The sequence below is a fragment of the Streptomyces sp. NPDC006610 genome (assembly GCF_040611575.1).
In the GTDB taxonomy this organism is placed as follows: domain Bacteria; phylum Actinomycetota; class Actinomycetes; order Streptomycetales; family Streptomycetaceae; genus Streptomyces.
This window is the reverse complement of record NZ_JBEXOP010000025.1, coordinates 1-114,122: the sequence shown is the minus strand read 5'-3', so window position 1 is coordinate 114,122 and position 114,122 is coordinate 1. Positions and strand designations below refer to the sequence as shown.

At 71.8% G+C, this 114,122-nt stretch carries 97 protein-coding genes, 4 pseudogenes and 1 riboswitch; of the genes and pseudogenes, 39 read left to right on the top strand and 62 right to left on the bottom strand.

The window, feature by feature from the left end; all coding sequences use genetic code 11:
- A pseudogene (locus ABZY13_RS21075) lies at nucleotides 1–246 on the top strand (ATP-binding protein); the annotation flags it as partial.
- A 281-nt stretch (nucleotides 247–527) separates the two neighbouring features.
- On the opposite strand, the gene ABZY13_RS21070 reads toward ABZY13_RS21075, so the two are convergent.
- The 3 genes from ABZY13_RS21070 to ABZY13_RS21060 form a co-directional block, all read right to left on the bottom strand.
- Nucleotides 528–722, bottom strand: coding sequence for an acyl-CoA carboxylase subunit epsilon (locus tag ABZY13_RS21070; protein ID WP_356632893.1), 195 nt, complete (start codon nucleotides 720–722; stop codon nucleotides 528–530).
- A 35-nt stretch (nucleotides 723–757) separates the two neighbouring features.
- Complete coding sequence (locus ABZY13_RS21065) at nucleotides 758–2,341, bottom strand: acyl-CoA carboxylase subunit beta (protein ID WP_356632891.1); 1,584 nt, start codon at nucleotides 2,339–2,341, stop codon at nucleotides 758–760.
- Nucleotides 2,342–2,566: 225 nt separating this feature from the next.
- Nucleotides 2,567–3,361, bottom strand: coding sequence for an SDR family NAD(P)-dependent oxidoreductase (locus tag ABZY13_RS21060; RefSeq protein WP_356632889.1), 795 nt, complete (start codon nucleotides 3,359–3,361; stop codon nucleotides 2,567–2,569).
- 228 nt (nucleotides 3,362–3,589) lie between these two features.
- On the opposite strand from ABZY13_RS21060, the gene hpnR reads away from it, so the two are divergent.
- Both hpnR and ABZY13_RS21050 read left to right on the top strand, forming a co-directional pair.
- Nucleotides 3,590–5,080, top strand: coding sequence for a hopanoid C-3 methylase HpnR (gene hpnR / locus ABZY13_RS21055; protein ID WP_356632887.1), 1,491 nt, complete (start codon nucleotides 3,590–3,592; stop codon nucleotides 5,078–5,080).
- Nucleotide 5,081: 1 nt separating this feature from the next.
- Nucleotides 5,082–5,960 carry a DMT family transporter gene (locus ABZY13_RS21050; protein ID WP_356632885.1) on the top strand — a complete coding sequence of 293 codons (879 nt, stop codon included), beginning with the start codon at nucleotides 5,082–5,084 and terminating at the stop codon, nucleotides 5,958–5,960.
- A gap of 129 nt (nucleotides 5,961–6,089) precedes the next feature.
- Here ABZY13_RS21050 and ABZY13_RS21045 read toward each other — a convergent pair whose 3' ends face one another.
- A complete protein-coding gene (locus ABZY13_RS21045; protein ID WP_356632883.1) occupies nucleotides 6,090–7,382 on the bottom strand; it encodes a glycosyltransferase in 1,293 nt (430 codons plus the stop codon).
- Nucleotides 7,383–7,522: 140 nt separating this feature from the next.
- On the opposite strand from ABZY13_RS21045, the gene ABZY13_RS21040 reads away from it, so the two are divergent.
- Both ABZY13_RS21040 and ABZY13_RS21035 read left to right on the top strand, forming a co-directional pair.
- The gene (locus tag ABZY13_RS21040) at nucleotides 7,523–8,122 is read left to right on the top strand and encodes a YceI family protein (RefSeq protein ID WP_356632881.1); all 600 of its coding nucleotides are present in this window, start codon (nucleotides 7,523–7,525) and stop codon (nucleotides 8,120–8,122) included.
- 144 nt (nucleotides 8,123–8,266) lie between these two features.
- Nucleotides 8,267–8,767, top strand: a complete 501-nt coding sequence (locus ABZY13_RS21035) for an N-acetyltransferase (protein ID WP_356632879.1) — start codon at nucleotides 8,267–8,269, stop codon at nucleotides 8,765–8,767.
- Nucleotides 8,768–8,875: 108 nt separating this feature from the next.
- Here the strand turns inward: ABZY13_RS21035 and ABZY13_RS21030 are convergent, their stop codons facing one another.
- Nucleotides 8,876–10,231 carry a hypothetical protein gene (locus ABZY13_RS21030; RefSeq protein WP_356632877.1) on the bottom strand — a complete coding sequence of 452 codons (1,356 nt, stop codon included), beginning with the start codon at nucleotides 10,229–10,231 and terminating at the stop codon, nucleotides 8,876–8,878.
- A gap of 148 nt (nucleotides 10,232–10,379) precedes the next feature.
- Nucleotides 10,380–13,397, bottom strand: coding sequence for a glycoside hydrolase family 3 N-terminal domain-containing protein (locus ABZY13_RS21025; protein ID WP_356632875.1), 3,018 nt, complete (start codon nucleotides 13,395–13,397; stop codon nucleotides 10,380–10,382).
- Nucleotides 13,398–13,653: 256 nt separating this feature from the next.
- On the opposite strand from ABZY13_RS21025, the gene ABZY13_RS21020 reads away from it, so the two are divergent.
- On the top strand, nucleotides 13,654–15,531 hold the full coding sequence (locus tag ABZY13_RS21020; protein ID WP_356632873.1) for a ricin-type beta-trefoil lectin domain protein: 1,878 nt from the start codon (nucleotides 13,654–13,656) through the stop codon (nucleotides 15,529–15,531).
- A gap of 28 nt (nucleotides 15,532–15,559) precedes the next feature.
- Here ABZY13_RS21020 and cimA read toward each other — a convergent pair whose 3' ends face one another.
- The 7 genes from cimA to ABZY13_RS20985 all read right to left on the bottom strand — a co-directional run bounded on the left by cimA (nucleotide 15,560) and on the right by ABZY13_RS20985 (nucleotide 24,041).
- A complete protein-coding gene (cimA, locus tag ABZY13_RS21015; protein ID WP_356632871.1) occupies nucleotides 15,560–17,170 on the bottom strand; it encodes a citramalate synthase in 1,611 nt (536 codons plus the stop codon).
- 316 nt (nucleotides 17,171–17,486) lie between these two features.
- The gene (locus ABZY13_RS21010; RefSeq protein ID WP_356632869.1) at nucleotides 17,487–18,077 is read right to left on the bottom strand and encodes a TetR/AcrR family transcriptional regulator; all 591 of its coding nucleotides are present in this window, start codon (nucleotides 18,075–18,077) and stop codon (nucleotides 17,487–17,489) included.
- Nucleotides 18,078–19,124 carry an agmatine deiminase family protein gene (locus ABZY13_RS21005; protein ID WP_356632867.1) on the bottom strand — a complete coding sequence of 349 codons (1,047 nt, stop codon included), beginning with the start codon at nucleotides 19,122–19,124 and terminating at the stop codon, nucleotides 18,078–18,080. It abuts the gene before it with no gap.
- 11 nt (nucleotides 19,125–19,135) lie between these two features.
- A complete protein-coding gene (locus tag ABZY13_RS21000; RefSeq protein ID WP_356632865.1) occupies nucleotides 19,136–20,809 on the bottom strand; it encodes an urease subunit alpha in 1,674 nt (557 codons plus the stop codon).
- Nucleotides 20,806–21,489 carry an urease subunit gamma gene (ureA, locus tag ABZY13_RS20995; protein ID WP_356632863.1) on the bottom strand — a complete coding sequence of 228 codons (684 nt, stop codon included), beginning with the start codon at nucleotides 21,487–21,489 and terminating at the stop codon, nucleotides 20,806–20,808. Before ureA ends, ABZY13_RS21000 begins: the two co-directional genes overlap by 4 nt.
- A 169-nt stretch (nucleotides 21,490–21,658) precedes the next feature.
- Nucleotides 21,659–22,747 (bottom strand): branched-chain amino acid aminotransferase, encoded by a 1,089-nt coding sequence (locus ABZY13_RS20990; protein WP_356632861.1) that lies wholly within the window; start codon nucleotides 22,745–22,747, stop codon nucleotides 21,659–21,661.
- A 241-nt stretch (nucleotides 22,748–22,988) separates the two neighbouring features.
- Nucleotides 22,989–24,041, bottom strand: coding sequence for a 3-isopropylmalate dehydrogenase (locus tag ABZY13_RS20985; RefSeq protein WP_356632859.1), 1,053 nt, complete (start codon nucleotides 24,039–24,041; stop codon nucleotides 22,989–22,991).
- Between the two features lie 143 nt (nucleotides 24,042–24,184).
- Here ABZY13_RS20985 and ABZY13_RS20980 point away from each other — a divergent pair, with 143 nt between their 5' ends.
- Nucleotides 24,185–25,744: a metallophosphoesterase family protein gene (locus ABZY13_RS20980; RefSeq protein WP_356632857.1), complete on the top strand. Its 1,560-nt coding sequence runs from the start codon at nucleotides 24,185–24,187 to the stop codon at nucleotides 25,742–25,744.
- Between the two features lie 14 nt (nucleotides 25,745–25,758).
- Here ABZY13_RS20980 and ABZY13_RS20975 read toward each other — a convergent pair whose 3' ends face one another.
- The 4 genes from ABZY13_RS20975 to ABZY13_RS20960 form a co-directional block, all read right to left on the bottom strand.
- Nucleotides 25,759–25,890, bottom strand: coding sequence for a hypothetical protein (locus ABZY13_RS20975; protein ID WP_356632855.1), 132 nt, complete (start codon nucleotides 25,888–25,890; stop codon nucleotides 25,759–25,761).
- 268 nt (nucleotides 25,891–26,158) lie between these two features.
- Nucleotides 26,159–26,695, bottom strand: a complete 537-nt coding sequence (locus tag ABZY13_RS20970) for a GNAT family N-acetyltransferase (protein WP_356632853.1) — start codon at nucleotides 26,693–26,695, stop codon at nucleotides 26,159–26,161.
- 106 nt (nucleotides 26,696–26,801) lie between these two features.
- Nucleotides 26,802–28,433: an L-glutamate gamma-semialdehyde dehydrogenase gene (gene pruA, locus ABZY13_RS20965; protein WP_356632851.1), complete on the bottom strand. Its 1,632-nt coding sequence runs from the start codon at nucleotides 28,431–28,433 to the stop codon at nucleotides 26,802–26,804.
- 38 nt (nucleotides 28,434–28,471) lie between these two features.
- Nucleotides 28,472–29,398: a proline dehydrogenase family protein gene (locus tag ABZY13_RS20960; protein ID WP_356632849.1), complete on the bottom strand. Its 927-nt coding sequence runs from the start codon at nucleotides 29,396–29,398 to the stop codon at nucleotides 28,472–28,474.
- A gap of 182 nt (nucleotides 29,399–29,580) precedes the next feature.
- On the opposite strand from ABZY13_RS20960, the gene ABZY13_RS20955 reads away from it, so the two are divergent.
- Entirely contained in the window at nucleotides 29,581–30,741 is a 1,161-nt protein-coding gene (locus ABZY13_RS20955; RefSeq protein WP_356632847.1) for a helix-turn-helix domain-containing protein, read from the top strand.
- A gap of 103 nt (nucleotides 30,742–30,844) precedes the next feature.
- Here the strand turns inward: ABZY13_RS20955 and serA are convergent, their stop codons facing one another.
- The 6 genes from serA to ABZY13_RS20925 form a co-directional block, all read right to left on the bottom strand.
- Nucleotides 30,845–32,434 (bottom strand): phosphoglycerate dehydrogenase, encoded by a 1,590-nt coding sequence (gene serA / locus ABZY13_RS20950; protein ID WP_356632845.1) that lies wholly within the window; start codon nucleotides 32,432–32,434, stop codon nucleotides 30,845–30,847.
- A 240-nt stretch (nucleotides 32,435–32,674) separates the two neighbouring features.
- Nucleotides 32,675–33,673 carry a ketol-acid reductoisomerase gene (gene ilvC, locus ABZY13_RS20945; RefSeq protein WP_356632843.1) on the bottom strand — a complete coding sequence of 333 codons (999 nt, stop codon included), beginning with the start codon at nucleotides 33,671–33,673 and terminating at the stop codon, nucleotides 32,675–32,677.
- A gap of 119 nt (nucleotides 33,674–33,792) precedes the next feature.
- Nucleotides 33,793–34,317 (bottom strand): acetolactate synthase small subunit, encoded by a 525-nt coding sequence (ilvN, locus tag ABZY13_RS20940; RefSeq protein WP_043504310.1) that lies wholly within the window; start codon nucleotides 34,315–34,317, stop codon nucleotides 33,793–33,795.
- A 26-nt stretch (nucleotides 34,318–34,343) separates the two neighbouring features.
- Entirely contained in the window at nucleotides 34,344–36,194 is a 1,851-nt protein-coding gene (locus ABZY13_RS20935) for an acetolactate synthase large subunit (RefSeq protein WP_356632841.1), read from the bottom strand.
- Nucleotides 36,195–36,431: 237 nt separating this feature from the next.
- Complete coding sequence (locus ABZY13_RS20930; protein WP_356632839.1) at nucleotides 36,432–39,422, bottom strand: EAL domain-containing protein; 2,991 nt, start codon at nucleotides 39,420–39,422, stop codon at nucleotides 36,432–36,434.
- A 425-nt stretch (nucleotides 39,423–39,847) separates the two neighbouring features.
- Nucleotides 39,848–40,795 (bottom strand): 2-hydroxyacid dehydrogenase, encoded by a 948-nt coding sequence (locus ABZY13_RS20925; RefSeq protein WP_356632837.1) that lies wholly within the window; start codon nucleotides 40,793–40,795, stop codon nucleotides 39,848–39,850.
- 72 nt (nucleotides 40,796–40,867) lie between these two features.
- On the opposite strand from ABZY13_RS20925, the gene ABZY13_RS20920 reads away from it, so the two are divergent.
- Both ABZY13_RS20920 and ABZY13_RS20915 read left to right on the top strand, forming a co-directional pair.
- Complete coding sequence (locus ABZY13_RS20920; protein WP_356632835.1) at nucleotides 40,868–41,866, top strand: aldo/keto reductase; 999 nt, start codon at nucleotides 40,868–40,870, stop codon at nucleotides 41,864–41,866.
- A 245-nt stretch (nucleotides 41,867–42,111) separates the two neighbouring features.
- Nucleotides 42,112–43,287, top strand: coding sequence for a PQQ-dependent sugar dehydrogenase (locus ABZY13_RS20915; protein ID WP_356632833.1), 1,176 nt, complete (start codon nucleotides 42,112–42,114; stop codon nucleotides 43,285–43,287).
- A gap of 10 nt (nucleotides 43,288–43,297) precedes the next feature.
- On the opposite strand, the gene ABZY13_RS20910 is transcribed toward ABZY13_RS20915, so the two are convergent.
- From ABZY13_RS20910 to ABZY13_RS20890, 5 genes are all read right to left on the bottom strand, one after another.
- A complete protein-coding gene (locus ABZY13_RS20910) occupies nucleotides 43,298–43,531 on the bottom strand; it encodes a DUF6191 domain-containing protein (RefSeq protein WP_356632831.1) in 234 nt (77 codons plus the stop codon).
- A 36-nt stretch (nucleotides 43,532–43,567) separates the two neighbouring features.
- Nucleotides 43,568–46,621 (bottom strand): AAA family ATPase, encoded by a 3,054-nt coding sequence (locus ABZY13_RS20905; protein ID WP_356632895.1) that lies wholly within the window; start codon nucleotides 46,619–46,621, stop codon nucleotides 43,568–43,570.
- A 446-nt stretch (nucleotides 46,622–47,067) separates the two neighbouring features.
- A complete protein-coding gene (locus tag ABZY13_RS20900; RefSeq protein ID WP_356632829.1) occupies nucleotides 47,068–47,253 on the bottom strand; it encodes a hypothetical protein in 186 nt (61 codons plus the stop codon).
- 232 nt (nucleotides 47,254–47,485) lie between these two features.
- Entirely contained in the window at nucleotides 47,486–48,040 is a 555-nt protein-coding gene (locus tag ABZY13_RS20895) for a hypothetical protein (RefSeq protein WP_356632827.1), read from the bottom strand.
- A gap of 133 nt (nucleotides 48,041–48,173) precedes the next feature.
- Complete coding sequence (locus tag ABZY13_RS20890) at nucleotides 48,174–48,533, bottom strand: hypothetical protein (RefSeq protein ID WP_356632825.1); 360 nt, start codon at nucleotides 48,531–48,533, stop codon at nucleotides 48,174–48,176.
- A 74-nt stretch (nucleotides 48,534–48,607) separates the two neighbouring features.
- Here ABZY13_RS20890 and ABZY13_RS20885 point away from each other — a divergent pair, with 74 nt between their 5' ends.
- Entirely contained in the window at nucleotides 48,608–49,414 is an 807-nt protein-coding gene (locus tag ABZY13_RS20885; RefSeq protein ID WP_356632823.1) for a methyltransferase domain-containing protein, read from the top strand.
- A 178-nt stretch (nucleotides 49,415–49,592) separates the two neighbouring features.
- Here the strand turns inward: ABZY13_RS20885 and gatB are convergent, their stop codons facing one another.
- The 9 genes from gatB to ABZY13_RS20840 all read right to left on the bottom strand — a co-directional run bounded on the left by gatB (nucleotide 49,593) and on the right by ABZY13_RS20840 (nucleotide 60,605).
- Nucleotides 49,593–51,104 carry an Asp-tRNA(Asn)/Glu-tRNA(Gln) amidotransferase subunit GatB gene (gatB, locus tag ABZY13_RS20880; protein WP_356632821.1) on the bottom strand — a complete coding sequence of 504 codons (1,512 nt, stop codon included), beginning with the start codon at nucleotides 51,102–51,104 and terminating at the stop codon, nucleotides 49,593–49,595.
- 15 nt (nucleotides 51,105–51,119) lie between these two features.
- Complete coding sequence (locus tag ABZY13_RS20875) at nucleotides 51,120–51,359, bottom strand: hypothetical protein (RefSeq protein ID WP_356632819.1); 240 nt, start codon at nucleotides 51,357–51,359, stop codon at nucleotides 51,120–51,122.
- Entirely contained in the window at nucleotides 51,356–52,852 is a 1,497-nt protein-coding gene (gene gatA / locus ABZY13_RS20870; RefSeq protein ID WP_356632817.1) for an Asp-tRNA(Asn)/Glu-tRNA(Gln) amidotransferase subunit GatA, read from the bottom strand. Before gatA ends, ABZY13_RS20875 begins: the two co-directional genes overlap by 4 nt.
- A 5-nt stretch (nucleotides 52,853–52,857) precedes the next feature.
- The gene (gatC, locus tag ABZY13_RS20865; RefSeq protein WP_004925108.1) at nucleotides 52,858–53,154 is read right to left on the bottom strand and encodes an Asp-tRNA(Asn)/Glu-tRNA(Gln) amidotransferase subunit GatC; all 297 of its coding nucleotides are present in this window, start codon (nucleotides 53,152–53,154) and stop codon (nucleotides 52,858–52,860) included.
- Between the two features lie 115 nt (nucleotides 53,155–53,269).
- Nucleotides 53,270–55,663, bottom strand: a complete 2,394-nt coding sequence (locus ABZY13_RS20860) for a bifunctional diguanylate cyclase/phosphodiesterase (protein WP_356632814.1) — start codon at nucleotides 55,661–55,663, stop codon at nucleotides 53,270–53,272.
- 259 nt (nucleotides 55,664–55,922) lie between these two features.
- Complete coding sequence (ligA, locus tag ABZY13_RS20855) at nucleotides 55,923–58,118, bottom strand: NAD-dependent DNA ligase LigA (protein ID WP_356632812.1); 2,196 nt, start codon at nucleotides 58,116–58,118, stop codon at nucleotides 55,923–55,925.
- A gap of 13 nt (nucleotides 58,119–58,131) precedes the next feature.
- On the bottom strand, nucleotides 58,132–59,139 hold the full coding sequence (locus ABZY13_RS20850) for a methionine synthase (protein WP_356632810.1): 1,008 nt from the start codon (nucleotides 59,137–59,139) through the stop codon (nucleotides 58,132–58,134).
- A 210-nt stretch (nucleotides 59,140–59,349) separates the two neighbouring features.
- Entirely contained in the window at nucleotides 59,350–60,039 is a 690-nt protein-coding gene (locus ABZY13_RS20845; protein ID WP_356632808.1) for an SDR family oxidoreductase, read from the bottom strand.
- Between the two features lie 26 nt (nucleotides 60,040–60,065).
- Nucleotides 60,066–60,605 (bottom strand): TIGR00730 family Rossman fold protein, encoded by a 540-nt coding sequence (locus ABZY13_RS20840; RefSeq protein ID WP_356632806.1) that lies wholly within the window; start codon nucleotides 60,603–60,605, stop codon nucleotides 60,066–60,068.
- Nucleotides 60,606–60,656: 51 nt separating this feature from the next.
- Here ABZY13_RS20840 and ABZY13_RS20835 point away from each other — a divergent pair, with 51 nt between their 5' ends.
- A complete protein-coding gene (locus ABZY13_RS20835; protein WP_356632804.1) occupies nucleotides 60,657–60,980 on the top strand; it encodes a DUF427 domain-containing protein in 324 nt (107 codons plus the stop codon).
- A 73-nt stretch (nucleotides 60,981–61,053) separates the two neighbouring features.
- Here ABZY13_RS20835 and mnmA read toward each other — a convergent pair whose 3' ends face one another.
- A complete protein-coding gene (gene mnmA, locus ABZY13_RS20830) occupies nucleotides 61,054–62,184 on the bottom strand; it encodes a tRNA 2-thiouridine(34) synthase MnmA (RefSeq protein ID WP_356632802.1) in 1,131 nt (376 codons plus the stop codon).
- Nucleotides 62,185–62,244: 60 nt separating this feature from the next.
- On the opposite strand from mnmA, the gene ABZY13_RS20825 reads away from it, so the two are divergent.
- Nucleotides 62,245–62,907: an N-acetylmuramoyl-L-alanine amidase gene (locus ABZY13_RS20825; RefSeq protein WP_356632800.1), complete on the top strand. Its 663-nt coding sequence runs from the start codon at nucleotides 62,245–62,247 to the stop codon at nucleotides 62,905–62,907.
- Here ABZY13_RS20825 and ABZY13_RS20820 read toward each other — a convergent pair.
- The 4 genes from ABZY13_RS20820 to ABZY13_RS20805 form a co-directional block, all read right to left on the bottom strand.
- On the bottom strand, nucleotides 62,798–63,268 hold the full coding sequence (locus ABZY13_RS20820) for a DUF1304 family protein (RefSeq protein ID WP_356632798.1): 471 nt from the start codon (nucleotides 63,266–63,268) through the stop codon (nucleotides 62,798–62,800). The two genes, ABZY13_RS20825 and ABZY13_RS20820, sit on opposite strands and share 110 nt — an antisense overlap.
- A 105-nt stretch (nucleotides 63,269–63,373) precedes the next feature.
- Nucleotides 63,374–64,543, bottom strand: coding sequence for a cysteine desulfurase family protein (locus tag ABZY13_RS20815; RefSeq protein ID WP_356632796.1), 1,170 nt, complete (start codon nucleotides 64,541–64,543; stop codon nucleotides 63,374–63,376).
- 126 nt (nucleotides 64,544–64,669) lie between these two features.
- The gene (locus tag ABZY13_RS20810; protein WP_356632794.1) at nucleotides 64,670–64,936 is read right to left on the bottom strand and encodes a DUF4190 domain-containing protein; all 267 of its coding nucleotides are present in this window, start codon (nucleotides 64,934–64,936) and stop codon (nucleotides 64,670–64,672) included.
- An 83-nt stretch (nucleotides 64,937–65,019) separates the two neighbouring features.
- Nucleotides 65,020–65,187 carry a hypothetical protein gene (locus tag ABZY13_RS20805; RefSeq protein ID WP_356632792.1) on the bottom strand — a complete coding sequence of 56 codons (168 nt, stop codon included), beginning with the start codon at nucleotides 65,185–65,187 and terminating at the stop codon, nucleotides 65,020–65,022.
- Between the two features lie 174 nt (nucleotides 65,188–65,361).
- Here ABZY13_RS20805 and ABZY13_RS20800 point away from each other — a divergent pair, with 174 nt between their 5' ends.
- Complete coding sequence (locus ABZY13_RS20800) at nucleotides 65,362–65,988, top strand: TetR family transcriptional regulator (RefSeq protein ID WP_356632790.1); 627 nt, start codon at nucleotides 65,362–65,364, stop codon at nucleotides 65,986–65,988.
- Between the two features lie 46 nt (nucleotides 65,989–66,034).
- Here ABZY13_RS20800 and ABZY13_RS20795 read toward each other — a convergent pair whose 3' ends face one another.
- The 10 genes and pseudogenes from ABZY13_RS20795 to ABZY13_RS20750 all read right to left on the bottom strand — a co-directional run bounded on the left by ABZY13_RS20795 (nucleotide 66,035) and on the right by ABZY13_RS20750 (nucleotide 76,761).
- Nucleotides 66,035–66,883 carry a thioesterase family protein gene (locus ABZY13_RS20795; RefSeq protein WP_356632788.1) on the bottom strand — a complete coding sequence of 283 codons (849 nt, stop codon included), beginning with the start codon at nucleotides 66,881–66,883 and terminating at the stop codon, nucleotides 66,035–66,037.
- A gap of 25 nt (nucleotides 66,884–66,908) precedes the next feature.
- Nucleotides 66,909–67,615 (bottom strand): annotated as a pseudogene (locus ABZY13_RS20790) (trimeric intracellular cation channel family protein).
- 106 nt (nucleotides 67,616–67,721) lie between these two features.
- Entirely contained in the window at nucleotides 67,722–68,876 is a 1,155-nt protein-coding gene (locus tag ABZY13_RS20785) for an oligopeptide/dipeptide ABC transporter ATP-binding protein (RefSeq protein ID WP_356632786.1), read from the bottom strand.
- Nucleotides 68,873–69,877 (bottom strand): ABC transporter ATP-binding protein, encoded by a 1,005-nt coding sequence (locus ABZY13_RS20780; protein ID WP_356632784.1) that lies wholly within the window; start codon nucleotides 69,875–69,877, stop codon nucleotides 68,873–68,875. Before ABZY13_RS20780 ends, ABZY13_RS20785 begins: the two co-directional genes overlap by 4 nt.
- Nucleotides 69,878–69,883: 6 nt before the next feature.
- Nucleotides 69,884–70,840 carry an ABC transporter permease gene (locus ABZY13_RS20775; protein ID WP_356632782.1) on the bottom strand — a complete coding sequence of 319 codons (957 nt, stop codon included), beginning with the start codon at nucleotides 70,838–70,840 and terminating at the stop codon, nucleotides 69,884–69,886.
- 1 nt (nucleotide 70,841) lies between these two features.
- Nucleotides 70,842–71,846 (bottom strand): ABC transporter permease, encoded by a 1,005-nt coding sequence (locus ABZY13_RS20770; RefSeq protein ID WP_356632780.1) that lies wholly within the window; start codon nucleotides 71,844–71,846, stop codon nucleotides 70,842–70,844.
- A 100-nt stretch (nucleotides 71,847–71,946) separates the two neighbouring features.
- Nucleotides 71,947–73,614, bottom strand: coding sequence for an ABC transporter substrate-binding protein (locus ABZY13_RS20765; RefSeq protein WP_356632778.1), 1,668 nt, complete (start codon nucleotides 73,612–73,614; stop codon nucleotides 71,947–71,949).
- Between the two features lie 273 nt (nucleotides 73,615–73,887).
- On the bottom strand, nucleotides 73,888–74,676 hold the full coding sequence (locus ABZY13_RS20760; RefSeq protein ID WP_356632776.1) for an enhanced serine sensitivity protein SseB C-terminal domain-containing protein: 789 nt from the start codon (nucleotides 74,674–74,676) through the stop codon (nucleotides 73,888–73,890).
- 73 nt (nucleotides 74,677–74,749) lie between these two features.
- Nucleotides 74,750–75,553, bottom strand: coding sequence for an enhanced serine sensitivity protein SseB (locus tag ABZY13_RS20755; RefSeq protein WP_356632774.1), 804 nt, complete (start codon nucleotides 75,551–75,553; stop codon nucleotides 74,750–74,752).
- A gap of 545 nt (nucleotides 75,554–76,098) precedes the next feature.
- Nucleotides 76,099–76,761: an AAA family ATPase gene (locus tag ABZY13_RS20750; protein ID WP_356632772.1), complete on the bottom strand. Its 663-nt coding sequence runs from the start codon at nucleotides 76,759–76,761 to the stop codon at nucleotides 76,099–76,101.
- 180 nt (nucleotides 76,762–76,941) lie between these two features.
- Nucleotides 76,942–77,042: riboswitch (glycine riboswitch) on the top strand.
- A gap of 188 nt (nucleotides 77,043–77,230) precedes the next feature.
- Here ABZY13_RS20750 and gcvT point away from each other — a divergent pair.
- From gcvT to ABZY13_RS20720, 6 genes are all read left to right on the top strand, one after another.
- Nucleotides 77,231–78,349, top strand: a complete 1,119-nt coding sequence (gene gcvT / locus ABZY13_RS20745; protein ID WP_356632770.1) for a glycine cleavage system aminomethyltransferase GcvT — start codon at nucleotides 77,231–77,233, stop codon at nucleotides 78,347–78,349.
- Nucleotides 78,350–78,487: 138 nt separating this feature from the next.
- Nucleotides 78,488–78,865 carry a glycine cleavage system protein GcvH gene (gene gcvH, locus ABZY13_RS20740; protein ID WP_356632768.1) on the top strand — a complete coding sequence of 126 codons (378 nt, stop codon included), beginning with the start codon at nucleotides 78,488–78,490 and terminating at the stop codon, nucleotides 78,863–78,865.
- A gap of 15 nt (nucleotides 78,866–78,880) precedes the next feature.
- A complete protein-coding gene (gene glyA / locus ABZY13_RS20735) occupies nucleotides 78,881–80,143 on the top strand; it encodes a serine hydroxymethyltransferase (protein WP_356632766.1) in 1,263 nt (420 codons plus the stop codon).
- Between the two features lie 117 nt (nucleotides 80,144–80,260).
- A complete protein-coding gene (locus tag ABZY13_RS20730; RefSeq protein ID WP_356632764.1) occupies nucleotides 80,261–81,628 on the top strand; it encodes an L-serine ammonia-lyase in 1,368 nt (455 codons plus the stop codon).
- 46 nt (nucleotides 81,629–81,674) lie between these two features.
- The gene (locus ABZY13_RS20725) at nucleotides 81,675–82,175 is read left to right on the top strand and encodes a hypothetical protein (protein ID WP_356632762.1); all 501 of its coding nucleotides are present in this window, start codon (nucleotides 81,675–81,677) and stop codon (nucleotides 82,173–82,175) included.
- An 86-nt stretch (nucleotides 82,176–82,261) separates the two neighbouring features.
- Complete coding sequence (locus ABZY13_RS20720; protein ID WP_356632760.1) at nucleotides 82,262–82,819, top strand: glycoside hydrolase family 25 protein; 558 nt, start codon at nucleotides 82,262–82,264, stop codon at nucleotides 82,817–82,819.
- A gap of 19 nt (nucleotides 82,820–82,838) precedes the next feature.
- Here the strand turns inward: ABZY13_RS20720 and ABZY13_RS20715 are convergent, their stop codons facing one another.
- The 7 genes from ABZY13_RS20715 to ABZY13_RS20685 form a co-directional block, all read right to left on the bottom strand.
- Complete coding sequence (locus ABZY13_RS20715) at nucleotides 82,839–83,531, bottom strand: NAD(P)-binding domain-containing protein (RefSeq protein WP_356632758.1); 693 nt, start codon at nucleotides 83,529–83,531, stop codon at nucleotides 82,839–82,841.
- Between the two features lie 117 nt (nucleotides 83,532–83,648).
- Entirely contained in the window at nucleotides 83,649–83,861 is a 213-nt protein-coding gene (locus tag ABZY13_RS20710; protein ID WP_356632756.1) for an EF-hand domain-containing protein, read from the bottom strand.
- A gap of 82 nt (nucleotides 83,862–83,943) precedes the next feature.
- Complete coding sequence (locus ABZY13_RS20705) at nucleotides 83,944–84,558, bottom strand: ADP-ribosyltransferase (protein ID WP_356632754.1); 615 nt, start codon at nucleotides 84,556–84,558, stop codon at nucleotides 83,944–83,946.
- A gap of 147 nt (nucleotides 84,559–84,705) precedes the next feature.
- A complete protein-coding gene (locus ABZY13_RS20700) occupies nucleotides 84,706–85,209 on the bottom strand; it encodes an ATP-binding protein (RefSeq protein ID WP_356632752.1) in 504 nt (167 codons plus the stop codon).
- 301 nt (nucleotides 85,210–85,510) lie between these two features.
- Nucleotides 85,511–86,278, bottom strand: coding sequence for an enoyl-CoA hydratase-related protein (locus ABZY13_RS20695; RefSeq protein ID WP_356632750.1), 768 nt, complete (start codon nucleotides 86,276–86,278; stop codon nucleotides 85,511–85,513).
- Between the two features lie 76 nt (nucleotides 86,279–86,354).
- On the bottom strand, nucleotides 86,355–87,545 hold the full coding sequence (locus tag ABZY13_RS20690) for an Ig-like domain-containing protein (protein WP_356632748.1): 1,191 nt from the start codon (nucleotides 87,543–87,545) through the stop codon (nucleotides 86,355–86,357).
- Nucleotides 87,546–87,895: 350 nt separating this feature from the next.
- Nucleotides 87,896–89,140 carry an Ig-like domain-containing protein gene (locus tag ABZY13_RS20685; protein WP_356632746.1) on the bottom strand — a complete coding sequence of 415 codons (1,245 nt, stop codon included), beginning with the start codon at nucleotides 89,138–89,140 and terminating at the stop codon, nucleotides 87,896–87,898.
- 151 nt (nucleotides 89,141–89,291) lie between these two features.
- On the opposite strand from ABZY13_RS20685, the gene glgX reads away from it, so the two are divergent.
- The 11 genes and pseudogenes from glgX (at nucleotide 89,292) to tcmP (ending at nucleotide 104,773) form a co-directional block, all read left to right on the top strand.
- Nucleotides 89,292–91,577, top strand: a complete 2,286-nt coding sequence (gene glgX / locus ABZY13_RS20680; RefSeq protein ID WP_356632744.1) for a glycogen debranching protein GlgX — start codon at nucleotides 89,292–89,294, stop codon at nucleotides 91,575–91,577.
- Nucleotides 91,578–91,769: 192 nt separating this feature from the next.
- On the top strand, nucleotides 91,770–93,635 hold the full coding sequence (locus tag ABZY13_RS20675; protein WP_356632742.1) for an ABC transporter transmembrane domain-containing protein: 1,866 nt from the start codon (nucleotides 91,770–91,772) through the stop codon (nucleotides 93,633–93,635).
- On the top strand, nucleotides 93,632–95,518 hold the full coding sequence (locus ABZY13_RS20670; protein WP_356632740.1) for an ABC transporter ATP-binding protein: 1,887 nt from the start codon (nucleotides 93,632–93,634) through the stop codon (nucleotides 95,516–95,518). Before ABZY13_RS20675 ends, ABZY13_RS20670 begins: the two co-directional genes overlap by 4 nt.
- Before the next feature lie 347 nt (nucleotides 95,519–95,865).
- On the top strand, nucleotides 95,866–97,914 hold the full coding sequence (locus ABZY13_RS20665; RefSeq protein WP_356632738.1) for a M4 family metallopeptidase: 2,049 nt from the start codon (nucleotides 95,866–95,868) through the stop codon (nucleotides 97,912–97,914).
- Between the two features lie 104 nt (nucleotides 97,915–98,018).
- Nucleotides 98,019–98,891: pseudogene (locus ABZY13_RS20660) on the top strand (IS5 family transposase).
- An 80-nt stretch (nucleotides 98,892–98,971) separates the two neighbouring features.
- On the top strand, nucleotides 98,972–99,112 hold the full coding sequence (locus tag ABZY13_RS20655) for a hypothetical protein (RefSeq protein WP_356632736.1): 141 nt from the start codon (nucleotides 98,972–98,974) through the stop codon (nucleotides 99,110–99,112).
- 123 nt (nucleotides 99,113–99,235) lie between these two features.
- Nucleotides 99,236–99,556: a hypothetical protein gene (locus ABZY13_RS20650; RefSeq protein WP_356632734.1), complete on the top strand. Its 321-nt coding sequence runs from the start codon at nucleotides 99,236–99,238 to the stop codon at nucleotides 99,554–99,556.
- A gap of 264 nt (nucleotides 99,557–99,820) precedes the next feature.
- Nucleotides 99,821–100,648 (top strand): glycoside hydrolase domain-containing protein, encoded by an 828-nt coding sequence (locus ABZY13_RS20645; protein WP_356632732.1) that lies wholly within the window; start codon nucleotides 99,821–99,823, stop codon nucleotides 100,646–100,648.
- Nucleotides 100,649–100,725: 77 nt separating this feature from the next.
- Complete coding sequence (locus tag ABZY13_RS20640) at nucleotides 100,726–101,346, top strand: hypothetical protein (protein ID WP_356632730.1); 621 nt, start codon at nucleotides 100,726–100,728, stop codon at nucleotides 101,344–101,346.
- Nucleotides 101,347–101,626: 280 nt separating this feature from the next.
- The gene (locus tag ABZY13_RS20635; RefSeq protein ID WP_356632728.1) at nucleotides 101,627–102,712 is read left to right on the top strand and encodes a hypothetical protein; all 1,086 of its coding nucleotides are present in this window, start codon (nucleotides 101,627–101,629) and stop codon (nucleotides 102,710–102,712) included.
- An 879-nt stretch (nucleotides 102,713–103,591) separates the two neighbouring features.
- Entirely contained in the window at nucleotides 103,592–104,773 is a 1,182-nt protein-coding gene (tcmP, locus tag ABZY13_RS20630) for a three-Cys-motif partner protein TcmP (RefSeq protein WP_356632726.1), read from the top strand.
- Nucleotides 104,774–104,797: 24 nt separating this feature from the next.
- Here tcmP and ABZY13_RS20625 read toward each other — a convergent pair whose 3' ends face one another.
- A complete protein-coding gene (locus tag ABZY13_RS20625; protein WP_356632724.1) occupies nucleotides 104,798–105,544 on the bottom strand; it encodes a phage Gp37/Gp68 family protein in 747 nt (248 codons plus the stop codon).
- Between the two features lie 819 nt (nucleotides 105,545–106,363).
- On the opposite strand from ABZY13_RS20625, the gene ABZY13_RS20620 reads away from it, so the two are divergent.
- From ABZY13_RS20620 to ABZY13_RS20595, 6 genes are all read left to right on the top strand, one after another.
- A complete protein-coding gene (locus ABZY13_RS20620) occupies nucleotides 106,364–106,756 on the top strand; it encodes a hypothetical protein (protein WP_356632722.1) in 393 nt (130 codons plus the stop codon).
- 418 nt (nucleotides 106,757–107,174) lie between these two features.
- Nucleotides 107,175–107,816, top strand: a complete 642-nt coding sequence (locus tag ABZY13_RS20615; protein WP_356632720.1) for an RNA polymerase sigma factor — start codon at nucleotides 107,175–107,177, stop codon at nucleotides 107,814–107,816.
- Nucleotides 107,813–108,820, top strand: a complete 1,008-nt coding sequence (locus tag ABZY13_RS20610; RefSeq protein ID WP_356632718.1) for a CU044_5270 family protein — start codon at nucleotides 107,813–107,815, stop codon at nucleotides 108,818–108,820. Before ABZY13_RS20615 ends, ABZY13_RS20610 begins: the two co-directional genes overlap by 4 nt.
- Before the next feature lie 51 nt (nucleotides 108,821–108,871).
- Nucleotides 108,872–109,210, top strand: coding sequence for a transposase (locus tag ABZY13_RS20605; RefSeq protein WP_356632716.1), 339 nt, complete (start codon nucleotides 108,872–108,874; stop codon nucleotides 109,208–109,210).
- Entirely contained in the window at nucleotides 109,168–109,632 is a 465-nt protein-coding gene (locus ABZY13_RS20600; protein ID WP_356632714.1) for an IS5 family transposase, read from the top strand. The genes ABZY13_RS20605 and ABZY13_RS20600 overlap by 43 nt, the downstream gene beginning before the upstream one ends.
- 238 nt (nucleotides 109,633–109,870) lie before the next feature.
- Nucleotides 109,871–110,545: a peptidase inhibitor family I36 protein gene (locus ABZY13_RS20595; protein WP_356632712.1), complete on the top strand. Its 675-nt coding sequence runs from the start codon at nucleotides 109,871–109,873 to the stop codon at nucleotides 110,543–110,545.
- 410 nt (nucleotides 110,546–110,955) lie between these two features.
- Here ABZY13_RS20595 and ABZY13_RS20590 read toward each other — a convergent pair.
- A pseudogene (locus ABZY13_RS20590) lies at nucleotides 110,956–111,244 on the bottom strand (IS630 family transposase); the annotation flags it as partial.
- 87 nt (nucleotides 111,245–111,331) lie between these two features.
- The gene (locus tag ABZY13_RS20585; RefSeq protein WP_356632710.1) at nucleotides 111,332–111,697 is read right to left on the bottom strand and encodes a hypothetical protein; all 366 of its coding nucleotides are present in this window, start codon (nucleotides 111,695–111,697) and stop codon (nucleotides 111,332–111,334) included.
- 681 nt (nucleotides 111,698–112,378) lie between these two features.
- Here ABZY13_RS20585 and ABZY13_RS20580 point away from each other — a divergent pair.
- Together ABZY13_RS20580 and ABZY13_RS20575 are read left to right on the top strand one after the other, a co-directional pair.
- On the top strand, nucleotides 112,379–112,600 hold the full coding sequence (locus ABZY13_RS20580; RefSeq protein WP_356632708.1) for a hypothetical protein: 222 nt from the start codon (nucleotides 112,379–112,381) through the stop codon (nucleotides 112,598–112,600).
- A 315-nt stretch (nucleotides 112,601–112,915) separates the two neighbouring features.
- Complete coding sequence (locus ABZY13_RS20575; RefSeq protein WP_356632706.1) at nucleotides 112,916–113,536, top strand: hypothetical protein; 621 nt, start codon at nucleotides 112,916–112,918, stop codon at nucleotides 113,534–113,536.
- Nucleotides 113,537–114,122: the final 586 nt, after the last annotated feature.

The window sequence follows — 114,122 nt, the reverse complement described above, 5'->3', positions numbered from 1 at the left end:
GTCGACACCCGCCGGCTCGCCGACTGCTTCCCCGCGGTCGACTACTTCGAGAACAGCGGCCTGCCCTTCGTCATCGCCCTCAACGGCTTCGACGGGCAGCAGCCGTACTCGCCGGACGAGGTGCGGGAAGCGCTGCAGATCGGTCCCGACACGCCGATCATCACGACGGACGCGCGGCATCGTGCCGACGCGAAGTCGGCGCTGATCACGCTCGTGGAACATGCGCTGATGGCGCGCCTGCGCTAGGGCCTGCGGCCGTTTGCCGCCCCACCACGTGCCGCCCTGCCCGCAGGCCGCGTGTCCCGCCGCCTGCGGGCAGTCGTGCCACTGGGGGCGGCAGCCCGTCGCGCCGGGCTGCGCAGCGTGCGGCCACCGGGGTGGCGGGTGACTGTGCGGCGCCGGGTGCAGGTGGTTCCTGGCTGGTCGCGCAGTTCTCCGCGACCCTGGGGGACGTGCCGTGACCTGCGTTCATTTCGGACCGTTCATGCGAAGAGGCCCCTCCTTGCGGAGGGGCCTCTTCGTTGCTGTTAGCGCCAGCTGTGCGGCGCGCGGAAGCCGGGCTCGCGCTCCAGGCGGCGCCACGCCGCGCGGGGCCGGCCGGCGTGCGCCGGGGTCGGGGCGGGCGTGTGGGCCGCGGCGCGGGCGAGCAGGATCGCCGTGATGGCGGCGACCTCCTCGGGCCCGGCGTGGCCCTTCTCGACGCGAATGTCAGGCACGTTCATGGATGTCAGTCTCCGTGAATGAGGTGTCCGCAGTGTTACTGCGGGGGGTTGCCGTGCTTGCGCGAGGGCAGATCCGCGTGCTTCGTCTGCAGCATCGCCAGCGACTGGACGAGCACCTCGCGGGTCTCGGCCGGGTCGATGACGTCGTCGACCAGTCCGCGCTCGGCCGCGTAGTACGGGTGCATCAGCTCGGACTTGTACTCCTTGACCATCTTCTGGCGCATCGCCTCGGGGTCCTCCGCCTCGGCGATCTGCCGGCGGAAGATCACGCCCGCCGCGCCCTCGGCGCCCATGACGGCGATCTCGTTGGTCGGCCAGGCGTAGGTGAGGTCCGCACCGATGGACTGGCTGTCCATGACGATGTACGCACCTCCGTACGCCTTGCGCAGGATCAGGGAGATCCGGGGCACGGTCGCGTTGCAGTACGCGTACAGCAGTTTGGCGCCGTGGCGGATGATTCCACCGTGCTCCTGGTCGACGCCGGGCAGGAAGCCGGGGACGTCCAGAAGAGTGATGATCGGGATGTTGAAGGCGTCGCACATCTGCACGAACCGCGCGGCCTTTTCGCTGGCCTCGATGTCGAGGACGCCGGCGAGGGTCTGCGGCTGGTTGGCGACGATGCCGACGACCTGGCCGCCGATCCGGGACAGGGCGCAGATGATGTTGCGGGCCCAGCGCTCGTGGACCTCCAGGTACTCGCCGTCGTCGACGATCTCCTCGATCACCTTGGCCATGTCGTACGGCCGGTTGCCGTCCGCCGGGACCAGGTCGAGCAGGACGTCGGAGCGGCGGTCGGCGGGGTCGGAGCACTCGACGCGGGGCGGGTTCTCCCGGTTGTTCTGCGGGAGCAGCGTCAGGAGGTAGCGCACCTCGGCGATGCACGTCTCCTCGTCGTCATAGGCGAAGTGGCACACGCCGGAGGTCTCGGCGTGCACGTCCGCGCCGCCGAGGCCGTTCTGGGTGATCTCCTCGCCGGTGACGGCCTTGACCACGTCCGGGCCGGTGATGAACATCTGCGAGGTCTCGCGGACCATGAAGACGAAGTCGGTCAGCGCGGGGCTGTAGGCCGCGCCGCCGGCGCACGGGCCGAGCATGACGCTGATCTGCGGGATGACCCCGGAGGCCCTGGTGTTGCGCTGGAAGATGCCGCCGTAGCCGGCGAGGGCGGAGACGCCCTCCTGGATCCGGGCGCCGGCGCCGTCGTTCAGGGAGACCAGCGGGGCGCCAGCCGCGATGGCCATGTCCATGATCTTGTGGATCTTGGTGGCGTGGGCCTCGCCGAGGGCGCCGCCGAAGATGCGGAAGTCATGGGCGTAGACGAAGACCGTGCGGCCCTCCACCGTGCCCCAGCCGGTGACGACACCGTCGGTGTACGGCTTCTTGGCCTCCAGGCCGAACCCGGTGGCCCGGTGCCGGCGCAGCTGCTCGACCTCGCGGAAGGAGCCCGGGTCGAGGAGCAGCTCGATGCGTTCGCGCGCCGTCAGCTTGCCCTTGGCGTGCTGGGCCGCCGTCGCCTTCTCGCTGGGGCCCGCGACAGCCTGGGCGCGGATCTCGTGCAACTCCGCCACGCGGCCGCGCGCGTCCGTCGGCTCGCTCGGCGCCTCATCCAAAACGGTCATGTAGCGACCATACGAAGCCGAGCCCGAAAAGCGAGCCGTCGACTCCGTACAGTCTCCGGCGCGTTTTCCTGGTACCCCTGAACAGAACCAGTGACAGTGGCGGGCTTTCCCACTGTTCACAGGAGTAAGGGCTTGTAGGGGTTGCACAAGGACGTCGTTCGTGCGTCATGCGAGATTCATCCGACCGACGCGCCGCCGGGCCGGTGACGGCGCCCACGGCCGGCTTCAGCCGAAGCGGTCGGCCAGCCGCCGGTACAGCCTAGGCGCGAGGCCGTGGACGCGTTCCGGCAGGGTCAGCCAACCGGGCACGTAGGCGTCGTCCCGGCCGCGGTGGACGGCGTCCCAGACGGCGTCCGCGACGCGGCCGGCCGTGGTGGGGCGCGGTCGGGAGCGGCCGTACGGCGTGCCGCGGCGGGCGAAGAACGGCGTGTCGACCGGACCGGGCACGACGAGGGTGACGCCGACACCGGTGCCGCGCAGCTCCTGGCGCAGCGCCTCGGCGAAGGCGGCGATCCCGGCCTTCGCGGCCGAGTAGACGGCCTCGTCGCGCACGCCGACGCTGCCCGCGACGGAGCCGACCAGCACGATCCGGCCCCGGCCTGCCGCCACCATCGACGGCACGACGGCGCGCACGAGGTGGAGGGTGGCGTTCAGGTCGAGGTTCAGCACCTCGTCGATGGCGGCGTGCGGCATGGTGGTGAACGGCCCCGCCCAGCCGATCCCGGCGCCGGCGACGAGGACGTCGACGCGTCCGGCCGACCGCAGCGCGGCCCGCGCCAGCCGTCGGGGCCCGTCCGGGTGGGCGAGGTCGACGGGCGTCACGACCGCCGGCGCCGTACCGGCCGTCTCCTTCAGCCGCCGCTCGTCGCGCCCGCTGAGCACCAGGCGCCAGCCCCCGGCGGCGAACCGGCGGGCGGTCGCGGCCCCGATCCCGGAGGAGGCCCCGGTGATCAGCGCCACGGGCCGCCGGACGGGACCCTGGAGGGGCGGGGTGAGCTCGGAGGTGCCGGTGTGGGTCACGAGTCGGTCTCCCTGCGCTGTCGGTCCGGTCTGCCGGGACTCGTGGTTCCAAGGACAACGCCACACGGGCGGACCGCGCCAGTCGGGCGGCCGCCCGTTCCCGCGCGGTCACCCGAACCGACGTGCCGGGCGACCACTCCTGGGGGCCGGGGGTGCGGCCAGGCGGCGGTACGGGCGGTGCGGCCCGGTGGCGGGCCGGTTACGAAGGGGACACCCCCGGAGGTGACCATGCGCGTGCTGTTCGTCCATCCCAGCGCCCTGCTGTACTCGGAGATCTTCCTGCGGCTGGAGCCCCTGGGTCTCGAGCGGGTCGCGGGCGCCGCCCGCGAGGCCGGGCACGAGGTGCGGGTCGTCGACCTCCAGGTGCTGAGCCCGAAGCGGCTGCGGGCCGAGGTGCGGTCCTTCCGGCCGGAGGCCCTCGGCGTGTCCCTGAACTACCTGGCGAACATCCCGGAGGCGATCGACCTGGCCGCCGCGGTCAAGCGCGAACTCCCGGGCTGTTTCGTGTTCTTCGGCGGGCACAGCGTCTCCTTCGTCGCGGAGGAGGTCATCGCGCAGGCCCGGGGCGCGGTCGACGCGGTGGTGCGCGGCGAGGGCGAACCGGCGATCGGGCCGCTGCTGACCGCGGTCCGCGAGGGCGGGGTCGAGGGCGTCCCCGGGATCGTCACGGCGACGGGTCTCGGACCAGCGCCGCGGATGCTCCACGGCATCGACGAGCCGCTGCCCGCCCGGGACCTCATGCGGGGCCGGCGCCGGTACTTCATCGGCGAGCTGGACCCGTGCGCGTCCGTCGAGTTCACCCGCGGCTGCCCGTGGGACTGCTCCTTCTGCTCGGCGTGGACCTTCTACGGCCGCAGCTACCGCAAAGCCTCCCCCGAGGCCGCCGCCGCCGATCTGGCGCGCATCCGGGAGCCGAACGTGTTCATCGTGGACGACGTCGCCTTCATCCGGCCCGAGCACGGGGACGCCATCGCGGCGCAGGTGGAGCGGCGGCGGATCCGCAAGCGGTACTACCTGGAGACCCGGTCCGACGTGCTGCTGCGCCACCCGGAGGTGTTCGAGCGGTGGGCCCGGCTGGGGCTGCGCTACATGTTCCTCGGCATGGAGGCCATCGACGCCGAGGGCCTGGAGCTGTTCCGCAAGCGGATCAGTCCCGACGAGAACCTCAAGGCCCTGCGGACCGCGCGCAAGCTCGGCATCCAGGTGGCGATCAACCTGATCGTGGATCCGGCGTGGGACGAGGAACGGTTCCGCATCGTGCGGGAGTTCGCCCTCGCCGTGCCGGAGATCGTGCACTTCACGGTGATGACGCCGTACCCCGGCACGGAGATCTGGCACACCGAGTCGCGCCGGCTGACCACCCGCGACTACCGCCTCTTCGACATCCAGCACGCCGTGGTGCCGACGACGCTGCCGCTGGAGAAGTTCTACGAGGAACTGGTGCGCACCCAGGCCGTGATCAACCGCAAGCACCTCGGGGTGCGCACGGCGTTCGGCGCGGCCCGGGTGCTCGGGCGCAACCTGCTGCACGGGCAGACCAACTTCGCCCGGATGCTGTGGCGGTTCAACAAGGTCTACAACCCGCGCCGCCAGCTCGCCGACCACGCCCTGCCCGTCCGCTACGAACTCCCCCTGCCCAAGCGCCTCGACGTCGGCGACCGCCGCCTGCTGTACGTGCACACCCGCGGGGCGGGGCGGGCGTCCGCGGACCCCGACTAGCGTGCCGGTCGCCGTCCTCGCCTCACTGGCCGCCGGCGTCTGTTTCGCCGTCGCGGGCGTGCTGCAGCAACGGGCGGCGGCGCGGCGGCCGGACGACGAGGCGCTGTCGCCGCGGCTGCTGGGGCATCTGGCGCGCGAGCCGCTGTGGCTGGCCGGCATCGCACTGGCGGTGCTGGCGTACGGATTCCAGTCGCTGGCGCTGGCGTTCGGGCCGCTGAGCCTCGTACAGCCGCTGATCGTCGCGGAGTTGGTGTTCGCCGTGCCGCTGTCGGCGTGGCTGCACCGGATGCGGCTGGGCCGGCGGGAGTGGTCCGGGACGGTGGCGGTGGCCGCCGGGCTGGCGCTGGCCCTGGCCTCCGCCCGCCCGCACGGGGGCCGGCCCGGGTCGGCGGGCCCGCTGTCCTGGCTGCTGATCCTGGGCGCGACCGCCGTGCTGGTGTGCCTGGCCCTGGCGGCGGCCCGGTTGCTGACCGGCCCCTGGCGGGCGTCGGCGACGGCGCTGGCGGCGGGGGCGGTGATGGGGACCCAGTCGGTCCTGCTCGCGGCCACCGTCGAACGCCTGCGCCACGGTCTCGGTCCCACGCTCGGCGCCTGGCAGCCGTACGCCCTGATCGTCGCCAGCGCCGGCGGGCTCCTGCTGATCCAGACGGCGTTCCAGCAGGGCCCGCTCGCCGCGAGCCTGCCGGTGATCGACGCGACGGAGCCGGTGGTCGCGGTGGCGGTGGGCACGGCGGTCTTCGGCGAGTCGCTCCACACCGGCTGGCCGGTCACCGCGATCACGGTGGCGGGGCTGGCGCTGGTGGCGGCGGGGATCGTACGCCTGGACTCGTCACCGGTGATCGCGGCGCTGCACGGGCGGGGGGCGGACGGGGCGGGGTGAGCGGCGGCGGGTGCCCGCCGCCCGGCCGCGCCCCCGTGGGGCGCTGTGGCGGCGGTCCGCCGGCCCGGACGGGAGCCTGCCCGTGCGCGTCGGACGTCACCGGGGCCCCGCCCGCCCGGCAGGCGCCGCTCACCCTCCGGCGCCGCCCGACCGGCCCGCAGGGGTCGCTGCCCGTGCGGGGACGTCGCCGCTCGACGCCGCCCACACCGGCAGGAGGTCCTCCCTCAGCACGCGGTCCCACGTCGGGTGGCTGGTCCGGGCCGTCGTCGCCGACCGGCTGCGCAGCGCCGCCAGCCGCGGTGGGTCGGTGATCAGGGCGCCGAGGGCGTCCGCCCAGGCTACGGGCGTGTCGTGCCGTACGACGACGCCGTCCTCGCCCGGCGCGGTCAGCCACTGCGTGGTGTGGGCGCCCTCCGGAAGGACGACCGCCAGGCCGCTCGCCATGGCTTCCGCGACGACGTTGCCACAGGTCTCCGTGCGGGAGGGGAACGCGAAGACGTCGCAGCCGGCGTACACGTGGGCGAGCCCTTCCTGCGGGAGGGGGCCGAGCAGGGTGACGTCGGACCCGAGGGCGCGGCGCACCCGGCCGGCCTCCGCTCCGGAGCCGGCCAGCACCAGGTGGGCCGGGCTGCCGCGGGCGCGCAGCAGGCGGACGGAGTCGGCGAGGAGCGGCAGGCCCTTGGTGGCGTCCAGCCGGCCGGCGAAGAGGATCAGCGGACGGTCCGGCGGGACGCCGTGGCGCCGGACGAGCGCGGACCGGGCGGCGCCGTCGGGGTCGTCGGGGTGGAAGCGGTGCCGGTCGACGCCCCGGCGCAGCGGCAGCACCCGGTCGGGGCCCAGGGCGCGGGCCAGTTCCTCGCGGGCGGCGGGGGTGGGGGCGAGGACCCGTTCGCAGGCGGACAGGAGCCGGTAGCGGCGGCGGGCCAGCGCTCGTTCGGCGCCGGCGGCCAGGGCCTCGCGCGCGGGGCGCGGCCAGCTTCCGGCCGCGTAGCGGCCGTAGACGGCGGCCAGCGCGGGCACGTCCGTGTGCACGGACGCCACCAGGCGCACGCGGCGGGGGGTGCGGCGGGCCGCTCGTACGGCCGTGGAGGCGTAGGCGAAGGCGTGGGTGAGGTGCCAGACGTCATGGCCGGGGAGCAGCGCGGCCAGGCCCGGGTGGTACGGCGCGAGGTCGGTGACGTCCTCCGCGCCGCGGGCGGACGTGAGGCGGGCCGTGCCGATCAGGGGGCGGAGCATGACGAGCCGTACGTGCGGGGACAGGCGTTCGACCCGCTCCCGCTCGCCGAGGAAGTACACCGTGAGGTCGAGCCCGGAGTCGTCCGGCAGCCCGGCGGCGCTCTCCGCGAAGCGCTCCCAGCACTTCACATGGCCGCCCGACGTGGCGCTCCGCATCAGCTCGACCAGGACCGCGACCGAGGGCACGGACGCCGAGTACCACCCGCTGGCGTGAATCATTCGGCAGGCCGCCACAACTGTTGAAACTTGAACGGAATAGCGCTACGGTCGTTCCCGTTGGACTCGTTGAACGTTCAACAGAAGCCATTCGAGAAGGAGTGCTTGTCATGGGTCTCTTCGGCAACAAGAACACCGCCACCGCCACCGCCACCGACGTCACCCCGGAGCTCGCCGCCCTGACCGGCGACTACACGATCGACGCCGCGCACACCACCATCGGCTTCGTCGCCCGCCACGCCATGGTCACCAACGTCAAGGGCAAGTTCCTCGACTTCAGCGGCGCCCTGCACCTCGACGGCACCGACCCGGCGCGCTCCACCGCCTCCCTCGACGTGGTCATGGACAGCATCAGCACCGGCAACGCCGACCGCGACGGCCACCTGAAGAGCGCCGACTTCTTCAAGACGGACGAGTTCCCGACCATGACCTTCCGGTCCACCAAGGCGGAGGCCCTCGGCGGCGACGACTACCGCATCACCGGCGACCTGTCGATCCTCGGCGTCACCAAGCCGATCACCATCGACCTGGAGTTCAACGGCGCCGCGAAGGACCCGTTCGGCAACGAGCGCGTCGGCTTCGAGGGCAAGGCCGAGCTGCTGCGCTCCGAGTGGGGCCTGACCTGGAACGCGGCGCTGGAGACCGGTGGCGTCCTGATCTCCGACAAGATCAAGCTCACCTTCGACGTCTCGGCCATCAAGAACGCCTGACGCCCCCGGCGCCGCCCGTTCGGCGCCCCCGGAGCGCGCCCGCCCTCCACTCCCCCGAGAGGGCGGGCGCTCGGCGTGCCCGCTCCCGCCGGACCCCCGGATATTGCCGTGCGCCGGGGAAAACCGCAGGCTAGCCTCGCGCCCATGACCTGGTTGCCGCGTGACTTCGAACATCCCCTCCGTGTCGAGATACCCGGAGGCGGCGGGCATCGGCTGCGACCGATCAGCGGGGCCGACGCGCCCCTCGACTACCCCGCGGTGATGGGCTCGCGCGAGCGGCTGTGGTCCCTGTTCGGCAAGGCCTGGGGCTGGCCCTCGGCGACGATGTCGTACGAGGCGAACGAGGCCGATCTGGTGCGGCACGCCGCGGAGATCGACGCCCACCAGTCGTTCAACTACACCATCGAGACGCCGGACGGCAGCGACCTGCGCGGCTGCGTCTACATCGATCCGCCCGAGAAGGAGGGCGCGGACGCCGACATCTGCTGGTGGGTGGTGGACGCGGAGGCCGGCGGCGAGCTGGAGCGGGCGCTGGACGCGTTCGTGCCGCGGTGGATCGCCGAGGACTGGCCCTTCGAGCGGCCCCGGTACATCGGGCGGGACCTGACCTGGGACGAGTGGCTGGCGCTGCCCGACCACGGCTGACACCCGCCGGCGCCCGGGACCGCGCTCCTCGCCGCTCCCGGCACCGGCATCGGGCCGGAACCCCCGGATTGGAACCCCGGGCCGGAACCCCGGGCCGGAACGCCAGGTCTAGAACCCGCCCCCGAAGTCCCCGCCGCCGCCTCCGAAGTCCCCTCCCCCGCCGAAGTCGCCGCCGCCGAACCCGCCGCTGAAGTCGTCGGTGTCGAAGTCGGCGCCGGAGACGTCGCCGCCCTCGTACCCGCCGGACTCGCCGTACCCGGCCCCGTAGTCGGCCGCGTACGCGGGAGTCGCCATCATGCCGCCCAGCATCGTGCCGAGGAGCAGGCCGGGCAGGATGCCGCCGCCGAAGTAGCCGCCCGCCCAGGGGCCGTAGGCCGGACCGGCGTCCCAGTAGGGACGGCGGCCGTACTCGGTCTCCACCTCGCGGACCATGGGGTCCACCCCGTCGGCGAGCCGCGCCCGGTCGGCCGCGCACACCGGCACCTCGCGGGTGGCTCCGCCCGGTGGCGTCCAGGTGGCGTCGGCGACGGACGGGCCGTGGCGCGGGTCGAAGAAGCAGGGCGGCCGGCGTTCGGGCAGCGGGCGGCCCTCGCGCCGGGCGGCCAGTGTCGCCAGGGCGAACCGGCCGTCCTCCAGCGCCTGGGTCACCCCGCGCACGTCCTCGGGCACCCGCGCGGAGGCCATGGACGACTTCGCCTTGTCGTAGGAGTCGAGCGCCCGTTCGTAGTCGGCGCGCATCGCGTCGTCCGCGCCCGGCTCGCCGGGGTGGAAGTCGAGGCGGTCGAGTTCCTCGCCGAAGGCGGTGATGTCCTCGTCCACCACGACCCGCAGCTTCTCCAGCGCCCTGCGCTGCTCCTCCTCGTGCCGCCGCCGGTTGCGCCGCACCAGCGCGTACGCGCCCGCGCCGCCCGCCGCGAGGACCGCGCCGGTCGTGACCAGCGCCGTCGTGGAGACGCCGTCGCCCGAGCCGCCGCTCCAGCCGCTCGGGGCCGAGCCGCCGATGTTGCGCACCGCGCCGTCCACGAAGTCGTTCAGCTGGGCCTTGGGATCACCCGCGCCCCGCACCGCGGAGGCCAGGTTGCCCACGGCCGCCCGGCTCATCACGCTGCCGTCGGCGCGCGCGTCGAAGCGGTCGCCGAGGCGGATGCCGTACAGGCCGGTGACGCCGGTCTCGGTGCGCAGGTTCCGGAAGAGGTCCTGCGTCGGGTAGTCCTCCGGGAGGACGGCGACGAAGACCGGTTTGTCCGCGTCCTCGATCTTGTCGGCGAGCGCCTCGGCGTCGGCCTCGCTCAGCAGGCCGGCGGCGGCCGGGTCGACGTAGACCGGACTCTCGCGCAGGTGCCGGGCGATCTCGGAGACGTCGGTCTGCGCGTGCGCGCCCGGCGCGCCGGCCGTCAGCACGGCCATCGCGGCCAGGGCGGGCACGATCAGCGAACGGATGAGGACACGCAACACGTCCTTCATATGTTCGAAAGTACCCGAATCGACAGGGTTCGGACATCGATTCCGCCGGGGATTTCTCCCCGGCGGAATCGACGAGGCCCGTCCGGGACCGACGCGGTCCCCTCCGTGCCGTCGTTGCGCCGTGCGAGTGCGATGGGCCGCCGCGCCGCTACGCCGCCCGGTAGGCCGCCGTCAGCCGCTCCACGGCCGCCCCGTACCGCCCGGTCAGCAGCAGCCGGTCCGCCTCCGCGAAGGGCTTGGCCTCGGCCGGCGTGATCTCCTGGCCGATCCGCTGCTGGACCAGCAGCCTCGCCCGGCCGACCAGCGCGCGCCCGGCCTCCTCGGATCCGGCCCGTTCGGCGGCGCGGGCCGCCACGCCGAGCGCCTTGAGGGTGAGCGTGCCGCCCTCGGGGACCCTGCTCAGCGTGGTCAGGCCCCAGCCGAACGGGAACTGCGGGTCGTACGAGGCGTCGCCGACGTTGATCGGCAGCTGCCCCGCGGACTTGGGCCAGGTCACGGGGAGCTGCCCGGTGAAGGGCCGCTTCCCGTAGAGGACGTCGGCCACGCCGTCGCCCTCGGTGCCCGGAAGCCACGACGCCACCAGCGCGTCGATGGCGTCGAGCCGGTCGCCGATCAGCTGCGGCCGGCCCGAGACGACCAGCACCGCGCACTTCATGGCCGCGCAGACCTTGTCGACGGCTTCCTTGTCGGCGGCGGACAGCTCCAGGTCGTGGCCGTTGCCGACGTCGCCCGCGCCCTCGGCGTACGGGGTCTCGCCGACGACGACCACGCCCACGTCGTGCCCGTCGAGCGGGGCCGATGCGTCCTTGGACCAGGTGATGTCGCCGCCCGCCCGGCGCAGGCCCTCCAGGACGGTGGTGCCGGGGGTGATGTCGCCGGAGGCGCCCTGCCAGGTGACGGTCCAGCCGCCGGACTGGTTGCCGATGTCGTCGGCGTTGGATCCGGCGACGTACACCTTCTGGCTCGTGCGCAGCGGCAGCAGGCCTCCGCCGTTCTTCAGCAGGACCTGCGACTTCGCCGCCGCCTCGCGGGCGACCGCGCGGTGCGCGGCGGAGCCGATCGCGTCCGCGCCGGAGGTGTCGGCGTAGGGCCGCTCGAAGAGGCCGAGGCGGAACTTCTGCGTCAGGATGCGCGCCACGGCGTCGTCGATCCGCCGCTCACCGATCCGGCCGGCCCGCACCTCCTCGACCAGGGTCGTGTGGAAGCCGCGGTAGTCGTACGGGACCATGATCATGTCGAGTCCGGCGTTGACGGACGTGCGCACGTCGGAGGCGTAGTCGCCGGGGATCTGGTCGATGGCCGCCCAGTCGCTGATGACGAAGCCGTCGAAGCCCATCTCGTCCTTGAGCACGCCGTTGAGCATGTCGGCGCGGGCGTGCATCTTCACCGGGCCCTGTCCGTCGCCGATCAGGTCGAGCGAGGAGTAGGACGGCATGACCGTGCCGACGCCGCGGTCCACGGCGGTGCGGTACGGGGACAGGTGGACGGCCTCCAGCTCCTCGCGGGTGACCCTGGTGACGCCCTGGTCGATGGTGTACGTGCCGGTGGTGGAGGAGCCGTACGCGGTGCCGCCGTCGCCGACGAAGTGCTTGGCGGTGGCCAGCACCTTGTCGCCGCGGTCCAGGTCCTTGCCGTTCGCGCGGCCCTGGAGGCCCTGGATCACCGTCTCCATCACGTCGACCAGCGCCGGGTCCTCGCCGAATGCCTCGTAGGAGCGGCCCCAGCGTTCGTCGCGGGTGACGCACAGGCAGGGCGCGAAGTCCCAGGGGATGCCGGTGGCGCGGACCTCGGCGGCGGTCACGGCGCCCGTCTCCTGCGCGAGGCGGGGGTCGCGGGTCGCGCCGATGCCGATGTTGTGCGGCATGATCGTCGCGCCGACCAGGTTGTTGTGGCCGTGCACCGCGTCGACGCCGTAGATCAGCGGAATCTGGAAGCGGGTGGCCTGCGCCCGCAGCTGGAAGCCGTCGATCATCTTCGCCCAGGCCTCGGGCGTGTTGGGGGTGGGCGTGGAGCCGCCGCCGGACAGCAGCGAGCCGAGGTCGTACGCCGCGATGTCCCCGGCGGCGGTGAGCGCCCCGCGCTCGGCCTGGGTCATCTGGCCGGCCTTCTCGGCCAGGGACATCCGGGACAGGAGATCGGCGACGCGCTTCTTCACCGGCAGCCGCTCGTCGAGGTACGGCAGCCCGTGGGCGTCGACCACGACCTGCGGGGTCTCGGCGGGGGGCTTGGCGCCGGTGACGGTCAGCTTCAGCGGGATCGTCTCGGCGGACTCCGCCGACCGGTCCTTCAGGGTGCGGACCTCCACCGTGCGGCTGGCGCCGGAGGCGGTGCCGGCCGGGAAGGTGAACTCGCCCTCGACGGGGGTGTAGTCGGCGTCGGAGGCGGTGCCGCCGGCGGTCTCGTAGGAGACGGTCACGGGCTCGTCGAGGGGCGCTGCGCCGGTGGTCGCGACGGTGATCTCGACGGTCGCGCTGCCGCCCTCGTGGACCGGGTGCACGGCCGCGCCGGTGACGACGGAGGCCCGCAGCGACTGATCGGCCTTCCCGTACAGCTCGACGCCGTCCATGGCGAACTCGCCCTTGAGGCCGACGGGAAGGGTGAGCGCGTAGCCCCAGACCTCGTTGAGGCCGAGGATCTGGTCGATGCCGCCGACGGGCTGGTAGTCGGTGCGGTAGGTGAAGTCGGCGAAGGGGATCTCCAGCTGTTTCCAGCCGGTGAAGTCGTCGGTGAAGGAGGTCGTCCACAGTTCGGACGCGCCGCCGTGGGCGCCGCCGTCCTTGAGTTCGAAGGCGATCCTCTTGCCGGTGTCGCGGCCCTCCCACCACAGGCGGATGCCCCGGTGAGCGGACCAGTCGTGGGCGGGCTCGGCGGAGGCGAACTCGTGGGTGAAGCCGCCGTAGCCGCTGATGTCGTAGGAACCGGCGAGCACCCGCTCGCCCTCGGGGGCGTCGGCGCGGGCGTCGAGCCGCAGCGCGGGCGGGTCGTCGGTGTCGCTGCCCCAGGTGAACAGGCCCTCGGCGGGCGGGTTCGCGAACGGGACCTCGCCCTCGAAGCGGTCGATCGGAACGGGGGCGGGATCGTCGGCGCCGGACGCGGAGCCCGCGGCGGCGAGCGGGAGCAGTCCGGTGAGCAGGGTGGCGCAGGCGAGCAGGGCGGTTCTTCGCATGGGAACGTCCCTCGACTCTCGTAGTCCACGGAAGACTCTCGAAACCACTTACGTCTTAGATCATCGCGTGAGTTAACTGGCGGGTCACGGAACCGTCAAGACTTCACGTCAGAACCGGTACAGATGCAGCAGCGGGCGCGATCCGCGCGGTCGTCGCTTCGGGAACTGAACACGCGACCTCTTGACGGGTCTGAGGAGCCGTCATTTACTCACGGCTCGCACGCCCCCACTTCCCCACACAGAAGGGCGGCGCTCCATGAGGAGATCCCCCAGAACGCTCCGGCTGCTGCTCGCCGGGCTGCTGAGCACGGCCGGTCTGACCACCGCCTCGGTCACCTCCGCGGCCCCCGCGCACGCGGCCGGCGAGCAGATCACCGCCCACCTCACCACGACCGACGACGCCGGCGGGCGCAACGTGGTCCGCGGCCTGCAGCCCCAGGCCCCGTTCGCCTTCCAGCCCGGCTCGGGCGGCGGCGGCGAGAACATCACCGTGGACGAGAACACCCGCTACCAGACCTTCACCGGCGGCGGCGCGTCCTTCACGGACACCGCGGCCTGGCTGATGGACGGCAGCGGCGCGCTCTCGCAGGCCACCCGCGACGACACCATGCGCAAGCTGTTCTCGCCGACGGACGGCATCGGCCTGTCGTTCCTGCGCAACCCGATGGGCGGCTCGGACCTCGCACGCTTCGGCTACACCTACGACGACCTGCCGGCCGGGCAGACCGACCCGGACCTGTCCGAGTTCTCGATCGCGCACGACCTCCAGGACGTCGTGCCGCTGACCCGGCAGGCGCGGCAGCTCAACCCGGCGCTGACGGTGATGGCCTCGCCGTGGACGGCGCCGGCCTGGATGAAGGACAGCGGGCAGCTCAACGGCGGCTGGCTGAAGGCGGAGCACTACGGCACGTACGCCGCGTACTTCGTGAAGTACGTGCAGGCCTACCAGGCGCAGGGCATCCCCGTCGCGTACGTCACCGCGCAGAACGAGCCGACGTGCTGCGCGGGCTATCCGTCGATGAGCTGGAACGCCTCGGGGCTCGCCTACTTCACCAAGAACGAGCTGCTGCCCAGGCTCCAGGCGGCCGGTCTGTCCACCAAGGTGCTGGCGCACGACTGGAACTGGGACACCTACGACGCGTACGCCGCCCGGACGGTGGACGACGCGGCGGTCCGCGCGCACCCGAACTTCGGCGGCGTCGCCTGGCACGGCTACGGCGGCGACGTCGCCAAGCAGACGGCCGTGCACGACCAGTACCCGCAGCTGGACGCGTTCGGCACCGAGCACTCGGGCGGCACCTGGATCGCGCACCAGCAGCGCGAGGACATGATGAACATCATCGACTACACCCGCAACTGGGCGAAGTCGGTGACCAAGTGGTCCCTCGCGGTGGACCAGAACCGCGGTCCGCACAACGGCGGCTGCGGCACCTGCAGCGGACTGATCACCGTGCACAACGGCGACGCGCGGCACGGGCAGGTCGACTTCACCGTCGAGTACTACACGATGGGCCACCTGACCAAGTTCGTGAAGCCGGGCGCCCACCGGATCGCGTCCACCGCGTCCGCGTCGGTGCCGAACGTGGCCTGGCGCAACCCCGACGGCTCCAAGGCCCTGATCGCCTACAACGACGCCACGACCGCGAAGACGGTGACCATCAACTGGGGCGGCCAGCACGCCACTTACTCGCTGCCGGGCCGGACGTCGGCGACGTTCACCTGGTCGGGCACGCAGTCGGGCGGCGGCGACCGCACCGGGGCCTTCGTCGGGCTCGCGGGCAAGTGCCTCGACGTCGCCGGGGGTTCGTCGGCGAACGGGACGGCCGTGCAGCTCCACGACTGCAACGGCACCGCCGCCCAGCGCTGGACGGTGCGGGCCGACGGGTCGGTGCAGGCGCTCGGCAAGTGCCTTGACGTGACGTCGGGTTCGACGGCGGACGGGGCGAAGGTGCAGCTGTACGACTGCAACGGCACGGGCGCGCAGCAGTGGTCGTACAACGCCTCGACGGGCGACGTGGTGAACCTGGCCGCGAACAAGTGCCTGGACGTCACGGACAACTCCTCGGCGAACGGCGCCCGCGCGCAGATCTGGTCCTGCACGGGCGCCGCCAACCAGAAGTGGCGGCTCCAGTAGGAGGCAGCCGCCGGGGCCGGCCGCCGTCCTAGACGGCCGGCTCCACCCCGGCCCGCAGCAGGCCGTAGGTGTAGGCGTCCTCCAGGGCCTGCCAGGAGGCGGCGATGACGTTCTCGGCGACGCCGACCGTGGACCACTCGCCCGTGCCGTCCGAGGTGGAGATCAGCACCCTGGTGGTGGACTCGGTGCCGTGGACGCCCTCCAGGATGCGGACCTTGTAGTCCACCAGCTCCAGCTTGGCGAGCTGCGGGTAGATCTTCTCCAGGGCCACGCGCAGCGCCCGGTCGAGGGCGTTGACCGGGCCGTTGCCCTCCGCGGTGGCGACGATGCGCTCGCCCTTGGCCCACAGCTTGACGGTGGCCTCGTTGGCGTGGCTGCCGTCGGGGCGGTCCTCCACGATCGCCCGCCAGGAGTCGACCTCGAAGTACTTCAGCGCCCTGCCGTCGACCTCGGCGCGCAGCAGCAGCTCGAAGGAGGCGTCGGCCGCCTCGTACGTGTAGCCCTTCAGCTCGCGTTCCTTGACCCGCTCCACGACCCGGCCGACCAGTTCCCGGTCGCCGCCGAGATCGACGCCCAGCTCCTTGCCCTTGAGCTCGACGGAGGCGCGGCCGGCCATGTCGGACACCAGCATCCGCATGGTGTTGCCGACCAGCTCGGGGTCGATGTGCTGGTACAGGTCGGGGTCGACCTTGATCGCGGAGGCGTGCAGGCCCGCCTTGTGGGCGAACGCGGAGACGCCGACGTAGGGCTGGTGGGTGGAGGGCGTGAGGTTGACGACCTCGGCGATGGCGTGCGAGATCCGGGTCATCTCGCGCAGCTTGCCCTCGGGCAGGACCTTCTTGCCGTACTTCAGCTCCAGGGCGGCGACGACCGGGAAGAGGTTGGCGTTGCCGACGCGCTCGCCGTAGCCGTTGGCCGTGCACTGCACGTGCGTGGCGCCGGCGTCGACGGCGGCGAGGGTGTTGGCGACGGCGCAGCCGGTGTCGTCCTGGGCGTGGATGCCGAGCCGGGCGCCGGTGTCGGCGAGGACGGTGGCGACGACGGCCTGGATCTGCGCCGGAAGCATGCCCCCGTTGGTGTCGCACAGGATCACGACGTCGGCGCCGGCCTCCGAGGCGGCGCGCACGACGGCCTTGGCGTACTCGGGATTGGCGCGGTAGCCGTCGAAGAAGTGCTCGCAGTCGACGAAGACCCGGCGGCCCTGCTCGCGCAGGTGGGCGACGGTGTCGCGGACCATGGCGAGGTTCTCGTCGAGCGTGGTGCGCAGCGCCAGCTCCACATGCCGGTCGTGGGACTTGGCGACCAGGGTGATCACCTCGGCACCGGACTCCAGCAGCGCCCTGACCTGCGGGTCCTCGGCGGCGGTGGCGCCCGCGCGACGGGTGGAGCCGAACGCGACCAGCTTGGCGTGCCGGAAGTCGATCTCCTGCCGGGCACGGGCGAAGAACTCGGTGTCGCGGGGGTTGGCGCCGGGCCAGCCGCCCTCGATGAAGCCCACGCCGAAGTCGTCCAGGTGCCGTGCGATGGCCAGCTTGTCGGCGACGGTGAGGTTGATGCCCTCACGCTGCGCGCCGTCGCGCAGGGTGGTGTCGAAGACGTGGAACGCGTCGTCGAGTTCGCTGGTTTCCGTCTCGGTCATGGTCTGAACGCTCCTGTGTTGGATCTCGGTCTACCGGAATGACCGGCTCCACCGTCCTCCAATGATCCCCCGCGCGGCGGTTCCGGCTTCAGGTGGGCCAGAAACGCGAAAAACCTCTCGCGGGTGCGAGAGGTCTGCGCGCGGGTCGAGGACGACGATGGCCGCCCGCACCTGGTCGTGCGAGGCGGTCACTGCGGACCGGCGCGCCTGCTGCCAATAATCATGGCGAACGAGAGCACGTCGGCAGTCTGGCACAATCCGCCTCCACCGCTCACGGCTGTCTCAGGATGCGGGCACGCCGTCCCGGCAGTGGAGATCACCCGAGCCCGGCGTCCAGGAACTCCCGGACGTGGGCGAGCACCTGTTCCCGGTCGGCGCCGCGCAGCCCGACGGCGACGTGGATGGAGAACCCGTCGAGCAGCGCCCGCAGCCGGGCGGCGAAGCGGTCGGGGTCGACGTCGCGGAACTCGCCGCGCGAGACGCCCTCGGCGAGCAGGGCGACCAGGTCGCGGTGCCAGGCGCCCTCGATGGCCGCCTGCCGGTCGCGGGCGTCGTCGTCGGCGTTCTGCGAGCGGTTCCAGACCTCCAGCCAGAGCGTCCAGTGCGGGTCGCGGTGGCCGTCGGGGACGTAGAGGTCGACGTAGGCGTCGAGCCGTTCGCGGGCGGGGCCGGGGCGGGCGAGCAGCCGGGCGCGCTCGGCGCCGAGCCTGCCCTCGCTCCACTCCAGGGTGCGCAGCAGCAATTCGTCCTTGCTGCCGAAGTAGTAGAGGAGGTGCCCGCTGCTCATGCCGACCGCGCGGCCGAGCGCCGCCATGGTGAGCTGTTCCAGACCGCTCTCGGCGATCATCCCCATGGCGGCGGCGAGCACGTCCTCGCGGGGCGGGGCGTTCTTCCGCGCGCCGGCCATCTACGGCTCCTGGATCCTCGGCTGTTGCTGGGTGATGCAGTGGATGCCACCGCCACCGGAGAAGATCGTACGGGCGTCGACCGGGGTCACCGTCCGCCCGGGGAAGAGGCGGCGGAGGATTCCGGCGGCGGTCTCGTCGCGCGGGTCGTCGAAGGCGCACAGCACGACGCCGCCGTTGCAGAGGTAGTGGTTGATGTAGGAGTAGTCGGCCCAGTGGCCGTCGGCCTCCAGGACGGTCGGGGCGGGCACCTCCACGACCTCCAGCCGGCGTCCGCGCGCGTCGGTCTGCCCCCTGAGCAGGCCGATGACCTCCCGGGTGATCTCGTGGTCGGGGTGGGCGGGGTCGGGCTGGTGGTGGGCGACGACGACGCCGGGGCGGGCGAAGGCGGCGACGATGTCGACGTGGCCGAGGGTGCCGTAGCCGTGCGGGGGGTAGTCGGCGGTGAGGCCGCGGGGCAGCCAGATGGCCTTGCGGGTGCCGAGGCAGGCGTGGATCTCCGCCTCGACCCGCTCCTTCGTCCAGCCGGGGTTGCGCTCGGGGCCGAGCTGCACGGTCTCGGTGAGCAGCACGGTGCCCTCGCCGTCGACGTGGATCGCGCCGCCCTCGTTCACCAGCGGTGAGGCGTACGTCCGCGCGCCCGCGAGGTCCGCCACCTGCGCGGCGATCCCGGCGTCGTGGTCCCAGCGGGCCCAGTGCTGGGCGCCCCAGCCGTTGAACGTCCAGTCGACGGCGGCCAGTTCGCGCCCGTCGGTGAGGAAGGTGGGGCCGATGTCGCGCATCCAGGCATCGTCCAGCTCGCGCTCGACGGTGTCGATCCCGTCGCCGAGCAGGCGCCTCGCCTCGGCCGACCGTCCGGGCCCGCACACCACGGTCACCGGCTCGAAGCGGCGGATCGCACGGGCGACCGAGGCCCAGGCCCGGTGGGAGGCGGCCAGGTCGTCGGGGTCGTCGAAGGTGGGGTTGGGGCCCGGCCACGCCATCCAGGTGCGTTCGTGAGGGCTCCACTCGGCGGGCATGCGGAAGCCGTCGGCGGCGGGGGTGGTCATCTGGCGGGTCCTCAGAGGAAGTACAGGCGGTTGAGGGAGACGGTGTCGGCGGGCGCGGAGCGGATGGGCTCGCCGTCGAGCGTGACGAGTCCCGTGCGCTGGTCCACGTCGACCGATCCGGTACGGGAGTTGAGCCGCAGGTCGGCCGGGCCGATGCCGCGCGTGCCGCGTACGGCGACCCTGCGCCGGCGGGTCGGCAGGCCGTCGTGGCCCCGGTCGAGGGCGGCCCGGGCGACGAACGCGACGGAGAGGTCGGCCGGGGCGGCCCCGTGCGCACCGAACTGCGGTCCCAGAACGAGGGGTTCGCAGGTGTCGGTGGCCGCGTTCGGGTCGCCGACCACGCCGTACGCCGGGAAGCCCGACTTGAGCACCAGTTGCGGCTTGGCCCCGAAGAACTCCGGCCGCCACAGCACGATGTCGGCGAGCTTGCCGACCTCGATCGACCCCACCTCGTGGGAGAGCCCGTGCGCGATGGCCGGGTTGACGGTCAGCTTGGCGATGTAGCGCAGGACGCGTTCGTTGTCGTGGTCGTCGTGCGGGGCGCCGAACTCGGCCTTCATCTTCCCGGCCATGGCGAACGTGCGGCGCACGGTCTCGCCGGCCCGGCCCATGCCCTGCGCGTCGGAGGAGGTGATGCCGATCGCGCCCAGGTCGTGCAGCACGTCCTCGGCGCCCATCGTGCCGGCGCGGATGCGGTCGCGGGCCATGGCGGCGTCGCCGGGCAGGTCGGTCTTCAGGTCGTGGACGGAGACGATCATGCCGTAGTGCTCGGCGACGGCGTCCCGGCCGAAGGGCAGGGTCGGGTTGGTGGAGGAGCCGATGACGTTGGGGACGCCGGCCATCTTCAGGACGTTGGGGACGTGTCCGCCGCCGCAGCCCTCGATGTGGAAGGCGTGGATGGTGCGGCCCTCCAGGACGCGCAGGGTGTCCTCGACCGACAGGCACTCGTTCAGCCCGTCGCTGTGCAGGGCCACCTGGACGTCGTGCTCCTCGGCGACCCGCAGGGCGGTGTCCAGGGCGCGGGTGTGGGCGCCCATGTCCTCGTGCACCTTGAACCCGCACGCCCCGCCCTCGGCCAGCGCCTCCACCAGCGGCGCCGGGTCGGACGACGAACCACGCCCCAGGAACCCGATGTTGACGGGCCAGGCGTCGAAGGCGCCGAACGCGTGCCGCAGCGCCCAGGGCGAGTTGACGCCCACGCCCCACACCGGTCCGAACTCCTGCCCGATGATGGTGGTCACGCCGGACGCCAGCGAGGCCTCCATGACCCGCGGCGACAGCAGATGGACGTGCGTGTCGACGGCCCCGGCGGTGGCGATGAGGCCCTCGCCGGACACGATGGACGTGCCGGTGCCGACGACGACGTCGACGCCGTCGAGGGTGTCCGGGTTCCCGGCCCGCCCGACGGCGCTGATCCGGCCCTCGCGGATGCCGATCGACACCTTGCGGATGCCCTGCACGGCGTCGATCACCACGACGTTGCTGACCACGACGTCGCAGGTCTCCCGGACGGCGGCGGCCTTGAGGTGCAGTCCGTCGCGGGCGGTCTTGCCGAAGCCGGCGAGGAACTCGTCGCCGTACCGCTGCGCGTCGGACTCGACGCGGATCACGAGGCCCGAGTCGCCGAGCCGGACGCGGTCGCCGGCGCGCGGGCCGTGGGTGGCGGCGTATTCGTGCGGGTTCATCGCGCGGCTCCCAGATATCCGCAGGCGGTGGCCCTGCGCAGGGCCTCTTCCTTGGCCCCCGGCGCGTCCAGGGGCCCGTCGACGAGCCCGGCGAACCCGATCGCGACCCGTGCGCCCCCGATCGGGACCAGCCCGACCTCCCGGCTCTCCCCCGGCCCGAACCGCACCGACGACCCGGCGGGGACGGCGAGCCGCATGCCGTAGGCGGCCGAACGGTCGAAGTCCAGGCGGGGGTTGGCCTCGAAGAAGTGGAAGTGGGAGGTGACCGAGACGGGCACGCCCGCCGTGTTGACGACCGTGAGCCGCACCACCGCCTGGGGCTCGACGTGCGCGGGGCCCGGCAGCAGCGCCCCCGGACCGTCCTCGCGCGGCCCCGCGCCGCCGATGGGGTCGGAGACGACCGCGAGCCGGGAGCCGTCGTCGAAGACGGCCTCGACGTGCACCTCGGTGACGACGTCGGCGACGCCGGGCAGCACGTCGTCCGGACCGAGCACGGACCGCGCGGCCTCGATGGCCTCGGCGAGCCGTCGGCCGTCGCGGGCGGCCTCGCAGACGGTGTCCGCGATCAGGGCGGTGGCCTCGGGCACGTTGAGCCGCAGTCCGCGGGCGCGCCGGGCGCGGGCCAGCTCGGCGGCGCCGAACAGCAGCAGCCGGTCGCGCTCGGTGGGGGTGAGGCGCATGCCGTCTCCTTCCGGTTTAGAGCGCCACTCTAAACCGGAGGGCATAACAACCGGAAGGCCGGACGTCGACGAGTTTGAACAACACTCGAAGCGACATGATCCGAAACGACTTGGGGCCGCCCCCGACCCGAGGTCGGCGGCGGCCCTGAGCCGTGAAGCCGGAAGGGACCTATCCCAGCCGGTGCATCCAGCCGTGCTTGTCCTCCGCCGTGCCCCGCTGGATGTCCAGCAGCGCCCGGCGCAGCCTCAGCGTGACCTCGCCGGGCTCGCCGCCCGACTGCCGCCACTCGGCGCCGGCCCGCTTCACCGTGCCGACCGGCGTGATCACGGCCGCGGTGCCGCAGGCGAAGACCTCGGTGAGGGCGCCGCTCTCGGCATCGCGCTGCCACTGGTCGATGGAGACCCGGCCCTCCTCGGCCTCGTAGCCGAGGTCGCGGGCGACGGCGAGGAGGGAGTCGCGGGTGACGCCCTCCAGGATGGAGCCGGTGAGGGCGGGGGTGACGATCCGGTCGCCGTAGACGAAGTACAGGTTCATGCCCCCGAGTTCCTCGACCCACTTGTGCTCGACCGCGTCGAGGTAGCAGACCTGGTCGCAGCCCTTGGCGGCGGCCTCGGCCTGGGCGAGGAGGGAGGCGGCGTAGTTGCCGCCGGTCTTGGCGTCGCCCATGCCGCCGGGGACGGCGCGGACGCGGTCCTCGGAGAGCCAGATGGACACCGGCTTGACGCCGCCGGGGAAGTAGGCGCCGGCCGGGGAGGCGATGACGAGGAAGAGGTACTCGTTGGCGGGCTTCACGCCGAGGCCGACCTCGGTGGCGATCATGAAGGGGCGCAGGTAGAGGGACTCCTCGCCGCCGTGCGCCGGGACCCACGCCTTGTCCTGCCGGACCAGGGCGTCACAGGCCTCGATGAAGGTCTCGACCGGGAGTTCGGGCATCGCGAGCCGGCGGGCGGAGCGCTGGAAGCGCTTGGCGTTCTGGTCGGGGCGGAAGGTGGCGACGGAGCCGTCGGGCTGACGGTAGGCCTTGAGTCCCTCGAAGATCTCCTGCGCGTAGTGCAGGGTCATGTTGGCCGGATCGAGAGAGAGCGGGCCGTAGGGGACGAGCTGCCCGTCGTGCCAGCCGCGGCCCTCCGTCCACTTGATCGTCACCATGTGGTCGGTGAAGTGGCGGCCGAACCCGGGGCTGGCCAGGATCGCCTCCCGCTCCGCGGCGGAGAGCGGGTGGGCCGAGGGCTTGAGCTCGATCGTGGGCGTCGTCATCAGTGGTTGTCCTTCACCGGTTGTAGTGACGGGCCGCGCTCACGCCCGTACTGCCAGTGGCCAGTGCTAGGACGTCCGAGCATTCCCTCAATCCGCGGCTCCGCGTCCGATTATCGCAAGCGGGCGACGAGGGAGAAAACAGCGTGAATGCGGCCCGGGGTTGATGGTGGCACCCGGCGGGGACATGGGGAAGCCGCCGGGCGCGGATGCGACCCGGCGGCTTCGAGGCGAGCGCGGCGGGTCAGCCGGCTACGCGTACCGCCAGCGCGTCGCCGATCTCCGAGGTGGAGCGGGCGGGCTTGCCGGCGCGGTCCGCGAGGTCGGCGGCGACCGCGTCCTCGATGCGGGCGGCCTCGGCCTCGTGGCCGAGGTGGCGCAGCAACAGGGCGACGGAGAGGACCGTGGCGGTGGGGTCGGCCTTGCCCTGGCCGGCGATGTCCGGGGCCGAGCCGTGGACGGGCTCGAACATCGACGGGAACTCGCCGCTCGGGTTGATGTTGCCGGAGGCGGCGACGCCGATGCCGCCGGAGACGGCCGCGGCGAGGTCGGTGATGATGTCGCCGAAGAGGTTGTCGGTGACGATCACGTCGAACCGCTCGGGCTGGGTGACCAGGAAGATGGTCGCCGCGTCGACGTGGATGTACTCGGTGGTGACCTCGGGGTACTCCTCGGCCACCTTGTTGAAGATGTTCGTCCACAGGTGGCCCGCGAAGGTGAGCACGTTGTTCTTGTGGACCAGCGTGAGCTTCTTGCGGGGGCGGGCCTGGGCGCGGGCGAAGGCGTCGCGGACGACGCGCTCGACGCCGAAGGCGGTGTTGACGGACACCTCGGTGGCGACCTCGTGCGGGGTGCCCTTGCGGATGGTGCCGCCGTTGCCCGTGTAGGGGCCCTCGGTGCCCTCGCGGACGACCACGAAGTCGATCTCCGGCTGGCCGGCGAGCGGGGTGGCGACGCCGGGCAGGAGCTTCGACGGCCGCAGGTTGACGTGGTGGTCGAAGGCGAAGCGGAGCTTGAGCAGGAAGCCGCGCTCCAGGACGCCGGAGGGGACCGAGGGGTCGCCGATCGCGCCGAGCAGGATGGCGTCGTGCTGCTTGAGGGCCTCGAGGTCGGCGTCGGTGAGGGTCTCACCGGTGGCGTGGTAGCGCTGGGCGCCGAAGTCGTAGGCCTTGGTCTCCAGCTTCACATCCTGCGGAAGGACGGCGGAGAGGACTTTCAGGCCTTCGGCCACGACTTCCTGGCCGATGCCGTCACCGGGGATCACTGCGAGATCGAGGATGCGAGAGCTTGCCGACATGCGCAGCACCCTACTCCTCGTCCCATGGGATGACATGACGCGTCCGCGATCCGGACACCCGGACGGAGTCGGGCACCGTGGGGACGCACTGCGTTCACTCCTGCTTCCACGGGGCGTCGGGGCCCGATGGGAAAGTGTCGGCCATGGACCTCCCCGACTTCGGCATTCCGCCGCGGCTCGCCCGGCGGATGAGCATGGCCGAGCAGTACGAGTACCTGCGGGCGCACCTCACCCGGCGGCGCGCGCTGGTGACGGCCGGCGCGGTCGCGGGCGGGCTGCTGACCGGCTGTTCCGGCGGGAGCGGCGTGTCGGCGCCGAGCAGCGCACCGTCCGCCACGTCGAGGACGCCCGGCTCGGCCGTCGTCCCCTACGGCCGCCATCTGGCCTTCGGGGCGGATCCCCGCACACAGATGCGCGTCTCCTGGCAGGTGCCGGCCGCGGTGCGGCGGCCGTACGTGCGGATCGGCGCCCGTCCCGACGCGCTCGGGGAGCGGATCGAGGCGGAGGTGCGCGATCTGTACACGCCGGAGCTGGACGGGATCCGCGCGGCGGTGCAGCAGTACTACGTCCACGCGGCGCTGGACGGCCTGCTGCCGGGCGCGACGTACTACTACGGCATCGGACACGAGGGCCGCGATCCCGCCTCGCCCGAACACCGCGCCGCCATCGGCTCCTTCCGCACGGCGCCGGCGCGGCCGGAGTCGTTCGTGTTCACCGCCTTCGGCGACCAGGGGGTCGGGGACGCGCCGGAGACCAACAACGAGCTGATCCTGCGCCAGAAGCCCGCCTTCCATCTGCACGCCGGCGACATCTGCTACGCCAACGCCAAGGGCCGGGGCAAGAAGTCGGACGCCTACGACCCCTCCTTCTGGGACCACTTCATGGCGCAGACCTCCCAGGTGGCCGGGTCGGTGCCGTGGATGGTGACGACCGGCAACCACGACATGGAGGCCTGGTACTCCCCCGACGGCTACGGCGGCCAGTTCGCCCGCTGGTCGCTGCCGGACAACGGCTTCGACCCCAAGGGCGCGCCGGGGGTGTACGCGTTCCGGTACGGCAACGTGGGCGTGGTGGCGCTGGACGCGAACGACGTGTCGTACGAGATCCCCGCCAACCTCGGGTACAGCGAGGGCCGGCAGACGGCGTGGCTGGAGGCGACGCTGGGCGAGCTGCGCGCGGCGCCGGAGATCGACTTCGTCGTCGTGTACTTCCACCACTGCGCCTACTCGACGTCCTCGCACGCCTCGGACGGAGGGGTGCGCGCGGAGTGGGTGCCGCTGTTCGCCCGGCACCGGGTGGACCTGGTGATCAACGGGCACAACCACGTCTACGAGCGGACCGACGCGATCCGGGACGGCGAGGTGGGCCGGCCGGTGCCGATCGGCGGGACGACGGACCCGGCGAGGGACGGGACCGTGTACGTCACGGCGGGCGGCGGCGGCAGGGAGCTGTACGGCTTCCCGGCGGGCGTGCCGGAGAGCTACGAGGGCTCGGTCCAGGACGTCGAGTCCGTGGACACCTTCCGCTGGACCCGGTCGCGCGGGGACGCCCGGGAGACGGTGGAGTGGTCGCGGGTGCGCTACCGGGGCTTTTCGTTCCTCAAGGTGGAGGCGCACGCCGGGGCGGCACCGAGGCTCGCGGTGTCGGCGCTGGCGGCGACCGGGCAGCGGGTCGACCACTTCGAGGTGCGGCGCGGGCGGTAGGGCCCGGCCGTGGCTCAGTGGCCGGTGGCGCCGCCGTTGTCGCGGCGGTCGAGGGCGCGCTGGAGGGCCGCGGCGGCGTTCTTGCGGTCGGCCTCGCTGCTGCGGGAGACGTGACGGACTCGGCGGCGTGCGGTCGTCTCGGACATGGCGGATCGGCTCCTTCGTGGTCCCGGAGTGCGGGGAGGAAAGGGGGATGCGAGACGCCGGAAGGGACGGGGAGCGACGGTGCCGCAGGGGTTGCCTGCGCGGGCCCGGCTCACGGCCGTCATTCGCTTGGTCGAGCGAGACGTTCGGCTCCTACAAAACTAAGCGAGGACGGCGCATCTGTCTCCACAATTACTCGGACTTCCTACTATCTGAGACGGCCGGACGGACCACGCCCCGCCGACCTGCCGCTTTCCCGGCCCGTGTGGCTCAGAGCACGTCGCCGTCCCGCCAGTCGAAGCACAGCTCGCCCTCCGCGTCGAGGGGCCCGGCGAGCGCGGCCCGCACGTAGGTGCTGCCCTCCTCCTCGGGGAGCCGGACGACGCCCCCGGGACCCAGCGCGGCCACCCTCCCCGGCCACGCGCTCCAGCCCCGCGCCTCGTACAGCGCGGCCCCCTCGTCGCTGGCGGAGAGGGCGCCGAGGTCGTAGGCACGGTCGACGATCCCCTCCAGCACGCCCATGACCCGGCCCCCGAGCCCGGTACGGCGCACGTCCGGGCGCACGGCGACGTTCTCGACGTACCCGGTGCGCAGCCAGCGCCCCCGGTGCCGCACCCGCCGCATCACGACCGCCCCGTGCGCGGCGAGCCCGGCGTCGTCGTCCACGAGGACGTGCATCCCGCCGAGACCGTGGTCGAAGTCGTCGTCGCTGAAGTCCCCCGCGAACACGGCGTCCAGGAAGCCGCGCAGGGCACGCAGTTCGGCGGGGGCGAGGTCGGCGGTGTGGACGGTACGGATCGTCGTCATGGGCCCAGTATTCGGGATGCCGTGACCCGCGCGGGCCGCCCGCCGCCTCCCACGCGAACGGGCCGGGTCCCCGTGGACCCGGCCCGTCGGCGACGGCTGACGGAGGTCAGCCCATGTGCGGGTAGGTGTAGTCGGTCGGCGGGACCAGCGTCTCCTTGATCGAGCGGGTCAGCGTCCAGCGCGTCAGGTTCTGCGGGGCGCCGGCCTTGTCGTTGGTGCCGGAGGCGCGGCCGCCGCCGAAGGGCTGCTGGCCGACGACGGCGCCGGTCGACTTGTCGTTGATGTAGAAGTTGCCCGCCGCGTAGCGCAGCTTCTCCATCGTGTACGCCGCCGCCGCGCGGTCGCCCGCGATGACCGAGCCGGTGAGGGCGTAGTCGGACACCGACTCCATCTGCGTCAGCATCTCGTCGTACGTGTCGTCCTCGTAGACGTGCACGGCGAGGATCGGGCCGAAGTACTCGGTCGTGAAGACCTCGTTCTGTGGGTCGGTGCACTCGATGACGGTCGGGCGGACGAAGTAGCCGACCGAGTCGTCGTAGGAGCCGCCCGCGACGATCGTGCACGCCGGGTCCTGCTTGGCGCGCTCGATGGCGGCCTTGTTCTTGGCGAAGGCTCGCTCGTCGATGACCGCGCCGATGAAGTTCGACAGGTCGGTGACGTCGCCCATGGTGAGGTAGTCGACCTCGGCCGCGAACTCCTCCTTGAAGCCGGAGTTCCAGATCGACGCCGGGATGTAGGCGCGGGAGGTCGCGGAGCACTTTTGGCCCTGGTACTCGAAGGCGCCGCGGGTCAACGCGGTCTTCAGCACCGCGCGGTCGGCGCTCGGGTGGGCGACCAGGAAGTCCTTGCCGCCGGTCTCGCCGACCAGGCGCGGGTAGGAGCGGTACTTCTCGATGTTGGCGCCGACCGTCTTCCACAGGTACTGGAACGTCTTGGTCGAGCCGGTGAAGTGGATCCCGGCGAGGTCCCGGTGGTGCAGGGCCACCTCGGAGACCTCGATGCCGTCGCCGGTGACGAGGTTGATGACGCCCTTGGGCAGCCCGGCCTCCTCCAGCAGCCGCATCAGCAGCACGGCGGCGTGGGTCTGGGTGGGGGACGGCTTCCAGACGACGACGTTGCCCATCAGCGCCGGGGCGGTGGGCAGGTTGCCTGCGATGGCCGTGAAGTTGAACGGCGTGATCGCGTAGACGAAGCCCTCCAGCGGGCGGTGGTCCAGACGGTTCCAGACGCCCGGGGAGTTGGCCGGGGGCTGCTCGGCGAGGATCTGCCGGGCGTAGTGGACGTTGAACCGCCAGAAGTCGACCAGCTCGCAGGGGGTGTCGATCTCGGCCTGCTGGGCGGTCTTGGACTGGCCGAGCATGGTGGACGCGGCCAGCGTCTCGCGCCAGGGTCCGGCCAGCAGCTCGGCGGCGCGCAGGATGATCGCCGCGCGGTCGTCGAACGCCATCGCACGCCAGGCGGGCGCGGCGGCCAGGGCCGCGTCGATGGCGTCCTGCGCGTCCTGCCGGGTGGCGTTGCCGTACGTGCCGAGGCGGGCCTTGTGGTTGTGCGGCTGGACGACGTCGAAGCGCTCGCCGCCGCCCATCCGCCGCTCGCCGCCGATGGTGCAGGGCAGGTCGATCGGGTTGTCGGCCAGCTCCTTCAGCCTGGCCTCCAGCCGGGCGCGCTCGGGAGAGCCGGGGGCGTAGCCGTGCACCGGCTCGTTGACGGGGGTGGGGACCTGGGTCACAGCGTCCATGAGATCCGTAACTCCTTGAACTTGAGCGGGTGGTGGGCTCAGCCCTTGCTGACCATCGAGCGGACGAAGAAGCGCAGGTTCGCCGGCTTCTCCGCGAGCCGCCGCATGAAGTAGCCGTACCAGTCGGTGCCGTACGCCGTGTAGACGCGCATCCGGTGGCCGTCGGCGGCGAGCCGCAGGTGCTCCTCGCCGCGGATGCCGTACAGCATCTGGAACTCGTAGTCGCCCGGCTTGCGTCCCGCGCGGTGGGCGAGTTCCTGGGCGATGGCGATCAGACGCGGGTCGTGGGACCCGATCATCGGGTAGCCCTCGCCGTCCATCAGGACGCGCAGGACGCGGACGTACGCCTTGTCGATCTCGTGCCTGTCCTGGAGCGCGACCTTCGCGGGCTCCTTGTAGGCGCCCTTGACCAGGCGGACCCGGCTGCCGTTCGCGGCCAGGCGGCGGGCGTCGGCCTCGGTGCGCAGGAGGTACGCCTGGATGACGCAGCCAGTCCGGGGGAAGTCCCGGCGCAGTTCGTCGTGGATGGCGAACATCGAGTCGAGGGTGGTGTGGTCCTCCGCGTCCAGTGTGACCGTGGTGCCGATCTCCGCGGCGGCCTCGACGACCGGGCGGACGTTGGCGAGGGCCAGCTCGTGCCCGCCGGGCAGCGCCTGGCCGAACATCGACAGCTTCACGGACATCTCGACGCGTTCGCCCAGCTCCAGCGGCTTCAGGCGGTCGATCAGCTCCAGATAGGCGTCACGGGCGGCGGTGGCCTGCTCGGGCGTGGTGATGTCCTCGCCGACGACGTCCATGGTCAGTTCGAGGCCCTTGGCGGTGAGGTCCTCGACGATCGGCACGATCTCGTCCACGGTCTCGCCGGGGATGAACCGGTCGACGACCTGCTTCGTCACCGGGGCCGCCGAGATCAGGCGTCGCATCCGGTCGCTGCGCGACGCGGCGAGAATCACGGGACCCAGCACGGGGCACCTCCACATACCAACCCGAACGAGGCCGCATCCCGACGGTCCGGGAACGGCACGGAGAACCACCGTGAAAGTTAAGGATCCCTCGGATCGTCGGCCATCGACAGCTGTCACGCATCCCCGCCGCAGATCTCAGACATCTGTATGAAGGTGGCGCGAAAGTGCGGGAGAATGCCGTGGTGACGTCGGATTACAGGGGTGACTACCAGGAGCTGGTCGACGAGATCTCCGAGCTGCTGGGCGCCCCGGCGACGCTGGAGAACCGCGACTTCGAGCTGATCGCCTTCGGCGCCTACGACAGCGAGGGGGAGCTGGACGCCTCGGCCCTGGACCCGGTCCGGGCCCGCTCGATCCTGACCCGCCGCTCCACGCCCGCCGTCCGCGCCTGGTTCGAGGGCTTCGGCATCACCCGGGCGACCGGCCCGGTGCGCATCCCCCGGACGCCGGAGGCGGGGGTGCACCGGGGGCGGATCTGTCTGCCCGTACGCCATCGGGGTGTCGTCCGCGGCTACGTCTGGCTGCTGGAGGACGAGCCCGGGCCCACCGAGCGGCAGCTGGCCGCCGCCATGGAGGTGACCGCCCGCATCGGGGCGCTGCTCGCCGACGAGGCCCAGCACGGCGCCGACCTGACCCGTGAGCTGCGGGCCGCGGTGACCGCCGAGCGGGGCTGGCAGCGGGACATGGCGGTGGCCGCCCTGCGCACCGAGCTGGGGCCGCGCGCCGAGGGCCCGCACGCGGTGGTGTGCGTGGCGCCGTGGCCGTCCGCCGACCCGGAGGACGCCCCGTCGGCCCGTACGGTGCCCCATGCGACGGCCGTGTGCACGGCGCCGTGGGGAACGGCGGGGCAGGGCCTCGCGGTGCTGGTGCGGCTGCGCGCCGCGGACGTGCCGGGGCCGGCGCTGACGGCGGCGTCCCGGCTGCTCGGGGAGGGCGCGCGGGCCGGGGTCGGCGAGCCGTTCACCGGTCTGGCGGGTCTGGCGACGGCCTGGCAGCAGGCATCGGCCGCGGCCCGCGCCGCGCTCGCCGAGCCCCGCTTCGGGCCCGTCGCCGAGTGGTCCCGCATCGGCCCCTACCGCCTGCTCACCGCCCTGTCCCCGGAGGCGGCCCGCGACCGCGCCGTGGCCCCGCTGCTCTCTCCCGCCCAGGCCGAGCTGGCCCGCACCGCCGAGGCGTACCTGGACCGCGCGGGCCAGGCCGGCCGCACCGCCGCCGACCTGGGCATCCACCGCCAGACCCTGTACTACCGGCTGTCCCGTGTCGAACAGCTCACCGGCCTGGACCTGGCCGACGGCGAGGACCGCCTGCTGCTGCACATGGCCCTGAAGGCGGCCCGGATCTGACCGTCACCAGCACCTGACCCTCACCACCCGACCGTCGCCCGACATGGCGACGCCGGGCGGCCGAGGAATGCCTCGGTCGCCCGGCGTCGTGCCGAAGCGGGGGTCAGACCAGGTTCACCGAACGGGCCGACGTCGCCCCGATCTCCGCAGCCAGCTCGCCGAGCACGCCCGGGGAGACGGTGTCGTCCACGGTCAGCACGGCCAGCGCCTCGCCGCCCACGTCCGCGCGGGCGACCTGCATGCCGGCGATGTTGATGCCCGCCTCGCCGAGGATGCGGCCGACGGTGCCGACGACGCCCGGACGGTCCTCGTACCGCAGGACCACCATGTGGTCGGCGAGCGCGAGGTCCACGTCGTAGTCGCCGACCGCCACGAGCTTCTGCAGGTGCTTGGGACCGGCGAGGGTGCCGGACACCGACACCTCCTCGCCGTCGCCGAGGGTGCCGCGCACGGTGACGACGTTGCGGTGGTCCGGCGACTCGGAGCTGGTCGTCAGCCGCACCTCGACGCCGCGCTCCTGGGCGAACAGCGGGGCGTTGACGTAGGACACCGTCTCGTCGACGACGTCCTCGAAGACGCCCTTGAGCGCGGACAGCTCCAGCACCTTCACGTCGTGCTGGGTGATCTCGCCGTACACCTCGACGTCGAGGCGGACGGCGACCTCGCCGGCCAGCGCGGTGAAGATCCGGCCGAGGCGCTCGGCGAGCGGCAGACCCGGCTTGACGTCCTCGGCGATGACGCCGCCCTGGACGTTGACCGCGTCCGGGACCAGCTCGCCGGCGAGCGCCAGGCGCACCGAGCGGGCGACGGCGATGCCGGCCTTCTCCTGCGCCTCGTCGGTCGACGCGCCCAGGTGCGGGGTCGCGACGACCTGGTCGAACTCGAACAGCGGGGAGTCCGTGCAGGGCTCCTTGGCGTACACGTCGAGGCCGGCGCCGGCGACGCGGCCCTCCTTGAGCGCCGAGTACAGCGCCTCCTCGTCGACGATGCCGCCGCGCGCGGCGTTGACGATGCGCACGCTCGGCTTGACCTTGCGCAGCGCCTCGTCGCCGATCAGGCCGACCGTCTCGGGCGTCTTGGGCAGGTGGACGGTGATGAAGTCGGAGACCTCCAGCAGCTCGTCCAGCGACAGCACCTTGACGCCCATCTGCGCGGCCCGCGCGGGCTGCACATAGGGGTCGTAGGCGACGACCTTCATGCCGAACGCGGACATCCGCTGGGCGACCAGCGCGCCGATGCGGCCGAGGCCGACGACGCCGAGGGTCTTCTCGGCCAGTTCGACGCCGGTGTACTTGCTCCGCTTCCACTCGCCGTTCTTGAGCGCGGCGTTGGCCTGCGGGATGTTGCGGGCGGTGGCGAGGATCAGACCGCAGGCCAGTTCGGCGGCGGTCACGATGTTGGAGGTGGGGGCGTTGACGACCATCACGCCGGCCTTGGTGGCGGCGGACACGTCGACGTTGTCCAGGCCGACGCCGGCTCGTGCGACGACCTTGAGCCGGTTCGCGGCCGCGATGGCCTCGGCGTCGACCTTGGTTGCCGAGCGGATGAGGATCGCGTCGACGTCGGCGAGGGCGGGCAGCAGCTCGGCGCGGTCCGCGCCGTTGCAGTGCCGGATCTCGAAGTCCGGGCCAAGCGCGTCCACGGTCGCGGGCGACAGCTCTTCAGCGATGAGTACGACAGGTTTCGAGCTCACGTGAGTCCTCACATGTGCAATGCGGACGGCCGTCCCGACGGCCGCAGGCGGTGGAGGGGGGCTTGCCGCGTGTGACGCACGACGCTGTGGGCCTGACGCGTATTAGTACGGCAGTGTAGTGGCGCGGCGGTCGGCGGCTTGCGCCTCTGCGGAAGGATCACCCGTCCGTGGCTGGACCGGGTGGACAACACCGTGGCGCAAAGGGCCGGAGCGCATGGCTCCGGCCCTTCGTCCCGAGGCTTACGCCTCCTCGTTCACCCAGCTCATGAGCTTGCGCAGCTCCTTGCCGGTGGTCTCCAGCAGGTGCTCGGAGTCCTGCTTCTTGTACTCGTTGTACTTCTTCAGACCGCCGTGGTACTCGTCCATCCAGTTCCGGGCGAAGGTGCCGTCCTGGATCTCGGCGAGCACCTTCTTCATCTCGGCCTTGGTGGCCTCGGTGATGATGCGCGGGCCGGTGACGTAGTCGCCCCACTCGGCGGTCTCGGAGATGGACCAGCGCATCTTCTCCAGGCCGCCCTCGTACATGAGGTCGACGATCAGCTTCAGCTCGTGCAGGCACTCGAAGTAGGCGATCTCCGGCTGGTAGCCCGCCTCGGTCAGCGTCTCGAAGCCCGCCTTGACCAGCGCCGCGGTGCCACCGCACAGCACGGCCTGCTCACCGAACAGGTCGGTCTCGGTCTCCTCGGTGAAGGTGGTCTTGATGACGCCGGCGCGGGTGCCGCCGATGCCCTTGGCGTACGACAGGGCGAGCGCGAAGGCGTTGCCGGTGGCGTCCTGCTCGACGGCGGCGATGCAGGGAACGCCGCGGCCCTCCTCGTACTGACGGCGCACCAGGTGGCCCGGGCCCTTGGGGGCGACCATGCAGACGTCGACGCCGGCCGGGGGCTTGATGAAGCCGTAGCGGATGTTCAGGCCGTGGCCGAAGAACAGCGCGTCGCCGTCCTTCAGGTTGTCCTTGATCGACTCCTCGTAGACCTGGGCCTGGATGGGGTCCGGCACCAGGATCATGATGACGTCGGCCTCGGCGGCGGCCTCGGCGGGGGTGACCACGCGCAGGCCCTGCTCCTCGGCCTTCGCCTTGGACTTGGAGCCCTCGTGCAGACCGACGCGGACGTCGACACCCGAGTCACGCAGCGACAGGGCGTGGGCGTGGCCCTGGCTGCCGTACCCGATGACCGCGACCTTGCGGCCCTGGATGATGGACAGGTCGGCGTCGGCGTCGTAGAACAGCTCGGCCACTTTGGGTTCTCTCCTTGGGGTGCAGATGTTGCGTCCCACCGTATGACGGGGGGCGGAAGGGAAGTCTGGGGGTCTCGGCATACGGGCGGCCGGTCGTCGCCGGCCGCCCGGTCATGTCGTTACGCCGACCGGTCCAGTGCGCGCAGCGACCGGTCCGTGATCGAACGCGCTCCGCGTCCGATGGCGATCGTGCCGGACTGCACCAGCTCCTTGATGCCGTACGGCTCCAGCATCTTGAGCATGGCGGACAGCTTGTCGCTGCTGCCGGTGGCCTCGATGGTCACGGCCTCCGGGGAGACGTCCACGGTCTTGGCGCGGAAGAGCTGGACGATCTCGACGATCTGGGAGCGCGTCTCGTTGTCCGCCCGCACCTTCACCAGAACGAGTTCCCGCTGAACGGCCGAACCGGGTTCCAGTTCGACGATCTTCAGCACGTTGACGAGCTTGTTGAGCTGCTTGGTGACCTGCTCCAGCGGCAGGTCCTCCACGTTCACCACGATGGTGATGCGGGAGATGTCGGGGTGCTCGGTGACGCCGACCGCGAGGGAGTCGATGTTGAAGCCGCGGCGGGAGAACAGGGCGGCGATCCGGGCGAGGATGCCGGGGGTGTTCTCCACCAGGACGGAGAGCGTGTGCTTGGACATGGGTCTGATTCCTTTACCTGCGGCTCTCAGTCGTCTTCGTTGTCGCCGAAGTCGGGGCGGACGTCCCGGGCGGCCATGATCTCGTCGTTGGAGGTGCCGGCGGCCACCATCGGCCAGACCATCGCGTCCTCGTGGACGACGAAGTCCACCACGACCGGGCGGTCGTTGACGGAGTTCGCCTCCTCGATGACCTTGTCGAGGTCGGCCGGGTCCTCGCAGCGGATCGCGTAGCAGCCCATCGCCTCGGACAGCTTGACGAAGTCGGGCACGCGGGTGCCCCGGGCCTGCGGGTTGACGTCGTCCGGGCCGGAGTGCAGCACCGTGTTGGAGTAGCGCTGGTTGTAGAACAGCGTCTGCCACTGGCGGACCATCCCGAGGGCGCCGTTGTTGATGATGGCGACCTTGATCGGGATGTTGTTCAGGGCGCAGGTGGTCAGCTCCTGATTGGTCATCTGGAAGCAGCCGTCGCCGTCGATCGCCCACACGGTGCGCTCGGGCGCGCCGGCCTTGGCGCCCATGGCGGCCGGCACGGCGTAGCCCATGGTGCCCGCGCCGCCGGAGTTGAGCCAGGTGGCGGGCTTGTCGTACTCGATGAAGTGCGCGGCCCACATCTGGTGCTGGCCGACGCCCGCGGCGAAGATCGTGCCCTGCGGGGCCAGCTGTCCGATGCGCTCGATGACCTGCTGCGGGGAGAGCGAGCCGTCCTCGGGGAGGTCGTAGCCGAGCGGGTAGGTGTCGCGCCAGCGGCTGAGGTCCTTCCACCAGGCGGTGTAGTCGCCCCGGTGGCCCTCGCCGTGCTCCTTCTGGACGGCCTGGATCAGGTCGGCGATGACCTCGCGGGCGTCCCCGACGATCGGCACGTCCGCGGCCCGGTTCTTGCCGATCTCGGCGGGGTCGATGTCGGCGTGGACGATCTTGGCGTGCGGGGCGAAGCTGTCCAGCTTGCCGGTGACGCGGTCGTCGAAGCGGGCGCCGAGGGCGACGATCAGGTCGGCCTTCTGCAGCGCGGTGACGGCGGTGACCGAACCGTGCATGCCCGGCATGCCCACGTGCAGCGGGTGGCTGTCGGGGAACGCGCCGAGCGCCATCAGGGTGGTGGTGACCGGCGCTCCGGTCAGCTCGGCGAGGACCTTCAGCTCGGCGGTGGCGCCGGCCTTGAGGACGCCGCCGCCGACGTAGAGGACGGGGCGCTTCGCGCCGGTGATCAGCTTGGCGGCCTCGCGGATCTGCTTGGCGTGCGGCTTGGTCACCGGGCGGTAGCCGGGCAGGTCCATGACCGGCGGCCAGGCGAAGGTGGTCTTCGCCTGGAGGGCGTCCTTGGCGATGTCGACCAGGACCGGGCCGGGGCGGCCGGTGGAGGCGATATGGAACGCCTGCGCGATCACCCGCGGGATGTCCTCCGCCTTGGTGACGAGGAAGTTGTGCTTCGTGATCGGCATGGTGATGCCGACGATGTCCGCCTCCTGGAAGGCGTCCGTGCCGATCGCCTTGGAGGCGACCTGACCGGTGATCGCGACCAGCGGCACGGAGTCCATGTGGGCGTCGGCGATCGGCGTGACCAGGTTGGTGGCGCCGGGTCCGGAGGTCGCCATGCAGACGCCGACCTTGCCGGTGGCCTGGGCGTAACCGGTGGCGGCGTGACCCGCGCCCTGCTCGTGGCGGACCAGGACGTGGCGGACCCGGGTGGAGTCCATCAGCGGGTCGTACGCCGGGAGGATCGCACCGCCGGGAATGCCGAATACCGTGTCGGCCCCGACCTCCTCGAGAGAGCGGATGAGGGACTGCGCACCCGTGACGTGCTCGGGGGCGGGCTGTCCTCCGGATCGGGGCCGCGGCTGCGGGTGAGGGGCCCCGGTGGCCTGCTCGGTCATCGGCATTCTCTTCTCGATGCTGAGGGTTTTTGCGAGGTTTGTGCGATGTACGGCTGTTGTACGGAAGGTGCCCGTGCAACAAAAAACCCCTCGTGCCAAAAGGCAAGCGAGGGGAGCGCGCCGGTGTGGTCGCTGGGGATTCCGGATGATCCTCCGGTGGGTCCCAGCTCAGCCGACGCGCTGTCCAAGTACGAGAATTCGGGTGCGCATGGCACTGACCCTCCCCCCGGCACGCACCCACTGTCAAGTGGGTGGGACGGGAGTCTCATTATGTGAACGAAGGGTCGTGCCGGCGCCGAGAACGGCGGTCATACCGCCGGTGTACACCCCCGCGCCGCCGCCCGCGAACGCGGGCTCGGCCGGTCCGTGCGGCACCGGATATCTCCCGGAGGACAGGGCCCGGCGCAGCCGGTACTCGTCCAGCGGGCCGGAGAACGCCATGCCCACGCCCTGGGTGCAGCCCATCGCGCGCAGGGCGACGACCTGCTCGGGCAGGTCCACGCCCTCGGCCACGGACTGCAGCCCGAGGTCGCCGGCGATCCGCAGCAGCCCGCTGGTGATCTTGTGCAGCCGCGCGGACTCGACGACGCCCTCGACCAGGCTCCGGTCCAGCTTGAGCACGTCCAGCGGGAGTCTGCGCAGCGCGGTGACGGCCGGGCAGCCGCCGCCGAAGCCGTCCAGCGCGATCCGTACGCCGAGCCGTCTGAGGGCGGCCAGCCGTCGCTCCAGGTCGTCCAGGGCGACCCGGGCGTCGATGTCGGACAACTCGATCAGCAGCGCCCCGGACGGCAGCCCGTGCCGGGTCAGCAGCGCCTCGACGGAGCCGAGCGGCATCGACCGGTCCAGCAGCCGGCGGGCGGACATCCGGACGGCCACGGGCGCCGCGAGCCCTCCGGCGGCCCGCTCCGCGGCCTGGGCGGCGGCCTCCTCCAGCATCCAGCGGTCGAGTTCGGCGGTGCGGTCGCTCTCGGCGGCCACCCGCAGGAACTCGGCGGGCGTGAACAGCACCCCCTGCGAGGACCGCCAGCGCGCCTGCGCGGCGACGGCCGCGATCCGGCCGTCCTCCAGGCACACCACGGGCTGGTGCAGCAGGGTGAACTCGCCGTCGTGCAGCGCGGCCCGCAGGCGCGTGGCCAGCTCCGCCTTGCGTACGACGTCCTGCTGCATCTGCGGCTTGTACAGCTCGACGCGGCCCTTGCCCGCCGACTTCGCCCGGTACATCGCGAGGTCGGCGTTGCGCAGCAGTTCGCCGGCGCCGAGGCCCGGCTCGGCGAAGGCGACGCCGATGGATGCGGCGACCCGGACGTCGTTGCCGTCGATGAGGTAGGGCTGCGACAGGGTGATCCTGAGACGGTCGGCGAGTTCCAGGATGTGCCGTTCGCGGGCGCCGCGGTCGCGGGCGCCCTCGCCGAGGATGAGGGCCGCGAACTCGTCGCCGCCCAGCCGGGAGGCGGTGTCGCCCTGACGGACCGCCTCCTGGAGTCTGCGGGCGGCCTGGATCAGCAGTTCGTCCCCGGCCTGGTGGCCGATGGTGTCGTTGACGGCCTTGAAGCCGTCGAGGTCGATGAAGAGCACCGCCGTGCCCCGGTCGGACGTGCGGCGGCCGGACAGGGCGGCCTGGACCCGCCGGGTGAACAGGGCGCGGTTGGGCAGGTCGGTGAGCGGGTCGTGCTCCGCGTTGTGCTGCAGCTGCGCCTGGAGGCGCACCCGCTCGGTGACGTCACGGCTGTTGAAGATCAGCCCGCCGTGGTGCCGGTTGACGGTCGACTCCACGTTCAGCCAGCCGCCGTCGCCGGACCGGAAGCGGCACTCGATGCGGGTGGTCGGTTCCTGCGCCGGGCTGGCGGCGAGGAAGCGGCGCACCTCGTGCACCACGCAGCCCAGGTCCTCCGGGTGGATGAGCTCGGCCAGCTCGGTGCCGACCAGATCCTCGGCGGGACGGCCGTAGACCCCGGCGGCGGCCGGGGAGACGTACCGCAGGATGCCGTTGGGCGCGGCGATCATGATGACGTCGCTGGAGCCCTGCACCAGGGAGCGGAAGTGGTTCTCCTTCTGCGCCAGTTCCTGGGTGAGGGTGATGTTGTCGAGCAGCATGATCCCCTGGCGCACGACCAGGGCGAGCACGACGGTGCCGCCGGTCAGCAGCACCACGCGGTCCACGCTGCGGCCGGTGAGCACGTTGTAGAGGATCCCGAGGGTGCACACGGCCGCCGCGAGGTAGGGCGTGAGGGCGGCCAGGGAGCAGGTGAGCGGCCGGGTGGGCGGGTACCTGCCGGGCTCGCCCGCCGGCGCCGGCGCGGGGCGGGGGGCCGGGTGGGCGTCGCCTCGCTGCCCGGGCAGGTGCTCGCGCACCACCCGGGTCCCCGGCTCGTCACCGCCCTCTCCCGTCCGGGCGGCCACCCAGGGCGCGTACGCCAGCAGCAGCGAGCCGGCGAACCAGCCCGCGTCGAGCAGCTGTCCGGAGCGGTAGGTGTCGTGCAGCAGCGGCGAGGTGAACAGGGCGTCGCACATCACCGTGAGGGCGAGTCCGCCGATCGCCGTGTTGACGGCGGAGCGGTTGGCGCCGGAGCGCCGGAAGTGCAGCGCGAGCACCATGCTCACCAGGGCGATGTCGAGCAGCGGGTAGGCCAGCGACAGGGCGGTGTGGGCGACGCCGGGTCCGCCGCCCTTGGCGGTCTGGGCGAGGGCCAGGCTCCACGAGAGGGTGACCAGGGAGCCGCCGATGAGCCAGGCGTCCAGGCCCAGGCAGACCCAGCCCGCCTTGCTGGCCGGGCGCTTGGCGAGCACCAGCAGGCCGACGATCGCGGGCGGGGCGAAGCACAGGAAGAACACGTCCGCGTAGCTGGGGGTGGGCACGGGTCGCTCCAGGACGACCTCGTACCATCCCCACACGGCGTTGCCGAAGGCCGCCATCAGCGAGGAGAGGGCGAACAGCAGCCATGCGGAGCGGAACCGGACGCGGCGGCTGCGGGCGTACAGGAAGCACGAGACGGCGGCCGCGAACGCGGCGGCGCTGAGGCCGAAGTCGCCCATGACCAGGGCGAGTTCCTCGGATCCCCAGCCGGCGGCGGCGCCGATGGCGTAGGCCGCGCAGAGCACGGCGAGGACGAGTTGCCGCACGGTGCTCGACGGTCCGCGCAGGACCGGCGGGCGGGGCGGCAGCGGGCCCGGCCGGCCGGGGTGCGGCCGCAGCGCCGGGTCGAGCGTGGTCGTGGTCGTCGGGGGCGCGTTCACCGGGGCCTCCCGGTCCGCGCGCCCGGGCCCCGCGGGTCCCGGTGCGCTGGGTGAGCGTGTTTCCTGCGGCTGCCCTGCCGGTGATGGTGCCGGCCGAGGTGGCCGGTGTGACCGCGTCTGCCCGCGGTCGTGCGCCAGGGTCGTCGGCGTCCCCGCCGCGTCGGATCGTTGGTCCATAGGCCGTGCATCGCCCGTCGCCCCCCTCACAGTCCGAAATGTTCATCCCCGGCGCCGAACGGTCAGCGGCGCAGCCCCTGTCGGGACGATACACCAGGATCGTCACTCAGGGACATAGTTCGTCTACGCTCCGTGACCACCAGCGAGAACGTGGAAACGGACCGCTTCCGGCCGGATGCGGACGGTACCGGAAGCGGGTGACGCGTCTGTTGCGCCGTTCTTACCGCGTACCACGCGTACGGCTGAGGTCACCCACCGTTCGCGCCCGTCGTAAGGATCACGTTGCGCAGCGGCTCCCGGTTCACGAATCGTCGGAGCTGATCCGCCAACAGCCGTGTGGCGCGCGGGAGAAAGGCGGACGTGGGCCCTCCGACGTGCGGGCTGATCAGTACGCCGGGGGCGTGCCACAGCGGGTGCCCGGCGGGCAGCGGCTCGGGGTCGGTGACGTCGAGGGCGGCGGTGATGCGTCCGGTCGTCACCTCGTCGAGCAGGGCTTTCGTGTCCACGACGGGGCCGCGGGCGACGTTCACGAGGAGCGCGCCGTCCTTCATCCGGGCGAGGAAGCCGGCGTCCACCAGGCCCCGGGTGGCCTCGGTGAGGGGGGTGGAGAGGATCACCACGTCCGCGTCGGGGAGCAGGGCCGGCAGTTCGGTGAGCGGATGCACGGGACCGCGCGCCGTGGCACGCGCAGAGCGCGCGACGCGCGCCACCCGCGCGAGCTCGAAGGGCGTGAGCCGGTCCTCGATCGCCGCGCCGATGGAGCCGTACCCGACGATGAGCACGCTGCGGTCCGCCAGCGCCGGCCGGAACCCGCCCCGCCACTCCCCCCTGTCCTGGGCCCGCACGAAGTCCGGGATGCCGCGCAGGGAGGCCAGGATCAGGGCGAGGGTCAGTTCGGCGGTGCTGGCCTCGTGCACGCCGCGCGCGTTGCACAGCCGCACCCCGGGCCTCAAGTGCCGCAGCCCCGGCTCGACATGATCGATCCCGGCGGACAGCGTCTGCACCACCTGAAGGGACGTCATGCCGGGCAGGGGGCGCACGGCGATCTCGGACGGCTTCATGTAGGGCACGACGTACCAGACGCAGTCGGCCGGGTCCGCGGGGAACTCGGCGCCGTCCCAGAAACGGTAGTCGAGCCCCGCCGGGAGCCCGTCGATCTCCTCCGGGGGGATGGGCAGCCACACGTCAGCAGTCATGGTCGGAGGCTATGTCAGGGCCCGACGACGGCAGAGGTTAGGTTGGGCGGAAGCTAGGGAGGTCACGGGCAGGTGGAGCGCAGGACGATCGGCGCGGCGGCTCTTCGGGTGGGGGCCGTCGGGCTCGGGTGCATGCCGATGAGCTGGGGGTACAGCACGTCCCGGCAACGGGGGGACGAGTCGGTCAGGGCTGTGCACCGGGCGTTGGATCTGGGCTCGACGCTGCTGGACACGGCCGACATGTACGGCCCGTTCACCAACGAGCTGCTGGTGGGGCGGGTGTTGAAGGAGCGGCGCGAGGACGCGTTCGTGTCGACCAAGGTCGGCCTGCTGGTGGGCGAGCAGCACATCGTGGCCAACGGCCGCCCCGGCTATGTGAGACGGGCCTGCGACGCCTCGCTGCGGCGGCTCCAGACGGACGTCATCGACCTCTACCAGTTGCACCGCGCCGACCCGGAGGTCCCGGTCGAGGAGACCTGGGGCGCGATGGCGGAGCTGGTGCGCGCCGGGAAGGTGCGGGCGCTGGGGCTGTGCGCGGTGGGCGTGCGCGGCGGGCGGCGGTCGGGAGCACGGCTGTACGACGCGACGATCCGGCAGTTGGAGCGGGTGCAGCAGGTCTTCCCGGTGGCCGCGGTGCAGGCGGAGCTGTCGGTGTGGTCGCCCGAGGCACTGCGCACGCTGCTGCCGTGGTGCGCGGCCCGCGGCATCGGCTTCCTGGCGGCGATGCCGCTGGGCAACGGCTTCCTGACCGGCACGCTGACGCCGGGCGAGGGTTTCGAGCCGGACGACATGCGCGCCCGGCATCCCCGTTTCACCGCGGAGATGATGGCCGCGAACCAGCCGATCGTGGTCGGGCTGCGGCACATCGCCGCCCGGCACGGCGAGCACGTGACCCCGGCGCAGGTGGCGCTGGCCTGGGTGCTGGCGCAGGGCCCGCACGTGGTGCCGGTGCCGGGGACGAAGCAGGAGCGCTGGGTGACGCAGAACGCGGGCGCGGCGGGGTTGCGGCTGTCGGAGCAGGACCTGGCGGAGGTGGCGGGGCTGCCTGCGGCGCAGGGGTCGTGGGACTGAGCCGGGGGGCTGTGGGGCGAGGGCTCCGGCGGTCGGTGGAGGGTTCGGCGGCGGTGGAGGGTTCGGCAGTCGGTCGGGGGTTCGACGGTCGGCCGCGGGGTCGGCGGCCGGTGGAGGGTTCGACGGTCGGCCGCGGGGCCGGCGGCCGGTGAGGGACTCGGCGGTCGGTTGAGGGTTCGGTGGAGCGGGAACCTGTGAGGCGCGAGCGGTGTATGACAAGGAGAACCCGCCGCGTCGAAGGGACCATGATCGTGCAACGTCGAGCTGTGTCGGCCGTACTGGCCGCGGCCGCGCTCCTGCTCACGGCCGGCTGCTCCTCCGACGACGAGGGGGGCGGCCCCGCCGCGGGCGGTGCGAGCACGGCCCCGGGCGGTTCCTCGGCCCCGGCCTCGCCGTCGTCGTCGTCCGCCGAGCAGGCCCCGCCCGCCAAGGGCTCGGTCAAGGTGGTGCGCACGGTCGCCGAGGGCCTGAGGAGTCCCTGGGGGCTGGCCCCGCTGCCGGGCGGCGGCCTGCTGGTGTCGTCCCGCGACGAGGGGACGATCACGCATGTCGACGAGAAGACCGGCCGCACGACGGAGGTGGGCGAGGTGCCCGGGGTGTCCGCGCAGGGCGAAGGCGGCCTGCTCGGCCTGGCGCTCTCCCCCGACTTCGCCTCCGACAACATGATCTACGCCTACTTCACCTCCGCCTCGGACAACCGCATCGTGCGGATGCTCTACGACGCGGACAAGCCCGCCGGCCAGCGGCTGGGCGCGCCGGACACGGTGTTCCGGGGCATCCCCAAGGGCTTCATCCACAACGGCGGCCGGATCGCCTTCGGCCCGGACGGAATGCTGTATGCGGGCACCGGCGAAAGCGGTGAGGAGGGCCTGTCCCAGGACAAGGAGTCGCTGGGCGGCAAGATCCTGCGGATGACCCCGCAGGGCGAGCCCGCGCCGGGCAACCCGTTCCCCGACTCGGCGGTGTACTCGTACGGGCACCGCAACGTGCAGGGTCTGGCCTGGGACGCGAAACAGCGGCTGTTCGCCGCGGAGTTCGGGCAGAACACCTGGGACGAGCTGAACGCCGTCGAGCCGGGCGGCAACTACGGCTGGCCACGGGCCGAGGGCAGGTCCGGCGGCTCCGGGTTCCTCGATCCGATCGCCCAGTGGAAGACGGACGATGCCTCGCCCAGCGGCATCGCCGAGGCCGAGGGCTCGATCTGGATGGCGGGCCTGCGCGGCGAGCGCCTGTGGCGCGTACCCCTGAAGGGCACGGAGGCCGCCGCCGACCCCCAGGCATTCCTGGAGGGCGAGTACGGCCGGCTGCGCACGGTGGTGGCGGCGGGCGGCAACCGGCTGTGGCTGGTGACGAGCGAGACGGACGGCCGCGGGTCCCCCGCCGGGGGCGACGACCGGATCCTGGAGCTGGAGGTGAGCTGACCGCCGCTGCTCAGCCGGAATCCTCCTCGGCCCGGTCTCCGGTTCCGTACCCGGTGTCCCCGCCGGACTTCGGCTCCCGCGACCGCTCGGGCGTGCGGACGACGACCTTGCCGGAGGCCAGGTCAATCGGTCCGCGCCCGGGGTCGGCATCGCCGACGTCCTCGCGGGTCAGTTCCAGCCGCTCCCGTTCGTCGCGGGTGTGCTTGCGTCCGGGGGCGAACAGTTCCTTGAAGGCGTTGAACACGGGTTCCCTCCGGCCGTCGTTCCCGCAGCGTACGTCTCAGCCGCCCGCCCGGGAGGGGGTCGTGCCGGCGGGGAACAGGTCGAGGCGGTGGGCCAGGGCGGCGGCCTCGCCCCGGCTGGAGACGTCCAGCTTGGCCAGGATGTTGGAGACGTGGACGCTGGCCGTCTTGGGAGAGATGAACAGTGCCTCGGCTATCTGGCGGTTGGTGCGGCCGGCGGAGACCAGGCGCAGGACGTCCCGCTCCCGGCTGGTCAGGCCGAGGGCGTCGGCCGGGTCGAGGGCCCGTGCGGGGGCCTGTGCGGAGCCGCCGACCCGGCCCAGGCGGGCGCGCTGGGCGAGCAGCGCCACGGAGTCGGCGAGGGGGCGGGCGCCGAGGTGTTCGGCGACGGCGTGGGCGAGGCGCAGCAGTTCGGCGGCGCGGTCGCGGGCGTCCTCGTCGGCGGTTCCCGGCACGAGCAGGGACTCGGCGAGCCGGTGGCGGACGCGAGCGAGGTCGTAGGGACGCTCCAGGGCCTCGAAGGCGGTGACGACCGGGGTCCAGTGGTCGGGGCCGGCGGCGCCCTCGGCGCGCAGGAGTTCGGCGCGGACCCAGCCCTCGTAGGCATGCCAGACGGGGAACCTGGCGGGGAGGGTCCTGGCGACGTCGCGGATGCGCCGCAGAGCCGCGGCACGGCCCGCTGCTGCGGCGGGCAGGGCGCGGGCGTCGGCCTCGGCGGTGGCCGCGGCGAGCAGCAGGGGCCAGCCGTAGCGCTCGGTGCCGGGCGGGGTTCCGGCGTCCAGGGCGCGGTCGAGTTCGGCTCGGGCGTCGAGGACGCGGCCCTCGGCGGCTGCGACGCCGACGGTCATGCGGGCCAGCGGCAGCCACTGCTGGGGCATGGGGTCGTGGGAGCCGAAGTAGGCGCGGGCGACGGCCAGCAGACGGTTCGCCTCGGCCACGTCGCCGCGGCCCAGGGCGAGATGGGCCAGGCACAGGGCGCCGGAGCCCTGCGGCTTGGCGCTCTGGCCGCGGCGCAGCACGTTCTCCGCGGCCTGCGCGGCCTCGTCCCAGCGGCCGAGGAAGTACAGGGTGTCGGAGAGGTTGGACCACACCCAGGCCTCGGTGTCGAGCAGGCCGAAACCGTGGGCGAAGCCGACGCCCTCCTCCAGGATGGGGGCGGCCTCGCGGGAACGGCCCACGGACTCGAGCGCGGAGGGCAGGTTCACATAGGCGCGCCCGGCGACATGGGCGAAGCCCTCGGCGACGGCTCGCTCCTTGACCTCGTACATGTCGGCGATGCCGGACTCCGCGCCGCCCGCCTCGACGGTGAGGGTGCCGAGGGTGAGGCGGGCGTTGAGTTCGGTCTCCCGGGCGCCGACCATGCGGGCGTACTCGACGGCGCGTTCGGCGGCGGCGAGGGCGTCGGGGCCGGGTTCATGGAGCATCGACCAGTTGGCGACGGCGGTGAGGACCTCGGCGTGCACCTCGGAGGGCGGCAGGCCGCGCACGAGTTCCAGTGCGGTGCCCAGTTCCTGCCAGCCGTCGCCGCGGGCCAGGGACTGGATCAGCCGGGAGCGCTGGGCCCAGAACCACGCGGCGCGCAGCGGGTCCCGCTCGTCCTCCAGGAGGTTCAGCGCGCGCCGGGTGATCTTCAGGGCGCGTTCGCGTTCGCCGCAGAAGCGGCCGGCGACGGCGGCCTCGGCCATCAGGTCGAGGAACCGCAGCGGGGTGGCCGCCGGGTCGCAGCCGCAGGGGGCCCAGACCTCCACGCAGTCGCCGAGCCGCAACCCGGACCTGACCTCCTCCGGGGTGGCGTCCCACAGCTCCATCGCGCGTTCCAGCAGCCCGAGTTGCTCGGCGTAGGCGTGCCGGCGGCGGGCGGCGACGGAGGCGTCCAGGACGGCGGGCAGGGCCTTGGCGGCGTCGTGCGCGTGGTACCAGTAGCTGGCCAGGCGCATCACACGCTCGTCGGCGGGGACGAGACCCGGGTCGGACTCCAGGGCCTCGGCGTAGCGGCGGTTGAGGCGGGAGCGCTCACCGGGCAGCAGGTCGTCGGCGACGGCCTCGCGGACCAGGGAGTGGCGGAAGCGGTAGCCGTCGCCGTCGGGCGTGGCGAGCAGCAGGTTGGCGCCGACGGCGGCGCGCAGGGCTTCGATGAGGTCGTCCTCGGAGAGCCGGGCGACGGCGGCGAGCAGCCGGTACTCGACGGTGGAGCCGCCCTCTGCGACGATCCGGGCGACCCGCTGGGCGCTCTCCGGCAGCGCCTCCACCCGGACGAGGAGCAGGTCGCGCAGGGAGTCGGTGAGTCCGGTGCGGCAGCCCTCGTGGACGGCGACGGCGAGTTCCTCGACGAAGAAGGCGTTGCCGTCCGAGCGCCGGAAGATGTCGTCGACCTGGTCCGGGTCGGGCTGCCGGGCGAGGATGCCGGCGATCTGGCAGCCGACCTCGGCGCGGTTGAAGCGGCCGAGTTCGACGCGGCGGACGGTGCGCAGCCGGTCGAGTTCGGCGAGGAGGGGGCGCAGCGGGTGGCGGCGGTGGATGTCGTCGGAGCGGTAGGTGGCGAGGACGACGAGGCGGCCGGTGCGCAGGGTGCGGAAGAGGTAGGCGAGAAGGTGGCGGGTGGAGGTGTCCGCCCAGTGCAGGTCCTCCAGGGCGACGACGACCGTGCGCTCGGCGGCGACGCGTTCCAGCAGGCGGGCGGTGAGTTCGAAGAGGCGGGCCATGCCCTCCTCGTCGTGCCGGCCGACGCCCGTCTCGCCGAGTTCGGGGAGAAGCCGGGCCAGTTCCCCCTCCTGTCCGGCGGCGGCAGCGGCCAGTTCGGCGGGCAGGGCGCGGCGCAGGGCGCGCAGGGCGGTGGAGAAGGGCGCGAAGGGCAGTCCGTCGGCGCCGATCTCGACACAGCCGCCGAGCGCGACGACGGCGCCCGCGCGGTCGGCCCCGGCCGTGAACTCCTCGACGAGGCGGGTCTTGCCGACGCCGGCCTCGCCGCTCACCAGAACGGCCTGCGGCTCGCCCGCGTGAGCGCGGGCGAGCGCGTCGTTCAGTGCGTCCAACTCCACGGTGCGGCCGACGAACACGGGACTGACGGACCAGTTCTCCACGGGCCCGAGCATCGCACGCGGGTCCGACAGCAGGGCACCGGTTTTTGCGGGGCTCGCGCTGTCGAAGGGCCGCACGCGGCCCACGGAGTCGGCGGGGCGCACCCGGCCGGTGGGGCTTACGCGGTCGGCGGGTCGTGTCCGGTCTGCGGGGCTTACCCCGTCCACGAGACTCACCCCGTCCATGGGGCTCACCCCGTCCACGAGACTCACCCCGTCCATGGGGCTCACCCCGTCCACGAGACTCACCCCGTCCATGGGGCTCACCCCGTCCATGGGGCTCACCCCGTCCACGAGACTCACCCCGTCCATGGGGCTCACCCCGTCCACGGGATTTACCGCGTCCGCGGAACTCACTCGGCCCGCGGGCCTCGCCCGGTCCACTGGACCCAGGCGGCCTGCGGGCCTCACTCGGCCGACGGGACCGATGCGGCCTGCGCGGCCCGTGCCGCCCGCGCGCCTCACGCGGCCCGCGGGGAGCGGTGCCGGCGTGGGCGGCGGCTATGCGACTCGCTCTCCGCGGTGCGTGCGGCGGCTTCGGCGCGGGCCGCGCGGTCGCGTCGTACGACCTCGCGGGCCAGCCGCTCGTTCTCCGCCAGGCGGATCAGATCGGCGGACCGGACGCGGTGCGCTTCGTACTCGTACATCGGTGGCTCCCCGGTGGGTGACGGTCGTGGCTGTCGCGGTGTCGCGATGCCTCAACCTTCGTCTCCCAGGGGGGTGCCGCACATCGGGAGAGTTCCGCATCCTGTGGGGCCGAGCGGCCTTAGATACGGCCCGGGACGCTGCCCGGACGGCTCGAACGGGGATGAGGGGCCCCGGGGCGGACGTAAGGAGGTGGGCGGGCGCCTTACGCGAGCCCCGGGCGACCCCTCGGGGTCAGCCGGTGGAGGGCAGGCCGAGCAGGACGTCGGTGTACTTCAGGACGGCGAGCAGCAGGCCGATGACGCCGAGGGAGACGCCGGCCCAGGCGACCGACTTGATCCACGGGGCCTGCGGCCGGCCGGGGGCGCCGAAGGCGGGGCGGGCGAGGACGACGACGCCGACGATCAGGGCGGCCAGCGCGAAGACGCCGGCCCACAGCGCGGTGGCCTGCCAGGCGTCGCCGTAGCCCTCCTTGACCATGGCGGCCACGCTGGAGGACGTGGACGTCTGCATCTGGCCGATCAGCGACTCGCGCGCGGAGGCGACGGTGCCGACCCAGCCGCCGGTGAGCGAGACCAGGCCGAGCGCGGCGGCGACGACCGCGCCGGCGCCCTGACCGACCCCGGTGGGGCCGCCCGCGGCCGGGGCGTCGTCCTCCGCCTCGGCGGGCAGGCTCTCGCCGCCCTCGGCAACGGGAGCGTTGGGCGTCTCCTCGTCGGTGTGCGCCGCGGCGGCCTCGGTGGCGCCCTCGGACTCGGTCCCGGTCTCGTCAGCAGTCTTGGTTCCCATGCGGGCACCGTACGGACCGAGTCTGAGAGTCCCCTTAATGATCGTCGCGACGGGCGGGGCCCGCCGGTCCGGGCGGCAGGGACGGCGACGGCCGGGTGAAGGGCGTCCGGTCCGATGCCACGACAGCGAGCGATCAGTCGAAGTGGTCGCCCAGCGCCATCACCATCACCCCGCCGACCAGCAGCCACAGCGCCCGCCGGGTCCGCCCGCGCGCTCCCAGGACGGCGGCGAGGACGCAGACGGCGGCTCCGGCGGCATAGGCGAGGGGCACCAGCGGCGGGGCGGAGCCGGTGAGGCGCAGCGCGGCGGCGGCCAGCCCGGCCAGGGCGAGCAGCGCTCCGGCACCGGCGGCGGTCCGACGGGCCCGCCCGGCTTCCGGCCCCGTGCCCTCCGGTACCTCGTCCTGCGGGCCCGGGCCCTCCGGCTCCACCGCCTCCGCATCGGCCTCCTGCGGGCCTATGTCCACCGGTTCGGAATCAGCGCGTCCGTTCATGCCGGGCGAGCGTAGTGCCCGCGGGAGGGAAATCGGGGTGCGGGTGGTCCCGGCGGCTGCTATCCAGGACCCCTATGACCACCGACTCCGCGAGCACCCGGCCGCCCAGCGATCCCGCCGCCCGTGTGCGGCACCCGGACCATCCCCGCAGCAACGGCTACGACGTCCGGTGGCTGATCGACAACCAGATGGGCCCGCACCCCCTCTGGCTGCTGGAGTCGCTCGCCCCGGCCATGGGCCTCGACTCGCTGCCGCCCGGCGCCCGCGTCCTGGACCTCGGCTGCGGACGCGCCCTGACGTCGATCTTCCTGGCCAGGGAGTACGGCCTCCAGGTGACCGCCGCCGACCTGTGGATCAAGCCCGACGAGAACGCCGGGCGGATCGCCGCGGCGGGCGTCGCCGACCGGGTACTGCCGGTGCACGCCGAGGCGCACGACCTGCCGTTCGGCGAGGGCTCCTTCGACGCGATCGTGTCCATCGACGCGTACCAGTACTTCGGCACCGACGACCTCTACCTGCCCACCCTCACCCGGTTGCTGAAGCCCGGCGGCCGGATCGGCGTGGCCGTGCCGTCGCTGCGCGAGGAACTGGACGGGACGGAGCCGCCCGCGCACCTGGCGCCATGGTGGGAGCCGGCGTTCTGGTGCTTCCACTCCCCCGCCTGGTGGCGCCGCCACTGGACCCGCAGCGGGGCCGTCGAGGTGGAGGCGGCGGACTGGCTGCCGGACGCCTGGCGCGACTGGCTGCTGTGGAGCGAGGTGTGCGCCGAGGAGAGCGACAGCGAGTTCATGGCGGACATGGCGCGTTCGTCGGCCCGGATGCTGCGCGCCGACGAGGGACGCACGCTCGGCTTCGCCCGGGTGGTGGGACGCCGGCTCTGAACGTGCGCGCGTAACAACGGCCGCCACGGGGCGACCTGGAGTGCGGCCCGGGACCGCTCGGGGCCTCGGCGCCCCCGGGAACCTGTCCGACCCCACGTCGGCGAGGTGAACGCGCGGGGCGGCGTCCGGAACGCTCGGTTCCGGGCGCCGCCCCGTCACGTACCGGCAGTTGTCGGCGTCAGCCCTCGACGCCCAGCTTCTGCAGGATCAGTTCCTTCACGCGGGCCGCGTCCGCCTGGCCTCGGGTCGCCTTCATGACCGCGCCGACCAGGGCGCCGGCCGCGGCCACCTTGCCGCCACGGATCTTGTCCGCGACGCCCGGGTTGGCGGCGATGGCCTCGTCCACGGCCGCGGTGAGCGCGCCCTCGTCGGAGACGACCTTGAGTCCGCGCCGGTCGACGACCTCGTCCGGTGTGCCCTCGCCGGCGAGGACGCCCTCGATGACCTGGCGGGCCAGCTTGTCGTTCAGGTCGCCGGAGGCCACCAGTTCGGTGACGCGGGCGACCTGCTGCGGGGTGATGGCCAGCTCGTCCAGGGCCTTGCCGGACTCGTTGGCGCTGCGGGCCAGCTCGCCCATCCACCACTTGCGGGCGGAGGCCGCGTCGGCGCCGGCGTCGATCGTGGCGACGATCAGGTCCAGCGCGCCGGCGTTGAGGATGGCCTGCATGTCCGTGGCGGAGACGCCCCACTCCTCGCGCAGCCGGTTGCGGCGCACCAGCGGCAGCTCGGGCAGGGAGGCGCGGATCTCCTCGACCCACTCGCGGGACGGGGCGACCGGCACCAGGTCGGGCTCCGGGAAGTACCGGTAGTCCTCGGCCTCCTCCTTCACGCGGCCGGAGGTGGTGGAGCCCGTGTCCTCGTGGAAGTGACGGGTCTCCTGGACGATCGTCCCGCCCGACGACAGCACGGCCGCGTGACGCTGGATCTCGAAACGGGCCGCGCGCTCCACGGACCGCAGCGAGTTGACGTTCTTCGTCTCGGAGCGGGTGCCGAACTTGTCCGCGCCCTTGGGCATCAGGGACAGGTTCACGTCGCAGCGCATCTGGCCCATCTCCATGCGGGCCTCGGAGACGCCGAGCGCGCGGATGACCTCGCGCAGTTCACGCACGTACGCCCGGGCGACCTCGGGGGCGCGCTCGCCGGCCCCGACGATCGGCTTGGTGACGATCTCGATGAGCGGGATGCCGGCCCGGTTGTAGTCGAGGAGGGAGTGCGAGGCGCCGTGAATACGGCCCGTCGCGCCGCCGACGTGGGTCGACTTGCCGGTGTCCTCCTCCATGTGGGCGCGCTCGATCTCCACGCGGAAGGTCTCGCCGTCCTCCAGCTGCACGTCGAGGTAGCCGTTGAAGGCGATCGGCTCGTCGTACTGGGAGGTCTGGAAGTTCTTCGGCATGTCCGGATAGAAGTAGTTCTTCCGGGCGAAGCGGCACCATTCGGCGATCTCGCAGTTCAGCGCCAGGCCGATCTTGATCGCGGACTCCACGCCGGTCGCGTTGACGACGGGGAGCGCGCCGGGCAGGCCGAGGCAGACCGGGCAGGTCTGGGTGTTCGGGTCGGCGCCGAGCGAGGTCGAACAGCCGCAGAACATCTTGGTCCTGGTGCCGAGTTCGACGTGGACCTCGAGGCCCATGACAGGGTCGTACGACGCCAGCGCGTCCTCGTACGACACCAGGTCGGTCGTGGTGGTCACGGTGAAACTTCCCTCTCAGCCCAGCAGGACGTCGTCGTCGCCCAGCCGCTTCAGCTCGCGGTACAGGATGGCGAGGCCGGTGACGATGGCGACGGCGGACACGGTGGCGTCGATCAGGACCAGCGTGTCCTTCTCGGCGCGGGCCTTCTTCAGCCGCTTGGCGACGCCGATCGCGCCGAACGCGGTCCCGGCGATGGACAGGTACGTGCCGGACCTGGACTTCTTGAAGCCCTTGGCCTTGGTCAGTGCACTCACAGCGACGGAGCCTCCTCGAGCAGCGGGTGCCCCCACTTTTCCACGAAGGCGGCCTCGACGGCGGCGCCGACCTTGTAGAGCCGGTCGTCCTTCATCGCCGGGGCGATGATCTGCAGGCCCACCGGGAGGTTGTCCTCCGGGGCGAGACCGCAGGGCAGGGACATGGCCGCGTTGCCCGCCAGGTTGGTCGGGATGGTGCACAGGTCGGCCAGGTACATCGCCATCGGGTCGTCGGCGCGCTCGCCGATCGGGAAGGCGGTGGTGGGCGTGGTCGGCGACACGATCACGTCGACCTGCTCGAACGCCTTCTCGAAGTCGCGCGTGATGAGCGTGCGGACCTTCTGCGCGGAGCCGTAGTAGGCGTCGTAGTAGCCGCTGGACAGGGCGTACGTGCCGAGCATGATGCGGCGCTTGACCTCGGGGCCGAAGCCGGCCTCGCGGGTCAGCGAGGTGACCTCCTCGGCGGAGCGCGTGCCGTCGTCGCCGGTCCGCAGGCCGTAGCGCAGGCCGTCGAAGCGGGCGAGGTTGGAGGAGCACTCGGACGGGGCGATCAGGTAGTACGCCGACAGGGCGAGGTCGAAGGACGGGCAGTCCAGCTCCACGATCTCGGCGCCCAGCTCCTTCAGCAGTGCGACGGACTCGTCGAACCGCTGGATGACGCCGGCCTGGTAGCCCTCGCCGCGGAACTGCTTGACGACGCCGACCCGCATGCCCTCGACCGAGCCGTTGCGGGCGGCCTCGACGACCGGCGGGACCGGGGCGTCGATGGAGGTGGAGTCGAGCGGGTCGTGCCCGGCGATCACCTCGTGCAGCAGGGCCGCGTCCAGGACCGTACGGGCGCAGGGGCCGCCCTGGTCCAGGGAGCTGGAGAAGGCGACCATGCCGTAGCGGGAGACCGCGCCGTACGTCGGCTTGACGCCGACCGTGCCGGTGACGGCGGCCGGCTGGCGGATGGAACCGCCGGTGTCGGTGCCGATGGCGAGGGGGGCCATGTGCGCGGCCAGCGCGGCGGAGGAGCCGCCGCCGGAGCCCCCGGGGATCCGGGTGAGGTCCCAGGGGTTGCCGGTCGGGCCGTAGGCGCTGTTCTCGGTGGAGGACCCCATGGCGAACTCGTCCATGTTGGTCTTGCCGAGGATGACGACGTCGGCGGCCTTCAGCCTCTGGGTGAGGGTCGCGTCGTACGGCGGGATCCAGCCCTCGAGGATCTTGGAGCCGACCGTGGTCGGCATCCCCTCGGTGGTGAAGATGTCCTTGAGCGCGAGCGGGACGCCGGCCAGCGGGCCGAGCTTCTCGCCCCGCTCCCGCTTCCCGTCCACGGCGCGCGCCTGGGCGAGGGCGCCCTCGCGGTCGACGTGCAGGAAGGCGTGCACCTTCTCGTCCACGGCCTCGATGCGGGCCAGGTGGGCCTCGGCGACCTCGACGGCCGTCAGCTCGCCGGAGGCGATCTTCGCGGCGGTCTCGGCCGCGGTGAGCTTGATGATTGAGTCCGTCATGCGGATTACTCCTCCCCCAGGATCTGCGGCACCTTGAAACGCTGCTGCTCCTGGGCGGGGGCGCCGGAGAGCGCCTGCTCGGGGGTGAGCGACGGGCGGACCTCGTCCGGGCGCATGACGTTCGTCAGCGGGAGCGGGTGCGAGGTCGGCGGAACGTCTTGGTCGGCGACCTCGCTGACGCGGGCGACCGCGCCGATGATGTCGTCCAGCTGGCCGGCGAAGTGGTCGAGCTCTTCGGGCTTCAGCTCCAGACGCGCCAGCCGGGCGAGGTGGGCGACCTCCTCGCGCGTGATGCCAGGCATGCAGCGATCCTCTGGGGTGAGTGTGTGTGGTTTGGGGCCAATCCTATGGGTCGGGGGCCGAAGGCTGTTAAACGGTTTCCCAGCGGCCCCTGTTCCCGGGCGGTCCCGGACCGGATCACTCGTCCCCGGCCGCCGCCGGGAGGGCCGCCGCGGGGCGCACCCAGCCCCGGGCGCCGCGGGCGCGCAGCCACGCCGTGGTCTCCTCGGGCGGCATCGCCGCGGCGACGAGCCAGCCCTGTACGGCGTCGCAGCACAGGTCGCGCAGGCGTTCCCAGGTCTCGTCGTCCTCGACGCCCTCGGCGACGACGAGCAGGCCGAGCGAGTGGGCGAGGTCGATGGTGCAGCGCACGATCTCGGCGTCCTCCGCGTCGACGGCCAGCCGGGCCACGAAGGAGCGGTCGATCTTCAGTTCGCTCACCGGGAGCCGTTTGAGGTGCACCAGCGAGGAGTACCCGGTGCCGAAGTCGTCCAGGGACATCTTCACGCCGTGTCCGGTGAGGCCGGCGAGGGTGTCGGCGGCGCGCTGCGGGTCCTCCAGCAGCACGTGCTCGGTGATCTCCAGCTGGAGGGCGCCCGCCGGGACGCCGTGCCGGGCCAGCCGGGCGGCGACGGAGCCGGCGAAGCCGGGGCTGTGCACGTCGCGCGGGGAGACGTTCACCGCGACCGGCACGAACAGGCCCTGCGCGCGCCAGCGGGCGACCTGGGCGAGCGCCGTCTCCAGGACGTACTCCGTCAGATGGGGCATCAGGCCGGAGGTCTCGGCGATCGCTATGAACTCGTCCGGCGGCACCTTGCCCCGCTCGGGGTGCACCCAGCGCACCAGCGCCTCCAGGCCCGCCACCTGGCCGTCGAAGCGCACCTTCGGCTGGTAGTGGAGCTCGACCTCGTGGGCGTCCAGGGCCCGGCGCAGGTCGGCGAGCAGGCCCAGACGGTCGGGGGTGTTGGAGTCCCGCTTGGACTCGTAGACCTCGACGCCGGTGCGGTCGCGCTTGGCCTGGTACATCGCGACGTCGGCCCGGCGCAGCAGGCCCTCCGCGTCGAGCGCGTGATCGGGGAAGACGGCGACTCCCGCGCTGGCCTCCAGGACGAGGGTCAGGCCGTCGAGGTCGAGCGGGGAGCCGAGGGAGGCGACGAGGCCGCGGGCGATTCGGGTCGCTGACGTGGTGGAGTCGGCGACCGGCAGTAAGACGGCGAACTCGTCGCCGCCGAGCCGGGCGGCCTCGGCGCCCCGGGGCAGGGCGAGGCCGAGCCGGTCGGCGGTCTGGAGCAGCAGCCGGTCGCCGGCGAGATGGCCGAGGGTGTCGTTGACCGACCGGAAGCGGTCGAGGTCGATCAGTACCAGGGCGGTGCGGGCGCCGATGCGCTCGGCGTCGTCGAGGGCGGTCCAGGTGCGCTCCAGGAGCCACTGGCGGTTGGGCAGCCCGGTGAGCGGGTCGCGCAGCTGTTCCTCGGCGCGGGCGCGGGCCATCCAGAGGGTGGAGTCGAGGGCGATGAGCGGGATGGCGAACAGCGGGAGCAGGATCGGTTCCGCCATGGCGACCACGCAGACCAGGGGCGCGATGCCGAGCAGGGCGACGGCGACCAGGCCCTGGCGGGCGAGGGCGGTGCGGGCGACGGTGGGCAGGCCGCGGGAGCGCGGGGCGTGCAGGTACCACAGCAGGGTGCGGGTGACGAGCAGATAGGCGGCGGCGACCAGGACGACGGCGGGGACGGTGTAGACCGTCCAGGTGGCGGGGGCCCAGGGGTGCTCGACGGAGGGGACGCGGCCGAATGAGGCCATGACGAGGGCTCCGGCGCCGATGCCGACGACGTCGACGGCGCCGTGCAGCAGGCCCTGCCGCCAGCGGTGGCGGCGGGCCGCGCCGACGAGGACGACGACGGTGAGGCTGACCATGCCGGCCGGCACCCAGCCGTAGAGCAGCAGCACGGCGAGGGTGAGGGCGGCGCCGGAGCCGGTGCCGCCCCACCAGCGGGCGCGGCCGAGGGCGACGAGGTGGCCGACGATGATGCCGGTCAGCACGGCCAGGGACCAGCCGGCGGTGCCGGACGGGAAGAGCGCGTGCTGACCGGTGAAGGCCCGCAGGAATCCCGCGCCGAGCGCGATCGCGGCGCCCGCGACGACGGCGGCGGGCAGCAGGGGCCACGCCAACTGCCGCTCGGCGTCGGTCCCGTCGCCCGTCGCGGCCCCGGTCCCGACGCCGGGGAAGCCGGGCTGCCCGCCGTGCCCGCCGCGCGGGAGGCCGCCACGCGTCGGACCGCCCTGTGCCGGGCCACCGGCGTGTCCGGGCCTGCGGGGACGGGCGGCGGGTCCGGCGTCCGGGCAAGCCGTCCCGGCCGCGGTGTGTCCGGCCGCCGGACGGGCGGCACGGCCGGTGGTCGTGGTGCGGTCGGCGGCCGGGGCGGCGGTGGGAGCCGCACCGGCCCGCCATGCCGTCCGCAGGCCCCCTCGCCAGGCGCCGGCCAATCGGCGCAGCCGTGAATACGGGGCGGCGCTCTCGGTCGGTTCCATTCCCGTCCCTCTCACAGCCGGCGGTGCCCGCGCCACGCGGCCCGATGCCCGACGTCCCTCACTGCACCGCGTGGGAAAACCCTTTCCCCCGGCCCTTCGAAAGGCAGGGGGTGCCCCGACCGCAGCCGGGCACGGCAGGCGCACATCTCAACAGTAGGCCGCGGAAGGCTTCCAGGGGCAGCGGTCGTCGACGGTTGCCCGAATGCGCCGCACCCGCCCTGATGCATCTCATTTGCGCCGATCGGGTGTTCTTCCACCGCTATTCGGGTGTCGGCAAGGCGGATTCCGCCGCGGCTTCGGGCCCTTGCTCCAGCAGGACCTTGAAACCGTCCTCGTTGAGCACCGGCACTTTCAGCTGCATCGCCTTGTCGTATTTCGATCCGGGATTGTCACCCACAACGACGAATGCCGTCTTTTTTGAAACCGAACCGGTCACTTTCGCGCCTCTGCTCTGCAGTGCCTCCTTCGCCCCGTCCCGCGTGAAGTCCTCCAGCGTGCCGGTGACGACGACCGTCAGCCCTTCGAGCGGACGCGGCCCCTCGTCCTCGCCGGTGCTCTCCTCCTCCATGCGGACGCCCGCGGCCTTCCACTTGCGGAGGATCTCCTGGTGCCATTCCTCGGCGAACCACTCCTTGAGCGAGGCGGCGATGATCGGCCCGACGCCCTCGGTGGTCGCCAGCTCCTGCTCGCTCGCCTGCTCGATGCGGTCGATGGAGCGGAACTCCCGGGCCAGCGCCTCAGCGGCGACCGGGCCGACGTGACGGATCGACAGCCCGGTGATGACGCGGGCCAGCGGCCGCTGCTTGGCCGCCTCGATGTTCGCCAGCATGGCCAGCGCGTTCTTCCTCGGCTCGCCCTCCTGGTTGGCGAAGACCGTGGCGACCTTCTCCTCGCCGGTCTTCGGGTCCCGCTTGGGCAGCCCGCTGTCCTGGTCGAGGACGTACGCCTTGATGGGCAGCAGCTGTTCGACCGTGAGGTCGAACAGGTCGCCCTCGTCCGTCAGCGGCGGGTCGGTCGGCTCCAGCGGCTTGGTCAGGGCAGCCGCGGCGACATAGCCGAAGTGCTCGATGTCCAGCGCCTTGCGGCCCGCGAGGTAGAACAGGCGCTCGCGCAACTGGGCGGGGCAGGTGCGGGCGTTGGGGCAGCGCAGGTCGACGTCGCCCTCCTTCATCGGCCTGAGCGGCGTGCCGCACTCGGGGCACTCGGCCGGCATCACGAACTCGCGCTCGCTGCCGTCGCGCAGGTCGGCGACCGGGCCGAGGATCTCCGGGATGACGTCGCCCGCCTTGCGGATGACCACGGTGTCCCCGATGAGGACGCCCTTGGCCTTGACCACGTCCTGGTTGTGCAGGGTCGCGAACTCGACCTCCGAGCCCGCCACCGTCACCGGCTCGACCTGGGCGTACGGCGTGACCCGCCCGGTGCGGCCGACGCCCACGCGGATGTTGATCAGCTTGGTGTTGACCTCCTCCGGCGCGTACTTGTACGCGATCGCCCAGCGCGGGGCCCTGGAGGTGGAGCCGAGCCTGCCCTGGAGCGGGATCTCGTCCAGCTTGACGACCACTCCGTCGATCTCGTGTTCCACGGAGTGGCGGTGCTCGCCGTAGTGGGCGATGAACTCCCGCACCCCGTCGAGGCCGTCGACCACCCGGTTGTGCGGGGAGGTGGGCAGGCCCCACTCCTTGAGCAGGTCGTACGCCTGGGAGAGCCGGGTCAGGCCGCTGAAGCCCTCCAGGGCCCCGATGCCGTGCACCACCATGTGCAGCGGCAGCGACGCGGTGACCTTCGGGTCCTTCTGCCGCAGCGAACCGGAGGCGGAGTTGCGCGGGTTGGAGTAGGGCTTCTCGCCGGCCGCCACCCGCCGGGCGTTGAGTTCCTCGAAGGCCGCCATCGGGAAGTAGACCTCCCCGCGGATCTCCACGAGATCGGGCACTCTGTCGCCCTTGAGCCGGTCCGGGATCTCGGCGATGGTCCGGACGTTGGTGGTGACGTCCTCGCCGGTGCGGCCGTCGCCGCGGGTGGCCGCGCGGGTGAGGCGGCCGTGCTCGTAGGTGAGGTTGACGGCGAGGCCGTCGACCTTCAGCTCGCACAGGAAGTGGTACGGCTGCTCGCCCAGTTCACGCGCGATGCGGTCGGCCCAGGCGGCCAGCTCGTCGTCGTTGAAGGTGTTGTCCAGCGACAGCATCCGCGAGCGGTGCTCGACGGAGGTGAACTCCGACTCGTACGACCCGGCGACCTTCTGCGTCGGCGAGTCCGGCGTGCGCAGCTCGGGGAACTCCTCCTCCAGCTCCTCCAGGGTGCGCAGCAGCCGGTCGAACTCCGCGTCGCTGACGACCGGAGCGTCCTTCACGTAGTACCGGAAGCGGTGCTCCTCGATCTCCTCGGCGAGACGCGCGTGCCGCTCCCGCGCCTCGGCGGGTACCGCCGTGCTTTCCGCCTGCTTGTCGCCGGCCACCGTTGTCCTCCCGTTACTCAGGGTTGTCCGCGAGGGATCTCGCCGCCCGGACGCAGTGGGCGAGGGCCCGCCTGGCGTACTCCGGCGAAGCGCCCGCGAGACCGCACGCCGGGGTGACCGTGACGGCGTCCGCGAGCAGTCCCGGTCGCAGCCCCAGCCTGCGCCAGAGCGTCCTGACACCCATGACGCTACCGGCAGGGTCTGACAATGGGCCGTCCGTCCCCGGGACGACACCGGCGAACAGCCGGGTGCCGCCCTCCACCGCCTCCCCGATGGCGTCGTCGTCACGCTCGGTGACGAGCGAGAAGTCGAAGGAGATCGCTGCGGCGCCGGCCCGCCGCAGCAGGGCGAAGGGGACGTCGGGGGCGCAGGAGTGGACGACGACGGGGCCGCCGTCCTGCACGGCGAAGACCTCCCGCAGCGCGCCCTCCACGACCTGCCGGTCGACGGCCCGGTGGGTGCGGTAGCCGCTGGCCGTGCGCACCTGTCCGCGCAGCACCGCGGTCAGGGACGGCTCGTCGAGCTGGAGGACGACCTGGGCACCGGGCACCCGGCGCCGTACGTCCTCCAGGTGCAGCCGCAGGCCCTCGGCGAGGGAGGCGGTGAGGTCCCGGCTCGCGCCGGGGTCGGAGAGGGCGGCCTCGCCGTTCCTGAGCTCCAGGGAGGCGGCCAGCGTCCACGGCCCGACGGCCTGGACCTTGAGCGGGCCCGTGTAGCCCTGGGTGTACTCCTCCAGGGCGTCGAGGTCCTGCACGAGCCAGGACCGGGCCCGCCGGGTGTCGCGGCCGGGGCGGTCGCCGATCCGCCAGCCGCTGGGCTCCACGCGCGCGTACAGCTCCACGAGCATGCCCGCGGTCCGGCCGATCATGTCCGCGCCGGGGCCGCGGGCGGGCAGCTCGGGCAGGAACGGGAAGTCCTCGAAGGACCCGGTGGCGGTCTTGACGGCCTCCCGGGCGTCGTCTCCGGGCAGGGAGCCGACGCCGGTGGCCGGGCCGAAGGGGGTGTTGCTGTTTTCGCTCACGCCGGGAAGCGTACGGAACGCTCCGCGAAAGCGGGGTGGGCGGTCCCGCGCCCGCGGGGCGGGGGGTTCGTCGCCGGGTGCGGCACCGATGTGGTTGCTCGCGCAGTTCCCCGCGCCCCTTTCAGAAGCGTGTGCCTGCACATGCCCCTGAAAGGGGCGCGGGGAACTGCGCGAAGGGCACGGCGCAGCCGCACCCGGAGACGTGACCCCCTAGCGGCCCGGGCGGACCGTCAGGTCGTTGACCTCGGCGTCTCGGGGGAGGTCCAGGGACATGAGGATGGTCGTGGCGACCGACTCGGGGTCGATCCACTGGGACGGGTCGTACTCCTTGCCCTCCTGCTGGTGGACCTTGGCCTGCATGGGGCTGGCGGTGCGGCCGGGGTAGACGGAGGTCACGCGGACGCCGTTGCCGTGCTCCTCGTGGCGCAGGGAGTCGGCGAGGGCCTTCAGGCCGTGCTTGGAGGCCGCGTAGGCGGACCAGCCGGCGTGGGCGTTCAGGCCGGCGCCGGAGTTGACGAACACGACGTGGCCGCGGGCGGCGCGCAGCTGGGGCAGGAAGTGCCGGGTCAGCTCGGCCGGTGCGATCAGGTTGACGTCGATCTGGTGCCGCCACGTCTTGGGGGTGAGGTCGCCGACCGGGCCGAGGTCCACCACGCCGGCGATGTGCAGCAGGGAATCCACCCGGTCGGGCAGCGTCTGGTGGGAGAAGGCCCAGCTGAGCCGGTCGGGGTCGGCGAGGTCGCCGACGAGGGTGCGGGCGCCGGGGAACCGCGCCGCCAGTTCCTTCGCGCGGCCCGCGTCGCGCGCGTGCAGGACGAGGTCGTCCCCGCGCGCGTGCAGCCGGCGGGCCACGGCGGCGCCGATGCCGGAACCCGCCCCGGTGATCACATGGGTAGCCATGTCCGCCATGCTCGCATCACCCGGCGTCAGGCCACGCCCCGGCTCTCCTCCAGGTAGGCCAGCGCACCCACCGGCTCCTCGGCGAAGAAGACCAGGTCGGTGAGGGGGCGGGGCAGGAAGCCCTCGTCCTCCATGCGCCGGAACTGCTCCTTGAGGCCGTCGTAGAAGCCCTCGGTGTTGAGCACGACGACCGGCTTCTCGGTGTGGCCGTGCTTCTTCAGCTCCATGATCTCGGTGGCCTCGTCCAGGGTCCCGGTGCCGCCGACCATGACGACCACGGCGTCCGACTTCTCCAGCAGCAGGCGCTTGCGCTCCGCGAGGTCCCGCGCGACCACCATCTCGTCGGCGCCCTGGTAGGCCTTGTACGCCAGGAACTCCACCGAGACGCCGACGAGCCGCCCGCCCGCCTCCCGCACCCCGTCGGCGACGACCTTCATCAGACCGGCGGCGGACCCGCCCCACACCAGGGTGTGGCCGCCCTTGGCGAGGAGCTTGGCGAATTCGCGCGCGGGGCGCGTGTACCGCTCGTCGAGGTCGGCGGCGGAGAGGAAGACGCAGATGTTCATGCGATCACCGTACGCGGGAACAAGCGGCGTCCGTCACGCGCTTTTTCCGGCATGACCGAAGGACACACGATCACCATCGAGCAGGGCACGCGGCGCGTGCGGGTCGTCCGTGACGGGCAGGTGCTCGCGGACAGCTCACGGCCGCTCGTGCTGCGCGAGACGGGCTGTCCGGTGCGGTACTACCTTCCCGCCGAGGACGTCCGCACGGACCTGCTGACGCCCTCCGACACCCACACCCACTGCCCCTTCAAGGGCACCGCGTCCTACTGGTCGCTGCCGGACGCGCCCGACCTCGTCTGGTCCTACCCGGCGCCGAAGCCGGCGGTGGCACGGATCAAGGGCCACCTCTGCTTCTACGACGTCGAACCGGACTGACCCCCGCGCGCGGGCGGCGGCTCGGCCGGCCGCGCCGTCGACGCCTTGCCCCGCCCCTCGCGCGGACAGCCGTTCAGGCCACCCCGGCCGTCGCCCGCACCGTCGAGGCGATCGTCGCCGACCCCACCACGCGCGTGCCGTCGTACAGCACGATCGCCTGGCCGGGGGCGACCCCGCGGACGGGCTCGGCGAACTCCACGCGCAGTTCGCCGTCCACGAGCCGCGCGGTCACCGGCGTCTCGTCGCCGTGGGCGCGCAGCTGGGCGGTGTAGGCGCCGGGACCGGTGGGGGCCGTGCCGCACCAGCGGGGCCTGACCGCGGTCAGGGCGGTGACGTCGAGGGCGTCGGCCGGGCCGACCGTCACGGTGTTCGTGACCGGGGAGATGTCGAGGACGTAGCGGGGCTTGCCGTCGGGCGCCGGGGTGCCGATGCGCAGGCCCTTGCGCTGACCGATGGTGAAGCCGTAGGCGCCGTCGTGGGTGCCGAGGCGGTTGCCGGCCTCGTCCACGATGTCGCCCTCGGCCCTGCCGAGCCGCTTCGCGAGGAAGCCCTGGGTGTCGCCGTCGGCGATGAAGCAGATGTCGTGCGAGTCGGGCTTCTTGGCCACCGCGAGGCCCCGCCGCTCGGCCTCCGCGCGGATCTCGTCCTTGGTGGTGACGGTGTCGCCGAGCGGGAACATGGCGTGGGCGAGCTGCCGGTCGTCCAGCACGCCGAGGACGTAGGACTGGTCCTTGGCCATGTCGGAGGCGCGGTGCAGTTCGCGGGTGCCGTCGGGGCGGACGATCACCTTGGCGTAGTGGCCCGTGCACACGGCGTCGAAGCCGAGGGCGAGGGCCTTGTCCAGCAGGGCGGCGAACTTGATCTTCTCGTTGCAGCGCAGGCACGGATTCGGGGTGCGGCCCGCCTCGTACTCGGCGACGAAGTCCTCGACCACGTCCTCGCGGAAGCGGTCGGCGAGGTCCCAGACGTAGAACGGGATGCCGATGACGTCGGCGGCGCGGCGGGCGTCGCGGGAGTCCTCGATGGTGCAGCAGCCGCGCGCGCCCGTGCGGAAGGACTGGGGGTTCGCGGAGAGCGCCAGGTGGACGCCGGTGACGTCGTGGCCCGCCTCGGCGGCGCGGGCGGCGGCCACGGCGGAGTCGACCCCGCCGGACATGGCGGCGAGGACGCGGAGGGGGCGGGAGCGCTGCGGGGTGTCAGTCATAACGCATCCAGGGTACGGGGGCGCGGGAACCGGAGCCCGCGAGTATCCGTTCTCGGTCACATGGAGCAGAACAAGGGCGGCGCCGGCCCGCGGATCGGGCGGCGCGCGCTGATCGCCGGGGGCGCGGCGGCCGTGGCCGGCACGGGCGCGCTGCTGGCCCGCGACGAGCTGTCGCGGCTGTGGTGGCAGGTGCCCGGCGTGGACAAGCCGCGGGTGGCGGGCGCGGTGGACCACCGGGGCGCGCGCTGGGTGGGGGCCTCGCCGGCGAACTGGCGGATGGCGGACCGCCCGGCCGACTACGCGATAGACATGGTGGTCGTCCATGTCACCCAGGGCAGTTTCGACAGTGCGGTGAAGGTGTTCCAGGACCCGGAGCACGGCGCCGCGTCGCACTACGTGGTGCGCGGGGACGGCCACGTCACCCAGATGATCCGCGAGCTGGACGTGGCGTACCACGCGGGCAACCGGGACTACAACGAACGCAGCGTCGGCATCGAGCACGCCGGCTTCGTGGACCGCCCCCAGGACTTCACGGACGCGATGTACGCCGCGTCCGCGCGGCTGACGGCACGGATATGCCGGCGGTACGACATCCCGGTCGACCGCGAGCACATCATCGGGCACGTGGAGGTGCCGGGCACGGACCACACGGACCCGGGCCCGCACTGGGACTGGGACCGCTACCTGAAGCTCGTGCGGCGGGCGCGGACGGCCGTGGCGTGACGCGGCGGCCGGGCCGTGGCGTGGCTCGGCCGAGCGCGGCGGCGACGAGGGCGAGGGCCGGGGCGACGCCCCGGCCGAGGGCGCCCCGCCGCAGGCGCGGGAAGGACACGCCGACGACGGCGGACACGACGAGGAACGCGCACGGGCAGCCGACCGGTGTGCGGCCGACGGTGGTGTCCCCGGTGTGCGGGGCGACGACCCCGGCGACGAGGCCGAGGCCGAGCAGCATGTTGTGGACGGCGACGCCCGAACGCCACAGGGTGACCTCGGGGGCGTCCGCCGTGGACGTGGTGAGGAAGCGGCGGACCTCGGGACGGCCGTAGCGGAAGCGCTCCAGGATCCCGACCACGAGGTGGATCACGGTGGCGAGCAGCGCGAAGACCTGCGCGACGAGGTTCGCGTCCGGAGTGTTGGCCTCTGCCCGCTTCCCGGCAAGGCCGTACCCGGGCGCACGGGACCGGCGCCCTTACGTCAGCCCCGCCGCCCGAGCCCGTTCCGCCGCCGGTCCGATGGCCCTGGCGAGCGCCTCGACGTCGTCCGGGGTGGAGGTGTGGCCGAGGGAGAAGCGCAGGGTGCCGCGGGCCAGGTCGGGGTCGACGCCGGTGGCGAGGAGGACGTGGCTGGGCTGGGCGACGCCGGCGGTGCAGGCGGAACCGGTGGAGCACTCGATGCCCTGGGCGTCGAGGAGCAGCAGCAGGGAGTCGCCCTCGCAGCCGGGGAAGGTGAAGTGGGCGTTTGCCGGCAGCCGCCCCGCGGGGTCCGGGTCGCCGCCGAGGATGGCGTCGGGGACGGCCGCGCGGACCTTGGCGACCAGGTCGTCCCGCAGGGCGCCGATCTCCCGGGCGAACCGCTCCCGGTGCTCGGCGGCGTGCCGTCCGGCGACCGCGAAGGAGGCGATGGCGGGGACGTCGAGGGTGCCCGAGCGGACGTGGCGTTCCTGTCCGCCGCCGTGCAGCACCGGCACGGGGCTGTACTCGCGGCCGAGGAGCAGCGCGCCGATGCCGTACGGCCCGCCGATCTTGTGACCTGAGACGGTCATCGCGGCGAGGCCCGACCCGGCGAACCCGATCGGGAGCTGGCCGAAGGCCTGCACCGCGTCGGAGTGCAGCGGGACGCCGAACTCGGCGGCGACCTCGGCCAGTTCACGCACCGGCTGGACGGTCCCGATCTCGTTGTTGGCCCACATGACGGTGGCCAGGGCGACGTCGTCGGGGTCGCGGGCGACGGCCTCGCGCAGGGCCTCGGGGTGGACCCGGCCGTGGGAGTCGACGGGGAGGTACTCGACGGTGGCGCCCTCGTGCTCGCCGAGCCAGTGCACGGCGTCCAGGACGGCGTGGTGTTCGACGGGGCTGGCGAGGACGCGGGTGCGGGCCGGGTCGGCGTCGCGGCGGGCCCAGTACAGGCCCTTGACGGCGAGGTTGTCGGCCTCGGTGCCGCCGGAGGTGAAGACGATCTCGCTGGGCCGTGCGCCGAGGGCGTCCGCCAGGGTCTCGCGGGCTTCCTCGACGGCTCGCCGTGCGGCGCGGCCGGATGCGTGGAGGGAGGAGGCGTTGCCCGTGACGCCCAGGTGGGCGGTCAGGGCCTCTGCCGCCTCCGGGAGCATCGGGGTGGTCGCGGCGTGGTCGAGGTATGCCATGGTGCCGCCGATTCTACGGCTCCCGGCCCCGGCGCCCTCAGCCGCGTGGCCCACCGCGGCCGTCGCGACGGCGCCGCACCCCGCCGTGCCCGGTCGTGGCGCTCCGTCCGCCTCGCGAGCACGGGTCTAGAAACTCCAGGAGATCGTGCCGTCCGCTTGCACGAACGCCGCCAGGACGACCAGGTCGGCGATGCCCAGGCCCATGCCGAGCAAGGCGCGGCCACGGCGCCGGGTGCCGCGGCGCAGCGCGACGGCGGCCAGGGCGACGGCCGTCGGGCCGAGGAAGAGGTTGAGGACGAGCAGGCCCAGCAGGCCGAGGACGAAGGAGGCGACGGCCATCCCGTCGGCGTCGCGGATGCCGGTGCGGCGCGTGGCCGGTGCGGTCAGCTGCATGGTCCGTGCTCCCGTTCGCTGGTGCGGCGGTGGGTGCGTTCGTGAGGACGGCGTCGGCGGTCGTGCGTTCGCCGCCACGGCGGTCAGTGCGCGGGCGTCCGGCGACGGCGGCCGTGCCGTTCGCGCAGGGCGAAGACGGCGAGCCAGACGGCGATCACCGCGGCCAGGACGGCGGTGAAACCCAGCGGCGCGTGGGCGACGGTGCCCAGGACGACGCCGAGCAGGAGCAGTGCGGCGACGAGGAACAGCACGGAAATCGCATCCCTTCCGGTTGCCTCTCGGATCGGCCCGGCCGACCGGACGGCATCGACTCGGCCGGTCCGGCCGGCCGGACACTCTGCTGTGTACACACCTGTTCACTGACTTGTCAGTCCAAACAATCCGGCGGGTTCAGATTTCCGCAGAACGGTTGTTGACTGCATGGCATGAGTCACACCGTCGGCATCCGGCAGGCGCAGAAGGCGAAGACCCGGCGGGCGCTGCTGGACGCGGCGCTGGAGCTGCTGGAGGAGCAGAGTCTGAGCAGCCTGGGCCTGCGCGAGGTCACCCGTGCCGTGGGGGTCGCGCCGACCGCCTTCTACCGCCACTTCCGCTCCACGGCGGACCTCGGCGTGGCCCTGGTGGAGGAGTCGCTCGGCAGCCTCCACCCGCTGATCCGGTCGGCGGTGTCCACGACCGGCGACAGCGACGAACGCATCGCGCTCGCCGTGGAGTTGATCGCCCGCCAGGTGGAAGCACACCCCGCGCACATCCGTTTCCTCGCCCGTGAGCGGCACGGCGGCGTCCAGCCCGTGCGGGAGGCCATACGGGACCGGCTGGCCCGGTTCGCCGAGGAGGTGGGGGCCGCGCTGGCCGGGGACCCGCTGTCGCGGGGGTGGAGCGAGGACGACCTGGCGATGCTGGCGGGCCTCTACGTCGACCAGATGCTGGCGACCGCCTCGCTCCTCCTGGAGGCGCTCGACGCCCCGGAGGAGGAGCGCGGGCGGGTCATGCGGACGGCCGCGCGCCGACTGCGGCTGATCGCCGTCGGCCGGGAGCACTGGCTGGACTGATCCCCCGCCGGGCGGCGGGACGCTCGGCCCGACGGCGACGGAGCCCTCAGTCCGACAGCCGCACGCGTGCCAGCTGCCGGGACTGGGCGACGAGCCGGTCCTCGCTGTCCCAGACCTCGCCGTCCTCCTCCAGGAACCCGCCCGCGAGGTTGCGGGTGGTGATGGAGACGCACAGCGGGCCGGGGGCCGGGCGGCAGCGGACGTGGACGGTCAGCTCGACCGTCGGGACCCAGCCGCTCAGGCCCAGCTCGAAGGCGGTCGGCGGGAGGGCGTCCACCGCGAGGAGCAGCGAGAGGGGGTCGGCGTCGCGGCCGTCGGCGAGGCCGAACCAGGCGCGCATCTCGCCCTTGCCGGAGGGCGCGCCGAGCGCCCAGCCGAGGGTGGCCGGGTCCAGCTTGAGCATCAGCCGGTCGGTGATGGCGGAGCTGCCGGGCACGGGGGCCGGGGCGTCGGAGGGGCCGAAGCACTGTTCCACCGGCGGGATCGCGGGCGGCTTCGCGGTCGTGCGGACGTCGTCGGGCAGGGCGCCCAGGTCGCCGTAGGAGGCGAGGACGCGGATCCGTTCGACCTCGGCGCCCTGCTCGTCGTACTGGAAGAGCGAGGCCTGGCCGGTGGAGAGGGTGCGGCCGGTGCGGACGGTCTCGGTGCGCACGACCGCCGGGCCGGGCCGGGAGGCGGTGAGGTAGTGCGCGGAGATGGTGAACGGGTCCGGGTGCGGGAGCGCGTCCGCGAGGGCGCGGCCCAGGACGGCCAGCAGATAGCCGCCGTTCACGGCGTTGATGATGGTCCAGCCGGCGGACAGGTCGATGTCGTAGACCCCGTCCGCGCGCCGGGTGACGGCGGTGTCGCGGTCGAACTCGCTGTCGCCGATGGTCGCCTGGGATGCCTGAGCCATGGCGGTACGGTACAACAAACAACTACTAAGCGGTAGCTTTTTCCGATGGCCGGTCCAGCCGCTCCGCCCCCTCCGGCGTCTCCTCCCGCACCGTCGACCGCCGGTTCCAGGCGCGCGGTGCCCGCCAGTGGTAGCGCATCGCCAGCAGCCGCAGCACGAAGGCCGTGACGACCGCGAGCCCCGAGGTCACCGGCGTCAGGGCGTCGTGCTGGATGCACAGCGCGACCATGGCGGCGCCGACCATCGCGGGCACGGCGTACAGATCGCGGTCCCAGCGCAGCAGTGAGGGCACCTCGTTGGCGAGGACGTCGCGCAGCACCCCGCCGCCGACCGCGGTGGCGAGCCCGAGGGCGGCCGAGGCGGTCAGGCCGAGCCCGTGCTCGTAGGCCTTGGTCGTGCCCGAGACGCAGAACAGCCCGAGCCCGGCCGCGTCGAAGACGTTCACCCCCGACTGGATGCGCTCCACCTGCGGGTGCAGGAAGAAGACCAGGAGGGCGGCGAGGAGCGGGTGAGGAAGTACCCGAGGTCCGTGAACGCGGCCGGCGGCACGGCGCCGATGACCAGGTCGCGGAAGAGTCCCCCGCCGAGCGCGGTGACCTCGGCGAGCACGGCGATGCCGAAGACGTCGAAGTTCTTGCGGACGGCCAGCAGTGCGCCGGAGATCGCGAAGACGAAGATGCCGACCAGATCCAGGGTGTGCTGGACGGAAGGGCTGAACAATTGCTGGAGCACCAGAACATTGTGACGCGCCCCGGGGTGGACCTTACAAATCAAGGTCCACCCCGTGAGACGGTCGGCAAATCAAAGGCCGACCCAGAGGGTCACCACGAAGGGCCGACTAGCCGGCCTTCTCCGCCTCGGCCGCCTTGCCCGTCTCGGCCGCCTTCTCCGCCTCGGCCGCCTCGGCCGCCTTCCCCGCCGCGCCCACCGCCGCCGGCGCCGGATTGTCGTCCAGCCCCTCCCGCGCCGCCGGGACCACGTCCCCCGTCGTCCGCGTCAGCGTCCCCGCGGCGATCTCTGCGGCGTAGTGGCACGCCACCCGGTGTCCGCCGCCGACGTCGGTCAGCGCCGGCCGCTCGGTGGCGCACAGCGTCTCCTGCACCCACGGGCACCGGGTGTGGAACCGGCATCCGGCGGGCGGGTCGGCCGGCGAGGGCAGGTCGCCGGTGAGCAGGATGCGCTCGCGCCGGTCCTCGACCTCCGGGTCGGGCACGGGAACCGCCGACATCAGGGCCTTGGTGTAGGGGTGCCGCGGCTCCGCGTAGAGGGCGTCGCTCGGGGCCTCCTCCACCAGCGCGCCCAGGTACATCACGCCGATCACGTCGGAGATGTGCCGGACCACCGCGAGGTCGTGGGCGATGACCACGTAGGTCAGGCCCAGCTCCTCCTGCAGCTCCTCCAGCAGGTTGATCACCTGGGCCTGGATGGACACGTCCAGCGCGGACACCGGCTCGTCGCAGATGATCACGTCCGGCTCCAGGACCAGGGCGCGGGCGATGCCGATGCGCTGGCGCTGGCCGCCGGAGAACTCGTGCGGGTAGCGGGACAGCGCGTTGGACGGCAGCCCGACCTTGGCGAGGATCGCCTTGATCTTCTCGCGCCGCTCCTCCTGGGTGGCGCCGATGCCGTGGGCGATCATGCCCTCGGAGAGGATCGACTCGATGTTCTGCCGGGGGTTGAGGGAGCCCAGCGGGTCCTGGAAGACCATCTGGAGCCGGCGCCGGAAGCGGCGCATCTCCTCCTCGGGCAGCTTGGCCAGGTCGGTTCCGTCGAGCACGACGCCGCCCTCGGTGATGGGCACCAGGCGCAGCACCGCCCGCCCGAGGGTGGTCTTGCCGCAGCCCGACTCGCCCACCAGGCCGTAGGTCTGGCCGGCCTCGACCTTGAGGGAGACGCCGTCGACGGCGTGGACGTGGCCGACCGTGCGGTCGAAGAGGACGCCCTTCTTGACCGGGAAGTGGACCTTGACTCCGTCCAGTTCGAGCAGGCTCATGCGCGGACCTCCTCGGCCTTGGCGTCGTCGAGTACGGGGTGGACGCACCGCACCTGGTGTCCGGCCGCCCGGGGTGCGGCGAGCGGCGGGGTGCCGCCCAGGCAGTCCAGCTCGTAGCGGTCGCAGCGGGGCGCGAAGGCGCAGCCGTCGGCCCAGGCGATCCGGTCGTTGATGGAGCCCCGGACGGGGGTGAGCGGTTCGCCGCGCGGGGCGTCGAGCCGGGGGATGGAGCCCAGCAGCCCGTGCGCGTAGGGGTGGGTGGGGTGGGCGAACAGTTCGCGGCGCCCCGCGGACTCCACGACCTTGCCCGCGTAGAGCACGTTCACCTCGTCGCAGAGGCCGGCCACCACGCCCAGGTCGTGGGTGATCATCAGCAGGGCGGTGCCCTCCTGGTCGACCAGTTCCTTCAGCAGTTCCAGGATCTGCGCCTGGATGGTGACGTCGAGGGCCGTGGTGGGCTCGTCGGCGATCAGCAGGCCCGGCGCGCAGGCCACCGCCATGGCGATCAGCGCGCGCTGGCGCATGCCGCCGGACATCTGATGCGGGTACTCCTTGAGCCGCCGGGTGGGGTCGGGGATGCCGACCCGGTCCAGCAGGCTCGCCGCCTCCTTGCGGGCGGCCTCGCCCTTCAGGCCCCGGTGGCGCTCCAGGATCTCGGTGACCTGGACGCCGATCGGGACGACCGGGTTGAGGGAGGACAGCGGGTCCTGGAAGATCATCGCGATCCGGCGGCCCCGCAGGTCGCGCAGCGCCCTGCGGCTCATGGAGAGCAGGTCGGAGCCGTCGAAGTCGGCGCGGCCGGTGATCTCGACGCCCTTGGCCGGCAGGAGCCCCATCAGGGCGAGCGAGGTGACGGACTTGCCGCAGCCCGACTCGCCGACCAGCCCCACGACCTGGCCCTGGTCGACGGAGAACGAGACGCCGTCGACCGCCCGGGACTCCTTGCGGCCGTGCTGTCCGCCGAAGGTGACGGTCAGTTCGTCGACTGAGAGAAGTGGCATGGTGGTTCAGCCTCGCAGCTTCGGGTCGAGGGCTTCCCGCATGGCCTCGCCGAGCAGGGTGAAGCCGAGCGCGGTGATGATGATGCCGAGAGCCGGGTACACCGCCATCATCGGCGCGTTGTCGAAGAAGTCCTGGGCGCGCGCCAGCATGACGCCCCACTCGGGGACCGAGGGGTCGGGGTTGCCGAGCCCGAGGTAGGACAGGGCCGCCGCCTCGATGATGGCGGTGGCCAGCGAGAGGGTCGCCTGGACGATCACCGGGCTGAGCGAGTTCGGCATGATCTGCGTGACGACGATGCGGCGCCGGCGCACGCCCAGCGCCTGTGCGGCCAGCACGTAGTCGGCGCCGCCCTGCGCGAGCATCGAACCGCGCAGCAGGCGGGCGAAGATCGGCACCTGGACGACGCCGACGGCGATCATCACGGTGGTCAGGGACTGGCCCATGACGGCCGCGACGGACACGGCGAGCAGCAGCGAGGGCAGCGCCAGCATCATGTCGGTGACGCGCATGACGAAGGAGTCGAGTCGCTTGCCCTTGTCGCCGCCGAGGGTGGCCGCGGCACCGGAGAGGCCGCCGATGAGGAAGCCGACGACGAGTCCGATCATGGTGGAGACGACGCCGACGAGCAGGGTCTGCCGGGCGCCCACCAGCATCCGGGAGAACATGTCGCGGCCGAGGTGGTCCAGGCCCAGCCAGTTCTCGCCGCGGGGTCCGACGAACTTGCCCTGGTTGACGAGGACTTCGCTGCGCCAGGTCTGGGCGGTCGGCGAATGCGGGGCGATCCACGGGCCGACTATGGCCAGCAGCACGAAGACGGCGATGACGCCGGCCCCGATGATCGCCATCTTGCTGGTCCGCAGCCGCCGGTAGGCCTCTTTCCACAGGCTCGCGCCGGTCGTGCTCTCGTTGTGTGCGGTGAGCTCCGCGAGGCGCTGGATCTTCTCTGTCTTGGTGGTGCTCACGTCAGTGCACCCGCACTCTCGGGTCGATGAGGCTGTACGCCACGTCCACCAGCAGGTTGATCAGGACGTAGATGATCGCGATGAACATGATGAAACCGACGAGGACCGGGTAGTCGCGGTCGTCGATCGCCGTCCGGATGAAGGAGCCGATCCCGCCGAAGGAGAACACGGACTCGGTGAGCACGGCGCCGGACAGCAGCGAGCCGGTGAGCAGGCCGACCGCGGTGACGACCGGCAGCATGGCGTTGCGCAGCACGTGCCGCCCGCGCACCACGCTGCGGCGCAGTCCCTTGGACTCGGCGGTGCGGACGTAGTCCTCGCCGAGCACTTCGAGCACGCTGGCACGGGTCATGCGGACGATCACGGCGAGCGGGATGGATGCCAGGGTGATCGCGGGCAGCACCAGATGGTGGACCGCGTCCAGGGAGGCGTCGAACTCGCCGGTGAGCACGCCGTCGAGGACCGCGAAGCCGGTCACCTCGGTGGCGTCGATGCCGCTGTCCTGGCGGCCGTAGCTGGGGAAGAGGCCCAGTCCGACGGCGAAGACGTCCTTGAGGATCAGGGCGAGGAAGAACACCGGCACGCAGATGCCGACGAGCGAGCCGGAGACGGCGGTGACGTCGAGCCAGCCGCCGCGCTTGCGGGCGGCGAAGTAGCCGAGCGGCACGCCGATCACGATCGCGATGATCATCGCCGCGACGGACAGTTCGACGGTGGCCGGGAAGCGCAGCGTGAACTCGTCCCACACGGGCTGACCGGTCTGCACCGAGGTGCCCAGGTCGAGTTCGCCGATGCGCTTGAGGAAGCGCCAGTACTGGATGTGGAGGGGCTGGTCGAGCCCCAGTGCGCGGTTGATCCGTGCCACTTCGGCCTCGGTGGCCCGCTCCCCCAGGATCGCTGAGGCGGGTCCGCCGGGCAGCCGGTTGAGCCAGAGGAACAGCAGAACCGACAGGCCGAGCAGGGTGGGAATCAGCTGGAGCAGTCTTCGTACGACGAGACGCAGCACCCCGCATGCCCCTTTCTTACGTCAGTGACTTCAGCGAAGGGTCCGCCCGGCCGCCGAGTTGCAGCAGCCGGGCGGACCCGTGTGCGATGCCTGTCTCTACTTACTTGAAGGAGATCTCGGCGAAGTTCTCCTGCGTGAGCGGGGAGACCTTCGGCGGGTTCACGTTCTTGGCGAACGCGATCGCGGGCGGCGACGAGGAGACCGGGACGCCCGGCAGGTAGTCCATGATGACCTCGTTGGCCTTCTGGTAGGCGGCGGTGCGCCCCGCGGTGTCGGCGATCTTCGAGCCGGCGTTCACCGCGTCGAACAGCTCCTTGTTCTTGAAGCCCCACTGCTTGTCGTACTCGGCGAACCAGGTGCCGATGAAGTTGTAGCCGTCGTTGAAGTCACCGGTCCAGCCGAGCATGTGCAGGGCGCAGGAGCCGGCCTCGGTGGCGTCCAGGTAGTCCGGGGCCCACTTCATCGGCTTCGGGGTGACCGTGATGCCGGCCTTCTCCAGGTCGGCCTTCATCAGCTCGAACAGGTCCTGCGGCGAGGGCATGTACGGGCGGGTGACCTCGGTCGGGTAGCAGAACTCGATCTTGAGGCCGCTCTCGCCGGCGCTCTTGAGCAGCTGCTTGGCCTTGGCGGTGTCGTACGGGTACTGGGTGACGTTCTCGGAGTAGCCCGCCACCGTGTCCGGCATGAACTGGGTGGCCACCTTGCCGCCCTCGGGCAGCTGGGTCTTGACCAGGTTCTCGCGGTCGAGCGCGTGCGCGATGGCCTGGCGGACCTCCTTCTTCTTCAGCGCCGGGTTCTTCTCCTGGGTCATGCCCACGTAGAAGAGGTTGAAGACGCCACGGGTCGGGACCTGGAAGCCCTCGCCCTCGAGGGTCTTGACGTCGGCGGGCGCGACCAGGTCGTAGCCGTCGATGTCACCGGCCTGCAGCGCCTGACGGCGGCCGTCCTCGGTGTCGATGGTGCGGATGACCAGGTTCTTGACCTTGGCCTTCTCGCCCCAGTAGCCGTCGAAGGCCTCCAGGGAGACCTCCTTGTTGCCCTTGTTCCACTTGGTGATCCTGTACGGGCCGGTGCCGGCGACGAGGCCGGCCTCCTGGCTGTACTTGGGGTACGTGATGGCGTCGCCCTTGGCGGTCGCCTCCTGCTTCTCGTACTCCTTGAGGGCCTTCGGCGAGTGGATGGCCAGGGCCTGGAGGGAGAAGCCGCCGGGCAGGTTCGCGGAGGGCTTCTTGACCTCGATGACGGCGGTGTGCTCGTCCTTGGCGGTGCAGGACTTGTAGTTCGCCTCGGGGGTCTCGGGGTCCTCGTTCTTCGCGAAGCCGCCCATGATGGTCTGCCAGTAGTAGGAGACCGCGCTGGACTGGTAGGTGCCCGTCCAGTTGAACCAGTGGTCGTAGTTGGCGCACACGGCCGCGGCGTTGAAGGTCTCGCCGTCGTGGAACTTCACGCCCTTGCGGAGGTTGAAGGTCCAGACCGTGCCCTTGTCGTTGCTCTCCCAGGTCTCGGCCAGGCCGCCGACGAGCTTGCTGCCGCCCGACTCGTGCTCCAGCAGCGCCTCGAAGGCCTGCCGGGTGACGCGGAAGGTCTCGCCGTCGCTCGCGAGCGCCGGGTCGAGCGAGCTCGGGTCGCCGGGGGCGCCGAACACGAAGGTGTCCTTGTCCCCCTTCTGGTCTTCCTTGTCTCGCTCACTGGCGCAGCCGGTGGCGATCACACCGACCGCCAACGCGGCCGTGATCGCCCTGGCGGCACGGGATCTGAGTATGCGCATAGGGAGGCCACTCCGGGTTCCACTGTGGGGAAAGCACTGTTGACCGCCCGAACACTACAGACGCGGCCGGAAAACGAGAACAGTCCGCATAGCGGTGATACCTACCTGAGATTTGAACACTCGATAAATCGGAAGCTACCGGTACATCAAGGATGCGGAGGTTTAACATGCAGGACACGGCCGAAACTTGGCTGTTCACGAGGGCATGACGGGGACCCGCGCGGGGCGGGTGGACGCGTTCGCGGAGTGAGACGGAAGGGGTGGCGCGGGCGCTCAGTAGGCGCGCGCGGGCGGGTAGCCGTAGCCGCCGGCCGGGGCGGCGTGGGCCTCGCGGTCGTAGAACGGACGGGCGTTGGCACGCAGCCACATGGCGACCGGGTCGTGTTCGTCGGACATGGCGACGGTGGACACCGGCAGGCCGTCCGGGACGGCGCCGATGGACTGCTGCATCATCGCGCGCACGGAGTCCACGGCGGGCGGGGAGGTGTCGTACACGTCCAGGCCGATGGCCAGATACGGCGCTCCGAGGGCTGGCTGCACCCACGCGCGGCGCAGCGAGCGCACGGCCGGGGTGCGGTGGGCGTTCTGCGCGAGGAGGGCGTAGAACTGCGGGACCTCGACGGCGGGTTCGGACAGCCGCAGCGGGCCGGCGGGCTGGCGGTCCAAACCGGCGGCGATACGCCGCAGATCGAGCCAGGGGATGCCGACGCCGCCGCCGGGGGCGTGCGGATTCAGCCACAGTCCGTAGTGGTCGGGGTAGAGGGTGCGGGCCACGTCGAGGGCGTCGACCACCTCGTACGACCGGTTCCAGCCGCTGGCGGAGAGCTCCTGGGCGGAGGTGACGCAGGGCGCGTAGTGGTGGCCGCCGACCTCCATGTCGCCGTACTGGGCGTCGGGGGAACCGGCCTGGCCGTGCCACAGCAGCATCCAGACCTGGCCGACGGAGGGGGCGGCGAGGGCGCGCAGCAGCGCCTCGTAGGCGTCGTAGCGCCCCGGCGTCACCTGGCGCAGCATGTGCTCGACCTGGCCGGCCGCGGCGGTTCCCGTGCCGCTCGCGCTCACTTCTTACCGCCCCTTCGTCCCACGCCCGCTTTGAGCCGTGACCCTAGCTTAGGGCCTTGGCGACGAATCGACTTCAGCCGTTCTGCGGGAGAATTTGCGTATAGAAGGGGCGCACCCGCTCGCGCATCCAGTGGCCGACGGGGTCGTCCGTGACGTCCAGCAGGACCAGGTTCACCGGCCAGCGGACCGGGACCCGGCCGAGGGCGCGGCCGAGGGCGTCCAGCGGCAGGGCGCGCAGGTCGCCCTCCCAGGCGGTGAGTTCGACGCCGACGAACATCACGGGGTCGGCGGTCTCGATGGCGGCCAGGCAGCGGCGGGCGGTGCGGACCACGCCGATGCCCTCGAACTCGGCGGAGGCGGCGGAGAGGAAGTCGACCGGGTCGTCCTGCCAGTCCGGCTCGAACAGCCGGACCCGGCCGCCGCTCGCGGGCCCGTCCAGGGGGGTGCGCCCGGCCCGGCACAGTTCGGCCACCGCGGGCGGCGGCAGCGGGATCCCGACGACGCCGCCGGGGTTGACGGCGATGCCGGCCTGCGGGGGCAGTCCGCGCGCGAACTCGACGGCGGGGGCGATGGTGTACGACATGTGCGCGCCGACGACCTGGCGGAACTGCTCCTCGGAGCTGAACACGGGCACGTACGCCTGGCCGGCGATCTCCATGGTGGGCAGGTCCAGCGGGCCGCTGTCGGGTCCGCCGCCGTTGGGCAGCGGCACCCAGACGAAGCTGCGGCCGAGCACCTCGACGATCCGGGCGCCGGCCGTGGGGACGCCGAGGGACGCGGACAGCACCTCCTCCAGCTCGTTGCCGGGCCATCCGCCGTGCGGATGGGGGTGCGCCTGCGCCGGGATGTCCGCGGAGAAGTCCGCCGGGAAGTCCATCTGCCTACCGCCTGCCGAGAACTACTGGTCCGGCTGAAAGGCTACCGTCCGGCGGGCCGGGCCCCGGGCCCGCGACCCCCGGCGCCCACCGCCGGGAAGCCCCCGGCCACCGGCCACCGGCGCCGGGGGCCCGCCGTCACGAAGCCCCCGGTCGCAGACCCCCGGCGTCGGGCGCTGACCACCGCGGAGTTCTCGTGCCCCGGCCCCATTCCCGGCCATCGGGAAACTGCCCGGTCCAGACCCCGTCCCGGACACCGCGAAACCCCGGTCCGCGAACCTGCGCCGGCCGCCGTCGGTTCCCGGACCCGCCCCGGCGACCGTGGAACGCCCGCTCCCGGCCCCGCCCCGGCCATCGCGCGGCCGGCCGTGCGCGGCCCGGCCCGGCGAGCGCGCCCCGGCCCAGCGAGCGCGCCCCGGCCCGGCGAGCACGGCCCGGCCCCGGTATACGCGATACGGCCCCGGTATACGCGGCACGGCCCGGCGTGCGACCGCGAACAGCCCGGTGGCGGACGCCGCGATTCCCGGTTCCGCCCGGGCCCCCGTCCTCAGCCCGTGAACCCGATCCGGCGCAGCGTGTTCGCCGCGTCACGGTCGAGGAGGACCGCCGAGACGCAGCCGGGCGGCAGGGCGCCCCGTTCGACTCGGGCGAGGAGGCGGGCGGCGACGCGGCGGTGGCGGCGGAAGGCGTAGCGGGACACGCCCCGGCCGCGCTCGCGCTGCCCGGCCAGCGCCTGCTCGGGGGTGACGTCGAGGAACAGCAGGTGCAGCGTGCCGCCCCGGCGGCGGGCCTCGCGGGCCAGCCAGGCGCGCACCCAGGCCTGGGTGCCGCAGTCGTGGACGACGATGCCCTCGCCGGTGCGCAGGGCGCGGCGCAGCCCGGCGTAGTGGGCGAGGCGCACCAGCGGGCGGTAGAGCCCGTACGGCAGGAAGCCGGGCATGCGGCGGTCCCAGCGGTCGCGGGTGTCCTGGGAGTCGATGCGGACCGCCTTGACGGTCCGGCGCATCAGGGTGGACTTGCCGCTGCCGGGCAGACCGGTGACCACGACCAGGTCGCCGGGACCGAAGAGCAGTGCGTGCGGGCTGCGTCCGGCCCGCTCGCGCAGGTCGCGGACGACCGGCGCGGGGACGCACGCCTCCCCCGCGGACGCGGCGGGCTGCCGGGGCAGCGCGACGGGCGAGCCGGCGGCGTAGGCCGTGGTCCTGTTCACCGTGATCGTCCTCCCCTGGGGCGGTTCACGAGTTCCCGTCCCCGTCGAGTGTAAAGAGAAGGTAATCCGCGGTGTCTCGTGTTTTCGTACTCGTGGTGCCACAGCACGGTTACAGATCGCAGCCTGCCGCGAACCGGCGATGCGTGCAATGATGTGCGCGCCAACTGCATACCGGCCGTTTGAATCCGCGCGGGAGAGTTCCCAGCCGCCACCGGCGCTGGGACGCCGAAGGAGCAAGTCCCTCCCTTGAATCTCTCAGGCACCGTTACCGCACGGGCGAGGCACATCTGAAAAGCGGGCCGCCGCCGTGCGCGGTGGTCCCACCCAAGGTGCAAGCCAGTGACCGGTCACGGTCATGGCGAACCTCTCAGGTTCCGATGACAGATGGGGAGGAACGACCTCGCCCTCCCCCATGCTCGAATGAGCTCGCACGGGAGGTCCCCCCATCGCCCCGGGAGACATCCGTCCGATGAGCAGTTCCGTACCCCGTCGCACCGCCCTCGACGCCCTGCACCGCGAACTGGGCGCGACCATGACCGATTTCGCCGGCTGGGACATGCCCCTGCGCTACGGCTCCGAGCGCGACGAGCACCTCGCGGTGCGCACCCGCGCCGGTCTGTTCGACCTCTCCCACATGGGCGAGATCACGGTCACCGGCCCCGGCGCCGCCGCCCTGCTGAACTTCGCCCTGGTCGGCGACCTCGCCTCCGTCGGCGTCGGCCGCGCCCGCTACACGATGATCTGCCGGGCCGACGGCGGCATTCTCGACGACCTGATCGTCTACCGCCTCGCCGAGGCCGAGTTCATGGTCGTCGCCAACGCCTCCAACGCCCAGGTCGTGCTGGACGCCCTCACCGAGCGCGCCGCCGGCTTCGACGCCGAGGTGCGCGACGACCGGGACGCCTACGCGCTGATCGCCGTGCAGGGCCCCGAGTCCCCCGGCATCCTCAAGGCGCTGACCGACGCCGATCTCGACGGCCTGAAGTACTACGCCGGACTGCCCGGCACGGTCGCGGGCGTCCCGGCGCTGATCGCGCGCACCGGCTACACCGGCGAGGACGGCTTCGAGCTGTTCGTGCGCCCCGGGCACGCCGTCGCCCTGTGGCAGGCGCTGACCGAGGCCGGTCGGGGCGCCGGCCTGGTCCCCTGCGGGCTGTCCTGCCGTGACACGCTGCGCCTAGAGGCGGGCATGCCGCTGTACGGGCACGAGCTGACCACCGCGCTCACCCCCTTCGACGCCGGTCTCGGCCGGGTGGTGAAGTTCGGCAAGGAGGGCGACTTCGTCGGGCGCGAGGCGTTGCTGGCGGCCGCCGCCCGCGCCGAGGAGAACCCGCCGCGGGTCCTGGTCGGCCTGGTCGCCGAGGGCCGCCGGGTGCCGCGCGCCGGGTACGCCGTGGTCGCGGGCGGCGAGGTGATCGGCGAGGTCACCTCCGGCGCGCCCTCGCCGACGCTGGGCCGGCCGATCGCCATGGCGTACGTCGACCCCGCGCACGCGGCGCCGGGCACGCCCGGTGTCGGCGTGGACATCCGGGGCAGTCACGAGCCGTACGAGGTCGTGGCGCTGCCGTTCCACAAGCGCCGGAAGTAACACTTGAGGCGTGGTCCGCATGTGCCGGTCCGCACAGGCCGGTCCGCATGCGACTCCGCCCGCCTTCACCCTGCTCAGCAGCGGTTTCCGCAGTCCCCCGTTCATCCGCAGTCCCACGCGTACAGGAGAATCCAGGCCATGAGCAACCCCCAGCAGCTGCGCTACAGCAAGGAGCACGAGTGGCTGTCGGCCGCCGAGGACGGCGTCGCGACGGTCGGCATCACCGCGTTCGCGGCGAACGCGCTCGGCGACGTCGTCTACGCCCAGCTCCCCGACGTGGGCTCCACGGTCGCCGCGGGCGAGACCTGCGGTGAGCTGGAGTCGACCAAGTCGGTCAGCGAACTGTATTCCCCCGTCGCCGGCGAGGTCACCGAGATCAACGAGGACGTGGTCAACGACCCGTCGCTGGTGAACTCCGCGCCCTTCGAGGGCGGCTGGCTGTTCAAGGTGCGCGTCGCGGAGGAGCCGGCCGACCTGCTCTCCGCCGACGAGTACGACGCCCACATCGCCGGCTGAGGAGCCAACGCCGACATGTCGCTTCTGAACACCCCCCTGCACGAGCTGGACCCGGACGTCGCCGCCGCCGTCGACGCCGAGCTGCGCCGCCAGCAGTCCACCCTCGAGATGATCGCCTCCGAGAACTTCGCCCCGGTCGCGGTCATGGAGGCCCAGGGCTCGGTCCTCACCAACAAGTACGCCGAGGGCTACCCGGGCCGCCGCTACTACGGCGGCTGCGAGCACGTCGACGTGGTCGAGCAGATCGCCATCGACCGGGTCAAGGAGCTGTTCGGCGCCGAGCACGCCAACGTGCAGCCGCACTCCGGCGCGCAGGCCAACGCCGCCGCGATGTTCGCGCTGCTCAAGCCCGGCGACACGATCATGGGCCTGAACCTCGCGCACGGCGGGCACCTGACCCACGGCATGAAGATCAACTTCTCCGGCAAGCTCTACGACGTGGTCGCGTACCACGTCGGTGACGACGGCCGCGTGGACATGGCCGAGGTGGAGCGCCTCGCCAAGGAGTCCCGGCCCCGGCTGATCGTCGCGGGCTGGTCGGCGTACCCGCGGCAGCTGGACTTCGCCGCGTTCCGCCGGATCGCCGACGAGGTCGGCGCGTATCTGATGGTCGACATGGCGCACTTCGCCGGTCTGGTCGCGGCGGGCCTGCACCCCAACCCGGTGCCGCACGCCCACGTCGTGACGACGACCACCCACAAGACGCTGGGCGGCCCCCGCGGCGGCGTGATCCTGTCCACGGCCGAGCTGGCCAAGAAGATCAACTCCGCGGTCTTCCCCGGCCAGCAGGGCGGTCCGCTGGAGCACGTCGTCGCGGCGAAGGCGGTCGCCTTCAAGGTCGCGGCGAGCGAGGACTTCAAGGAGCGCCAGCGCCGCACGCTGGAGGGCGCCCGGATCATCGCCGAGCGCCTGGTGCGCGAGGACGTCGCCGGGCACGGCGTCTCCGTCCTGTCCGGCGGCACGGACGTGCACCTGGTCCTGGTCGACCTGCGCGACTCCGAGCTGGACGGGCAGCAGGCCGAGGACCGGCTCCACGAGGTCGGCATCACGGTCAACCGCAACGCCGTCCCGAACGACCCGCGCCCGCCCATGGTGACGTCCGGTCTGCGCATCGGGACGCCCGCCCTGGCCACCCGCGGCTTCACGGCCGACGACTTCGCCGAGGTCGCGGACGTGATCGCGGAGGCGCTCAAGCCGTCGTACGACGCGCAGACCCTCAAGGCGCGGGTGACGGCCCTCGCCGACAAGCACCCGCTCTACCCCGGCCTCGGCGGCTGACCGCCGGGCAGCCGGACGTTCCCGCGGTGAGGCGCCCCACCGGGCGCCTCACCCCGGCGGCGCACACCACCCCCGTGCACCGCCGCCCCCGCACCACCCCGCCCCTGAGGAGTCCCCGTGGCCATCTCGGTCTTCGACCTGTTCTCGATCGGCATCGGCCCGTCCAGCTCGCACACGGTCGGACCCATGCGCGCGGCCCGCATGTTCGCCCGCCGCCTGCGCGGCGAAGGGCTCCTGGACGCCGTCTCCTCCGTCCGCGCGGAGCTGTACGGCTCCCTCGGCGCGACCGGCCACGGCCACGGCACCCCCAAGGCGGTGCTGCTCGGCCTGGAGGGCGACTCGCCGCGCACGGTGGACGTCGAGACGGCGGACGAACGCGTCGAGGCGATCCGCTCCGCCGGCCGCCTCCGCCTCCTCGGCGCCCACGACATCGCCTTCTCCTACGACGACGACCTCGTCCTGCACCGCCGCAAGACCCTCCCGTACCACGCCAACGGCATGACCCTGTGGGCGTACGACGCCTCGGGCGCGGAACTGCTGTCGAAGACGTACTACTCGGTGGGCGGCGGTTTCGTCGTCGACGAGGACGCGGTCGGCGCGGACCGCATCAAGCTGGACGACACGGTGCTGAAGTACCCCTTCCGCACCGGCGACGAACTGCTGCGCCTGACCCGCGAGACCGGTCTGTCCATCTCCTCCCTGATGCTGGAGAACGAGCGCGCCTGGCGCACCGAGGACGAGATCCGCGCGGGCCTGCTGGAGATCTGGCGGGTGATGCGGGAGTGCGTGGCGCGCGGCATGTCCCGCGAGGGCATCCTGCCGGGCGGCCTGCGCGTGCGCCGCCGGGCCGCCATGACCGCGCGCCAGCTGCGCGCCGAGGGCGACCCCCTGGCGCACGCGATGGAGTGGATCACGCTCTACGCGATGGCGGTGAACGAGGAGAACGCCGCCGGCGGCCGGGTGGTCACCGCCCCGACCAACGGCGCGGCCGGCATCATCCCGGCGGTCCTGCACTACTACCTCGACTTCGTGCCCGGCGCCGACGAGGACGGCGTGGTCCGCTTCCTGCTCGCCGCCGGCGCGATCGGCATGCTCTTCAAGGAGAACGCCTCCATCTCCGGGGCCGAGGTCGGCTGCCAGGGCGAGGTCGGCTCGGCCTGCTCGATGGCGGCGGGCGCGCTGGCCGAGGTGCTGGGCGGCACGCCCGAACAGGTCGAGAACGCGGCCGAGATCGGCATGGAGCACAATCTCGGCCTCACCTGCGACCCGGTCGGCGGCCTGGTCCAGATCCCCTGCATCGAGCGCAACGGCATGGCCGCGGTCAAGGCGGTGACCGCGGCCCGCATGGCCATGCGCGGCGACGGCTCGCACAAGGTCTCCCTGGACAAGGTCATCAAGACGATGAAGGAGACCGGCGCGGACATGAGCGTGAAGTACAAGGAGACGGCGCGCGGCGGGCTCGCGGTGAACATCATCGAGTGCTGAGCCGTCGCCGGGAGGGGTCCCGCCCGGGGTGTGGTCGTATGGCGCCATGATGCGCAGCACCCCGCCCGTCGTTCTCGCCGCCGTCCTCCTGGCCGCTCTCACGTCGTGCTCCCGGGACTCCTCGAACTCCCCGGCAGGCGCGGACGGTTCCACCCGTCGTCCCAGTGCTTCCGCCCCGCCCACGTCCGCCCCTCCCGCGCCGACCCCCACCCCGTCGCCCTCCCCGACCGGGCCGTGCGCCGACGGGGCGTGCGAGATCGAGGTCGGCGTGGGGGACGTCGTCAACGTGCCGGTGCGGTACGGCCTCGGGCCGATCGAGGTGAAGAGGATCACCGGCGGGACGGTCGAGATGACCGCGCCGCTGACGGGGTCGGGCTACAGCGTCTCGGGCTGTTCCGGCGGCGGCGGGGTGTCGTCGGCGGGCGGTGGCGGCGTCGGGCTGCGCTGTTCGCGGGGGACCGTGGCGACCCTCAACGACGTCATGAGCCTGGAGGTCGTCGGGACCCGCGGCGCCACCGCCGTGCTGCGCATCGAGCCCGCGGGCTGACAGGCGGCCGGCGCCCGGCCGCGTCGGCGCCGCCGATACGGGGCATACATCAACGCACGGCCCGTTTCGTCCCTTTGGGAGTGTCCATGCTCCGCGGCATTGACGTCAGTTCCTTCCAGTCCAGCACCTACGGCACCGAGGGCCTCTCCTTCGTCTTCGTCAAGGCGACGGAGGGACGCACCTACGTGAACCCGAAGCTCGCCGCACAGACCGAGCGGGCCCGCGACGCCGGGCTGGTCGTCGGCTTCTATCACTTCCTGTGGCCCGGGAACCTCACCGCGCAGGCGGAGTTCTTCGTGAGCAAGGCCCCGGACCGCCCGGGCGACATCCTGGCCGTCGACTGGGAGACGACCAGCGACGGCACCCACGCCTCCAACTCCGAGAAGGACCGTTTCATCCGGAAGGTGAAGGAACTCCGGCCGGACAATCGGGTCGTCCTGTACTGCAATCGGCACTTTTGGCTGAACATCGACACGACGTCGTACGCCGGCGACGGCCTGTGGATCGCCGACTACGTCACCGCGGGCAAGCCCCGGATCAAGGCGAAGTGGCGCTTCCACCAGTACACGGACGACCCGGTGGACAAGAACGTCGCCGGCTTCTCCAGCAAGGAGGCCCTGCGGGAGTGGGCCGGCGACGCCTGACCCGGACGGGTGCGGCGGGTCAGCCGCGGAACTCCGGCGTGCGCTCCGGGGACGCCGCCGCCAGCGCCTTGGTCACGCCGTCCACGCCCTCGCGCAGTCCGTACACCGGCGTGGCCGGCTGCTGGCGCCAGCTGTCGTCGATGCCGCCCGCGTCGACCGTGTCGAAGCCCAGTTCGTCGATGAGCGCCCGCACCTTGGCCTTGGCGGCCTCGTCGTCGCCGGCCACCGGGAGGGCGATGCGCTCGGGGTCGCCGGCCGGGCGGGGGCGGTCGAGGATGTCCTGGGCGTAGGTGCCGTTGAAGGCCTTGATCACCGGGTGGCCGATGCGGCGCTCGGTCCAGCGGCTCTCGGTGATGCCCCCGTCCTCGATCTCGGCGATCCGGCCGTCGCGCTCGCGCGGGTAGTAGTTGCCGGTGTCGATCACCGCGACGCCCTCGGCCGCCCCGTCCAGCAGCCCGGCGGGCAGGTCCGGGACCGCCTTGACCGGGACGGTGACGACGACGATCTCCGCGCCCCGCGCCGCCTCTTCGACCCGGACCGGCGTCGCGCCGGTCTCCTCGGCGAGCGCGGTCAGGGTCTCGGGACCGCGCGAGTTGGCGACGGAGACGTCGTGCCCGAGGGCGGTGAGCCGCCGGGTGAGGTTGCCGCCGATGTTGCCCGCGCCGATGATGCCGATCTTCATGTCCGACCCCTTCATTGAATGCACATGCATACGTCTGTCAGGGTGCGTCAACTCCGGGGGTCGTCCCGCTATTCCGGGCGCGCGACATTCATGCCGAAGGGGCGTCCACCCGCGCCGACCACGCGGTGGACGCCCCTTCCGGTCGCGTCACTTGTTCAGGTGGGCCCAGAACTCGTCGAACGACAGCACCTTGTCGCCGTTGAGGTCCCGGCTGCCGATGACGGCCTCGGCGACCGCCTCGGTGACGTTCCAGTCGCCCCCCTGCGCCAGAGCGGTCTTGAACTCGGCGGCCGTGATGTAGCCGTCGCCGTCCGTGTCGATCCGCTCGAACTGCTTGCGCGCTTCCTCGATGTCCGCCACCGGTCCGCCCCTCGTCTTTCCCGCTGAATCGTCCTACTGGTCGTACTGACGCAGGTCAGACTAACGGGCGGACCCGGGCGGCTCAGTGCCAGGGCTTGTAGTGCGGGTTGCTCCGGCAGTCGTCCATGATCTCGGTCTTGGTCTGCTTGTCGACCGGGCAGACGCCGATGACGTACTCGCGGGCGACGCCGCCGGGGAAGGCGACCTCGACCTGGTCGGCCCACTTGTGGGTGTCGCCGATCGTCTTGTTGACGTCGATGCCGCCGGGGGCGTCGATGTAGTAGTTGTAGCCCGACTTGTACCAGGTCTTGTACAGGTCGTGGTCGTACGTCGTGGAGACGTACGGCGAGGGCTGGTTGACGAGGACGTACTTCTCGACGTCGTACTGGCCGCCCACGACGTCCTTGGGGTGGAAGCCCTGCTCGAAGATGATCTCGGGGGCGCGGCTGTCGCTGCGGTAGAGGGTGCCGCAGGTCGTGCGCCAGACCGGCTTGGGGGTGATGCGCTCCAGGTCGACGCGGCGGTCGGCGGCGGCCTTGATGCGGTCCTCGAACTGGGGACAGGCCGGGGCGGCCTTGGCGGCGGGCGCCTTGGCCGGGGCGGCGTTCTCGGAGACGGTGGCGGCCGTGGTCGCGAGGACGGCCGCACAGGACAGGGCGGCGGCAGCGGCCCGCCGCCGAAGGCGAGTTGTGATCATGGGACGTACGATCCACGGCACGTGCCCGGCAGTTGCGGACCGTCACCCGTACGACGGCGTGTCCCGCCCGCGGTCCGCACCCCGGCCGCAGCCCGTCACCGGCGCCGAGTCCGGCCGTCCGTCAGCGGTCCGCACCCCGGCCGTCCGTCACCGGTCCGCGACCCGTATCTCGAACCAGGTCGTCTTGCCGCGGGGCAGCAGGTCCACGCCCCACCGGTCCGCGAGCCTGTCCACCAGGAACAGCCCCCGGCCGCTGACGTCCGTCTCCTGGACCGGCATCAGGCAGGGCAGTCCGCGGGAGGGGTCGCGCACCTCGACGCGGATCCAGCCGCGGCGCCGGCGCATCCGCAGGCCGAAGACGCGGGCCCCGGTGTGCCGGACGGCGTTGCCGACCAGCTCGGAGACGAGTAACACCACGTCCTCGGTCATCTTCGGCGACAGTCCCCACTGCCGCAGGACCACCACCTGGGCCAGCCGCCGGGCCGTGCCCGCGGACTCGGGGCGGGACAGTAACGGGACCTCCGCCTCGGCCGGGTTGCCGAACAGCTCCAGGGCCTCGAGCGCCCGCTCGTCCTCGACCGCGGGCGACCAGCGCGCCGCTGTCGTACGACCGCGTCCCTGCGGCTGTTCGCTGCCCTCCAGCCCCGCCATCCCCCCATCATGGCCGCCCGGCGCCGCCTCCGTGGCAGGGTCCGGCGAATACGCCCCCCGGAAGGCAGGGGTCCACGGGAGTCGACCGGCATGTGCCAGGGGCAATGCGGGATCGTTCCCATGGCGCGCGACCTGGGCGGACGGATCGCTCGGCGGCAACTGCGGTCTCCCTCGACACGGCAGGCTTAAGGTTGCCTTAAGGCTTCCACACACCGCCCCATCGAGGGAGCCGGAATCAGACATCGTGGCAACTGCCCGTTCCCCAGAGGGGTTTCGCGTCGCACGCCGGGCCGCGGGAACGTCAGAGGAACTTCGCCTTGCCCGGGCCCTCCTCGACGAAGCTGCGCATACCGCGCTCGCGGTCCTCGGTCGCGAACAGCCCCGCGAACCAGTTGCGCTCGACGGTCAGACCGGTGTCGATGTCCGTCTCCAGGCCCGCGTCGATGGACTCCTTCGCGGCGCGCAGCGCGAGCGCCGGGCCCTGGGCCAGCTTCGCCGCCCAGGCGTGCGCGGTGTCGTACACCTCGGCCGCCGGGACGACCCGGTCGACCAGGCCGAGGGCGAGCGCCTCGTCGGCCTTGACCATGCGGCCGGTGAAGATGAGGTCCTTCGCCTTCGACGGGCCGATCAGCCGGGACAGCCGCTGGGTGCCGCCCGCGCCGGGGATCAGGCCGAGCAGGATCTCCGGCTGGCCGAGCTTGGCGTTGTCCGCGGCGATCCGGAAGTCCGCGCACAGCGCCAGTTCGCAGCCGCCGCCCAGCGCGTAGCCGGTGACGGCGGCGACGACGGGCTTGGGGATGCGGGCGACGGCGGTGAAGGAGTCCTGGAGGGCGCGGGCGCGCAGGACCATGGCGGTGTGGTCCATGGCCTGCATCTCCTTGATGTCCGCGCCCGCCGCGAACACCTTCTCGCCGCCGTACAGGACCACGGCGCGCACGTCGTCGCGGCGCGCGGCCTCCTCGGCGAGTTCCTTGAGCCGGTCCTGGGTGGCGACGTCCAGCGCGTTCATCGGCGGACGGTCGAGGCGGAGCGTGCCGACGCCTTCGGCTACTTCGAGATTCACGGTCATGCAGGCAGGTTAACGGCCACTAACGACAACGGGCCCGGTGCGGTCGGTCACACCGGGCCCGTCGTACGCGCGGACGTTACGCCTTCCACTCCTCCCACGGCATGTTCCAGCCGTTGAGGCCGTTGTCCGGGGCGACCGTGGCGTCGTTGGAGTTCTTCACGACCACGACGTCGCCGATCATCGAGTTGTCGAAGAACCAGTGGGCCGGGGCGCTCTCGTCCCAGCCGCCGCGCACGTCGCGCAGGCCGACGCAGCCGTGGCTGACGTTGCGGTTGCCGAAGGCGTCGCCGCCCCAGTAGTTGCCGTGCAGGAAGGTGCCGGAGGTGGTCAGGCGCATGGCGTGCGGGACGTCCTTGATGTCGTACTCGCCGCCGTAGCCGACCGTGTCGCCGTTCATCCGGGTCACCGCGAGCTTCTCGCTGATGACCATCTGGCCGTTCCAGGTGTCGTAGCCCGGGGCGCCGGTGGTGACCGGGATGGTCTTGAACAGCTTGCCGTCCCGCATGACCTTCATGGTGAGCTTCTTGGCGTCGACGACGGAGACCTGGCTGCGGCCGACGGTGAAGGAGACGGTCTTGGCCTGCTGGCCGTACACGCCGGGCCTGCCCTCGACGCCGTCGAGGTTGAGGCGGACGGTGACCTCGGTGCCGGGCTTCCAGTACTCCTCGGGCCGGAAGTCGAGGCGGTCGTTGCCGAACCAGTGGCCCTCGACGTCGACGGGCGGCTCGGTCTTGATCTCGATGGCCTTCTCGACCTCGTCCGGGTTGGTGATGCCCCGGGTGAAGCGGAGGGAGAACAGCATGCCGACGCCGACCTTGGAGCCGTCCTCGGGGGTGAAGGTCCCGATGAACGTGTTCTGCGGCGTCAGGGTGGTGAAGTCGGAGTCCTCGGCGGCCTCGCGGCCGGCGGAGTCCTCGGCGACCGCGTGCACCCGGTACTGGGTGGACGCGGCGAGGTGGCTGGACGGCGTCCAGGTGGCGCCGTCCCCGGATATCTCCCCGTCGACCTCGTTGCCCTTGGCGTCCTTGACGACGACCTCGGTCAGCCGGCCCTTGGCGGCGGTCACCTTCAGCGCGCCGCTGGTGTCGACGGCCTCGGCGCCGTCCTTCGGGGTGATGGTGACGGCCGCCTCGGACTGACCGCCCTGCGCGGTGGCCGCCGCCTTGTCCTTGCGCTTGCCCTTGCCGCCCCCGGAGCCGGACCCGGACTCCGGGCCGCCGCACGCCGCGACGGCGAGCAGCAGCACGCCGGCCAGCAGGGCCGGCACCCCCCGGCGCGCCCGCGCACGCCCTCCGCGCGCGTCAACCGACGCCCCCCGTATCGGTCCCACGTTCACTGTGTTCTCCCTCCGCGGGCCCTCGTCCGGACCCGGCGGGACCCCGTCGGGTCCCGCGCCCCCGCGCGTTTCGTGCGCGCTCGGCGCATATTAACCAGATGGTCAGCACGGTGAACGCCGCGGTTTTGTCACCGTTCAGTCCCAACCGGCCCCTCTCCTGCGCCGGGCACGGCTCACTCCCGACCGGACCGCGTCCGGACCCTCGGCCCGGCCGGCGCCGTTCGGTCCCGACCGGCCCGCTCCCGGACCCGCCCCCGGCCCGGACTCCCCCCGCAGTGCGGTCACTTCACGACGCTGCCCGCCTTCCACTCCTCCCAGCCCATGTTCCAGCCGCCGAGCCCGTTGTCCGGCGCGACTTCCCGGTCGTCGCTGTTGACCACCTCGACCACGTCCCCGACGAGGCTGCGGTCGAAGAACCAGCCGGCCGGGGTGCCGGGGCCGCCGCCCTTCACGTCGCGCAGCCCGACGCAGCCGTGGCTGACGTTGGCGTTGCCGAAGACGTCGGCGTCCGCCCAGTAGTTGCCGTGCAGGAAGGTGCCGGAGGCGGTGAGCCGCATGGCGTGCGGGACGTCCGGGATGTCGTACTCGCTCTTGCCGTCGGCCTTGCGGAAGCCGACCGTGGCGCCGTTCATCCGGGTCAGCTCCAGCATCTCGGTGACCACCATCCTGCCGTTGTACGTGGTCGTCTCCGGCGCTCCCGCGGTGATCGGGACGGTGCCGAGGAGGACGCCGTCGCGGCGGACCTCCATGGTGTGGGCGGCGGCGTCGACCCGGGAGACCTGGCTGCGGCCGACGGTGAAGGAGAGCGTGCGGTGCTGGAGGCCGTAGACGCCGGGCGCGCCCTCGACGTCGCGCAGGCGCAGGGCGACGGTGACGCGGGTGCCGGGCTTCCAGTACTCCTCGGGGCGGAAGTCGAGGCGGTCGTCGCCGAACCAGTGGGGGCGGACCTCGACGGGGGGCCTGGCGGTGACGTGGACGGCGCGCTCCACGGCGGCGCGGTTCTCGATCGCGCGGTTGAACCGGAGGGAGACGATCATCCCGGTGCCGACCGTGGCACGGTTGTCGGGGGTGACATAGCCGATGAAGCGTTCCTCCGGCACGAACGTGGTGAAGGTGGTGTGCCGGGCGGAGCGGCGGCCCTGGGCGTCGACGGCGACCGCGTGGACGCGGTACTCGGCGGCGAGCGCGAGCCGGGGTTCGTCGGGCGTCCAGCTGCGGCCGTCGCGGGAGATGCGGCCGGGCACCGGGGTCCTGCGGGCGTCCTGGGAGCGGACGACCTCGACGGACTCCAGGCGTCCCGTCGCGGCCCGCACGCGCAGGGGTGCGCCCGGGCGCACGCCGGTGCTGCCGTCCCCCGGGACGACGCGGACGGCGTCCTTCGCGGACGGGGGTTTGCCCGGGGCGCCGGGGCTCGCGCCCGTGCCGTCAAAAGTGCAGCCGGTGGCCCCGGCGAGCAGTGCTGTCCATGTCAGTACGGCGGCCAGCGCGGCCCTCGCGCGTCGCGCGCGCCCATGTACGTGCCTCACAGACGTCTTCAACGAGGGCCCCGCCCTGGGGAAACGTGAGTGCGAGGCGTGCTCTGGGCAGAACAGTGGGGAGGACGACGGAGGAGCGCCCCGGTCGGGACGCCTGGGCGCCCCGCCCCGACGCGTTCCGTGAGCCGTGGGAGGCCGACAGGTGTCCAGCGCAGCCGAGCAGGAGGCGGTGGCGGCGGCGCACGCCACCGGACAGGGGCGCCCGGCCGCCGCGCTGAACGGCGCCACGCGGGCCGTCGCGCCCGAGCGCGCCGCGGCGCCGGGTGCCGTACCGGTGTGGCCGGGCGCGCCGACGCCGCTCGGCGCCCGGTTCCGGGTCGGCCCGGACGGGGTGGCGGGAACCAACTTCGCGCTGTGGGCGGGCGGGGCGGAGGCCGTCGAGCTGTGTCTGTTCGACGAGGACGGCCGGGAGGTCCGCGAGCGGCGGCTGCGGCTGACCGAGCTGACGCACGAGATCTGGCACGGCTTCGTGCCCGGGGTGCTGCCCGGCCAGCGGTACGGCTACCGGGTGCACGGCCGCTGGGACCCGTGGACCGGCGGCCGCTGGAACCCGGCGAAGCTGCTCCTCGACCCGTACGCGCGCGCGGTGGACGGCGAGTTCCGGCTGCCGCCCGAGGTGTACGGGCACGTCCGCGACTGGCCGCAGCAGCAGGTCGCGGACACCGTGCGCGACGACCGGGACTCCGCGCCGTACGTCCCCAAGGGCGTCGTGGTGCACGACGACGCGCCGGGCGACGAGTGGATGGACGACCGGCGGCCGAAGACGCCCTGGGCGGACTCGGTCATCTACGAGCTGCACGTCCGCGGCTTCACCCGGCTGCACCCGGGCGTGCCCGAGGAGCTGCGCGGCACCTACGCGGGCCTCGGGCACCCGGCGGCCGTGGAGCACCTCACCAGGCTGGGCGTCACGGCCGTGGAGCTGCTGCCCGTGCACCAGTTCGCGCACGAGGACCACCTGCTGCGCCGGGGGCTGCGCAACTACTGGGGCTACAACTCCATCGGCTACTTCGCCCCGCACGCCGCGTACGCCGCCTCCGGCACACGCGGGCAGCAGGTGGGCGAGTTCAAGGAGATGGTGCGCGCCCTGCACGCGGCCGGGATCGAGGTCGTCCTCGACGTCGTCTACAACCACACCGCGGAGGCCGGCGAGCTGGGCCCGACGCTGTCGCTGAAGGGCATCGACAACCGCGGCTACTACCGGCTCCAGCCCGACGCGCGCCGGTACGCCGACTACACCGGCTGCGGCAACACCCTGCACGTCGTCCAGCCGCACGTCCTGCGGCTGATCACGGACTCGCTGCGCTACTGGGTGACCGAGATGGGCGTGGACGGCTTCCGCTTCGACCTGGCGGCGGCGCTGGCCCGCTCGATGCACGACGTCGACATGCTCTCCCCGTTCCTCGCCGTCATCGCCCAGGACCCGGTGCTGCGGCGGGTGAAGCTGATCGCCGAGCCCTGGGACATCGGCTCGGGCGGCTACCAGGTGGGGGCGTTCCCGCCGCTGTGGACGGAGTGGAACGACCGGTACCGCAACGCCGTGCGGGACTTCTGGCGGCACGCGCTGCCCGACGTGCGGGAGATGGGCTACCGGCTGTCCGGCTCCAGCGACCTGTACGCCTGGGGCGGGCGGCGGCCGTACGCCTCCGTCAACTACGTCACCGCGCACGACGGTTTCACCCTGCGGGACCTGGTGTCGTACGAACGCAAGCACAACGAGGCCAACGGCGAGGGCAACCGGGACGGCTCCGACGACAACCGGTCCTGGAACTGCGGCGCCGAGGGCGAGACCGACGACCCGGGCATCCTGGCGCTGCGCCGGCGCCAGCTGCGCAACCTGCTGACCACGCTGCTGCTGTCCACGGGCGTGCCGATGCTGGTGGCGGGCGACGAGATGGGGCGCACCCAGGACGGCAACAACAACGCCTACTGCCAGGACAACGAGACCGGCTGGGTGGACTGGGGGCTGCTCGCCGACCCCGGCTGGCAGGCCCTGTTCGACCTGGCCTCGCGGCTGATCGCGCTGCGCCACCGGCATCCGGTGCTGCGGCGGCGGGCGTTCTTCTCGGGGCGGGCGCACTCGGCGGACGGGCTGCGGGACCTGGCCTGGTTCACCGCGCGGGGCACGGAGATGACGGAGGGCGACTGGTACGCGCCCGCGGCGACGCTCGGCATGTATCTGTCCGGGCGGGACATTCCGGGCCGGGACGAGCGGGGGGCACAGGTCGTGGACGACAGCTTCCTCGCCGTGCTGCACGCCGGCGAGGACCCGGTGCGGTTCGTGCTGCCGGGGCCGCCGTGGGCCGAGCGGTACGAGGTGGTCGTCGACACCGGCCGGGAGGACCAGGCCGGCGCGCCGGGCGTGGAGCACGCGGCGGGGACGGAGATCACGGTGCCGGCACGGACGGTGCTGCTGCTGCGGGTCGCCTGACCTGCGGGCGAGCGGCGCGCCTTCCGCCGTACGCGGCGCCTTCCGCCGTACGCGGCGCCTTCCGCCGTCGCGGCGACCCGCGGCGGTCGTGTGTGCGCCGGTCGCCGTCGGAGGCGGTCGCCGTCCGAGCCGGTCGCGGTCCGGCGGAAACTCGGTGGGCAGTGTCAGTGGCAATCCGTAGGCTCGCTGCTGATGTCGACTCAAGCTGCCCCCACCGCCGAGCCGTCGGAACCGCACGACGAACGCGGCGCACAGCCGTCCGGACAACCCTCCGGCCGGCCCTCCGAGCAGCCGTCCGGGCAGCGGTCCGCCGTGCGGTCGCTCCTGCGGCTGTGGCCGTACGTGCGTCCCGTACGGGCCCGGCTGTTCACCGCCGCGTTCGTCGCCGTCGTCGCCTCCTGCGTCGGCCTGGTCATCCCGCTCGTGCTGAAGTGGCTGGTGGACGGGCCGGTCGCCGACCGCGACCCGGCGGGGGTGTGGCTCGGGGCGCTGTACCTGCTGCTGCTCGGGCTGGCGGAGGCGCTGCTGTTCGGGCTGCGGCGGTGGCTGGTGGCACGGCCGCTGGCGGGCGTCGAGGCGGCGATGCGGGCCGATCTGTACCGGCATCTGCAGCGGCTGCCGATCGCCTTCCACGACCGGTGGCCCTCGGGGCAGCTGCTGTCGCGCGGCACGACCGATCTGATGCTGCTGCGGATGTTCCTGGCGTTCCCGCTGACCTTCCTGCTCGTCAACTCGGTGACGATCCTCGTCGGTGTGGTCATCATGCTGATGCAGGACTGGACGCTGGGGCTGGTGATCCTCGGTCCCGTGGTGCCGGTGATCATCACCTGCCTGGTGTTCGAGAAGCGGTACGCCGGGGCGGCGCGGCGGGCGCAGGACCAGTCGGGCGACCTGACGACGGTCGTCGAGGAGAGCGTCCTCGGCGTCCGCGTCATCAAGGGGTTCGGGCGGCACCGGAGCCAGGCGCGGGCGTTCCGCGAGCTGTCCGGCACGCTGCGCGGCACCGAGCTGCACAAGGCCCGGCTGCTGGCGTCAATCCTCGCCGTCATCATGACGCTGCCCGAGGTGGCGATCGGGGTGGCGCTGGTGCTGGGCGTGATGCGGGTCGCCGACGGCGACCTGTCGGCGGGCACGCTGGTCGCCTTCCTGTCGACGGCGCTGGCGCTGCGCTGGCCGGTGGACTCCATCGGCTTCCTGCTGGCGATGAGTCAGGAGGCGGCGACCGCGACCGAGCGGTACTTCGAGGTGCTGGACGCCGAGCCGGAGCCGGACACCGTCAAGCCCGCGAAGACATCGTCCGCGCCCGGGCGCGGCCTGCGCTTCCACGACGTCACCTTCCGCTACCCCGACGCCCCGCCGGACTCCCCGCCCGTCCTGGACCGGGTCGACCTGCACATCCGCCCCGGCGAGTCGATGGCCCTGGTCGGCTCGACCGGCAGCGGCAAGACCACCCTCACCGCGCTCGTCCCCCGGCTGCACGAGGTGACCTCCGGCCGCATCACCCTCGACGGCGTCGACATCGCCGCCATGTCCCGCGAGGAACTGCGCGCCAAGGTCGCCGTCGCCTTCGAGGAACCCACCCTGTTCTCCGCGAGCGTCGGGGAGAACGTCCTGATGGGCGCCCCCGACGGGGCCGGGGCGGCGGAGCTGGAGCGCGCCCTCGCCGTCGCGCAGGCCGGTTTCGTGCACGCGCTGCCGCAGGGCGCGGACACCCAGGTCGGCGAGCAGGGGCTGAGCCTGTCCGGCGGGCAGCGCCAACGGCTCGCGCTGGCCCGCGCGGTCGTGGGCCGGCCCGACTTCCTGGTGCTGGACGACCCGCTGTCCGCGCTGGACGTGCACACCGAGGCGGCCGTGGAGGCCGCGCTGCGGGAGGTCCTCGCGGACACCACCGCGCTCATCGTGGCGCACCGTCCGTCGACGGTGCTGCTCGCCGACCGGGTCGCCCTGCTGTCCGGCGGCCGGATCACCGCCGTCGGCACCCACCACGAACTGCTGCGCACCCACCCCGAGTACGCGCATCTGATGTCCGGAGCACATCAGCAGGAGGCTGCCCGATGACCGCGTCGACCCCCACGTCGACCTCCGCGTCCGCGCCCTCCGGCCAGTCCCCCGGCGGCGAACCCCCCGCCGGACGGCCGGACCCCGGCGCCGGGGACGCCTTCGACCAGGACCGCCTGCCCAGCCCGCCGGGCGCCACCCGGGCACTGCTGGGCTCCCTGCTCGCGCCGATGCGGGCCCGTGTCGCCCTCACCGCGCTCCTGCTGCTGCTCCAGCAGTCGGCGGTGCAGGCGGGCCCGCTGTTGGTCGCGTACGCCATCGACCACGCGGTGCCGGCGTTCCGCGACCACGACCGAGGGCCGCTGATCGCGGTGGCGGTCGGCTATCTGGCGTGCGCGGCGGCCTCCGGGCTGTTCCAGTACGCCTTCGTGGTCACCGCCGCCCGGGTCAGCCAGGACGTGCTGCTGGACCTGCGCGGCCGGATCTTCCGGCACGCCCAGGCGCTGAGCGTCGACTTCCACGAGCGGTACACCTCGGGCCGGCTGATCTCCCGCGCCACCACGGACGTGGAGTCGCTGCGCGAGCTGCTGGAGGAGGGCCTGCAGGAGCTGGTGACGGTCGTGCTGTCGTGCGTGTACGTCGCCGTGATCCTGCTCTGGCTCGACCTCGGCCTCGGCGCGGTGGCGGTCGCCTCGTTCGTGCCGCTGTGGTCGCTGGTGCAGCTGTACCGGCGGCGGGCGCAGCGCGTCTACCGGGTGCGGTCGACGGCGATCGCGGCGGTGATCGTGAAGTTCGTGGAGACGATGAACGGCATCCGGCCGGTGCGGGCCTTCCGCCGGGAGGCCGTCAACGACGCCGAGTTCCGGGTGCTGAACCGGCGCCACGAGCGCACCAACGGCGACGCGCTGCTGGAGATGGCCCGCTATGTCGTGGGCTCGCGCATCGTCGGCAACACGGCCGTGGCGCTGATGGTGCTGTGGGGCGCGTACCGGGTGGCGGACGAGACGCTGGCACTGGGCGTGCTGGCGGCCTCGGTGCTGTACCTGCGGCGCATGTACGACCCGATCGACCGGTTCGGCATGTTCCTCAACTCCTACCAGTCGGCGGCGGCCTCGCTGGAGAAGATCGCCGGCCTGCTCGCCCAGACCCCGTCCGTGCCGGAGCCGCGGACGCCGCGCGAGCTGCCGCCGCCGAAGTCCGAGCATCCCGGCCGCGAGGTCGTCTTCGACGCGGTCCGCTTCGCCTACCGCACCGGCGGGGAGGTGCTGCCCCGCTTCGACCTGACGATCCCCGCCGGGCAGACCGTCGCCGTCGTCGGCTCCACCGGCGCCGGCAAGTCGACGCTGGCCAAGCTGCTCGCCCGGTTCTACGACCCCACCGGGGGCCGGGTGCTGCTCGACGGGGTCGACCTGCGCGACCTGGCGACGCCCGAACTGCGGCGCGGGGTGGTGATGGTGACGCAGGAGTCGTTCCTGTTCTCCGGCACGGTCGCGGAGAACATCGCCATTGGGCGGCCGGACGCGGGCCGGGAGGAGATCGAGGCGGCGGCGAAGGCGCTGGGCGCGCACGACTTCATCAGCGCCCTGCCCGACGGCTACGACACGGACGTGCGCAAGCGGGGCGGCCGGATCTCCGCCGGTCAGCGGCAGCTGGTGGCGTTCGCGCGGGCGCTGCTCGCCGATCCGGCGGTGCTGATCCTGGACGAGGCGACCAGTTCGCTGGACGTGCCGGGCGAGCGGGCGGTGCAGCGGGCGATGGCGACGGTGCTCAGGGGCCGCACGGCGGTGGTCATCGCCCACCGGCTGTCCACGGTGGAGATCGCGGACCGGGTGCTGGTGATGGAGCGCGGCCGGATCGTGGAGGACGGCACGCCCGCCGAGCTCATCGCCGGGAAGGGCCGGTTCTCGGGCCTGCACAAGGCGTGGCGGGACAGCCTGGCGTGACCGGCGTGCGCGGGGGACCCCGGCACGCGCGACCGCCGCGGCCGGGGGCCGGCGCCTGTGCACGATCCACCCGACGGCCGGCCAAAGCGTTCGCATATCGAACGTGAACGCCCGGACAACGAACGATTTCCGGCCAACTTGTTGACGCGCTCCTGACAGGAACGGGCGTTCCCTGCCACGCTTCCCACGGCCCGCGCACAGCAAGAACCCCACGACGAACCCCACCGCTGCGCCAGGGCCGTCGCACCCTCGGCACCCGCATCCCCCCACGGCTGTGCCCGGACGGACCACCCCCCGTCCGGTCTCCCCCGGCCGCGCGACCCGCGGTCACGCAGAAGGAGTCAGTGTTGAGAGACAGGTCCTCCCACAGACGCACCTCCCACACCCCGCACCGCCGCGCCGCCGCCGTCGCCCTCGCCGGCGTCGTCGCCCTGATCGCCACGGCCGTCCAGTCGGGCGCCGCCACCGCCGCCACCGAGCAGGCCCCCGCCGCCGCGGGCCAGGCCGACCCGGGCGCCGTCCCGGTCAGGCTCAGCCCCGCCGAACGCGCCGCACTCCTGCGCGCGGCGGACGCCGACAAGGCCGCCACCGCCGCCGAACTCGGCCTCGGAGCCCGGGAGAAGCTCGTCGTGCGGGACGTCGTCAAGGACGCCGACGGCACCCTGCACACCCGCTACGAGCGCACCTACGCCGGACTGCCCGTCCTCGGCGGCGACCTGATCGTCCAGACCGCGAAGGACGGCGCCACCGAGCGCGTCACCCGGGCCACCCGCGCCGCCGTGAAGGTGCCCTCCCTCAGCCCGAAGGTCGCCGCCGACCGGGCGGAGCGCCAGGCCCTCGGCGCCGCGAAGGCCGAGGACGCCGAGAGCCCCGACGTCGAGCGCGCCCCGCGCAAGGTGGTCTGGGCCGCGACCGGCGAACCGGTCCTCGCCTACGAGACCGTCGTCGGCGGCTTCCAGCACGACGGCACCCCGCAGGAGCTGCACGTTCTCACCGACGCCACCACCGGCGAGAAGCTGTACGAGTGGGAGGCCGTCGCGACCGGCACCGGCCACACCGTCTACAGCGGCACGGTCCCGCTCACCACGACCCAGTCCGGGTCGACGTACACCCTCACCGACGGGGCGCGCGGCAACCACCGCACGTACAACCTGAACCGCGGCACCTCCGGCACCGGCACCCTGTTCTCCGGCGCCGACGACGTCTGGGGCAACGGCACGCCGTCGAACCTGGAGTCGGCCGCCGCGGACGCCCACTACGGCGCCGCGCTGACGTGGGACTACTACAAGAACGTGCACGGCCGCAGCGGCATCCGCGGCGACGGCGTCGCCGCCTACTCGCGCGTCCACTACGGCAACAACTACGTCAACGCGTTCTGGTCCGACAGCTGCTTCTGCATGACCTACGGCGACGGGTCGGGCAACGCCAACCCGCTCACCTCCATCGACGTCGCCGCGCACGAGATGACGCACGGCCTGACGTCGGCGACCGCGGGCCTCGTCTACAGCGGCGAGTCCGGCGGCCTGAACGAGGCGACCTCCGACATCCTCGGCGCGGCCGTCGAGTTCTACGCCAACAACCCCTCCGACGTCGGCGACTACCTAATCGGCGAGGAGATCAACATCAACGGCGACGGCACGCCGCTGCGCTACATGGACCGGCCGAGCCGGGACGGATCGTCCAAGGACAGCTGGTACTCGGGCATCGGCTCGATCGACGTGCACTACTCGTCGGGCCCGGCGAACCACTTCTTCTACCTGCTGAGCGAGGGCAGCGGCGCCAAGACCGTCAACGGCGTCGGCTACGACTCGCCGACCGCGGACGGGCTGCCGGTCACCGGCATCGGCCGGGCCAAGGCGGAGCAGATCTGGTTCAAGGCGCTCACCACGAAGTTCACCTCGAACACCAACTACGCGGGCGCCCGCACCGGCACCCTGGCGGTCGCCGGCGAGCTGTACGGCACGGCGAGCGCCGAGTACAAGGCGGTGCAGGACGCGTGGGCGGGCGTCGCGGTCGGCTCCCGCTCCGACGGCGGCGGAGGCGGCGGCACGTCGTTCGAGTCCACCACCGACGTGGCGATCCCGGACAACGGCGCGGCCGTGACGTCCTCGATCGCGGTGACCGGCCGGGCCGGCAACGCGCCGTCCAACCTCCAGGTGACGGTCGACATCATCCACACCTGGCGCGGCGACCTGGTGGTCGACCTGCTCGCCCCGGACGGAACGGCGTACCGCCTGAAGAGCTTCAGCTCCTCCGACTCGGCGGACAACGTCAAGGCCACGTACACGGTCAACGCCTCCTCCGAGGTCGCCAACGGCACCTGGCGGCTGCGGGTCCAGGACCAGGCGGCGCAGGACACCGGCTACATCAGCGGCTGGAAGCTGACGTTCCCGTAGACGGCCGGCCCCAGGCAGCGGCGGCGCCCGGCGGTTCGGAAACCGCCGGGCGCCGCCCAGGGCCTGTTGCGAAAGTGGATCTTGTTCGTCGATGATCACATGTCGTGGGACGTGGGGATCTGACGAATGGCGTGGGCCCGGCTTGAGCCGCTGCTGCCGCAGGGCATCAAGCCAGGTCGTCCGCAGGTGTGGACGCGGCGGCAGCTGATAGACGGCTTACGGTGGCGGACCCGGACCGGTGCCCCCTGGCGTGACGTGCCGGAACGCTACGGGCCCTGGGACCGGGTCTACGACCTGTTCCGCCGCTGGCAGCGGGACGGCACCTGGGCGAGGATCCTCACCCAGCTTCAGGCCGAGGCCGATGCGAAAGGCCTGATCACCTGGGACGTGAACGTCGACTCCACCGTCTGCCGGGCCCATCAGCACGCCGCCGGAGCGGCGAAAAGGGGGACCTCCAGAAGGAACCGCCCGGCGGCGTCTTCGTCGAGCCGGCCGACCACGGCCTCGGACGATCCCGCGGCGGACTGACCAGCAAGATCCACCTCGCGGTCGAGCAAGGCCAGAAGCCCTTGTCCGTCGTGATCACGGCCGGGCAGCGGGGCGATTCCCCGCAGTTCGAAGCGGTCCTGGAAGCCATCCGGGTGCCGAGGCTGGGACGTGGCAGGCCGCGCAAGCGGCCGGACCGGGTGCGCGCCGACAAGGCGTACGACTCTCGCAGCAACCGCTCCTACCTGCACAGACGTGGGATCAAGGCCACGATCCCGGTCCCGGCAGACCGTGTCCGCAACCGGCTCAAGCGCGGATCGCGTGGCGGGCGACCGCCGACGTTCGACAAGGACGACTACAAACAGCGGCACGCGGTCGAGTGCGGGATCAACCGGCTCAAGCGCCACCGGGCCGTCGCCACGCGGTACGACAAACTCGACGTCCGCTACGAGGCAACCGTGCTGGTCGCAGCCATCAACGAGTGGCTGTGACCAGCACTTTCACAACACGCCCCAGGCGGCGGCACAAGAACGTCAGACAGGGGCGGACAAGGTCCGGCAGACTCCTGGCCATGGATGCGGGGCTTGCGGGACTTCTGGGTGGTGTCATCGGCGCAGCGGTGGGGGCGATCGGTGCCACCGCGTCGGCCTACATCACCGGCCGGAAGGCGGAACAGCAGGCACGGATCCAGGTCCAGGCCCAACTGGCATAGGCACAATGGCAGCTCCGCCTCGAGTACCTAAACCAGCGTCATGAACCCCGGGCGCAGGCGTACACCGCCCTACTGACCCTCGCCGCCGAGGTCCAGCAGCTGCTAGAGCGGGCGATCGGATGCATGGAAGCGCGCGACAGTGCCCAGTACCCGACCGTCGTCCAGCAGATAGAAGAAAGACTCAAGGAGTTCGCGACTCTCTACACCCGGGTCCGGGTGGAAGGCCCCGAAGCAATGCTCCACCCGACCCAGGTCATCGAGGCCGTCCTCTCCCCCTTCCTGTGGCCGATGGAGGACTTCTACGACTTCGAGGACTACGAAGGGCTCTGCGACTACCGGAACGAAGTCTCGGAAGCTGTCTACGGGTTCGTCGATGCCGCTCGAAAGACGCTCAACGATGACCTGCTCACCAGCCGCCTCGCCGCCAGCCCTGAACACCCTTAACAGCTAGCGGCTTCTCACACTGCGCCCCGCTGCTTCCCTTAGAAGGTTCCGGCAGGCGACAGGAGGGCCCTGGGCCGGGCCGAACTGCCCGTCGGTTGATCGATTCTCTGGCCACCAGTAGATCTTGGATAGGGTGCGGGCATCAACTGTCGGAGCTGATCGCGTTGCCTTCGCTGAGGGTGCGTCCACACCCTCTGGTGTGCCACCTGGCTGCGGTCGCCAGCACATGTTGGCCACAGGCTGCGATCTGAATGGGGTGGGAAGATGTCCGGTCACCGGCTGTCCAAGAGAAACCGCTACATCGCGTGGGCCGCGACGGGTGTCGTCGTCGTCGCCGGCGCCGGGATCGCGGCGCAGACTTCCCTGGCCGCCCCGAGCTGGCCGGCGCAGAAGACGTACACGGGGCGGGCGTTCGACGCCTGCACGGCGCCCTCCCTGGCGGCGATGAAGGCGTGGAACACCGGCTTCTACGGCGCGGCGGCGGTCTACATCGGCGGCAAGAACCGCGGCTGCGCGCAGCCCAACCTCACCGCCTCGTGGGTGAAGTCGGTCAACGCCGCGGGCTGGAAGCTGATCCCGCTCTACGTCGGCGCCCAGCCGCCCTGCCAGGCGAGCAGGAACCCCGAGCGGTTCACCGCCTCCACGGCCGCCGCCGTCGGGGCCAGCAACGCCAACGACGCCGTCGCCAAGGCCGCCGCACTCGGCATGAAGCCGGGCAGCCCGATCTACCTCAACATGGAGTCGTACGACATCACGAACAAGATGTGCAACGACGCCACCCTGACGTACGTGCGCTCCTTCACCAGGACCCTGCGGGCCAAGACCTACCGCGCCGGGTTGTACGGCTTCGCCGACTCCAGCGCCAAGGCCGTCGCCACCGCCGCCAACCGGACGGATCTGCCGGGCAACCTCTGGTACGCGCTGTGGAACAAGAGGAACACCACCACCGCCGACTGGCCCTGGGACCCCCAGCTGTACACCGACCACAGCCGCGGCCACCAGTACATGGCCAACAGCAAGGAGACCCGCGGCGGCCACACCATCACCGTCGACCGCAACGCCTGGGACGCCCCAGTCGCCATCATCGGATAGGCAGCATGTCCGTGCGGACCTCGGCTCCCGGCTCGTAGGCGTCGGAAGTTCGGTGTCCCCCCACGCCGAGCCGGACTTTGATCCGCATCCTCGACAACGCCGATCGGGACCGCGACCGCCCGGCCCGGCTCCTGGAACGCCACTACGAGCACCGCCGGGTCCAGGCCCTGGTCACCCTCGCCGCCAACCCGCACACTCCGCACGTCGCCGTCGCGGACGTCCTGCGCGGGCTGCATCCGGCAGCACTGGCCCGGATTGCCGAGAAGGCCGGCGGGCCCGACTGGTTCTTGGCCGCGTCGGCCGCCGCTCCGGTGCCCGAAGACGAGGACGACGGGGTGGTGCGGCTGGTGAACGACGACGAACTCGGCAAGCACCCCGATCCTGCGGCCGTCCTGCAGTCCTGGCTCGACTCCCCCGCGACCGGTGAGATCCTCTCCCGCTCCGAGGTTAACCGCGCCGTCGTGAAGTCCCGCTACCGCACCCTGGAGCACCTGCGCCAGATCCCCGCCGATGAGGTCCTCGCCGGCCACGAACCCGAGGTCGCCCTGAGAATCCTGCTGGACCACTGCGGGCGCAGCACCGACCGGTGGGAGGCCCTCGCCGCCGCCATGACCTTCGGCTACGAAGGTGAGGAGATCGCCTTCGGTCAGCTCCTCGACTCCCTGGACGGCGCATCGGTGCGGGCGCGCACGTCCTGAGTGGGCAGGGTCACCAGTTCAGTCGATCCGAAGTGGCGCGTTCCCGGGCCTTCGGCCTCACCTTGCGCGGCACGACGGGAGAAGCGGGCACCGGACGCCCAGGGGGAGGGCGGTGTGCCGCCCCGCCGGTTCGGCCGATGCTGATCGGCCCGTGGCGGGTTGGATCAAGCCAAGTTCAGGAAGCGGCATACGTGCGGCTGCCACCCGGCCAGACTACGCAGTGCAGTTACTTGATTACGCGCGTACCGGGAGGGCTTTCTTGCCGCGCAGGGACGACATCGTGACGATCGTGATCGACGCGAAGAACGAGACGAAGAGATCGATCGACGGCCTGGGCACCAGGGTCAACGACCTGGAACGGGATCTTCGAGCCGCGTTGACCACCGAGATCGCAGGGCTACGCGACACCGCCCTCGCCGACGTGAAATCGTCGCAACACGAGACGCGGACCAGCGCTTACAACGCGGGCAAGCGGGCAAGCGAAGCCGTTGCTGCGGTGGCCGACCTGCGCCGAGACGTCGACCGGCTGCACGACGGGCTCGAAGGTCTGCGGCAGGACGTCGGCAAGATCCTGGAGGCCCTGCAGGCCGCGGCACCGACACGGGTGCCGACGACTGCTGGCTTGGCGGACGACCCGTTCCTCGACCAGGTCGGGACCGAGGCCGGGCCGGATTCCGTGATCCTGCCCGCGCAGAGGCAGGCGCCGGACCAGGAGTCGACAGCGCATGTGGAACCTGCTGACCCGAATCTCTGCGCGGACGGCTCGCCCGGAGGGGAAGAGCCCGGAGCCTCCACGGCTGTCGAAGCCCCCGTAACCGCGGCCGACGGGGAAGAAGCCAATCAGACGTCACCTGACGCCGAGCAGTCCCCGCCGGGAACCGGTGACCTCGAAGACGGGGACCACGATGTCGTCCGCGCGGCGCGGGAGGCCGGCGAGCAGGACGCTAACGACTCGTTGACGGAGCCGTCTCCGCTCACCTGGAAGGGCAGAATCTGGGCGATCATGAGGGCAGGGAGGGTCGCGTCGGCCACCCTGGTCTGCCACCGGGACACTTGGGAGTTCGTGGCAGCGCAGGTGGGCAGCCACCCGCACTTCCGGACCCCGGCCCTCGAGGAACGCGAGAACGGCAGTGTGGCCGCGGTCCTCTCCGGCCGGTCGCTGGTCGCCATGCTCCTTGCCCTCTACCACACGGCGAACACCTCCCTGCGCAAGCCGGGCGGCGAGGACGACTTGATCGCCTACGCCGACTGGGCCATGGCCTCAGAGGTCTACTCCGCGACCGCCCGAGTCCTCAGTACGGCCCACTACGAGGAAGGGGACCCCGTCGTAGTGACGATCGACCGCCGGGTGCGCGCTCGGGCATGACAGCACCGGGCGAGCGCCTCTGACGGGCAAGACCGCCTGACGGTTGATGCACCGGGGACGAACGGCAAAGAGCTGAGCACCCTCACCACCGGGAAGGGCCCTCAGCGGCAGACGCCGTCGGCCGGGGCCCAAGTGGTGCACATGGCTTCGGTGCCGACGGCGATGAGACTCAGCGTTGCCGGCGTTGACGGCAGCCCGGCCAGGGGTGTCCGGAGAGGGCCTTCGGCCTCTGGGATAGCGGAATGGCGCGAAAGCGCAGAGAACCGCTCAGGCCTGGTCGGGTACCGCGCGATGGATCAGTCGGTGACCCCGGGGCACCGCCGTTCTCGCCGGGGCCGCCGAGCTCGTGGCCCCGGACCTTCTGGCCGTCCCTGATGCCCGCGAGGATGCGCACGTTGTAGGTGCGCTGATCGCGGACGAGCCGGCCCTCGCCCTGGCACGTAGCGCAGGACTGTGCCGCCTTCTCGTCGGTCCTGGTGGCGCAGGCGGGCAGCCAGAGCGGCTGCCCACTTACGGCCCCCTGCCTGCACAACTCCCCTTTCCCGGTACACGCCGTGACGGACCACATACCGGCATGCACCTGCCACGCCACGCCGAAGAGCCCTCCACGACAGGGAGATCCGCAGCAAGGCCACGCGACTGGACGCGGTGGCCCGCAGGATCTGGCCGGCGCGATACCGGTGCCGCAGATTTCATGGCGGGGCTTTCACTCCAACGGGTTATCCCTGCAACCCTGCCCGGGCGCGGTGCGCTCTCAAGCACCGCAACCGGGCCAGAACTGTGGGGGATGAAGGATCGGGCCTCTTGTCGGACTCCGGTACGTGGCTGACGATTCGTAGCAGAGCAGACGGTTGTCCGGACCTTGACGAGGTGGGGGCCATGTCGACGGGAACGAGCGGGGATTACTGGAAAGACAGAGCACTGCCCAGCGTATTCAAGCATGACCTGCTGAAGCGCTATCTGGCTCAGTTCGGCGGCATGCTGAGTGGCCAGTCGCATGACAAGCGGGTGGTCTACCTGGACGGATACGCGGGCGAGGGCCGTTATGAGAACGGCGAGCCGGCCTCCGCGGAACTCGCGCTCAGGGTCGCCTCCTACTTCCGTGCCCGGCACGGGGTGACGGTGGAGGGCTTCTTCACCGAGGCGCAGGCCAGGTCGTTCCAGCGGCTGCAGGACGTCGTGGAGGGTTACCGCCGCCAAGGGGTCGTCGCGCATGCTCACCGCGGTGAGGTCGACGGGGTGCTCGACAGCGTCGTCCAGCGGGCCGCGGGCAGGCCGCTGTTCCTCTTCCTGGACCCGTGCGGGCTGGTGCTGCCCCAGGACCGGCTCGTGGACGTGCTGGCCAGGCAGCGGCCGGACAAGAAGCCGGCGACCGAGTTGCTGATGAACTTCAGCATGATGGCGGTGTGGCGGCTGGGCGGGCACGTCCGTTCACCGAAGGGCAACGAGACCTCGCTGCGGCGCTTCGACGAGGTCTGCGGGGGCGCCTGGTGGCGTGAGTACTTCGCCGAGGCGGCGGCCCCCGGCGCCCAGGCCGGCGCCGCGGAGGATGCCATCGAGGCGGTAGCAGCCGAGTACGCCCGCCGCCTGGCCAGCCGCACCGGCATGTTCGTGCAGTCGGTGCCGGTCTCGCACGCCCCGCACAAGCGCGCCGTATACCGGCTGGTGTTCGCCACCCGCAGCCAGTACGGGCTGTGGGTGTTCGGCGACACCGTGGCCCGGGCCCGCGCGGAATGGTGGAAGACCCTGGAACTGCAGGAAACCCGGGAGGACCCCGACGCCCTGTTCTCCGCTGCCTCCGTCCTGCGGCCCGACCCGGCCGTCGTGGAGAAGGAAGCCGTTCCGGCGATAGCCGCCAACCTGGAGAGACTGCTGAGCGCGGGGCGCCCGGTCCGGCTGGTCGACCACACCCTGGCCGTGTTCGGTGACTACTTCGGGCAGGTCACCGATCCTGCAGCCCGCAAGGCAGTCAAGTACCTGCACAGCCAGGGCAAGACACCCACCACAGGTGTCGGCGGCGACAAGACCCGCGCGCTGGTCGTGCAGCCCGCACGTCCCTGAACGCGTCACCCGCGGTCCGCGGTGCTACACCGTCGCGGGCTGCGGCATCTCGTCCCAGGTACGTCCCTCCAGCTCGCGGCCGCCGGCCTTCGGCGTACGGCCGCCCCACTGCTTGAAGAAGAAGGCCACACCTGCCTGCTGGCAGACGTCCCGGATCTGCGCGACCCAGGCCTCGTCCAGCGGCCGGTGCCCGCGCCCGGACTCGCCGCCCGCGATCACCCAGTCGATGCCGGACAGCTCGAGCCCGTCCAGCGGTCCCAGCAGCGGCTCGCACGACAGGAACCGCACCGCCGCCGGCACCTGCCGCAGGTCGTCCACGCGCGCGAGCTCCTGCGCGCTCTCCACCGACACCCCCATCCACAGGTTGTCGGGCCACTCCAGACGGCCGGCGATCTGCCGAAGGCGCCGCGCCCGCTTGGTCAGCACCTGGTAGGTGTGCTGCGGAGTGTCGGCAATCACCTCGAAGACCCGCCGCACGTAGTCCAGCGGCACCCGGGCGTGGAAGAGGTCGCTCATGGAGTTCACGAACACCGTGCGCGGGCTCTTCCACCCGTAGGGCACCCGCAGGGCATCCGGATGGACCGTCAGCCCGAAACCCGGGCCGGAGGTCCGCGGGTCACCATCCGTCTGGTACTTCGGCGAGCCCATCGCCTTCAGGCGTTTCGCCAGCGTCAGCGCGTAGCAGTTGTCGCAGCCCTCCGACACACGGTCGCATCCCGTGGTCGGGTTCCACGTCGCTTCGGTCCACTCGATCGCACTGCGGTCGCTCACTGGTCCCCTCCTGCTGTGTGCTGCCCAACGATGCCCTCCGCCGCCGCGTTGCGGGAAGCGATGACCGGGACTGCTGGTGTTCGTAACCGATCCTGAACATTCACCAAATGGAACATGTGTTCACACGGTAGTTATCCGTACACGTCCCGTCGAGCGGCCCTTACAGCCCGTCCGGCCTCCTGGCACCGGCCCCACACCGCCTCACCCACCGCTCAGACATCGCCTCTCCGGACCGCGCGTCGCTCCCGGGCCCGGGCAGGGCCGCGCCCTCGACCGCCGCAGCCCTACGCCACGCTGCGCACGGCTCGCCTGCACCACGGCCAGCGCACCGTCCGGCTCGAGGAACGCACGCCAACTCAGCTCATGCATCGCGGCAGCCTGCCGCTCCACCACTTCCGCGATGACCAGGTCCACCCTCGACGGCCGGACGACCTGGCGGTGCACCTCGATGGCACGGCGGTAGCCACCCGGCGGGATCCGCCGCTGCACCGGCGCGGTGGGCACAGTCAACGGAGCCGGGTCAGCTGCTGCTGTGGCCCTCTCCCAACCATCAAGCAGCTGCACGAGGACGGCGCGCAGCGTAGCGGGGGAGGCGGAACCGCAACGCAGCGGCGGGTCCGGCGGGCCAGCAAGGCCGGGAAGATCCGCTGGGGCCCGTAGGTGCCAAGCCGCTCGTCGGATGCACCGTCTACGCCGGTTGCCCGCCGACGATGGCGCGCCCATGGCCTACAACGGGCTCGCCGGGGTGGGCTCGCTGGTGGCACGATCGCCCGAGGCGAGGGTGCCACGCCCGCATACAGGGCAGTGAAGGACCGCGCCGTGTACAACTGCGCGCATCCCACTGAGTTCTCGGAGCCCATTGTGAGTGATTTCCCCTCTGGTGTGACCGGTGCCATCGGCCACGCCTTGGCCCTCAACTTGCGCCATTACGCCCAGCAGTTCGGCGTGGACAACTTGAGTGGGACTGACCTGTACGCGGACGTGATCGCAGCGTTGAAGTGGGTTCACTCCGTGGACCCGCAGACGGCCGTGTACGTGGCCCGGCACGCTCTGCAGGACGCGGCAGACGAGGGCGACCGGCATCCCGTGCCGCTGAAGGAAGCGGCGCTCTGCCTGCGACATTCCCTGACGCAGGCCAGCGTGCCATACGGGAAGTGGTCGCAAGGCCAGGCGGAGGCGTTCGTGACCGCCGTCCTCCTGGACGTCACCTGACGACCGCCTCCGCGCAAAGGGCCCGTGCAGGTCCCTCCGGCGGCGGAGCATTTTCATCATGCGTACCGACGTGCCGTGACGGCTGATTGGGGTCCGGCCCGTCAAGGTCGGCCAAGACGCGCTCACCGACATCGCGAACCCGCGGCGGCTGGCGGCCGAGGTGGTCCTCACCGGGGAGGCCCACGACGTTGCGCGGTGTTCCCGTCTCAGCCAGCAGGTTGCCGGTCATCCCTCCGGTGCGGGTCGCCATGCGCCGTCCAGGGGGTGGGCGATGCCGTGGTCCAGCAACTGGCACTGGCTTGGGCCAGACGGTGTTCTCTCAGGAGTGATTGGCCTGTGGGGATGGGTCGCGTGTCTCGCCGTTCGGCTGCGGCGGACAAGAAGTGGAACCGATGCAGTCGTGTGGACACTTGTTGCTGTGGACTTACCATTGCACGAACGGGTCCGGTCTGGCGATCGGGCGGCGTTCGCCAAGATCTTCGACGAGCATGCGCGGGTCGTCTATGCCCATGCGATCAGGACGACGGGTGACTGGGCCCTCGCCGAGGACGTCATGTCGCTCACGTTTCTGGAGGCCTGGCGACTACGCGACAAGCTGCGCGGGGAAGTCAGAAGCGTCCGGGCATGGCTGTTGGGCATAGCGACCAATGTGATGCGAAATATCACACGGGCGGCACGCAGGCATCGAGAGGCGATGTCCCGGCTGCCGCCGCCCGAAGCGTTACCTGACTTTGCAGACGCCGTGGTCGGGCAGCTGGCCGACGTCCAGCGGCTGGCCGCTGCCGCCCGGGCGTTGCAACGTCTGAAGCGGACCGAACGCGAGGTGTTCACCCTGGTCGTCTGGTCCGACCTGGGGTACGCCGCGACCGCTGAGGCATTGGGCATTCCAGTCGGCACCGTCCGCTCCCGGCTCTCACGGGCAAGAGAGAAACTGCGCAGGCTCGTCGAGGAGGAGCTCAAGGCGGACCCGGACGGTGCGGAACCGCGGACCGGCAGCGGACACCTATCGCCAAGCGGGGCGGCCACAGCCCGCGCGTCGCGCAGAAGGAGCACACGATGAGTCTCGAGCAGCGGGAGCAATCCGAGCGTGAGCGGGCAAGCCGAGTGCTGCCTCCGGCTCCCTTTCCGGAACCGGCACCTGGACGAGTGGAAGCTCGCCGTGAGCACTTCTTGAGTGAAGTCGACCGGCAGACGCGATCGCGCTCTCGCCGCCTGGCATGGCACTCCAGAGGGCGTTTGAGGCTGGTGCTGGGCGGCGCAGTGGCCGCTGGGGCGACCATCGTCGTGCTCAGTGTCTGGTCCGATGCTCCGGACGCTGCGTCTGAAGTGCCGCCGGCCTCGGCAGCCTCGGTCCAGCTGCTCGAGAGGGCGGCTCTGGCCGCCGCTACGACGCCGCAGAACGAGGTGCGCGTGGGGCAGTACGCGTATGTCAAGACGGTTGGCCACACGTCGGTGCTGTCCGAGACCGAGACCGGTGCGATGGAACTCTCGCGCGAGGACGAGAGTATGGAGCAGTGGACCTCGGTGGACGGAAGTGAGCGGACGCTGCAGCGCAAAGGCGGCAGCGACTCACTAGTGCCGGGCACTCGGGGCCCAGGCAATCTGAACTCACCGACCTACCACTTCCTGGCCGCCCTGCCGACCGATCCTGATGCTCTGTTGAAGAGGATTCGCGACGACGCCGAGAAGAATCACGGAGCTGGTTCCGACTCCACGACGGGACCGGACCAGGAGGCGTTCGTCACGATCGGAGATCTTCTGCGTAGTGGGGTGACTCCGCCCGATACGTCTGCGGCACTCTACCGGGCCGCTGCCCTCATCCCCGGAGTCGACGTCGTCTCCGGCGCCGTGGACGCGGCAGGCCGGCACGGGGTCGCCGTCGCCCGAACACACGATGGCGAACGGACTGAGTGGATCTTCGACAAGAGCACGGCCCGGTTGCTGGGCGAGCGCACGGTCCTCGTGGAGGACACGGCGTGGGGGAAGGCCGGCACGGTCGTCAGTTCCGTCGCCCTCATCGACAGCGGCATCGTCAACCAGGCCGGACAGACTCCTTCAGAATGAGTTTTGGTTCAGGCCTTGGCAGTTGGGCTGGCGGGCGGCAGAGTTCTACGGGTGTCGGATGATCTTGTGCCTGATGATCTGTGGGACCGCGTGGCCCCGCTGCTCCCTCCTCGTCCGCCGCGTCGTCGCCGGTATACAGGTCGGCTGCCGACGGACGACCGGGCCGCCCTGCGCGGGATCATCTATGTCTCGCGCACGGGTGTGACCTGGGCGGACGTGCCGACCGACACGATCGGCTGCAGTGGGGTGACGTGCTGGCGGCACCTGCGGGACTGGACCGAGGCCGGCGTCTGGCCCCGCCTGCACGAGATCCTCCTCGCGAACTCCGCAGGGCGGGTCTGCTGGACATGGAGGACGCCGCGGTCGACGGCTCGCACGTCCGGGCCCTGAAAGAGGGCTCACACCGGACCTTCGCCGGTCGACCGCGGCCGCCTCGGCACCAAGCACCATGTGATCACGACCGGCACGGAACACTCCTTGCGGTATCGGTGACCGGCGGAAACCATCACGACGTCACCCAGCTCATGCCCCTGCTGGACGCCATACCACGCATCCGCGGCCTGGTGGGCAGGCCCCGCCACCGACCCAAGCGTCTGTTCGCCGACCGCGGCTACGACTACGACAAGTATCGTCGCCTCCTGCGCGCCCGTGGCATCACACCGAAGATCTCCGCCCGCAAGGGCACCGCCCACGGATCCGGCCTGGGCAGGACCAGATGGGTCGTTGAGCGGACCTTCGCCTGGCTCCACCAGTTCAAACGCCTGCGGACCCGCTACGAGATACGAGCCGACCTCCACCTCGGACTGCTCTAACTCGCCTGCAGCATCATCTGCTTGCGACGGCTCCGAACCTCATTCTGAAATGATCAGTTAGTCGGATCCTCACGCGACGCAGCGCGGTACACCGGTGACAGCGACCGTCACAAGGTCGAACATCAGGACGTTCGTGAGGGAGATTTCGACATCCTCCATCACAACTCACCCCTACCCTCGAGCCTTGTAGTGGGATTCCTGTGACGCACTTGCACACTTCAATCACAGGAGAAACAGCATGCGCCGTGCACGCATCCTCGTCCCAGTCGTCGCCGCTCTGTGCGCTGTGGCGGCGAGCACGACGACCTCAACCGCAGCACCGGAGCCCACCGCATCACCTGAGGTCGGCCTCGCCACGCCGGCTGAGGAGGCAGCATTGCAGAAGCAGCTCGCCGAGTCCAAGCCCGTAATCGCCACCTACAAGGGAAAGAGGATCAACCTGGCCGACGGCTGGCAGGGAGCGCAGGCCTGTTCGGAAGTGCCGAGCGGTGAAGTCTACTGCTACGACAGCGCCGAGGAGGCGGATCGTGCTCTGGCTGCCATCGCCCCAGCAGCCGCGGGAGGCTACGGGAAGCGCGCGGCGTTAGCGAAAGCCGGCGGCGAGTTCGGTCCTACAGCTTGGAGTGACTGCGCTTGGGGATGGGTCTGTCTTTGGGAGCACTCAAACTTCACGGGACGTCGGCTCCAGTGGTCCGCCGACGGGACCAAGCAGCTCGGCGACTGGGACTTCCGGGACCAGGCCAGCTCCGGCTGCGTGAGGCGCGATCAAGGCGGTGCGTTGGTCTACGACGCCCGCACGGGCCTGCCCGACCCGTACATGGCCCTGGCCAACCCGCACTGCTACGACTTCACCACCGCCAGCTACCCGACCGGTGGCACCTTCAACGACAAGGCTGACTACATAAAGATATGACCGGCCGGCCTGGCGTCGCCTGTGGTGCTCGGGCGGAGAGCCTCTTGCCTAGGGGTGCCTGAGCAGGCATGAGTTCTGCTCACTCCGAGCTGCGGTCCCGGACCAGTCTGGCCGGGACCGCAGCAGTCTGCCTCAACCTCTCGGTCAGGTTGCATCGCTGTCAGGGTCGGGCTTATTTGCTTCAAAGCCCGCACAGGCGGCGGGTCGTCCTCGCAGACGCCCCATAGCCGCTGATCCGGTCGGCCAGGGCAGCTTCCGCCGCCGTTCGCTCCCGTCTCGGGCCGGAAGTACGTCTGCGGCGCCGAGCAGTTTTTTAAGGGCGCACCCGCCTTGCGCGCAGGCGATCAGGCTGAGGAGGCACCCAGGAAGAGCAGGCGGGCTGCATGCGGCGGTGGTCGATGCTCACAGGATTCGTCTCCGACGGAGTAGCAGCCGTGGATGTAGGTGACGCCGTGCGGCAGCGGTAGATCGCTGACAGCCGGTCGGGCTTGCCTGTTTCGCCCAGCAGGAGCCTGCTGTCGGGAGCGCCCCCAACGGCCCGAACTTGTCGAGGGTCGAAGAACCCGGTCCGGGTAGCGGTCCAGGACGTGTTCGATCCGGTCGACCTTGGTGTCACGGTCGAGGTCGGGGATCCTTGGCTTGCCAAGGTGTGCGGATGATAGGTCATCGTACGCGGCGCATATGGGCGGCGAGTGCGCGGTTGAAGGGCACCCATACGGTGCCCTCACCTCTTCCATGAGATCACCCGCCCCAGGCAGCGGACGTACGTCCGTCAGGGTGGTGGGCTCATATCGGAGCTTCCAACACTTCTTCCACTCTCACTTCACCCGTATCTGCATCTTTTGGCCAGATGACGGCAACTTTCCCTTTCACCGTTTTTCCGGCGTCTACGGTGCGCGTGACCCACTTCATCGTCGTGTAGTCGGGGCCGCTGAAGCTGAACCTGATCGTGTATTTGACCTTGAAGTATTCGGGGTTATGGATCGAGTAACGGGCGCTGAATGACCATTCCCCCTTCCATGGAGAGGTGCCGTAATCGATCACGTCAACTTTTGTCCCGGTCGGTACGGGCTGCTGGGGCGAGTTGGCCGTGCAGCCGATCAGGGCGCTGAGCAGGAGCAGGGCGGCGGGGCCGCCAGTTCGTAAGCGCATGGCTCGCAGGCTAGGTGAGCCGGCTGATGGTCCACAACAAGAGGTTGCGGCAGCGATCTATCAGCCATGGCCGAATGAGAAGGGGGGAGGGCTTTGGCCATCCAGCGGGTCTATCGGGTCGAGAGCCTAGATTCCGCTTCACGGAGGCCTCGCAGGGTGTTGCGCGAGCGAACGGGTTCCAGAGGGTTGTCGCAGTCCGGCCAAGCTCCCAGGCTGCGTGGACACCCGCGGTGATTGTGTGACTACAGTGCTTGCGGGGTTCTGCAGAGTTCAGTTCGTGACTGACGTGTACGGGTCCCGCATGACTACGGGGGAAATCGTGCGGCATCATGACGGGCGCCTCCCGTTTGGCTTTCTTGCCTTAGTTTGAGGAGGCTCCTTGAGTAGCAAAAAGACTTCAGTCGCAGTGGCTTTAACGGTTGCGACGACATGCGCCGCTCTACTTACCGGTTCACCGTCCGCGCACGCTGCCACGTCCTACGTGAGTGACGACTGCTCATCCACCGGAAATAAGAAGTGCTTCCGCATTCACTACAATTCGCGATCCGAGATGTACCAGCAGTCCAGGAGCGCATGCCTGGCGACCAACCGCTCTCGCGATAACCACTACGGCTATTCTCCGAACGGAGCTACCTACGTCCGCTGGAGGTTCTGCTGGCTCAACTCGCCGGAGTGGCCTCCATGCCGTGGGCACTGTGGCTGGGGATGCGTCTGGTATGTGAACGCGGCAATCACCTGCTTGTCCTGGTAGGTGGACTGATGTGGCCCGTTATCGGAGGTCATATCGTCGAAAACGCCGGCGTCGGCAAAGCCGAAACGGTCCTCTACGGCGCCCTGTTCGTTTTGCTCGGCGGATTGCTGTCTCTCGTAGAAATGCCAAGAATCCGCGATCTGGACACGTAATTTCAACGATTGGGTTGAGGATAACCATCGCTGAATGCGACCAGAGAACAGGGAAGCCAGGAACCACTTCACTCGCCGTCGAAACTGGCCCATTGGACCAACCGGGCCAAGCCGACTGGCTGCGTATCGGCACAAGAGCCAGACACGCAGGCCAGGCCGGAAACAGCTGAACGACTGCTTGCCCAGCGAGTCGTCGGTTCTATTGGTGAAGCAGCGAGACCTGAAGGCAATGGCAGCCAGGACTCCGCCTTTCGAGTAGATGCTTGTACGTCGGGCACGGATCTCGGACGGACTGCTCGCCCAACGAAGACCGCCATGAAAAGCGACTACGAGTCGCAGCCGGAATGGGTTAGAAGCCCTGCAATCCGAACGGCCCGCACTGCGAGGCCTCACCCGAGAAGAACGGACTTTGACATCACCATGAGAAAACTCTTAGCCGCCGCTGGCAGTGCTGCGGCCCTCGCCCTCGTAGCCCTGGCAGCCGCACCTGCCTCGGCAGTAACTGCCAACTCCCAATTCGACGTCGTATTCCCTGGCGAGAAGCCGCAGACTACCTACTACGTCGAAAACACCGCCATCCTGTCCGCCGGTATCAATGGGAAGTCGATAATGAGCTGGCAAATAATCGATGACCAGGTCATCGACAACTCCAAGCGGTTCACCATCTTCAAAATCACGACACGGATCGAGGAGCGGCTGACCGCTACCAGCGAGGACCATGTCGTTACGTCGAAGACCTGCGACTGGACCAAGCTCGTAAACGACAACTACTCATGGTTCGTCGAAGAGGCCGCTAACACCTGTGCCGCCCCGTCCACGGTCTACGACGGCGACCTGTGGTGGTCGGCGGACTCAACGATCGTCTACGACATCGAAGGCGACGGCAAGGGAGCTATCACAAAGGAACTCCTCGGATCGCCCCTGATCCACGGCTGACACCCGCAGAATGCCGGGTCCTGAGCATTCTTCTTCCGGCCCTCAGGACCCGGTTCTGCCTAGGTTGTCCGCATCACTTCCCGCGCTGGAGTACTTGGGCCAGCACCGCTGGGCCGTGGAGCGGACCTTGTGCGACCGGCTACATGCACCCGCGGCGTGAAGTCCGCGGATGCCGTAGCGCGGCGGCGAACTGGTCGGGGAGGCTGTACGCCGTGTCTCATGACACCGACATCGACGACTGGCCGGGCTGCACACCCCGAAGAAATGCATCTGCCGAGCGACCTGGTGCAGCGGCTCAGGCTGGTCTGCTCCCTGCTTGTACCTGCCGGTCGCCGAACGCCACAGCAAGCCGGGGTGGCGCTGGCGCGTGAAGCGGTGTGGAAGCCCCGAGCCGGCCGATCACGTGAGCGTCTTCTGGAACGCCGATGACGCACTGTTCGACGCCGTCGAGACGCAAGGCAACGGCGGCAGGTCAGGTCACCGGTGGGGCGCTAGAAGGTCGATGAAGATCTTGGTGAGGGGCTGTCCGGCCGTCAGGCCGGACAGCCCTGCGGTCATGTACCGGCCGGTGCGATGTGCCAGGTGC

Coding starts and splice junctions, on each gene's coding strand:
- ABZY13_RS21010 (WP_356632869.1), bottom strand. CDS start 18,077: ATGGCCGGCGCGCGGAAGAACGCCCCGCCCCGCGAGGACGTGCTCGCC.
- ureA (WP_356632863.1), bottom strand. CDS start 21,489: ATGCGCCTCACCCCCACCGAGCGCGACCGGCTGCTGCTGTTCGGCGCC.
- cimA (WP_356632871.1), bottom strand. CDS start 17,170: ATGACCGAGACGGAAACCAGCGAACTCGACGACGCGTTCCACGTCTTC.
- ABZY13_RS21030 (WP_356632877.1), bottom strand. CDS start 10,231: ATGAAGGACGTGTTGCGTGTCCTCATCCGTTCGCTGATCGTGCCCGCC.
- ABZY13_RS20720 (WP_356632760.1), top strand. CDS start 82,262: ATGCTCCGCGGCATTGACGTCAGTTCCTTCCAGTCCAGCACCTACGGC.
- ABZY13_RS20785 (WP_356632786.1), bottom strand. CDS start 68,876: ATGAGCCTGCTCGAACTGGACGGAGTCAAGGTCCACTTCCCGGTCAAG.
- ABZY13_RS20585 (WP_356632710.1), bottom strand. CDS start 111,697: ATGCGCTTACGAACTGGCGGCCCCGCCGCCCTGCTCCTGCTCAGCGCC.
- ABZY13_RS20975 (WP_356632855.1), bottom strand. CDS start 25,890: ATGTCCGAGACGACCGCACGCCGCCGAGTCCGTCACGTCTCCCGCAGC.
- ABZY13_RS20780 (WP_356632784.1), bottom strand. CDS start 69,877: ATGCCACTTCTCTCAGTCGACGAACTGACCGTCACCTTCGGCGGACAG.
- ABZY13_RS20935 (WP_356632841.1), bottom strand. CDS start 36,194: ATGCCGATGACCGAGCAGGCCACCGGGGCCCCTCACCCGCAGCCGCGG.
- ilvN (WP_043504310.1), bottom strand. CDS start 34,317: ATGTCCAAGCACACGCTCTCCGTCCTGGTGGAGAACACCCCCGGCATC.
- ABZY13_RS20815 (WP_356632796.1), bottom strand. CDS start 64,543: ATGGCATACCTCGACCACGCCGCGACCACCCCGATGCTCCCGGAGGCG.
- ABZY13_RS21070 (WP_356632893.1), bottom strand. CDS start 722: ATGAACGTGCCTGACATTCGCGTCGAGAAGGGCCACGCCGGGCCCGAG.
- ABZY13_RS20755 (WP_356632774.1), bottom strand. CDS start 75,553: ATGGACTTCCCGGCGGACTTCTCCGCGGACATCCCGGCGCAGGCGCAC.
- ABZY13_RS20825 (WP_356632800.1), top strand. CDS start 62,245: ATGGAGCAGAACAAGGGCGGCGCCGGCCCGCGGATCGGGCGGCGCGCG.
- ABZY13_RS21065 (WP_356632891.1), bottom strand. CDS start 2,341: ATGACCGTTTTGGATGAGGCGCCGAGCGAGCCGACGGACGCGCGCGGC.
- ABZY13_RS20600 (WP_356632714.1), top strand. CDS start 109,168: ATGGAGGACGCCGCGGTCGACGGCTCGCACGTCCGGGCCCTGAAAGAG.
- ABZY13_RS21020 (WP_356632873.1), top strand. CDS start 13,654: ATGAGGAGATCCCCCAGAACGCTCCGGCTGCTGCTCGCCGGGCTGCTG.
- ABZY13_RS20835 (WP_356632804.1), top strand. CDS start 60,657: ATGACCGAAGGACACACGATCACCATCGAGCAGGGCACGCGGCGCGTG.
- ABZY13_RS20610 (WP_356632718.1), top strand. CDS start 107,813: ATGAGTCTCGAGCAGCGGGAGCAATCCGAGCGTGAGCGGGCAAGCCGA.
- ABZY13_RS20705 (WP_356632754.1), bottom strand. CDS start 84,558: ATGATCACAACTCGCCTTCGGCGGCGGGCCGCTGCCGCCGCCCTGTCC.
- pruA (WP_356632851.1), bottom strand. CDS start 28,433: ATGGACGCTGTGACCCAGGTCCCCACCCCCGTCAACGAGCCGGTGCAC.
- mnmA (WP_356632802.1), bottom strand. CDS start 62,184: ATGACTGACACCCCGCAGCGCTCCCGCCCCCTCCGCGTCCTCGCCGCC.
- ABZY13_RS20675 (WP_356632742.1), top strand. CDS start 91,770: ATGTCGACTCAAGCTGCCCCCACCGCCGAGCCGTCGGAACCGCACGAC.
- ABZY13_RS20970 (WP_356632853.1), bottom strand. CDS start 26,695: ATGACGACGATCCGTACCGTCCACACCGCCGACCTCGCCCCCGCCGAA.
- ABZY13_RS20580 (WP_356632708.1), top strand. CDS start 112,379: ATGCCGTGGGCACTGTGGCTGGGGATGCGTCTGGTATGTGAACGCGGC.
- ABZY13_RS20895 (WP_356632827.1), bottom strand. CDS start 48,040: ATGGGAACCAAGACTGCTGACGAGACCGGGACCGAGTCCGAGGGCGCC.
- ABZY13_RS20990 (WP_356632861.1), bottom strand. CDS start 22,747: ATGACGACGCCCACGATCGAGCTCAAGCCCTCGGCCCACCCGCTCTCC.
- ABZY13_RS20845 (WP_356632808.1), bottom strand. CDS start 60,039: ATGGCTACCCATGTGATCACCGGGGCGGGTTCCGGCATCGGCGCCGCC.
- ABZY13_RS20860 (WP_356632814.1), bottom strand. CDS start 55,663: ATGGAACCGACCGAGAGCGCCGCCCCGTATTCACGGCTGCGCCGATTG.
- ABZY13_RS20575 (WP_356632706.1), top strand. CDS start 112,916: ATGAAAAGCGACTACGAGTCGCAGCCGGAATGGGTTAGAAGCCCTGCA.
- glyA (WP_356632766.1), top strand. CDS start 78,881: ATGTCGCTTCTGAACACCCCCCTGCACGAGCTGGACCCGGACGTCGCC.
- gatA (WP_356632817.1), bottom strand. CDS start 52,852: ATGACGGACTCAATCATCAAGCTCACCGCGGCCGAGACCGCCGCGAAG.
- ABZY13_RS20595 (WP_356632712.1), top strand. CDS start 109,871: ATGCGCCGTGCACGCATCCTCGTCCCAGTCGTCGCCGCTCTGTGCGCT.
- gatC (WP_004925108.1), bottom strand. CDS start 53,154: ATGCCTGGCATCACGCGCGAGGAGGTCGCCCACCTCGCCCGGCTGGCG.
- ABZY13_RS20695 (WP_356632750.1), bottom strand. CDS start 86,278: ATGACCGTGAATCTCGAAGTAGCCGAAGGCGTCGGCACGCTCCGCCTC.
- ABZY13_RS20645 (WP_356632732.1), top strand. CDS start 99,821: ATGTCCGGTCACCGGCTGTCCAAGAGAAACCGCTACATCGCGTGGGCC.
- ABZY13_RS20715 (WP_356632758.1), bottom strand. CDS start 83,531: ATGCATGTGCATTCAATGAAGGGGTCGGACATGAAGATCGGCATCATC.
- ABZY13_RS20650 (WP_356632734.1), top strand. CDS start 99,236: ATGGAAGCGCGCGACAGTGCCCAGTACCCGACCGTCGTCCAGCAGATA.
- ABZY13_RS20900 (WP_356632829.1), bottom strand. CDS start 47,253: ATGTACGAGTACGAAGCGCACCGCGTCCGGTCCGCCGATCTGATCCGC.
- ABZY13_RS20905 (WP_356632895.1), bottom strand. CDS start 46,621: ATGCTCGGGCCCGTGGAGAACTGGTCCGTCAGTCCCGTGTTCGTCGGC.
- ABZY13_RS21000 (WP_356632865.1), bottom strand. CDS start 20,809: ATGAACCCGCACGAATACGCCGCCACCCACGGCCCGCGCGCCGGCGAC.
- ABZY13_RS20725 (WP_356632762.1), top strand. CDS start 81,675: ATGATGCGCAGCACCCCGCCCGTCGTTCTCGCCGCCGTCCTCCTGGCC.
- ABZY13_RS21040 (WP_356632881.1), top strand. CDS start 7,523: ATGGGTCTCTTCGGCAACAAGAACACCGCCACCGCCACCGCCACCGAC.
- ABZY13_RS21035 (WP_356632879.1), top strand. CDS start 8,267: ATGACCTGGTTGCCGCGTGACTTCGAACATCCCCTCCGTGTCGAGATA.
- ABZY13_RS20885 (WP_356632823.1), top strand. CDS start 48,608: ATGACCACCGACTCCGCGAGCACCCGGCCGCCCAGCGATCCCGCCGCC.
- ABZY13_RS20765 (WP_356632778.1), bottom strand. CDS start 73,614: ATGCGCATACTCAGATCCCGTGCCGCCAGGGCGATCACGGCCGCGTTG.
- ABZY13_RS20810 (WP_356632794.1), bottom strand. CDS start 64,936: ATGCAGCTGACCGCACCGGCCACGCGCCGCACCGGCATCCGCGACGCC.
- ABZY13_RS21025 (WP_356632875.1), bottom strand. CDS start 13,397: ATGCGAAGAACCGCCCTGCTCGCCTGCGCCACCCTGCTCACCGGACTG.
- ABZY13_RS20925 (WP_356632837.1), bottom strand. CDS start 40,795: ATGACTGCTGACGTGTGGCTGCCCATCCCCCCGGAGGAGATCGACGGG.
- ABZY13_RS20840 (WP_356632806.1), bottom strand. CDS start 60,605: ATGAACATCTGCGTCTTCCTCTCCGCCGCCGACCTCGACGAGCGGTAC.
- ABZY13_RS20800 (WP_356632790.1), top strand. CDS start 65,362: ATGAGTCACACCGTCGGCATCCGGCAGGCGCAGAAGGCGAAGACCCGG.
- ABZY13_RS20915 (WP_356632833.1), top strand. CDS start 42,112: ATGATCGTGCAACGTCGAGCTGTGTCGGCCGTACTGGCCGCGGCCGCG.
- ABZY13_RS20890 (WP_356632825.1), bottom strand. CDS start 48,533: ATGAACGGACGCGCTGATTCCGAACCGGTGGACATAGGCCCGCAGGAG.
- hpnR (WP_356632887.1), top strand. CDS start 3,590: ATGCGCGTGCTGTTCGTCCATCCCAGCGCCCTGCTGTACTCGGAGATC.
- gcvH (WP_356632768.1), top strand. CDS start 78,488: ATGAGCAACCCCCAGCAGCTGCGCTACAGCAAGGAGCACGAGTGGCTG.
- ABZY13_RS20985 (WP_356632859.1), bottom strand. CDS start 24,041: ATGTCGGCAAGCTCTCGCATCCTCGATCTCGCAGTGATCCCCGGTGAC.
- ABZY13_RS20795 (WP_356632788.1), bottom strand. CDS start 66,883: ATGGCTCAGGCATCCCAGGCGACCATCGGCGACAGCGAGTTCGACCGC.
- ABZY13_RS20655 (WP_356632736.1), top strand. CDS start 98,972: ATGGATGCGGGGCTTGCGGGACTTCTGGGTGGTGTCATCGGCGCAGCG.
- ABZY13_RS20980 (WP_356632857.1), top strand. CDS start 24,185: ATGGACCTCCCCGACTTCGGCATTCCGCCGCGGCTCGCCCGGCGGATG.
- gcvT (WP_356632770.1), top strand. CDS start 77,231: ATGAGCAGTTCCGTACCCCGTCGCACCGCCCTCGACGCCCTGCACCGC.
- tcmP (WP_356632726.1), top strand. CDS start 103,592: ATGTCGACGGGAACGAGCGGGGATTACTGGAAAGACAGAGCACTGCCC.
- ABZY13_RS20670 (WP_356632740.1), top strand. CDS start 93,632: ATGACCGCGTCGACCCCCACGTCGACCTCCGCGTCCGCGCCCTCCGGC.
- ABZY13_RS20700 (WP_356632752.1), bottom strand. CDS start 85,209: ATGGCGGGGCTGGAGGGCAGCGAACAGCCGCAGGGACGCGGTCGTACG.
- ABZY13_RS21005 (WP_356632867.1), bottom strand. CDS start 19,124: ATGACCACCCCCGCCGCCGACGGCTTCCGCATGCCCGCCGAGTGGAGC.